General features: G+C 62.1%; 93 protein-coding genes and 1 tRNA gene (2 of these 94 cut by a window edge). 58 read left to right on the top strand and 36 right to left on the bottom strand.

The features are described from left to right. From fliQ to folD, 8 genes are all read left to right on the top strand, one after another. Positions 1–206 carry the 3' portion of a flagellar biosynthesis protein FliQ gene (gene fliQ, locus DMY87_RS03870; protein ID WP_110789935.1) on the top strand. It extends 61 nt beyond the left edge of the window, so the window shows 206 of its 267 coding nt (coding positions 62–267); its start codon lies beyond the left edge, outside the window; it ends in the stop codon at positions 204–206. Between the two features lie 109 nt (positions 207–315). Then, the gene (flhA, locus tag DMY87_RS03865) at positions 316–2,403 is read left to right on the top strand and encodes a flagellar biosynthesis protein FlhA (RefSeq protein WP_110789934.1); all 2,088 of its coding nucleotides are present in this window, start codon (positions 316–318) and stop codon (positions 2,401–2,403) included. After that, complete coding sequence (gene fliR / locus DMY87_RS03860) at positions 2,400–3,149, top strand: flagellar biosynthetic protein FliR (RefSeq protein WP_110789933.1); 750 nt, start codon at positions 2,400–2,402, stop codon at positions 3,147–3,149. Before flhA ends, fliR begins: the two co-directional genes overlap by 4 nt. Positions 3,150–3,162: 13 nt before the next feature. Further along, positions 3,163–3,570, top strand: coding sequence for a hypothetical protein (locus DMY87_RS03855; RefSeq protein ID WP_110789932.1), 408 nt, complete (start codon positions 3,163–3,165; stop codon positions 3,568–3,570). Positions 3,571–3,603: 33 nt separating this feature from the next. Beyond that, complete coding sequence (locus DMY87_RS03850) at positions 3,604–4,161, top strand: rod-binding protein (RefSeq protein ID WP_110789931.1); 558 nt, start codon at positions 3,604–3,606, stop codon at positions 4,159–4,161. A gap of 24 nt (positions 4,162–4,185) precedes the next feature. After that, the gene (locus tag DMY87_RS03845; protein WP_110789930.1) at positions 4,186–4,551 is read left to right on the top strand and encodes a hypothetical protein; all 366 of its coding nucleotides are present in this window, start codon (positions 4,186–4,188) and stop codon (positions 4,549–4,551) included. Then, positions 4,551–5,087, top strand: a complete 537-nt coding sequence (locus tag DMY87_RS03840; RefSeq protein WP_110789929.1) for a flagellar basal body-associated FliL family protein — start codon at positions 4,551–4,553, stop codon at positions 5,085–5,087. Before DMY87_RS03845 ends, DMY87_RS03840 begins: the two co-directional genes overlap by 1 nt. Positions 5,088–5,284: 197 nt before the next feature. After that, positions 5,285–6,184, top strand: a complete 900-nt coding sequence (folD, locus tag DMY87_RS03835; protein ID WP_110789928.1) for a bifunctional methylenetetrahydrofolate dehydrogenase/methenyltetrahydrofolate cyclohydrolase FolD — start codon at positions 5,285–5,287, stop codon at positions 6,182–6,184. Between the two features lie 26 nt (positions 6,185–6,210). Here the strand turns inward: folD and DMY87_RS03830 are convergent, their stop codons facing one another. Then, positions 6,211–7,242, bottom strand: a complete 1,032-nt coding sequence (locus DMY87_RS03830; protein ID WP_110790372.1) for a LacI family DNA-binding transcriptional regulator — start codon at positions 7,240–7,242, stop codon at positions 6,211–6,213. Positions 7,243–7,520: 278 nt separating this feature from the next. On the opposite strand from DMY87_RS03830, the gene DMY87_RS03825 reads away from it, so the two are divergent. The 8 genes from DMY87_RS03825 to DMY87_RS03790 all read left to right on the top strand — a co-directional run bounded on the left by DMY87_RS03825 (position 7,521) and on the right by DMY87_RS03790 (position 16,869). Then, positions 7,521–8,882: an ABC transporter substrate-binding protein gene (locus DMY87_RS03825; RefSeq protein ID WP_110789927.1), complete on the top strand. Its 1,362-nt coding sequence runs from the start codon at positions 7,521–7,523 to the stop codon at positions 8,880–8,882. 123 nt (positions 8,883–9,005) lie between these two features. Continuing rightward, positions 9,006–10,016, top strand: coding sequence for a carbohydrate ABC transporter permease (locus DMY87_RS03820; protein WP_110789926.1), 1,011 nt, complete (start codon positions 9,006–9,008; stop codon positions 10,014–10,016). A gap of 1 nt (position 10,017) precedes the next feature. Beyond that, on the top strand, positions 10,018–11,163 hold the full coding sequence (locus DMY87_RS03815; RefSeq protein WP_110789925.1) for a carbohydrate ABC transporter permease: 1,146 nt from the start codon (positions 10,018–10,020) through the stop codon (positions 11,161–11,163). Between the two features lie 39 nt (positions 11,164–11,202). Beyond that, positions 11,203–12,858 carry a beta-galactosidase BglA gene (gene bglA / locus DMY87_RS03810; RefSeq protein ID WP_110789924.1) on the top strand — a complete coding sequence of 552 codons (1,656 nt, stop codon included), beginning with the start codon at positions 11,203–11,205 and terminating at the stop codon, positions 12,856–12,858. Between the two features lie 16 nt (positions 12,859–12,874). After that, positions 12,875–13,963, top strand: a complete 1,089-nt coding sequence (locus DMY87_RS03805) for an ABC transporter ATP-binding protein (protein WP_110789923.1) — start codon at positions 12,875–12,877, stop codon at positions 13,961–13,963. A gap of 158 nt (positions 13,964–14,121) precedes the next feature. Continuing rightward, on the top strand, positions 14,122–14,526 hold the full coding sequence (locus DMY87_RS03800) for a hypothetical protein (protein WP_110789922.1): 405 nt from the start codon (positions 14,122–14,124) through the stop codon (positions 14,524–14,526). A 119-nt stretch (positions 14,527–14,645) separates the two neighbouring features. Then, positions 14,646–15,350: an SDR family oxidoreductase gene (locus tag DMY87_RS03795; RefSeq protein WP_110789921.1), complete on the top strand. Its 705-nt coding sequence runs from the start codon at positions 14,646–14,648 to the stop codon at positions 15,348–15,350. A gap of 190 nt (positions 15,351–15,540) precedes the next feature. Next, positions 15,541–16,869, top strand: coding sequence for a DUF2778 domain-containing protein (locus DMY87_RS03790; protein WP_110789920.1), 1,329 nt, complete (start codon positions 15,541–15,543; stop codon positions 16,867–16,869). Between the two features lie 81 nt (positions 16,870–16,950). Here the strand turns inward: DMY87_RS03790 and DMY87_RS03785 are convergent, their stop codons facing one another. Continuing rightward, positions 16,951–17,736 carry a DUF4394 domain-containing protein gene (locus DMY87_RS03785; RefSeq protein WP_110790371.1) on the bottom strand — a complete coding sequence of 262 codons (786 nt, stop codon included), beginning with the start codon at positions 17,734–17,736 and terminating at the stop codon, positions 16,951–16,953. Between the two features lie 276 nt (positions 17,737–18,012). Here DMY87_RS03785 and DMY87_RS03780 point away from each other — a divergent pair, with 276 nt between their 5' ends. Continuing rightward, positions 18,013–18,564 carry a sigma-70 family RNA polymerase sigma factor gene (locus tag DMY87_RS03780; RefSeq protein WP_110789919.1) on the top strand — a complete coding sequence of 184 codons (552 nt, stop codon included), beginning with the start codon at positions 18,013–18,015 and terminating at the stop codon, positions 18,562–18,564. Next, on the top strand, positions 18,561–19,274 hold the full coding sequence (locus DMY87_RS03775; RefSeq protein WP_110789918.1) for an anti-sigma factor: 714 nt from the start codon (positions 18,561–18,563) through the stop codon (positions 19,272–19,274). Before DMY87_RS03780 ends, DMY87_RS03775 begins: the two co-directional genes overlap by 4 nt. Before the next feature lie 57 nt (positions 19,275–19,331). Here DMY87_RS03775 and DMY87_RS03770 read toward each other — a convergent pair whose 3' ends face one another. From DMY87_RS03770 to DMY87_RS03745, 6 genes are all read right to left on the bottom strand, one after another. Then, on the bottom strand, positions 19,332–21,110 hold the full coding sequence (locus DMY87_RS03770) for a methyl-accepting chemotaxis protein (protein ID WP_110789917.1): 1,779 nt from the start codon (positions 21,108–21,110) through the stop codon (positions 19,332–19,334). A 261-nt stretch (positions 21,111–21,371) separates the two neighbouring features. Then, complete coding sequence (gene edd, locus DMY87_RS03765) at positions 21,372–23,189, bottom strand: phosphogluconate dehydratase (protein WP_110789916.1); 1,818 nt, start codon at positions 23,187–23,189, stop codon at positions 21,372–21,374. 127 nt (positions 23,190–23,316) lie between these two features. Further along, positions 23,317–24,015: a 6-phosphogluconolactonase gene (gene pgl, locus DMY87_RS03760; RefSeq protein WP_110789915.1), complete on the bottom strand. Its 699-nt coding sequence runs from the start codon at positions 24,013–24,015 to the stop codon at positions 23,317–23,319. An 11-nt stretch (positions 24,016–24,026) separates the two neighbouring features. Next, the gene (zwf, locus tag DMY87_RS03755; RefSeq protein ID WP_110789914.1) at positions 24,027–25,499 is read right to left on the bottom strand and encodes a glucose-6-phosphate dehydrogenase; all 1,473 of its coding nucleotides are present in this window, start codon (positions 25,497–25,499) and stop codon (positions 24,027–24,029) included. Between the two features lie 147 nt (positions 25,500–25,646). After that, positions 25,647–26,933, bottom strand: coding sequence for an NAD(P)/FAD-dependent oxidoreductase (locus DMY87_RS03750; RefSeq protein WP_110789913.1), 1,287 nt, complete (start codon positions 26,931–26,933; stop codon positions 25,647–25,649). Between the two features lie 13 nt (positions 26,934–26,946). Continuing rightward, positions 26,947–28,383, bottom strand: a complete 1,437-nt coding sequence (locus DMY87_RS03745) for a glutamine synthetase family protein (protein WP_110789912.1) — start codon at positions 28,381–28,383, stop codon at positions 26,947–26,949. Between the two features lie 122 nt (positions 28,384–28,505). On the opposite strand from DMY87_RS03745, the gene DMY87_RS03740 reads away from it, so the two are divergent. From DMY87_RS03740 to DMY87_RS03735, 3 genes are all read left to right on the top strand, one after another. Beyond that, positions 28,506–29,687: a BaiN/RdsA family NAD(P)/FAD-dependent oxidoreductase gene (locus DMY87_RS03740; RefSeq protein WP_110789911.1), complete on the top strand. Its 1,182-nt coding sequence runs from the start codon at positions 28,506–28,508 to the stop codon at positions 29,685–29,687. A gap of 169 nt (positions 29,688–29,856) precedes the next feature. Then, positions 29,857–30,009, top strand: a complete 153-nt coding sequence (locus DMY87_RS24100; protein WP_165826134.1) for a hypothetical protein — start codon at positions 29,857–29,859, stop codon at positions 30,007–30,009. Between the two features lie 292 nt (positions 30,010–30,301). Continuing rightward, entirely contained in the window at positions 30,302–32,827 is a 2,526-nt protein-coding gene (locus DMY87_RS03735; protein ID WP_425353460.1) for a methyl-accepting chemotaxis protein, read from the top strand. A gap of 60 nt (positions 32,828–32,887) precedes the next feature. On the opposite strand, the gene DMY87_RS03730 is transcribed toward DMY87_RS03735, so the two are convergent. Further along, on the bottom strand, positions 32,888–33,103 hold the full coding sequence (locus DMY87_RS03730) for a hypothetical protein (protein ID WP_133252995.1): 216 nt from the start codon (positions 33,101–33,103) through the stop codon (positions 32,888–32,890). A gap of 105 nt (positions 33,104–33,208) precedes the next feature. Here DMY87_RS03730 and DMY87_RS03725 point away from each other — a divergent pair, with 105 nt between their 5' ends. Further along, positions 33,209–34,084, top strand: coding sequence for a LysR family transcriptional regulator (locus tag DMY87_RS03725; protein WP_110789909.1), 876 nt, complete (start codon positions 33,209–33,211; stop codon positions 34,082–34,084). 50 nt (positions 34,085–34,134) lie between these two features. Here DMY87_RS03725 and DMY87_RS03720 read toward each other — a convergent pair. Then, a tRNA-His gene (locus tag DMY87_RS03720) sits at positions 34,135–34,211 on the bottom strand. 162 nt (positions 34,212–34,373) lie between these two features. Continuing rightward, positions 34,374–34,814 (bottom strand): phasin, encoded by a 441-nt coding sequence (locus tag DMY87_RS03715; RefSeq protein ID WP_110789908.1) that lies wholly within the window; start codon positions 34,812–34,814, stop codon positions 34,374–34,376. 247 nt (positions 34,815–35,061) lie between these two features. On the opposite strand from DMY87_RS03715, the gene DMY87_RS03710 reads away from it, so the two are divergent. From DMY87_RS03710 to DMY87_RS03700, 3 genes are all read left to right on the top strand, one after another. Next, a complete protein-coding gene (locus tag DMY87_RS03710) occupies positions 35,062–38,946 on the top strand; it encodes an ATP-binding protein (RefSeq protein ID WP_110789907.1) in 3,885 nt (1,294 codons plus the stop codon). A gap of 133 nt (positions 38,947–39,079) precedes the next feature. Continuing rightward, positions 39,080–39,736, top strand: coding sequence for a LysE family translocator (locus DMY87_RS03705; RefSeq protein WP_165826157.1), 657 nt, complete (start codon positions 39,080–39,082; stop codon positions 39,734–39,736). A 176-nt stretch (positions 39,737–39,912) separates the two neighbouring features. After that, a complete protein-coding gene (locus DMY87_RS03700) occupies positions 39,913–41,487 on the top strand; it encodes an ABC transporter permease (protein ID WP_110790368.1) in 1,575 nt (524 codons plus the stop codon). A 238-nt stretch (positions 41,488–41,725) separates the two neighbouring features. Here DMY87_RS03700 and DMY87_RS03695 read toward each other — a convergent pair whose 3' ends face one another. Beyond that, positions 41,726–43,675 carry an acetoacetate--CoA ligase gene (locus DMY87_RS03695; protein WP_110789906.1) on the bottom strand — a complete coding sequence of 650 codons (1,950 nt, stop codon included), beginning with the start codon at positions 43,673–43,675 and terminating at the stop codon, positions 41,726–41,728. Positions 43,676–43,840: 165 nt separating this feature from the next. Between DMY87_RS03695 and DMY87_RS03690 the strand changes: the two genes are divergently transcribed. Continuing rightward, the gene (locus tag DMY87_RS03690; protein WP_110789905.1) at positions 43,841–45,712 is read left to right on the top strand and encodes an AsmA family protein; all 1,872 of its coding nucleotides are present in this window, start codon (positions 43,841–43,843) and stop codon (positions 45,710–45,712) included. Positions 45,713–45,801: 89 nt separating this feature from the next. After that, positions 45,802–46,044: a hypothetical protein gene (locus tag DMY87_RS03685; protein WP_165826133.1), complete on the top strand. Its 243-nt coding sequence runs from the start codon at positions 45,802–45,804 to the stop codon at positions 46,042–46,044. Positions 46,045–46,075: 31 nt separating this feature from the next. Here the strand turns inward: DMY87_RS03685 and DMY87_RS03680 are convergent, their stop codons facing one another. From DMY87_RS03680 to DMY87_RS03660, 5 genes are all read right to left on the bottom strand, one after another. Further along, entirely contained in the window at positions 46,076–46,897 is an 822-nt protein-coding gene (locus DMY87_RS03680) for an ABC transporter permease (RefSeq protein ID WP_110789904.1), read from the bottom strand. 9 nt (positions 46,898–46,906) lie between these two features. Further along, entirely contained in the window at positions 46,907–47,815 is a 909-nt protein-coding gene (locus tag DMY87_RS03675; RefSeq protein WP_110789903.1) for an ABC transporter permease subunit, read from the bottom strand. Positions 47,816–47,825: 10 nt separating this feature from the next. After that, a complete protein-coding gene (locus DMY87_RS03670) occupies positions 47,826–48,980 on the bottom strand; it encodes an ABC transporter ATP-binding protein (protein WP_110789902.1) in 1,155 nt (384 codons plus the stop codon). A gap of 88 nt (positions 48,981–49,068) precedes the next feature. Beyond that, entirely contained in the window at positions 49,069–50,169 is a 1,101-nt protein-coding gene (locus DMY87_RS03665; protein ID WP_110789901.1) for a polyamine ABC transporter substrate-binding protein, read from the bottom strand. Positions 50,170–50,317: 148 nt separating this feature from the next. Beyond that, positions 50,318–51,745 (bottom strand): helix-turn-helix domain-containing protein, encoded by a 1,428-nt coding sequence (locus DMY87_RS03660; protein WP_110789900.1) that lies wholly within the window; start codon positions 51,743–51,745, stop codon positions 50,318–50,320. A gap of 237 nt (positions 51,746–51,982) precedes the next feature. On the opposite strand from DMY87_RS03660, the gene aceA reads away from it, so the two are divergent. Together aceA and DMY87_RS03650 are read left to right on the top strand one after the other, a co-directional pair. Beyond that, on the top strand, positions 51,983–53,272 hold the full coding sequence (gene aceA / locus DMY87_RS03655; protein WP_110789899.1) for an isocitrate lyase: 1,290 nt from the start codon (positions 51,983–51,985) through the stop codon (positions 53,270–53,272). 161 nt (positions 53,273–53,433) lie between these two features. Further along, positions 53,434–53,679, top strand: a complete 246-nt coding sequence (locus tag DMY87_RS03650; RefSeq protein WP_110789898.1) for an SMc00767 family acetate metabolism repressor — start codon at positions 53,434–53,436, stop codon at positions 53,677–53,679. A gap of 108 nt (positions 53,680–53,787) precedes the next feature. Here DMY87_RS03650 and DMY87_RS03645 read toward each other — a convergent pair whose 3' ends face one another. Next, complete coding sequence (locus tag DMY87_RS03645; RefSeq protein WP_110789897.1) at positions 53,788–54,891, bottom strand: branched-chain amino acid aminotransferase; 1,104 nt, start codon at positions 54,889–54,891, stop codon at positions 53,788–53,790. Between the two features lie 174 nt (positions 54,892–55,065). After that, positions 55,066–55,695 carry a HupE/UreJ family protein gene (locus DMY87_RS03640; protein ID WP_110789896.1) on the bottom strand — a complete coding sequence of 210 codons (630 nt, stop codon included), beginning with the start codon at positions 55,693–55,695 and terminating at the stop codon, positions 55,066–55,068. 187 nt (positions 55,696–55,882) lie between these two features. Here DMY87_RS03640 and DMY87_RS03635 point away from each other — a divergent pair, with 187 nt between their 5' ends. From DMY87_RS03635 to DMY87_RS03625, 3 genes are read left to right on the top strand one after another with little or no spacing between them, the layout of a single operon-like run. After that, positions 55,883–56,473, top strand: a complete 591-nt coding sequence (locus DMY87_RS03635) for a HupE/UreJ family protein (protein WP_110789895.1) — start codon at positions 55,883–55,885, stop codon at positions 56,471–56,473. Further along, positions 56,473–57,183, top strand: coding sequence for a hypothetical protein (locus tag DMY87_RS03630; RefSeq protein ID WP_110789894.1), 711 nt, complete (start codon positions 56,473–56,475; stop codon positions 57,181–57,183). Before DMY87_RS03635 ends, DMY87_RS03630 begins: the two co-directional genes overlap by 1 nt. Next, positions 57,183–57,779, top strand: coding sequence for a DUF1007 family protein (locus DMY87_RS03625; protein ID WP_110789893.1), 597 nt, complete (start codon positions 57,183–57,185; stop codon positions 57,777–57,779). Before DMY87_RS03630 ends, DMY87_RS03625 begins: the two co-directional genes overlap by 1 nt. A gap of 23 nt (positions 57,780–57,802) precedes the next feature. On the opposite strand, the gene DMY87_RS03620 is transcribed toward DMY87_RS03625, so the two are convergent. Together DMY87_RS03620 and DMY87_RS03615 are read right to left on the bottom strand one after the other, a co-directional pair. Beyond that, positions 57,803–58,684, bottom strand: coding sequence for a LysR family transcriptional regulator (locus DMY87_RS03620; protein WP_110789892.1), 882 nt, complete (start codon positions 58,682–58,684; stop codon positions 57,803–57,805). 34 nt (positions 58,685–58,718) lie between these two features. After that, entirely contained in the window at positions 58,719–59,180 is a 462-nt protein-coding gene (locus DMY87_RS03615) for an Rrf2 family transcriptional regulator (protein WP_110789891.1), read from the bottom strand. 138 nt (positions 59,181–59,318) lie between these two features. Between DMY87_RS03615 and DMY87_RS03610 the strand changes: the two genes are divergently transcribed. From DMY87_RS03610 to DMY87_RS03595, 4 genes are all read left to right on the top strand, one after another. Continuing rightward, a complete protein-coding gene (locus DMY87_RS03610) occupies positions 59,319–60,224 on the top strand; it encodes an NAD(P)/FAD-dependent oxidoreductase (protein WP_110789890.1) in 906 nt (301 codons plus the stop codon). Between the two features lie 100 nt (positions 60,225–60,324). Next, the gene (locus DMY87_RS03605; RefSeq protein WP_110789889.1) at positions 60,325–61,821 is read left to right on the top strand and encodes a CoA-acylating methylmalonate-semialdehyde dehydrogenase; all 1,497 of its coding nucleotides are present in this window, start codon (positions 60,325–60,327) and stop codon (positions 61,819–61,821) included. A gap of 210 nt (positions 61,822–62,031) precedes the next feature. Beyond that, positions 62,032–63,099 carry a YjgN family protein gene (locus tag DMY87_RS03600; protein ID WP_110789888.1) on the top strand — a complete coding sequence of 356 codons (1,068 nt, stop codon included), beginning with the start codon at positions 62,032–62,034 and terminating at the stop codon, positions 63,097–63,099. Next, positions 63,089–64,147, top strand: a complete 1,059-nt coding sequence (locus DMY87_RS03595; RefSeq protein WP_110789887.1) for a M48 family metallopeptidase — start codon at positions 63,089–63,091, stop codon at positions 64,145–64,147. Before DMY87_RS03600 ends, DMY87_RS03595 begins: the two co-directional genes overlap by 11 nt. 83 nt (positions 64,148–64,230) lie before the next feature. Here DMY87_RS03595 and DMY87_RS03590 read toward each other — a convergent pair whose 3' ends face one another. Further along, a complete protein-coding gene (locus tag DMY87_RS03590) occupies positions 64,231–65,274 on the bottom strand; it encodes a Fe(3+) ABC transporter substrate-binding protein (protein WP_110790366.1) in 1,044 nt (347 codons plus the stop codon). 172 nt (positions 65,275–65,446) lie between these two features. Here DMY87_RS03590 and rirA point away from each other — a divergent pair, with 172 nt between their 5' ends. From rirA to DMY87_RS03575, 3 genes are all read left to right on the top strand, one after another. After that, positions 65,447–65,929, top strand: coding sequence for an iron-responsive transcriptional regulator RirA (gene rirA, locus DMY87_RS03585; protein ID WP_110789886.1), 483 nt, complete (start codon positions 65,447–65,449; stop codon positions 65,927–65,929). 208 nt (positions 65,930–66,137) lie between these two features. Then, the gene (locus DMY87_RS03580) at positions 66,138–67,778 is read left to right on the top strand and encodes a GMC family oxidoreductase (protein ID WP_110789885.1); all 1,641 of its coding nucleotides are present in this window, start codon (positions 66,138–66,140) and stop codon (positions 67,776–67,778) included. A 47-nt stretch (positions 67,779–67,825) separates the two neighbouring features. Further along, complete coding sequence (locus DMY87_RS03575) at positions 67,826–68,359, top strand: gluconokinase (RefSeq protein WP_110789884.1); 534 nt, start codon at positions 67,826–67,828, stop codon at positions 68,357–68,359. 12 nt (positions 68,360–68,371) lie between these two features. On the opposite strand, the gene aguB is transcribed toward DMY87_RS03575, so the two are convergent. From aguB to DMY87_RS03555, 4 genes are all read right to left on the bottom strand, one after another. Beyond that, positions 68,372–69,241 carry an N-carbamoylputrescine amidase gene (gene aguB, locus DMY87_RS03570; protein ID WP_110789883.1) on the bottom strand — a complete coding sequence of 290 codons (870 nt, stop codon included), beginning with the start codon at positions 69,239–69,241 and terminating at the stop codon, positions 68,372–68,374. Positions 69,242–69,251: 10 nt separating this feature from the next. Further along, positions 69,252–70,550 carry an NAD(P)/FAD-dependent oxidoreductase gene (locus DMY87_RS03565; protein WP_110789882.1) on the bottom strand — a complete coding sequence of 433 codons (1,299 nt, stop codon included), beginning with the start codon at positions 70,548–70,550 and terminating at the stop codon, positions 69,252–69,254. A 10-nt stretch (positions 70,551–70,560) separates the two neighbouring features. Further along, entirely contained in the window at positions 70,561–71,919 is a 1,359-nt protein-coding gene (locus DMY87_RS03560) for a glutamine synthetase family protein (RefSeq protein WP_110789881.1), read from the bottom strand. 282 nt (positions 71,920–72,201) lie between these two features. After that, on the bottom strand, positions 72,202–73,455 hold the full coding sequence (locus tag DMY87_RS03555; protein WP_110789880.1) for an NAD(P)/FAD-dependent oxidoreductase: 1,254 nt from the start codon (positions 73,453–73,455) through the stop codon (positions 72,202–72,204). A gap of 166 nt (positions 73,456–73,621) precedes the next feature. Between DMY87_RS03555 and DMY87_RS03550 the strand changes: the two genes are divergently transcribed. Next, entirely contained in the window at positions 73,622–74,011 is a 390-nt protein-coding gene (locus DMY87_RS03550; protein ID WP_110789879.1) for a YbaN family protein, read from the top strand. 31 nt (positions 74,012–74,042) lie between these two features. Here the strand turns inward: DMY87_RS03550 and galE are convergent, their stop codons facing one another. The 3 genes from galE to DMY87_RS03535 are packed head-to-tail and all read right to left on the bottom strand — an operon-like array spanning position 74,043 to position 78,344. Next, the gene (gene galE, locus DMY87_RS03545; RefSeq protein ID WP_110789878.1) at positions 74,043–75,029 is read right to left on the bottom strand and encodes a UDP-glucose 4-epimerase GalE; all 987 of its coding nucleotides are present in this window, start codon (positions 75,027–75,029) and stop codon (positions 74,043–74,045) included. A gap of 60 nt (positions 75,030–75,089) precedes the next feature. Next, positions 75,090–76,247, bottom strand: coding sequence for a UDP-galactopyranose/dTDP-fucopyranose mutase family protein (locus DMY87_RS03540; protein ID WP_110789877.1), 1,158 nt, complete (start codon positions 76,245–76,247; stop codon positions 75,090–75,092). Between the two features lie 57 nt (positions 76,248–76,304). Continuing rightward, positions 76,305–78,344, bottom strand: coding sequence for an O-linked N-acetylglucosamine transferase, SPINDLY family protein (locus tag DMY87_RS03535; RefSeq protein WP_110790365.1), 2,040 nt, complete (start codon positions 78,342–78,344; stop codon positions 76,305–76,307). Positions 78,345–79,010: 666 nt separating this feature from the next. Between DMY87_RS03535 and DMY87_RS03530 the strand changes: the two genes are divergently transcribed. Then, positions 79,011–83,735: a beta strand repeat-containing protein gene (locus DMY87_RS03530; protein WP_110789876.1), complete on the top strand. Its 4,725-nt coding sequence runs from the start codon at positions 79,011–79,013 to the stop codon at positions 83,733–83,735. A gap of 321 nt (positions 83,736–84,056) precedes the next feature. After that, positions 84,057–91,553: a beta strand repeat-containing protein gene (locus DMY87_RS03525; protein ID WP_245408813.1), complete on the top strand. Its 7,497-nt coding sequence runs from the start codon at positions 84,057–84,059 to the stop codon at positions 91,551–91,553. A 91-nt stretch (positions 91,554–91,644) separates the two neighbouring features. Here DMY87_RS03525 and DMY87_RS03520 read toward each other — a convergent pair whose 3' ends face one another. Next, the gene (locus tag DMY87_RS03520) at positions 91,645–91,848 is read right to left on the bottom strand and encodes a hypothetical protein (protein ID WP_110789875.1); all 204 of its coding nucleotides are present in this window, start codon (positions 91,846–91,848) and stop codon (positions 91,645–91,647) included. A gap of 324 nt (positions 91,849–92,172) precedes the next feature. Here DMY87_RS03520 and DMY87_RS03515 point away from each other — a divergent pair, with 324 nt between their 5' ends. Beyond that, positions 92,173–93,153 (top strand): GlxA family transcriptional regulator, encoded by a 981-nt coding sequence (locus DMY87_RS03515; protein ID WP_425353467.1) that lies wholly within the window; start codon positions 92,173–92,175, stop codon positions 93,151–93,153. Between the two features lie 18 nt (positions 93,154–93,171). On the opposite strand, the gene DMY87_RS03510 is transcribed toward DMY87_RS03515, so the two are convergent. Then, complete coding sequence (locus DMY87_RS03510) at positions 93,172–93,993, bottom strand: PfkB family carbohydrate kinase (RefSeq protein WP_110789873.1); 822 nt, start codon at positions 93,991–93,993, stop codon at positions 93,172–93,174. 69 nt (positions 93,994–94,062) lie between these two features. Beyond that, complete coding sequence (locus tag DMY87_RS03505; RefSeq protein WP_110789872.1) at positions 94,063–95,076, bottom strand: SIS domain-containing protein; 1,014 nt, start codon at positions 95,074–95,076, stop codon at positions 94,063–94,065. Positions 95,077–95,288: 212 nt separating this feature from the next. On the opposite strand from DMY87_RS03505, the gene DMY87_RS03500 reads away from it, so the two are divergent. Beyond that, positions 95,289–96,020: a GntR family transcriptional regulator gene (locus DMY87_RS03500; protein WP_110789871.1), complete on the top strand. Its 732-nt coding sequence runs from the start codon at positions 95,289–95,291 to the stop codon at positions 96,018–96,020. A 29-nt stretch (positions 96,021–96,049) separates the two neighbouring features. Here DMY87_RS03500 and DMY87_RS03495 read toward each other — a convergent pair whose 3' ends face one another. Genes DMY87_RS03495 through DMY87_RS03480 form a run of 4 tightly spaced genes read right to left on the bottom strand, consistent with a single transcriptional unit; the run spans position 96,050 to position 100,063 of the window. Then, positions 96,050–96,868: a DMT family transporter gene (locus DMY87_RS03495; RefSeq protein ID WP_245408812.1), complete on the bottom strand. Its 819-nt coding sequence runs from the start codon at positions 96,866–96,868 to the stop codon at positions 96,050–96,052. A 52-nt stretch (positions 96,869–96,920) separates the two neighbouring features. Beyond that, positions 96,921–97,892, bottom strand: coding sequence for an amino acid ABC transporter permease (locus tag DMY87_RS03490; protein ID WP_110789869.1), 972 nt, complete (start codon positions 97,890–97,892; stop codon positions 96,921–96,923). A gap of 12 nt (positions 97,893–97,904) precedes the next feature. Beyond that, complete coding sequence (locus DMY87_RS03485) at positions 97,905–99,185, bottom strand: NAD(P)/FAD-dependent oxidoreductase (protein ID WP_110789868.1); 1,281 nt, start codon at positions 99,183–99,185, stop codon at positions 97,905–97,907. Positions 99,186–99,235: 50 nt separating this feature from the next. Then, positions 99,236–100,063 (bottom strand): transporter substrate-binding domain-containing protein, encoded by an 828-nt coding sequence (locus tag DMY87_RS03480; protein WP_110789867.1) that lies wholly within the window; start codon positions 100,061–100,063, stop codon positions 99,236–99,238. Between the two features lie 301 nt (positions 100,064–100,364). Here DMY87_RS03480 and DMY87_RS03475 point away from each other — a divergent pair, with 301 nt between their 5' ends. From DMY87_RS03475 to DMY87_RS03410, 14 genes are all read left to right on the top strand, one after another. After that, positions 100,365–100,697 carry a helix-turn-helix domain-containing protein gene (locus tag DMY87_RS03475; protein WP_110789866.1) on the top strand — a complete coding sequence of 111 codons (333 nt, stop codon included), beginning with the start codon at positions 100,365–100,367 and terminating at the stop codon, positions 100,695–100,697. A 183-nt stretch (positions 100,698–100,880) separates the two neighbouring features. Then, positions 100,881–101,882, top strand: a complete 1,002-nt coding sequence (locus tag DMY87_RS03470; RefSeq protein WP_110789865.1) for a Gfo/Idh/MocA family protein — start codon at positions 100,881–100,883, stop codon at positions 101,880–101,882. Next, positions 101,879–103,450 carry an acyl CoA:acetate/3-ketoacid CoA transferase gene (locus DMY87_RS03465; RefSeq protein WP_110789864.1) on the top strand — a complete coding sequence of 524 codons (1,572 nt, stop codon included), beginning with the start codon at positions 101,879–101,881 and terminating at the stop codon, positions 103,448–103,450. The genes DMY87_RS03470 and DMY87_RS03465 overlap by 4 nt, the downstream gene beginning before the upstream one ends. Continuing rightward, complete coding sequence (locus DMY87_RS03460) at positions 103,447–104,214, top strand: enoyl-CoA hydratase/isomerase family protein (RefSeq protein ID WP_110790363.1); 768 nt, start codon at positions 103,447–103,449, stop codon at positions 104,212–104,214. Before DMY87_RS03465 ends, DMY87_RS03460 begins: the two co-directional genes overlap by 4 nt. A 10-nt stretch (positions 104,215–104,224) precedes the next feature. Continuing rightward, positions 104,225–105,739, top strand: a complete 1,515-nt coding sequence (locus tag DMY87_RS03455; protein ID WP_245408831.1) for an aldehyde dehydrogenase family protein — start codon at positions 104,225–104,227, stop codon at positions 105,737–105,739. A gap of 44 nt (positions 105,740–105,783) precedes the next feature. Further along, positions 105,784–107,037 (top strand): ABC transporter substrate-binding protein, encoded by a 1,254-nt coding sequence (locus DMY87_RS03450; protein ID WP_110789862.1) that lies wholly within the window; start codon positions 105,784–105,786, stop codon positions 107,035–107,037. A gap of 103 nt (positions 107,038–107,140) precedes the next feature. Next, on the top strand, positions 107,141–108,034 hold the full coding sequence (locus DMY87_RS03445; protein WP_110789861.1) for a carbohydrate ABC transporter permease: 894 nt from the start codon (positions 107,141–107,143) through the stop codon (positions 108,032–108,034). Beyond that, positions 108,034–108,912 (top strand): carbohydrate ABC transporter permease, encoded by an 879-nt coding sequence (locus DMY87_RS03440; RefSeq protein ID WP_110789860.1) that lies wholly within the window; start codon positions 108,034–108,036, stop codon positions 108,910–108,912. The genes DMY87_RS03445 and DMY87_RS03440 overlap by 1 nt, the downstream gene beginning before the upstream one ends. A gap of 4 nt (positions 108,913–108,916) precedes the next feature. Continuing rightward, a complete protein-coding gene (locus DMY87_RS03435) occupies positions 108,917–110,029 on the top strand; it encodes an ABC transporter ATP-binding protein (protein WP_110789859.1) in 1,113 nt (370 codons plus the stop codon). Continuing rightward, a complete protein-coding gene (locus tag DMY87_RS03430; protein WP_110789858.1) occupies positions 110,026–111,525 on the top strand; it encodes an FAD-dependent oxidoreductase in 1,500 nt (499 codons plus the stop codon). Before DMY87_RS03435 ends, DMY87_RS03430 begins: the two co-directional genes overlap by 4 nt. Beyond that, a complete protein-coding gene (locus DMY87_RS03425; RefSeq protein ID WP_110789857.1) occupies positions 111,522–112,280 on the top strand; it encodes a 3-ketoacyl-ACP reductase in 759 nt (252 codons plus the stop codon). The genes DMY87_RS03430 and DMY87_RS03425 overlap by 4 nt, the downstream gene beginning before the upstream one ends. A 9-nt stretch (positions 112,281–112,289) precedes the next feature. After that, on the top strand, positions 112,290–113,882 hold the full coding sequence (locus DMY87_RS03420; RefSeq protein WP_110789856.1) for a GMC family oxidoreductase: 1,593 nt from the start codon (positions 112,290–112,292) through the stop codon (positions 113,880–113,882). After that, positions 113,879–114,208, top strand: a complete 330-nt coding sequence (locus tag DMY87_RS03415; RefSeq protein WP_110789855.1) for a Dabb family protein — start codon at positions 113,879–113,881, stop codon at positions 114,206–114,208. The genes DMY87_RS03420 and DMY87_RS03415 overlap by 4 nt, the downstream gene beginning before the upstream one ends. Beyond that, positions 114,205–115,343, top strand: the 5' portion of a protein-coding gene (locus tag DMY87_RS03410; RefSeq protein WP_110789854.1) for a dihydrodipicolinate synthase family protein. 25 nt of this gene lie beyond the right edge of the window; the window shows 1,139 of its 1,164 coding nt (coding positions 1–1,139); its start codon is at positions 114,205–114,207; its stop codon lies off the right edge, out of view. Before DMY87_RS03415 ends, DMY87_RS03410 begins: the two co-directional genes overlap by 4 nt.

The following is a 115,343-nucleotide window of genomic DNA, read 5'->3' as shown; positions in this document are numbered from 1 at the left end:
CCGGACCGGCTGTTGCCGCCGGTATGATCGTCGGTATCGTCATCGCCCTGATTCAGGCGCTGACCCAGGTCCAGGAAATGACGCTGACCTTCGTGCCGAAGATCCTGGCCATCATGATCACCATCGGTATATCCGCTCCCTTCGTCGGGGCGCAGATTTCCCTCTTTGCCAATCTGGTATTCTCACGGGTGCAATCCGGCTTCTGACGGCCTCCAAGGTTGACACCCTCGCGCAAGCTTCGACCTCTATCCCTCGTCTGCAGACTGCCAGAGATATGATCCTCTGGCCGACTTCTCATGAAGAGATGGAACAGACATGGCGCAACCACCTGCACTCGTGATTCCGAAAGTCAGTCCCAGCGGGCGCGATATCGGCTTTGCCCTTGGCATCGTCCTCATCCTCTGCATTCTCTTCCTGCCCATTCCGCCGTTCCTGATCGATCTCGGTCTGGCCTTCTCGATCGCCTTCTCCGTGCTGATCCTGATGGTCTCGCTGTGGATCCAGCGGCCACTCGATTTCTCGTCCTTCCCCACCATTCTGCTGATCGCGACGATGATCCGCCTGTCGCTCAACATTGCGACGACGCGTGTCATTCTGTCCCATGGTCATGAGGGACACGGCGCAGCAGGTGGCGTCATCGCCGGCTTCTCGAACCTCGTGATGGGCGGCGACTTCGTCATCGGTCTCATCGTCTTCATGATCCTGATCACGGTGAACTTCATCGTCATCACCAAGGGTGCGACGCGTATCGCCGAAGTTGGCGCGCGCTTCACCCTCGATGCCATCCCCGGCAAGCAGATGTCGATCGACGCCGACCTGTCGGCCGGCATCATCGATGAGCGCGAAGCCCAGCATCGCCGCCGCGAACTGGAGCAGGAAAGCTCGTTCTTCGGGGCTATGGACGGTGCGTCCAAGTTCGTCCGTGGCGATGCGATCGCCGGCCTGATCATTACGGCCATCAACGTCTTCGGCGGCATCATCATTGGCTATTTCCGCCATGGCATGGAAATCGGTCAGGCGGCCGACGTCTTCGTCAAGCTTTCCGTTGGTGACGGTATCGTTTCCCAGGTTCCGGCCCTGATCGTCTCGCTGGCTGCGGGCCTTCTCGTCTCGCGCGGCGGCACTCCCGGCTCGACCGACCAGGCCGTCGTCAACCAGCTGAGCGGCTACCCCCGCGCACTCTCCGTCGCGGCCGCTCTGATGTGCTCGCTGGCGCTCGTTCCGGGTCTGCCCTTCATCCCCTTCATGACCCTTGGCGGTCTCATGGCCTTCGGCGCCTGGTTCATCCCGCGCCAGGTCGAGGCTGAAAACAAGCTCAAGCGCGACCAGGAAGAGAAGAAGGTCATCCAGAGCAAGGAAGCCGAAAAGGACTCGGTCAAGTCTGTGCTCAAGACCGCCGAAATCGAACTGGCGCTTGGCAAGCTCGTCTCGACGCGCCTGCTCGGCGCGCATCAGGAACTCGCCTTCCGTGTCGGCAAGATGCGCAAGAAATTCGCCAGCCAGTACGGGTTCGTCGTCCCCGAAATCAAGGTGACCGACGATATCGCCATCCCTGAGAAGTCCTACCAGATCCGAATCCACGGGACGACGATTGCCTCGAACAATCTGCGTGTCGGCGAAGTCCTCGTTGTTACCGGCTCCGGTCGCAAGCCGAATGTTCCGGGCGACGATATCCGCGAGCCCGCTTTCGGCATGCCGGCCGTTTCGGTTCTGGAAACCTTCACCGAGGAACTGAAGCGCGAGGGCTTCCATCCGATCGACAACGTCTCCGTGGTGTTGACCCACGTCAGCGAAGTCATCCGAAACAATCTGCCGCAGCTTCTGTCCTACAAGGACGTGAAGATCCTCATCGATCGCCTCGACCCAGAATACAAGAAGCTGGCCGACGAGATCTGCTCGTCGCACATGTCCTATTCGGGCCTGCAGGCGGTGTTGAAGCTGCTCCTGGCCGAGCGCGTGTCGATCCGCAACCTGCACCTGATTCTCGAGGCGGTTGCGGAACTGGCCCCGCATGTACGCAAGACCGAGCAGATCGTCGAACACGTGCGCGTGCGCATGGCCCAGCAGCTGTGCGGCGACCTGACGGACAACGGCGTCTTGCGTGTTCTGCGCCTTGGTTCCAAATGGGATCTCGTCTTCCACCAGGCGCTCAAGCGCGATGCCAAGGGCGAAATTGTCGAGTTCGATATCGATCCGCGCAATCTCGAGGAGTTTTCTGAACAGGCGAGCAGCGTAATCCGTGAATTCATGGATCGCGGGTTGCCCTTCGTTCTTGTAACCTCGCCGGAAACGCGCTCCTATGTTCGTATGATCATCGAACGACTCTTTGCCACCCTGCCGGTTCTCTCGCATGTCGAACTGGCCAAGGGCATCGAGATCAAGATTCTGGGCTCGATTTCATGATATCCGACCCGCAGGGGACTGTTCTGGTGCTGTTTGCGGTCTTCTGCCGTATCGGTGCCTGCTTCATGACCCTGCCGGGCTTCTCTTCTGCCCGCATCTCCGCCACGACCCGGCTCTTTCTCGCCATGTCGGTCTCTATGGCGATGATGCCTCTGCTCTTCGACAGCATCTATCCACGTGTTGCCAGTGGCGGTGCGCCGCTCATTCCGGTCTTGATGGCGGAACTGATGATCGGCCTGATGTACGGTCTCGTGCCGCGCTTTTATGTGCTTGGCCTGCAGTTCGCCGGCACGGCGATCTCCATGTCCATCGGCCTCAGCTCTCCGGGCGGCGGAGACGTGCTGGAAGACACCAGTGAAACCCAGCTGACCAACCTGCTGAGCTTTGCCGGCCTTCTCGTGCTCTTCCTGCTCGATTTCCATCACATCGTGTTCAGGGCCCTGATGGAGTCCTATTCGGTGATGCCGCTCGGCGGCATGCCGGGCAGCCAGAAGATGCTGATCACGCTGACCGATACCCTGTCCCAGACCTTCGTGCTGATGCTGCGGCTGTCCAGTCCCTTTCTGATCTTCGGTCTGATGTTCAACTTTGCCGTAGGTCTTGTGAACAAGCTCGCACCGCAGGTTCCGATTTTCTACATCTCCACGCCGTATCTTCTGATCGGCGGCCTGATTCTGATCTATTTCACCATCGCGGCAATGGTCATGCAGTTCGGCCGCTATTTCCCGATGATCTTCAATTTCTAAGGACGACGCGACGATGGCGCAGAAGAAATCGGACAAGCTGAAACGTCTCGTCGCGGTGCAGCGGCACATGGAGCGGATGGCCGAAAGTGATCTCGGCATTACCGCGCAGCGCATCGAGGAAAATGCCCGCTCGATGGACATGGTGATGGAGGCGATCGGCTCGCTCGACCCGCTCCACCGTCTTTTCGCGCAGAACTACGCCGATCGCTTCGACCGCCTGTCCAATACCGATAAGCAGTTGCACAGCCTGCAGCAGGTCCAGGAAATGAAGCTGATGCGCGAGCGCGCCAAAGGCGATCGCCTGGAAGAAAACCGCAAGGAAGCCCGGGCGCATGAAGAGCGTGCGGCCGATGACGACGCCATCTACGATCTGATCGACATCCGTTTTGGCACACCAGCCTCCAGCAAGCTTGGAGAGTGATAGTCGCCTCGAACATAAATCGAGGATGTCATCGTGGCCATTTCACCTCCGAGCGATCTCGTGCTGGACGTTGTCCGTGCGGCAGATCCGTCCCAAGTTGCCGCTGCCCAGGCGCAGATGAAGACCAACCGTGCCAATTTTCTCGCGACCAGCCTGGCCGAAAAGGGCGCGGGTTTCGGGGCAACGGTCGATATTCTCAACCGCACGACCAATGCGGCCCGCCTTGAAGCGACGGCCGAGACGAATGACAAGCCCGGCGAAGTTCCGAAGGTGTATCGCGACTTTGAGGCGGTTTATCTGACCAATTTCGTCCAGACCATGCTGCCAAGCGACAGCGAGGAAGTCTATGGCAAGGGCAATGCAGGCGAGATGTGGAAGAGCATGATGGCCGAGCAGATGGGCTCTGTCCTCTCTGAATCCGGTGGCGTCGGCATCGCCAAGCAGATGTACAGCGAGGCTTTGCAGCGCACCCGTGGAGAAGACACGGTGAACGCGAGGACCGATGAGGCACAGCGTACGACTGCGCTGAACTGGGTGACCGACCTTGAGCGGCGCACCCTTGGCGCCGGCGCTGAAAGCCAGAAACCTTAAAAATCAAAAACAAGGTATAATTTCATGGAAGTTGTTTCGAGCGAATATCGCGTCAAGACGGTACTCAGCCGCCTGGAGCGCATCATCGACAACGAAAACGAACGGATCGGCAAGGACCCGGAATTCGACTTCAAGGTGTCGAATGCCCACAAGAGCCGGTGCCTCTATGAGCTGACCATGCTTTTCCGCGACACCGATCCGCGCGAATTTGCCGTCAATTATGTTGATCAGCTGCATGTTCTCAAGGAGAAGCTCGCGGTCAATGCGCGCCGTGTCGAGGCACATCTCTCCGCCGTCCGCGCCGTGGCGGATCTCCTGAAGAATGCCATGCGGGATGCGGATGCTGACGGCACCTATTCCCAGGAACAGTTCCAGTTCAGCGAGTTCTGATGGGCAAGATACTCGGAATCGGTCTGTGGGTCTGCATCGTGACGCTCGGCGCCGTCTACGGCTCGATCTATCTTGCCACGGCACCTGCCGGACCGAGCGAGGACGAAGCCAAGAAGGCGGCGCTCGAACTGGTGCGGGGAGAGCCCATCACCATTCCGGTGCTCGCCGGGGGTGATGTGCAGGGTTACTTCCTGACCCGCATCTCCTTCATGATGGACAAGGAAAAGGTGAAAACCCAGGCGCCGCCGGTCACGGAGATGATGACCGACGAACTGTTCACCCTGCTGGTTGGCAACAAGATGGTCGACATCGCCAATGTCGGCACCTTCGATGTCATGGCGTTCCGCGAACAGATCAAGACCGAGATGAATGCGCGGCTCGGGGAGGGCATGGTCGATCAGGTGATGATCGAACAGCTCGACTATGTCTCGAAGGACGCAGCCCGAAAGGCTGCCGATGGCGCGCCCGGTCCGATGGAAAAGACCACGGTCGTCGAAGGCGAGAAAATCGAGGAAAAACCGGCGTCGGGCCACTGAGTCCACGGGACCCGCCACATTGGTTTCCTATCGCCGGGCGTCGCAACCAAAGCGCCGCTCGGCATTTTTGTTGCGACGAAGCCGTCTCTTCCACCCTTGCAAATTGCCGCAATTTGACAGCATAGGACGGGGACAGGCAAACGCGACGTCTGTGATGGCGCTAGCTTGCCGGAAGTCTGAGGCGAGGAACAAGCACAGTGACGACGGTGATTGATGGAAAGGCGGCGGCCGCCTCGGTGGTCGAAGCGGTAAGCGCTGCGGCGGAGAAGCTCGAAACGCTCGGACATCGCCGTCCGGGCCTGGCGGTTGTCATTGTCGGCAACGATCCGGCGAGCCACGCCTATGTCGGCGCCAAAAGCCGCATGGCCAAGCAGTGCGGCTTTAACTCCATCCAGCATACGCTCCCGGAAGACACCGCCCAGGATGACCTGATGGCGCTCGTCGCCTCGCTGAACGCCGATCCCGAGATTGACGGCATCCTTGTCCAGCTTCCACTGCCCAAACATCTCGACAGCGATCCGGTGATCCAGTCGATCCTGCCGGAAAAGGACGTTGATGGCCTGCACGTCGTCAATGCCGGCAAGCTCGCCACCGGTGACATGGACACGGGCCTCGTCTCCTGCACCCCGGCCGGTGCCATGATCCTCGTGCGCCAGATCCACGGCAAGGATCTGTCGGGGCTGAACGCGCTGGTGATCGGGCGGTCCAACCTGTTCGGCAAGCCGATGGCGCAACTGCTCCTCGCGGCCAATGCAACCGTGACCGTGGGGCACTCGCGAAGCCGGGATCTCCCGGCTTTGGCGCGCCAGGCAGACATTCTCGTGGCGGCCGTCGGGCGTCCCGAAATGGTCAAGGCGGATTGGGTGAAGCCGGGCGCCACCGTCATCGACGTCGGCATCAACCGCATCGATGCACCCGAACGTGGCGAAGGCAAGTTCCGCCTGGTCGGCGATGTCGCCTTTGCCGAATGCAAGCCGGTGGCCGCCGCAATCTCCCCGGTTCCGGGTGGCGTCGGTCCGATGACCATCGCCATGCTGATGGCCAATACGGTCATCGCCGCCTATCGCCGGGCGGGTCAAACCGCTCCGAAGTTCTGAAGTCAGGAAAGTCTGTTCACGGCATGTCAGGCGCCAGCTGGCGCAGGACCTGTCGAGGCCCGGACGACGAGTTCCACCTTCCACAATTCCTGCATCGGCAGGGCAGGGGTATTGCCTCCGATCATCGCGATCAGCCGTTCGCCAACACGCCGCCCGGCCGCGCGAAGCGACGACCGCGTCGTGGTGAGGGGCGTGGAGAAATTCTCCGGCTTCAGGAGCGGCAATTCGTCGTCATGGGCGATCAGCGACATGTCGCCGCCGAGCTTCAGCCCCGCCTCGTTCATCGCCCGCACGGCGCCGAGTGCCAGGACCGTGCTGGCACAGAGCACGGCGGTCGGTCGCTCCGGATGGGCCAGGATTTCCTTCATGCCCCGATAGCCCTGTTCGTCACCCATGAAGGTGTGGCGGACATGCGCGGGGTCGAGACTGAGCTGCGCCTGCGCCAGCGCCTTCTCAGTGCCGAGTTTGCGCCGGAAGGCAAAGTCGAGATCGGCCGGACCGTTGAGAAGCGCGACACGCTTGTGCCCGAGTTGCATCAGGAAGCGGGTCGCATCGAAAAACGCGCCTTCATTGTCCACGTCGAGATAGGGGTAGTCGAGCTCCATGCCATAGGACCGCCCATGCACGATGAAGGGCAGGGCCAGCGACTTTGCCATGGCAATGCGCGGGTCCCTCTCGCGCACATAAGCGAGATAATAGCCGTCCACGCTGCCGCTTGCGACGAGCCAGCGGATCGCTTCTTCCTCCTGGCTCGCCTTGGCCGGCATGATGACGAAGTGGAAATCGTTGATGATGGCGGCTTCCGCCAAACCGCTCTGGAACTCGGCAAAATGCATATCGGAACTGTGGTCGGGCGAGATCGGCATGATCAGGCCGATCGACCCGGCCTTTCCCGTTGCCAGCCGCTGTGCCGCCCGGTTGGGTCTATATCCGGTTTCTTTCGCGGCCAGCAGAACCCGCTGCCGGGTTTCTTCGCTGACCTCCGGATAACCGTTGAGCGCGCGGCTGATCGTCGTTTGCGACAGCCCGAGCATCTGCGACAGTTCTTTTAGGTTCACCGGTGGCATTCCTCTCCGAGTTGGGGCGCAAACTCCCTCCATTGCGCTCCAAAGCGCTTCGACTATGGCTTATCCGAGGTCAAATTCACAAGAGGAAATCTGAATAAAATCAAGGCATATGCATGCTGCACTGCGGCATCTTGCAGCGAATTCGATCAATGAGACAAAAGCGCTTGACTCAAGATGGAACCCAATGGGATGAAATGAGGGCCAAAGCGCTTTGAGAAATGCGCATTCGAAGGACGTTTGGCGGTCCGATGTGATGGGAGGTAAATCACATGAAGAAGTTGTTTCTAATGGGCGTGGCGGCAGCCGCGCTGGTCGCCGGCACAGCCGCCGCTGCAGACCTGAAGTTCAAGCCGGGGGAAGATTCCAAGTTCAACTGGGCGAGCTTTGAAGAATACAAAGCTGCAAACAGCGCCCTGAAGGGTCAGACCATGACCATCTTCGGCCCCTGGCGTGGCGAAGACCAGGTCTTGTTCGAAAGCATCCTCGCCTATTTCGAAGACGCAACCGGCGTCGATGTCCAGTATTCGTCCTCTGAAAACTACGAACAGCAGATCGTCATCGACACCCAGGCTGGCAGCCCGCCGAATGTGGCCATCCTGCCGCAGCCGGGCCTGATCGCCGACCTCGCCTCGAAAGGCCATCTGACGCCGCTCGGCGACGAAACCAAGTCCTGGCTCCTGGAAAACTATTCTGCTGGCCAGTCCTGGGTCGATCTCTCCACCTACGAGGGCAAGGACGGTACGGCTGCCCTCTACGCTTTCCCCTACAAGATCGACGTGAAGTCGCTGGTCTGGTACGTGCCTGAAAACTTCGAGGACGCCGGCTACGAAGTGCCGAAGACCATGGAAGAGCTGAAGGCCCTGACGGAAAAGATCGTGGCTGACGGCGGTACGCCGTGGTGCATCGGTCTGGGTTCGGGCGGTGCGACCGGCTGGCCGGCGACCGACTGGGTCGAAGACATGATGCTGCGCACGCAACCGGCTGACGTCTACGACAAGTGGGTCACCAACGAAGTGAAGTTCACCGACCCGGCCGTCGTCGCGGCCATCGACGAGTTCGGCTGGTTCGCCAGGAACGACAAGTTCGTCGACGGTGGCTCCAAGGCTGTAGCCTCGACCGACTTCCGCGACAGCCCGAAGGGTCTCTTCGGCGCACCGCCGAAGTGCTATCTCCACCATCAGGCCTCCTTCATCCCGTCCTTCTTCCCCGAAGGCACGAAGGTTGGTGAGGACGCAGACTTCTTCTACATGCCGCCTTATGCCTCGAAGGCCGATCTCGGCAATCCGGTCCTGGGTGCCGGCACGCTCGCCATGATCGCCAAGGACAGCCCGGCTGCCCGCGCCTTCATCGAGTTCCTGAAGACCCCGATCGCCCATGAAGTCTGGATGGCGCAGTCGAGCTTCCTGACGCCGTTCAAGGGTGCCAACAAGGAAACCTATGCCAACCCGCCAATGGCCAAGCAGGGTGACATTCTCCTGAATGCAACCACCTTCCGCTTCGACGGGTCCGACCTGATGCCGGGCAAGATCGGTGCTGGCGCATTCTGGACCGGTATGGTTGACTACACCGGTGGCAAGCCTGCTGCCGATGTCGCAGCCGACATCCAGAAGGCCTGGGATGGGCTGAAGTAAGCCCGCAACCCACCGCAATTCGCCGGGCCGCGTCTCTCTGATGTGGCCCGGTCGTCGATACACAAGAACAAGTGCCCCGGGCGCTTTCAAGCGACGCGGAGCGATCGACAGGGAGGGGACATCTTGGAACAGTTACTCTTTGCATTGCTGACGATTGTCGTCGGCGTCGCAGCAGCGATCGGGTATTTCTACGGTTCGAACCTGCTGCTTGATTGGATCTTTCCGTCACGCATCGCTGATACCGCCAAGGCTTCGCGCAACTTGCGCCGGGCGGCTCTGATCCGGCCCTGGCTTTTTCTCGGCCCGGCGTTGATCTCCCTGACAGTCTATCTGGTCTATCCGCTGTTCTCGTCGATCAACTACTCCTTCATGGATCGCGCAGGCGACAACTATGTCGGCCTCGCGAACTATCGCTGGATGGTCAACGATGCGGAATTCCGCCAGTCGATCTACAACAATCTCCTCTGGCTGATCGTCGTGCCGGCCGGTTCCACCTTCTTCGGCCTGATCATCGCGGCGCTCACCGATCGCATCTGGTGGGGTAACATCGCCAAGTCGCTGATCTTCATGCCGATGGCAATTTCCTTCGTCGGCGCTTCCGTCATCTGGAAGTTCGTCTACGACTATCGCGATGCCGGCTCGGAACAGATCGGCATCCTGAACGCCATCGTCATGGCGCTCGGTGGCGATCCGCAGATCTGGATCTCGCTGCCCTTCTGGAACAACTTCTTCCTGATGGTGATCCTCATCTGGATCCAGACCGGTTTCGCCATGGTGCTTCTGTCGGCCGCCCTGCGCGGCATACCGGAAGAGACCATCGAAGCGGCTGTCATTGACGGCGCCAATCCCTGGCAGATCTTCATCAAGATCAAGGTGCCGCAGATCTGGACGACGATTGCCGTCGTCTGGACCACCATCACCATCCTCGTCCTCAAGGTCTTCGACATCGTTCTCGCCATGACCAACGGCCAGTGGCAGAGCCAGGTTCTGGCGAACCTGATGTTCGACTGGATGTTCCGCGGCGGTGGCGACTTCGGCAAGGGTGCCGCCATCGCCGTCGTCATCATGGTCATGGTCGTGCCGATCATGATCTGGAACATCCGCAATGCCCGCCGGGAAATGGAAGGACGCTGAGATGGTCTCGAAGAAGCTCTCGCCCCTGACGATCGTCGTCAATCTCACGGTCCTCTTCCTGGTCGTCCTCTGGACCTTGCCGACCGCCGGCCTGCTGATCTCGTCGCTGCGCGACAAGGATCAGATTGTTGCCTCGGGGTGGTGGACGGCGCTTGGGACCTCCAGCCAGAACGCGATTTATCGGGCACCGCCCCCGAGCGCGCAGGTGGAGGAAACCGGCGTCTTCGTCATTTCCGGTAACGTCTTTGAAGACAATGCCGGCAGTGTTTCGGCCTTCGGCATCAATATCAACGCACCGGCAGCCTATGAGCCGGGCCAGACAGCCGAACGCAACGACGGCAGCAAACTCACCCTGCAGGAAAACGGAGACTTCCGGATCGAATCCGCCACCGCCTTCGAAGGTTCACGCGGCGATCGCATTTTCTTCACCGCCTCCGTGCCGCCGCGCTTCACGCTGGAAAACTACCAGACGGTTCTGACAGCCGAGGGCCTTGGAAAATCCTTCCTCAATTCGCTCACCGTCGCGATACCCTCCACCATTATCCCGATCCTCGTTGCGGCATTTGCGGCCTATGCACTCGCCTGGATGAAATTCCCTGGCCGCGCCCTTCTGCTCGCCGTCATCGTCGGCCTGCTGGTCGTTCCCTTGCAGATGTCGCTGATCCCGCTTCTGAAGATGTATAACGGTGTCGGCGCCTTCTTCGGGGTTCCGGCCAAGGGGTATGTCGGCATCTGGCTTGCCCATATGGGCTTCGGCCTGCCGCTCGCCATTTATCTGCTGCGCAACTATATCGCCGGCCTGCCGCGCGAAATCATGGAATCGGCGCGTGTCGATGGAGCCTCCGACTTCGAGATCTTCACCAAGATCGTTCTGCCGCTGTCCTACCCGGCCCTCGCGTCCTTCGCGATCTTCCAGTTCCTCTGGACCTGGAACGACCTGCTGGTCGCCATGGTCTTCCTCGGAACCGGCGACAACGAGCTTGTTCTGACCGGGCGCCTGGTCAACCTGCTTGGCTCGCGCGGCGGCAACTGGGAGATTCTGACGGCCTCGGCCTTCGTCACCATTATCGTCCCGCTTCTCGTCTTCTTCGGCCTCCAGCGCTACCTCGTCCGGGGCCTGCTCGCGGGTTCGGTCAAGGGAGGCTGACCGGGACGGCCAACTTCAAGACATGCACAAGGATTGACTATGAATTCCACGACGCAATCGACGCTTTCCGCTGACAAGGATTGGTGGCGTGGTGCGGTGATCTACCAGATCTATCCGCGCTCCTACCAGGATTCGAACGGCGACGGCATCGGCGATCTCAAGGGCATCACGGCCCGCCTGCAGCACATCGCCGACCTCGGCGCCGATGCGATCTGGATCTCGCCCTTCTTCACCTCGCCGATGAAGGACTTCGGCTACGACGTCTCGAACTATGTCGATGTCGATCCGATGTTCGGCTCGCTGACCGATTTCGACGGCCTGATCGCCGAGGCCCATCGCCTGAACATCAAGGTCATGATCGACCTCGTGATGTCCCACTCCTCCGACCAGCACCCCTGGTTCGTCGAAAGCCGCTCAAGCCGCGTCAATCCGAAGGCCGACTGGTATGTCTGGGCCGATTCCAAGCCGGACGGCACGCCGCCGAACAACTGGTTGTCGATTTTCGGTGGTTCGGCCTGGCAGTGGGACCCGACGCGCATGCAGTATTATCTGCACAACTTCCTGACCTCGCAGCCGGACATGAACCTGCACAATCCGGAAGTGCAGGATGCGCTGCTTGCGGCCACCCGCTTCTGGCTGGACCGCGGCGTCGATGGCTTCCGCCTCGATACCATCAACTTCTATTTCCACGACAAGGAATTGCGGGACAATCCGCCGCTGGCGCCTGAGCGTCGCAATGCCTCGACGGCCCCGGCCGTCAACCCTTACAATTTCCAGGAACACCTCTACGACAAGAACCGCCCTGAGAACATCGCATTCCTCAAGCGGTTTCGCGCGCTCCTGGATGAGTATCCGGCGATCGCGGCCGTGGGTGAAGTCGGTGACAGCCAGCGGGGCCTTGAGATCGTCGGCGAATACACATCCGGCAACGACAAGATGCAGATGTGCTACGCCTTCGAATTCCTGGCGCCGGAGCCTCTGACGCCGGAAGTCGTGCGCAACACCCAGAACGCCTTTGCCGCCGCCGCCCCCGAGGGTTGGGCCTGCTGGGCGTTTTCGAACCATGACGTGGTCCGCCACGTCAGCCGCTGGGGTGCCGGCGTGCTGGACCGTGAGGCCTATGCCAAGATGATGTCGGCCCTGTTGCTCACCCAGCGCGGCTCTGTCTGCATTTACCAGGGTGAGGAACTCGGTCTGACCGAAGCGGAGATCGCCTTCGAGGACCTGCAGGACCCCTATGGCATCCAGTTCTGGCCGGAGTTCAAGGGGCGCGACGGTTGCCGCACGCCCATGGTCTGGGACGACCACGCGACCCAGGCTGGCTTCTCGACTGCGCCGAAGACTTGGCTGCCGATCCCGGTCGAGCACATGCTCAAGTCGGTCAACACGCAGGTCGGCAAGGACGAGTCGGTTCTTGAACAGTATCGCCGCTTTCTCGGCTTCCGCCGTCAATATCCGGCCTTTGCCAAGGGCGATATCACCTTCCATGAGGCAGGCGAGTTTGCGCTGGTCTACACCCGTGCTCTCGGCAATGAAAAGTTGCTCTGCCTCTTCAACATGAACCCGGAACCCGCAGCCATCACCTTGCCCGAAGGCCAGTGGCTAGCGCTGGAAGGGCATGGCTTTACCAGCGAAACCAACGATAACAAGGTAGCATTGCCGGCCTGGGGCGCTTATTTCGCGCGCCACGCCTGACAGGGGAGGAAGAGAAATGACGGGTCTGGTTCTCAAAGACATCCGCAAGTCCTATGGGCATGTCAAGGTGCTGCACGGCATCGATCTGGAGATCAAGGAAGGCGAGTTCATCGTCTTCGTCGGCCCATCCGGCTGTGGCAAGTCGACCTTGCTGCGCATGATCGCTGGTCTCGAGGACATCACCAGCGGCGAGATGTATATCGACGGCCAGCTCGTCAACGACGTCCCCCCCTCCAAGCGTGGCATCGCCATGGTGTTCCAGTCCTATGCGCTCTATCCGCATATGACGGTTTACGACAACATGGCCTTCGGCATGCGGATTGCCGGCGAAAGCAAGGACGAGATCGACCGCCGCGTCCGCTCGGCGGCCAATATCCTCCAGCTCGGCCCTTATCTCGACCGTCTGCCGAAAGCCTTGTCCGGCGGCCAGCGCCAGCGCGTCGCCATCGGCCGTGCCATCTGCCGCGACCCCAAGGTTTTCCTTTTCGACGAGCCGCTGTCGAACCTCGATGCAGCGCTGCGTGTGGCGACCCGTATCGAGATCGCCAAGCTCAACGAGCAGATGGCCGACACCACGATGATCTACGTCACCCACGACCAGGTCGAGGCCATGACGCTCGCCGACCGCATCGTGGTGCTGTCAGCCGGCAAGATCGAACAGGTCGGCCCGCCGCTCGAACTCTATGAGCGTCCGGCCAATCTCTTCGTCGCCGGCTTCATCGGCTCTCCGGCCATGAACATCATGCCGTCCACCATCATCGAAACCGGTGCCGTCACCCGCATCAAGCTCAAGGATGGCTCCGAAGTCGCCGTCGATATCGAAACGGCGGCAACCGAGAAGGGCAAGACCGCGAGCTTCGGTGTCCGCCCGGAGGATCTCTCCGTTGCCACGGGAGACCAGTTCCTTTTCGAAGGCACGGTATCGATCGTCGAAGCCCTGGGCGAAGTGACGCTTCTATACGTCATGGGTCCGGTCGAGGAGGAGCCGATCGTCGTCAAGCTGCCCGGTATCGTCGATGTCAAGAAGGGCCAGACCGTGCGCTTCTCGGCCGACAAGACCAAGCTGCATCTCTTCGATGCCGCCGGCCAGACCTATCGCCACTGACCGCCTGCCGCATTTTCGGACATCTTAAGGCCCTGTTATCCGTAAGGATACAGGGCCTTTCGTCATGCCCTTCGGGACGCGCGCGAAATACCGACTGTTAAACTGTCGCTGGTAGCTTTTTACCCACAACAAACGACAAAAAGACAAAGGGCAGAACGATGAGAACGGCAGGTGGCAATCACTTTCTGAAAAAGGAAGAATCCTTCATGTACGACCGGGAGAACCGGTACCGCATGGAAGACACGATGAATGCCGGACGTCTCGAATACACCGAGAACGGCATGACCCATATGGCGGCGCGGCGCTGCGATGTCATTCGTATTTCGATGAGCGGTGCCGTCGTCGCGCTGCTGACCCAGGTCAATCTGCCCAAGCAATTCTATCTCGACATCCCGGATGCCCGCATCAACAAGGTCGGCGCCGTGCTGATGAAGACCTTTCCGAACAACACCGCAGAGATCCGCTTCCTGCGTCTGCTGACGCAGAAGGAACTCGACCGCATCTTCGTCTTCTCGACCCACCCGGCGCACAAGGACCGCGTGCTCGACGTCCGCAGCTGGTAAAACGGGCTCAATCGTTCTTCGAAAGCTGGTGCAGGTGAAACTGCGCCGGCCTTCAGCTTTTTTGACTGGACTTCCGCTGCCGCAGCTTTGATCTTGCCTGAAAACCAGGGAGATCATGCATGTCCATCGAAAAAGTAGCCATCGTAACCGCCGGCGGAAGCGGCATGGGAGCCGCTGCGGCGCGCCGTCTGGCCGCCGACGGCTTCAAGGTCGCGATCCTCTCGTCGTCAGGCAAGGGCGAGGCGCTTGCGGCCGAACTCGGCGGTTATGGCGTGACAGGCTCCAACCGTTCGCCTGAGGATCTCGCCCGCCTCGTCGATGGCACCATGGAGCGCTATGGCCGCATCGACGTGCTGGTCAACAGTGCCGGCCACGGTCCGCGTGCGCAGATCCTGGAGATCACCGACGAGCAGTGGTCGACCGGCATGGACGTGTACCTGCTGAACGTCATTCGCCCGACACGTCTGGTCACGCCGATCATGCAGGCGCAGAAGTCAGGCACCATCATCAATATCTCCACCGCCTGGGCCTTCGAGCCCTCGTCGATGTTCCCGACCTCGGCCGTCTTCCGCGCCGGTCTTGCCTCCTTCACCAAGATCTTCGCGGACACCTATGCGGCCGAAAACATCCGGATGAACAATGTTCTGCCCGGCTGGATCGACAGCCTGCCAGCCACGGAGGAGCGCCGTGACGGCGTGCCGATGAAGCGTTACGGCACCAGTGAGGAGATCGCCGCCACGATTGCCTTCCTCGCCTCGGATGGCGCCGCCTATATCACCGGCCAGAACCTCAAGGTGGATGGAGGGCTGACCCGCCACGTCTGAGACCACTCGGTCACCATGCCGTGAACTGGAATGTGACAAGAAACCGGTCCGCGTAAACCACTTGGTTACCAAACTTCTTCATTCTTTAGGACAAGCGACAGGATGGAAAATTCCGATCCTGTCCCAGTAAAGCCGGCATTCCCTGTCATGTGCCGGTTCCCTTGAGTTTTGGTAAGCGAGTTCAAGTATCATGGCGTCCTCGACCTCCTCGGTCTCCGGCGGCACAACGCCCGCCGTCAAGAAGATGCAGCCGCGCAAGGTCAAGCGCGGCTCCAGCCTGCCGACGGTGATGGGGATTGCACTCGCCTGTGCCTTCTGGACCACCGCGAGCCTGGCCATATTCAAGGGCCTCTCATCCTCGCCCATCGAGGCCCCCGTTTACGCCGGCCATGTCCTGCCAAAGCCGACGCTGATGGTTACGCAGCCTCTGGCGCCGCGCGCGCAGAAAGCCCCGTCCGGTGAACAGGAAGCGCTGGAAACCATGCGCCAGCGCTTCGCCGAGGCGGTTGTCGCGACAGACAATCTCGGCCTCCTGATGCTGCCGGCCGCAATGCGGCTGGCAGAGGTCGAAAAGTCCGACCGCCTGCTTCTTGCCCGCATTGAAAGCTTTACCGATCCCCAGGCGATCGCTGTCCTGCGCGAGGCTCTCGGCAAGTTCGAGACCGAACGCCAGCAGGCTGCATTGGCGACAGCGGCCCGTGATCGCCGCAGCGGTGTGGACGACGCGAATCCGGTCGATCCTGTTGTCACGGCCTCCATCTCTCCTGCCTCTTCCGCTCCGCCAGCCCTCGGCTATGCCGCGCCGCCAAAAGCGGACGACATGATGGCGGCTGCCGATCCGCGTGAAGAACCTTTTCAGGAACTGTTGTCCGAACCCCGGGCCAGCGAGCATGGGGATCTGCCCGATGATGGCCCTGTGCCGCAGGTCAAGCCGCGCGCCGCGGCAATCCCGGCACCCGAGCCTCCCGTCGCCGCCGAAACTCCGGCTCCGGAAAAGCCGAAGAGGAAGACGCTCGCCAATCTTCTCGCCTATGCGAAGCCCAACAATCCGATCACCACGGATGATGGCGCAGGCGGTCTGTTCAGCCGCAAGAACAGCTTGCCCGGTCCGGGCAGCCGCATCGCAGTCTACGTGATCGAGGATGCCACCGTTCACATGCCGAACGGCGAAAAGCTTCGCGCTCATTCGGGACGGGCGCACATGCGCGACAATCCGAAATATGTGCACATGAAGAACCAGGGTCCGACCCCGCCGAACGTCTACAAGCTGCGCATGCGTGAGGCCCGCTTCCACGGCATCGAGGCGATCCGCATGACCCCGGTAGGCGATGCCAAGATGTACAATCGCGATGGTTTCCTGACCCACACCTATCTGCTGCGTCGCCGTGGGGACAGCTCCGGCTGCGTCGTGTTCGAGGATTACAATCGCTTCCTCAATGCCTTCAAGCGAGGCCAGGTCAACACGCTGATCGTGGTGCCCTCCCTGCGGGAGCTGCCGAAATACACGGCAATGCTCTGAGACAGGACGAAGAAAAGCCAAGCAAGCCTCCGCAGCAACGCTGCGGAGGCTTTGTCGTAGATGGGGTGAGGAATTTTGCCCTTACATGGCCGGCATGACGGTGATCGCCTTGACCGGCATCTCGACGCCGCCGATCTCCTTCACCTTGGTTGCCGCACCTGTTTCCAGGTTCACCGTGTAGAGCACATTGTCGGCCACCAGCCAGGCGGTGTTCTTGCCGTCGCCAGTCGCCTGAATATCGAAGGCGTAAGTCTTCGGCATGCCGTCGATGCCAAGCTTGCCGATCGCTTTCAGCGTGCCGTCATTCGGCTTGGTCTGCTGAATCAGCGCCCCGATCGTGGCGTCGATGTTGTACATCGCTGTCTTTTCCGGCTTGCCCACCGAATTGGTATAGGCGGCAGCAACGATGTTCGGCGTCTCGCCCTTGTGCATATCGCCCTCCTCGAAGGCGAGGTTGCCATCGACGGTCACGGCACCCGTGTCGGGATGAACGCGGTAATTCGTTGTGCCGGTCATGTAACGCAGCCGATCAGCCGCCGGGTTGAAGTTCACCACGACAGGCGCGTCACCGATGGCAAGCGGCTTGTCCATCTTGGCAACCTCCGTTGCTGCCCCCGTGGCCGGATCGATGGTGACGATCACGCTGTCGGCGGTCACGCCCACCAGACTCTGGTTGCCGGGCCGGTAGTCGAGGCCCACCAAACGCTCGGCGCCGCTGATGGCGACCGTCTTGGCACTCTCCGGCTTGTCTGTGTCGAAGATCACGAGCGTCTTGTCGCCGGCAAGGCCGACGACCTCGGCAGCCTGAGCGCCGAATGCGGTGAGCGCGGTTGCGGCGGCGAGGCTGAGGATACGGATGCTGGTCATGAAAATCTCCCGAATGATGAAACCGGCGACACCGATTGGTGCCTCCTGATCCCCAGACACGCGACCACCCGTGTTTGGATGCAGCGGTGCGAAAATTATTTTGCCTGCATCCAAATGAACCTCGCCGGTGTCTGACCTGCAGAGAGGGCGAGAGAAAGAACGAATGCCATGCAGGTCACGCAGAGAGAACCGGTCATGCCGCGCGGCGAGGCCAAAGCTGGTTGTCAAACGGCTGCTGCGGCCTACTTTCGCAGGACATATCATGGGGAAGCACGGATGCAGGATCCGCAACGGGTATTGGAACAGGCACTGAAGGCCTGCGCTGCCGGCGACAGGGCGGGGCTCGCAACGCTCTATGAGTTTGAGGCGAGCCGCATGGTGACCATTGCCGTGCGCATCCTGCGCCGGCATGAATTGGCCGAGGAAATCGTCCAGGAGGCCTTTCTGCAGATCTGGGCAAAGGCCTGGCAATATCAGCCCGAACGCGGCTCGGCGCGCGGCTGGCTCTATGCTGTCGTGCGCAGCCGCGCACTCAATGCCCTGCGCGACGGACGCCGGGAGGAACTGACCGACACGGACAGTCTGGAACGCCTGCAGGAGGATGCCGGTGACAGCCTCTATGTCGATCTCTTTGACGATCTCGACACATCAAGCCGCTTGCGCGCGTGTCTGTCACGGCTGGACGAGGTCCGCCGCAAGACGGTCTTCATGGCCTATGTTTCAGGCTACAGCCATGGCGAGATCGCCGGGCGGCTCAAGCTTCCGCTCGGCACCGCCAAGGCCTGGATACGCAGGTCCCTCTCGGCCCTCAGGGAGTGCATGGCATGACGATCTGGCAGACGATGGCCGAACGCGCCGATGCCTATGTTCTGGGCTTGATGGACGATGCCGAGCGAACGCGCGTCGAGGAAGAGATGCAGGCGAATGGCGCTCTCGCGACTGCCGTAGGAGAGGCGCGCGACCGCTTCATCGAACTCGATCTGGCCGGTCCGTCCTCGCCGGTTTCGGACGGCCTGTGGACGAAAATAGAGCAACAGCTGGAAGCGACAGGACCACAACCGGTCATGCGACCGAGTGTCCCGCCACAAGCATCGAACGATAACCGGCTCGATCGCTGGAAGCGCATCGCTCTGTCATCCGCTGCCGCCGCAATGCTGTTCTTCGGCATCTCGCTCTATGCGCTGTTCAGGCAGGGCGAGCCCCAGGTCATCGCCATCCTCATGGACACCGCTGGCCAGCCTGTCGCGATGATCGAGGATTTTGGCAATGACAGCGCGAAGGTGACGCCGCTGGTCGATCTTGCGGTACCGACAGACAGTTCATTGCAACTCTGGACCCTGCCGACGCGGGACATGGGCCCGGTCTCGCTCGGGATCCTCGATGGTTGGCAGACCTCCACGGTCACCGGGCCGGCCCTTCCCGGACCTATCGAGGAGCAGCTCTACGAGATCACCCTGGAGCCGCTCGGTGGTTCACCGACCGGCCGGCCGACAGGCCCCATTCTGGGCAAGGGCTTTGCCAAGGCGCCCCGCCTCTAGAAACAGCAAAGGCCGGCTGCTGCCAGCCGGCCTTTGGGTTGGACACGACGCGTCGGATCAGAATTCCTGCCAGTCTTCCTTCAGGGCCGTGTTGCCGCGGACCGCAGCCGGACGGGCCGATGGACGACGCTCGGCTGGTGCTGCCGAAGGTGCATGGCGGACAGGTGCAGAGCTCTGGCCCGTATTGCCGGAATAATGATGCCCGAGCGTGAAGCGAGCGATGAACTGCCGCAGTCTCTCGGTTTCGTGGGCGAGCGTGGCACTGGCCGCGTTCGATTCTTCCACCATCGCCGCGTTCTGCTGGGTGACCTGGTCCATCTGGTTCACCGCCGAATTCACCTCGGACAAGCCCGTCGCCTGTTCGCGGGCGGAGCTTGCAATGGCCTGCATGTGATCGTTGACCGCGACGATGTTCTCCTGGATGGTTTTCAGCGCCTCGCCGGTCTCGCTCACCAGCTTTACGCCGTTTTTGACCTCTTCCGACGAGTTGCGGATCAGTTCCTTGATCTCCTTCGCTGCTTGCGCAGAGCGTTGGGCCAGCTCGCGAACTTCCTGGGCGACGACCGCAAAGCCCTTGCCGGCCTCGCCCGCACGGGCAGCCTCGACACCGGCATTGAGGGCAAGCAGGTTTGTCTGGAAGGCGATCTCGTCGATCACGCCGATGATGTTGGAGATCTGGTTCGAAGACTGTTCGATCCTGGCCATGGCACCGACGGCTTCTGCCACGATCTGCCCGGACCGCGTCGCGCTGGCATCGGCCAACTGGGTGGAGTTGCGCGCCTCTTCCGATCTCTTGGAGGCATTGCTGACATTGACCGTGATCTGGTCGAGCGCCGCCGCCGTTTCTTCGAGAGACGCTGCCTGCTGCTCGGTCCGCTTCGAAAGATCCTGAGCGCTGTGGCTGATTTCGCGCGTCCCGCTGTCGATCTGGTCCGTCGACTTGGCAACGGCACCAAGCGTCGAGCCAAGCTGCGTCAGGGCCTCGTTCAGGTTGATGCGCAGCGCTTCGAAGTCAGGTGCAAACGGCCGCTCGATGGTAAAGCTGACATCGCCATCGGCCATCTTCTTCAGCGAGTCGCCGATCGTATCGACCGCATGTACACGTTCGGTCACGTCGGTAGCGAACTTTACGACCTTGGTCACGCGACCGCGATCATCAAGGATCGGATTGTAGGAAGCGTTGATCACGACCTTCTTGCCGCCCTTGCCGTAGCGGGTGAATTCTGCCGCCTGAAACTTGCCGGCGCGAAGCTGCTTCCAGAATTCCTGGTAGTCGGGCGATCGGCTGTAGTCCTGATCGACAAACATGCTGTGATGTTTGCCCTTGATCTCGTCGAGACGGTAGCCAAGCGCATTGAGGAAGTTGTCGTTGGCCGTCACGACCTCACCTTCGGGCGTGAACTCGATGATGGCCTGAACGCGGCTGATCGCGACCATCTGGTTCTGGTAGTCGAGATTCTGCAGGCGAGCACTGGCATTGGCCCATTCGACCACGAAACCTGTTGTCTTGGAGCCGCTCTTCAGAGGCGTCACGATCAGGTCGAAGGCATGATGCCCGACCCAGATGGTCGCCCGGTGCTGCGTCTTGAGGCTCGCCAGCATGTTGCGCTGGTGCGACGGGTTCTTGTGGAAGATGTCGATATTGCTGCCGATCAGCTTGGCAAATTCAAAGCGCGGCAGCTCTTTTCTGAGGTCGGCTTCCGCCTCCTTCAGCATCTCCTTCACGGCTGCGTTCATATAGCGGATGTTGAGCTTCTCATCCGCGATCATGATATTGGCCGTGACCACCTCGAGGGATTCGAGTTGCGCCTTTGTGTTATATGACTGTCCGAACATCTCTGCGCTGGTCCTTCTTTGCCAGTATTACGGGTGGACCTTCGCTCCGTCCCGAACGAAGGTAGACAAAATGCAGAACTGTCATGAAGATTGGCGAGATTCGTATATCTTCCTGATTCTGCAGGCTTTTCTGTATCGAAATATACAATATTAGAGGTTTCGAATGCGTTAAGCCGGCCGATTTTTGTCACAATTGCTGGATCTGACCGCAAAAAAAGGCCGCGAGTTTTCGCGGCCTGGCTGTTGTAAGGGAAAGCTTTATTAGAAAAGTACGCTGGCGCCCTGGTCTGCCGGACCGGCAATCCGCCGGAAACTGGCGAAAAGCTCGCGACCCATGCCGAATTCATTGGCGTCGAGATCGGTAGTCGCATTGTCACGAGAGGCAAGTTCGGCAGCGCCGACCAGAACTTCGAGTGTCCCGGCAATGGCGTCGAGGCGAATGATGTCGCCGTCCTTGATCCGCGCGATCGGCCCGCCGTCCACCGCCTCCGGTGTCACATGGATCGCTGCCGGTACCTTGCCGGATGCGCCGGACATGCGGCCGTCGGTCACCAGCGCCACCTTGAAGCCGCGGTCCTGCAGCACACCGAGCGGAGGGGTCAGGCGGTGCAGTTCCGGCATGCCATTGGCCTTCGGTCCCTGGAAGCGGACGACCGCGATGAAGTCCTTCTCCAGCTTGCCGGCCTTGAACGCGTCCTGCAGTTCCTGCTGGTCGTGGAAAACGATCGCTGGTGCTTCGATGACATGCCGCTCCGGCTTCACCGCCGAAATCTTGATCACGCCCTTGCCGAGATTGCCGGTCAGCATCTTCAAGCCGCCATTCGACTGGAACGGCTTGTCGATTGTGCTGAGCACCTTGGGATCGGCGCTGACCTCGGAGGCCGGCTCGCGCGATACCGTGCCGTCTTCGGCGAGCTTCGGATCGATCGTGTATGCAGCGAGCCCCTGGCCATAGACCGTGCGCACGTCATCATGCACATAGCCGGCCTTGAGCAGCTGCTTGATCAGGAAGCCCATGCCGCCTGCCGCGTGAAAATGGTTCACGTCGGCGAGCCCATTCGGATAGACGCGGGCGAGCAGCGGCACGATATCCGACAGGTCGGAGATATCCTGCCAAGTCAGCTGGATGCCGCCGGCACGAGCCATGGCGATCAGGTGCAGCGTATGGTTGGTCGAGCCGCCGGTGGCATGCAGGCCGACCACGCCGTTGACGATCGAACGTTCGTCGATCATCTCGCCTGCGGGCGTGAACTCATTGCCCAGCGCGGTAATGGCAAGCGCCCGCTTCGTCGCTTCCTTGGTCAGCGCGTCGCGCAGCGGCGTGCCGGGATTGATGAAGGAGGCACCCGGCAGGTGGAAGCCCATGATCTCCATCAGCATCTGGTTGGAGTTTGCAGTGCCGTAGAAGGTGCAGGTGCCGGGCCCGTGATACGACTTGGATTCCGCCTCGAGCAGCTCGGCGCGACCAACCTTGCCTTCGGCATAGAGCTGCCGGATGCGCGACTTCTCGTCATTCGGCAGGCCGGTCGTCATCGGGCCGGCTGGAATGAAGACAGACGGGAGGTGGCCGAAGGTCAGGGCTGCGATCATCAGGCCGGGCACGATCTTGTCGCACACGCCGAGATAGACTGCGGCATCGAACATGTTATGCGACAGGCCAATCGCGGCTGCCATGGCGATCGCATCGCGGGAAAAGAGCGACAGCTCCATGCCTGGCTGCCCTTGGGTCACGCCGTCGCACATGGCGGGAACGCCGCCCGCGACCTGTGCCACGCCACCCGCTTCCGCTGCCGCCTGACGGATCAGCGCCGGATAGGTCTCGAAGGGCTGGTGGGCGGAGAGCATGTCGTTATAAGCGGTGATGATGCCGAGATTGGGCACCACGTCGCCGGCAAGGGCCGCCTTGTCCGAGGGGGAACAGACGGCAAAGCCGTGGGCGAGGTTGCCGCAAGACAGGGTAGAGCGGTGCACGCCCTTGGAGATCGCCCGGCGCGTCCGGTCGAGATAAACCTCACGCGTCGGCTTGGATCGCTCGACGATCCGCTTGGTGATGGCTTCGATACGGCTGTCTGCACTCATAGGATTTCGCTCCTCTTTCGGCGCGCGCGTCTGGTCACGCTTCGCGCAGGGCCTCCAGGCCCGGACATCGGGTTGTCGCGCATCGGGCCAGACCGTGATCCGTCACGGCATGGCAAGGGTCACCCGTTCAGGGCGCCCAGTAGATCTCGGGCGTTGTCGCTGCCCGTTCAAGCACCGCACGGATCGGCATTTCGGCTTCGTCCGTTCCGGCAGTCGCTTTTTCAAGCACACTCTTCTTCTCCGCGCCCTCGATATGGATGACGAGAAGACCGGCATCCTGCAAGGCCGAGAAGGAGAGCGTCAGCCGGGCTTCGCCTGCACCGGGCGCTTCCATCGTCATGACGCGCCGGGGCAGGGTAAGGTCCAGCGCGGCGGTGAGGTGATCTCCGCCCGGGAAGAAGGAGGCGGTGTGGCCATCCGTGCCCATGCCGAGAATGACGACATCGAAAGGCCCCGTCATGCCGGGAACGATGCCGGATGCCGTGATTGCCGCGTCCTCGATTGTCGCTTCCGGCCGATAGAGCGGCACGAACTGCGCCATCGCCGCAGCGCCCTTCAGCAGGTGGGTCTTGACCAGCAAATGATTCGAACGCGGATTGTCCTCCGGAACGAACCTTTCGTCGACCAGCGTCACCTTGACCTTGGGCCAATCGATTGCGCGGCTCGAAAGGGCTTCGAAAAAGGCCTTGGGGGTTGATCCGCCGGATACGGCGAGCGTTGCGTCTCCCCGCGCCGCGATGGCGGCAGAGAGAGCCGCCGCAACGCGGTCTGCAAGCGCTGCCGCCAGGAGTGAGGCGGTCTCGAAACTATGCATCTGATACGCCATCGATCCCGGCCTCAGTCGTTTTCGTGCCATGTGCGGCCGTCGCGCTCGATCAGCGCAATGGCCTGGCTCGGTCCCCAGGTGCCGGACGTATAGCCTTGAGCCTTCTGGCCGATCTCTTCCCAGGATTTCAGGATCGGATCACACCACTTCCATGCCGCTTCCACTTCGTCGCGGCGCATGAACAGCGTCTGGTTCGAGCGGATGACATCCATCAAGAGGCGTTCATAGGCATCCGGATTGCGGACGTCGAATGCCTGGGCAAAACTCATGTCGAGTGAAACGTGGCGCAGGCGCATGCCGCCCGGACCCGGATCCTTGATCATCAGCCACTGCTTGACGCCTTCGTCCGGCTGCAGGCGGATCACCAGCTTGTTGGCTTCGATCCGGCCGGCCGCATCGCCGAAGATCGAATGCGGGATCGGCTTGAAGGCGATGACGATTTCCGACATCCGGGTTGCGAGACGTTTGCCGGTGCGCAGGTAGAAGGGCACGCCCGCCCAACGCCAGTTGTTGATCTCCGCCTTGATGGCGACGAAGGTTTCCGTATCGGAGACCGCGCCCAGTTCTTCCTGGTAGCCGTTGACTGCACCGCCCGCCGAGGCACCGGCGCGGTACTGTCCGCGAACCGTCTGCTTCTCGACATTGGCCGGCGTAATCGGCTTCAGCGAACGCAGAACCTTCAGCTTTTCGTCGCGCACGGCTTCGGCATCGAGCGAGGACGGGGCCTCCATGGCCACGAGGCAGAGAAGCTGCAGGATGTGGTTCTGCACCATGTCACGCAGCGCGCCGGCCTTGTCGTAATAGGTCACGCGGCCTTCGAGACCGACGGATTCGGCAACCGTGATCTGCACGTGGTCGATATGGGCGGAGTTCCACAGCGGCTCGTAGAGCGCATTGGCGAAGCGAAGCGCCATCAGGTTCTGCACCGTCTCCTTGCCGAGATAGTGGTCGATGCGGAAGATCTGCTCTTCCTTGAACACCTTGCCGATCGTGTCGTTCAGCGCCTGCGCAGAGGCGAGGTCACGGCCGATCGGTTTCTCGACGACGATGCGGGTCGACTTGGTGATCAGCTTGTGGTCGCGGATCTTGTCCGCGATGTCACCGAAAATCGCCGGCGAAACAGCGAGATAGAAGGCGCGAACGATGTCCTTGCCCTGGTCGAGAAGCTTTTTCAGATCTTCCCAGCCCTGATCCGACTTGGCGTCGACCGAAACGTAGTGGATGCGGGCAAGAAATTTCGCGAGCTCGGCTTCTTCCAGTTCTTCCGCCTTCAGATGCTCCTTCAGCGCGTCAAGCGTGAACTTGCGATACTCGTCGTCGGTCATGGCGGTGCGCGAGGCGCCGATCACGCGGGTCGGCTCGGTCAACTGGCCGGCCAGCTGGCGATGATACAGCGCCGGCAGAAGCTTGCGTTCGGCCAAGTCGCCGGTGCCGCCGAAGACGACGTAGTCAAAGGGTTCCACGGGGATGATCTGGCTGCTCATGCGGCGTCTCTCATTCGGAAAAGCGTTGCACCGGTTCTAATCTAATCGATTTAAAAAAGCCACCCTGCGCCCGGAAATTTGTCGAACCAATGCCGCCGAAAGGATGAATACATCCTTATCTGCGACATTGGATCGCGGGCACGATGATCAGAATCGGTCCCGAAGCGCATACCATGTGAGCGCGAGGAAGAGCAGGGGTTTGCGCAGGCGGCCACCGCCGGGGAAGGGCGGGATCTTCAGATCCTTAAGTGCATCCAGTTCTCGGGCGTTCCCAGCGATCGTATCCGCATACATCTTGCCACAATAGTTCGACAGCATGACGCCGTGGCCGGAATAGCCGGCAAGCGACGTGACGCCCGGCAGGACGTCCCGCGCAAACGGTTTGCGTGGCATGGTGATGCCGACCGAGCCGCCCCACGCATGGGTCATCTCGACCGATGCGAGAGCAGGGTAGATCTCGGCAATCTGTCGGCGGATGTGGCTGGAGATGTCGCGCGGACTGTCGGAGGTATAAGCCTCGCGTCCGCCGAACAGCAGCCGCCCGTCCTGCGTCTTGCGGAAATAGCGCACCACAAACCGGCTGTCGGCCACCGCTTCCGAACCCGGAAGCACTTCCGGAAACGTGTCCAGCGGCACGGTCGCCCCGATGAAGGATCGGATCGGCATGACATGGGCCGCCGTCACCGGCTCCAGATTGCCGATATAGGCATTGGTCGCGATCAGCACGCGATCGGCGGTAATCGTGCCTTTCGGCGTATCGATGACCGTTTTGCCGCCGGCCTGGCGGATCGCCCTGGCTGGCGTCATTTCGTGGATCATCGCCCCGGCAGACGCGGCCACTCTTGCCAGCCCCACCAACAGCTTCAGCGGGTGGATATGGCCGGTGCCGCTGTCCCGCACGCCGTAGTGATAGCGCTTGGAGCCCAGTCTCTCCTGCGTCTCGGCTTCGTCCATGAACGAAACATGCGGATAGCCATATCGCTCAGCCATGACATCGGCATCGTGCCGATAGTCTTTTTCCCAGCCGCGTTTGTGCGCGACATTCATCTGGCCCGGCATGTATTCCATGTCGATGCCGTGTTGTTCGGCGAAGTCGAGCAGGTAACGCTTCGCATTCTCCGCCATGTCGAACAGCGCCTTCGACCGTTCGTAGCCGAGTTCCTCTTCGAGTTCGGCCGGCCAGGCGCGCTGGCCGGTGCCGAGTTGTCCGCCGTTGCGGCCGGACGCTCCGTCACCGAAGCGGCTGCCCTCGATCAGAACAACGGAGGCGCCAAGGCGCCGCAGGTTGAACGCGGCCTGGAGACCGGTGAAGCCGCCGCCGATGATGGCGACGTCGACGCTCACCGAGCCGTCGAGTTCAGGATATTCCGGGCGCTCGCCGACGCTGGCCTGATACCAGGAGATCCCCGGTGCGATCGGGCTTTGCCATGTCATGGGGCCAACTCCCTCACACGTTAAGCAGGAGGAATTCGCGTTCCCACGGGCTGATAACCTGCATGAAGGTTTCGAATTCGCCGCGTTTGACCCCGGCATAGAGCCCGATGAACTCTCGACCGAAGACGTCGTGGAAATCAGCCTGGCTTTCCATCAGGGACACCGCTTCCAGGAGACCGCGCGGCAAGTCGACCGATCCCTCGTTCTCCGATCCTTCGGCGGCAGCCGTCGGTTCGATCTCCTTGACGATGCCGAGATAGCCGCAGGCGAGTGAAGCCGCGAGCGCGAGATAGGGGTTTGCATCCGAACTCGGGAGCCGGTTCTCCACGCGCCGCGCGGCAGCATCGGACACCGGCACGCGGAAGGCTGTCGTCCGGTTGTCGTAACCCCAGGCATTGTTGACCGGAGCCGCCATGTCGGGCGTCAGCCGGCGATAGGAGTTCACGTAAGGTGCCAGCATCGCCAGCGCGCTCGGCACATATTTCTGCATGCCGCCGATGAAGTGGAAGAACTCCGGCGAGGCCGACCCGTCCGGCTTCGAGAAGACGTTTTTGCCCGTCTTGATGTCGACCACCGACTGGTGGATGTGCATCGCCGAACCCGGCTGGCCCTGCATCGGCTTGGCCATGAAGGTGGCGTAGATGCCATGCTTCAGCGCCGCCTCGCGGATCGTGCGCTTGAACATGAACACCTGGTCGGCAAGTTCGATCGGATTGCCGTGGCGCAGGTTGATTTCGAGCTGGGCGGGACCTTCCTCGTGGATCAGGGTGTCGATCTCCAGCCCCTGCTTTTCCGAGAAGTGGTAGATGTCGTCGATCAACTCGTCGAATTCGTTGATCCCGGCAATCGAATAGCCCTGGCCTCCGACGATCGAACGGCCGGACCGACCTTTCGGCGGATGCAGCGGATAGTCCGGATCATCGTTCATCGCGACGAGGTAGAACTCGATCTCCGGCGCGACGACCGGTTTCCAGCCCTTTTCTTCGTAGAGACGAAGAACGTTCTTCAAGACGTTGCGCGGTGTGTAGGATACGTTCTCGCCGTCGGAATCGACGATGTCGCAGATCACCTGGGCGGTCGGGTCCGTTTCCCACGGGACGACCGCCAGCGTGGAAAGGTCGGGCAGCAGCTTCAGATCGCTGTCGCGCGGCTCATAACGGAAATTCTCCGTCTCATCCGGATACTCGCCGGAAATCGTATGGCGGTAGATCGCGGAGGGGAGGGCCAGCGACGTGTTCGAGGTGAACTTCGACGACGGCATCATCTTGCCGCGCGGCACGCCGGCAAGGTCTGGCGTGATGCATTCGATGTCCTCGATGCCACGCGCCCTCAGCCAGTTGGCCGCCTCCTTCCAGCTCGAGACGCCACGCTTCGATCCAGGGTCCGGCGGAACGCTCGTCTTCTTGGATGTGACGTTGAGGGGTCTCTGCATGGGCTTCTTCGGAGGCATGTCTCACCGGTTGGTTGTTGATGGGTTCCATCATAACCAGACTTTCCTCAATGGCGAGGGGGGAGCGTTGACTTTGATCAAAAGTTTGCCGAGACAGGCGCGGAGCTGACAGGAGAAGCGGCATGGCCATGACCTATGACGTCGCCATCATCGGAGCCGGAGCTGCCGGCATGATGGCGGCTTTCACCGCCGGAAGGCGCGGCCGCTCCGTCGTCGTGCTCGATCATGCGAAAGCACCGGGCGAGAAGATCCGCATCTCCGGCGGCGGGCGCTGCAACTTTACCAATATCCATGCGGGTCCGAAGAACTACATCTCCGAAAATCCGCATTTCGCCAAATCGGCGCTCGCCCGCTACACGCCTTCCGATTTCATCGCGCTGGTCGACCGCCACAAGATCGCCTGGCATGAAAAGACGCTCGGCCAGCTCTTCTGCGACGACAGCGCCAGGGACATCATCCGCATGCTGCTCGACGAGATGCGCGCGGCCCATGTCGAACTGAAACTGTCCTGCGAAATCTCTGATGTCGCGAAGAACCTTGATGGTTTCCGTCTGCAGACGAGCGACGGCACGGTCCTTGCCCGCAATCTGGTGATCGCCTCCGGCGGCAAGTCGATCCCCAAGATGGCCGCGACCGGATTTGCCTATCGCATCGCCGAGCAGTTCGGCCTCTCCGTGACGGAGACGAGGCCCGCGCTCGTGCCGCTGACGCTGGAACCCAACCTGCTGTCTTCCCTGTCCGATCTCGCCGGTGTCGCCGTCGAGGCCGATATCGCCCATGGCAAGACGCATTTCCGTGAGGCCATGCTGTTCACCCATCGCGGTCTCTCAGGCCCGGCCATCCTGCAGATCTCGAGCTACTGGCGGGAGGGCGACGAGATTGTCATGTCGCTGGAGCCGGACCGCGATTTTGCCGAGATCCTGAAATCTGCCAAACGCGACAACGGGCGCCAGCAGGTGCAGACGGTGCTGGCCCAGCACCTGCCCAAGCGCCTGGCACAATACCTTGCCGAGACGCACAAGCTGGAACGTCCGCTCGCCGATCTCCCGGACAAAGCGCTCGTCGCGCTGGCCGATCAGATCCGTGGCTGGCGCCTGAAGCCGGCAGGCTCCGAGGGCTATCGCACGGCCGAGGTGACCTTGGGCGGTATCGACACCCGAAAGCTCGACAGCCGCAGCATGCAAGCGAAGGACGTGCCCGGCCTCTTCTTCATCGGCGAATGCGTCGACGTGACGGGCTGGCTCGGCGGCTACAATTTTCAGTGGGCCTGGGCATCGGGGCATGCGGCCGGCGAAAGCGTCTGATGCTTTTCGCCGGTTACAGGCAAGCTTTGCATTGTAATTCAGGACTTGTTAACATGCGTCGGCCATCCTGACAGAATGCCGGCGCGGCAGGAGATAAGCCGCGACATGACGTCAGGCCGGCAGCCAAACAGGCATGTTCTCGTCACGGACCTTTTCAAGGATTGCATTGATGACCCCTGAGAACCGCAAGCCCCGCGCCATTGCCATCGCCGTCACCCGCCGGCAGGACGAAGAGCGAAACACCCTCCGGGCGCTGCTGATCAGCAGCCTGTTTGCCGCAAGCATGCTGGCAACTCTCGCGACCAGCTATCTCCTCGGTTGACCATATCCCCACGCGATTGAGGTGAACGGGTCTGTCGCCCCTGGCTTCGCCTCCGCATGCGCCCCGCATGACGCGCAAGACCCGATGGTGCCGCCCGATAGGCGGTATCCTTGCTCCGGCCTGGAACAAGAACAGTCGGCCCCGCAGTTCCTCGGATTAAGCGCTTAACCTCGCCTTGATACTTTTCCGGTCATTCTGATCCTCGGAGTGGAGGACTGTCGGCGCGGATCCTGTCTGCGCAGACTTGGAATGTTTCGGAGGAGCCTGTCTCCTCTTGCGTGGAGGACGCGTTTTGATCGATCATATTTTGTCCCGATTTTCGATTTCGACGAAGGTCATGGCCTTCGTGCTTCCCTTTGTGCTGTCGATAACCGCCGTCGGTCTGATGGGGCTTTACGCGTCGGGACTGCTGCAGCAGCGGATGGAGATTTCCAACGGCACGATGCGCTCGCTGAACGGCTTTCGCAGTGTGAACGCGGCCATGACCCGGTTCCTCAACGAGACCTCGGATGAAACCCGCACCGCCGTCGTCTCCCAACTCGACGCCCAGCAGGCGACGCTGAAGGACAATATCGCCGAGATCGGCGAAGGCGGCATGGGCCGCAACTTCCTCGACGAAGCGATCGCCGGCACCGGCGCGATCAACCAGAAGATCGCTGCCCTCTGGCAGTTGCATCAGGCGGAGGTTCAGACCGCCACCGCCATTCAGGAGCATCTGAAGGGCCTGATGGCGCAGCAGATCCGCGTTGGCGACGAAGCGCAGAAACTGCAGCGCGCGGTCGTCAGTGGCGAAGCTGACGCCAAGGCGGCCCTTCGCGAAGCCGATCGTCTCTCCGCTGCGGCCACCCAGCTTGCCGAATTTGTCCGCGGCTATTTTGCAGCCGGCCTGCCCGAGGCGCAGATCCCCTATCTGCAGAAGCAGCTTCCCGAACTGGTGAAGACCCAGCGCAAGATCGCCAACGCGCTGCCCGCCAAACAAAAGCCCATGGCCAAGGAGTTCCAGGTTGCCATCGGCGAACTGAAGACCGAGATCGCAACCGGCGACACCAGCCTGGAGGCCGGTCGCAAACTCGGCTCCATCACGGCCCGTTTCCGGGGCTTTGCCACGACGCTGGATCAGGGCGCGAAGGAGAAATACGCGTCATCGGTCGAGAAGTTTGCGGCTGTCGAAACGGGTGCTGTCCAGGCCGACGATGTGCAGGCTGGCAGCCGCATGCTGGTGGCGGACGTCTATGACCTGCGCCTGGTCGCTGCCAACTTCCTCAACGTCAAGGACGACAAGGCCCGCGAGCCGCTGCTGCGCCAGATCAAGCTGGTCAGCGACAACCTCGTCGTGCTCGGCGGCAGCATTGCCGACAAGGCCTTCTACGACAGCCTGGCAGGCGCAATCCAGCCGCTTCTGGCCTCGCTGACATCAGACTCGGAAACTTTGGTCAAGACCAGCGGCGCCCGCGCCGAGAGCTTCGCCGATGCCAGCCGCACCATGGATGCGATCTGGGCGTCGCTCACCTCGTTTGCAGATCTGCAGAAGGATGCCGCCGGCACCGAGCGCCAGGAAGCCAATCGCCTGTCCATTGGCACCACCATTGCCGGCGTGATCCTCGCCATCATCGGCGGCTTTGCGCTGGTGCTGACGTTGCAGCGGCCGATTGCCCGGATCACCGCCACCATGCAGCGTCTGGCCGAGGGAGACCTCGAAGCCGGCATTGCCGGCGACAGACGCGGCGACGAGATCGGCGCGATGGCCCGCGCATTGGCGGTCTTCAAGACCAACGCCCGCACCAAGCTCGAGATCGAATCCGAGCGTCAACGCGAGCAGCAGGAAGCAGAGGCCGAACGCCGCCGCAACGACGAAGACAAGCAGGCCCTCGACCAGCAGATCGACCATGCCGTCGGCAAGCTTGCCCAGGCATTGGAGCGCCTCGCTGTCGGCGACATCTCCTTCGAGATCGAGGGCCGCTTCCACGGTCGTCTTGAGCAGTTGCGCAATGACTTCAATCTGTCGCTTGCCCGCCTGCGTGACACCATGCACCAGATCTCCGGCAATGTGGACCAGATCCAGAACAATGGCCGTCAGATGGCGCAGTCCGCCTTGGATCTCGCCCGCCGCACCGAACAGCAGGCCGCTTCGCTTGAGGAGACGGCCGCCGCCGTCGACGAAATCACCGTCGCCGTTCGCTCCTCTTCGGAACGTGCGGAAGAAGTGAACGGCGTCGTGCGGGAAGCCAAGAAGAATGCCGACGAATCCGCCGTCGTCGTTGGCAGTGCGATTTCGGCCATGGGCCGGATCGAGGATGCCTCGCGTCAGATCTCGAACATCATCGGCGTGATCGACGAAATCGCCTTCCAGACGAACCTCCTAGCCCTCAACGCCGGTGTCGAAGCCGCCCGTGCCGGTGAAGCCGGCAAGGGGTTTGCGGTGGTTGCCCAGGAAGTCCGCGAGCTCGCCCAGCGCTCGGCCAATGCGGCGAAGGAGATCAAGGGCCTGATCAACCGCTCGGCTGCGGAAGTGGCAAGCGGCTCGACCCATGTCCAGCAGACCGGCGAGGTGCTGTCGCGCATTGGCTCGCAGATATCAGCGATCAGCGACCACGTGGAAAAGATCGCCTCGGCAAGCCGCGAACAGTCCGGCGCGCTGCAGGAAGTCAACGGCGCCGTCAACCGCATGGACCAGATGACCCAGCAAAACGCCGCCATGGTGGAAGAAGCAACCGCCGCCACGCAGGATCTGTCGCTGCAGACCGATGCCCTGCGCGATCTCCTCCAGCAGTTCCGCATCGAGGCGGATCGCGGGCAGGGCACGGTTCGGGCGGCTTGATCGAGCCATTCAGAGACAGAAATTGAAGAGCCCAGTGCGTCCCACTGGGCTCTTCCGCATTCAGCGGCATGGCTCGAATGCCGGGACAGGATGATCGCTGGTCAGTGCCGCCTCGCGCGGCTGACGGTGGCCCAGAAGACGTTTGGAAAGCCGAATCCATCTTTGATAAAAGCGCCGATAAATCGGTTCCCGATACCGCTGGTAGAAGGCGTCTTCCTCTTTCCGGCCTGAGGGTCGCTCGCAGGTCTTCTGCAGCGACAGGATGGCAAGGATCATGTGGGGCTCAAGCATGAGAGATCTCCTTCAAGTCTGGACCTGGGGAGAGGTTACTCATCAAAATTGGCTGTATAAACATGAAGGAATGCATTATGTCTTTCATTCATGAAAGACATAGCCTGGGATGCCTATCAGCTGTTCATCGTGATCGCCCGCCAGGGCGGCTTGACCGCTGCCGCTGACGCCACGGGCCTCAGCCCCGCCACGCTGGGGCGGCGCATGGTCGAACTGGAGCAGCGGTTGGGCCGCGAACTCTTCCTGCGCAGCCAGACCGGGTATCGGCTGACCCTGGACGGTGGCCAATTGCTGGAGCAATTGTCCGAACTGGAGGCGGCGAGCCGTAAGGTAGAGGAATGGAGGCGGGGAACCGGCGGGCAGGCGCTGGTGCGCATCAGCCTCGGCACCTGGATCGCCTGGCTGGTAGCACAGAACATGCACGCGATCCGTACGGAGCGAGATGCTTTTCGTATCGATATGAACGTTGCCGAGCAAAGGGCCCGTCTCGCCCATCGTGAAAGCGATATCGGCATCCGCGCCTTCGAGCCGGAGGAGCCAAACCTCGCCTCAGTCGCCGCAGGCGAGGTGGCCTATGCCGTCTATCGCGCCCGCAATCGTGATTGGATCGGTGCCGAGCCGTGGCTGGCTGTGGATACGGAAAATGCAGTCTCAAACTATCTGCGCTGGCCGCATCAAAATAAGCCGGATCGCATCGTCGTCACGGCCAATCGTCCACGCTCGCTGCTCGATCTTGTCAGGGCCGGAGCCGGTATGGCGATCCTGCCATGCTTTGTCGGTGACCTTGATCCAACTCTGGAGCGGACCGGCGAAGAGATCGCCGCGCTCCGTCACCGGCAATGGATCGTGATGAACAACGATGATCGCCATCGACGGGAAATCCGCATCGTTGTTGACCGCATGGCAAAGCTGCTCGGGGCGCACAAGGACCTATTGGCCGGACGTCGACCAAGCAAGACGGGATAACGCCGAGCGTTTTGCCGCTTCGAATGTAATCTTTGGGAGAAATGAAAAAATGGTACGGTTGGGGGGTCTCGAACCTCCGACCTCAGGTGCCACAAACCTGCGCTCTAACCAACTGAGCTACAACCGCACATGACCGCGTCGCTGACGCCGTCGAGGGGTCACATACGAGCAGTGAGATTTTTTTTCAAGCCCTTTCTGCGCATGATGCAAAATGGGCTGGCATGAAAAAGGGCTAGGCTCGAAAGCCCGGCCCCTCTGATCTGGGAGGATCTGGTGTCAGGAGGCCTGATCAGGCAGCCTTGAAGGTCGAAGCGACCTTTTCAGCGGCTTCCTTGCCCGGCTTGGCGACGGATTCGGCAACCTTCTTGGCGGTTTCCTGGATCGCCTTGGCCTGTTCGATCGTCACTTCAGCCTGCTTGCGGATGAAGGCGGTCTGCAGTTCGAAGAGTTCGGCAACCGACTTCACGCCGAGCAGGGCTTCGAGATGCGAGAGCGAATGCTCGGTGTTGGTGCGCAGCGCGTCGATGGCCTTGAGGCCGAGTTCGACGGTGCCGGCCTGGGCGGTCTGCACGGTGGCTTCCACGGTCTTGGTGGCTTCTTCGGTTGCGGCCTTCATCTTGGCATAGGCTTCCTTCGACTGTGCGGCGCCCTTTTCGGCGAAGTCGCGGAAGTTTTCCTGCATCTTGGAAGGATCGAAGGTCGAGAAGGAGAACATGTCCTTGGTATTCATGGCGTATTTCCTCTTGTCTTGTGGGGCCGTGCAGGCCGCTCGTTCATGCATGAATTCTATATAGCATCGAATATGGTGCGTTGCAACATGATTGTGCGGCGCACAATTAGAAAAGATGCATGTGGGTAATTCTGGCCGGTTAACCTTATCGACCGAAACAGCGCGCACTTTCTGGACCCAAGGCCCCTCCCTAGCTATTAAAAATCTGTTAATTTGCCCTCGAGGCCATGACGTGACAGGTTCAGCAATGCCCGCCCAGTACCCCTTCATCGATGTCGCCGTGCACGATCTGATCCGCCCCCGGCTGGCCAGGGGCGAGGCTCTCGTGCTGTTTTCGCCGGCGCTCGAGCGTGTCCTGTGGTGCAATGGCGCGGGCGCCCGATTCTTCGGCCAGGCCTCGATTTATGACTTCCTCGAAGAGGGGCCGGATCGCGCGGACGTGACCTTCCGTCAGATCGATGCCGCCACCCGACAGCTGCAGGCAACCGGCGACAGCCGCAGCCTGATGCTGCGCGTCACATCGGGATTCCAGAAGATTCCGGTCACGGCAACCGCCGAGCGCATCGAAATTCGCGCCGGCGAGCCCGTCGTCCTCCTGGCGGTTCCCGCCCTTGGCAAGGGTCGGCTTGGCATTGCCGAGCGCGCGCGGGACCTGATGAGCGGCTTCGATGATCCCGACACCCATATGGCGGTCCTCGATTCGGACGGCAATGTGGTTGCCGGTTCTGCCGAGTTCGCCAAGCTCGGCATGACCACGCACACGGCACGCATGCTGATCGCCCTCGTCGAGGCGGATGCCGATCGCCTCGTGAAGCGTCCGATCCCGACCGGCCGCGGTTACCTGCCGGCCGCGATCGGCAAGATTTCCGACGATCCGTCGCTGCATCTGCTGTTCGCCGTGGAGACGATTCTCGGACAGATGGACCCGAGCGACGATTTCAACGAGACAGCGGCCGTGGAGGCGGTCTCGGAACCCCTGGAATCGGATCTGCCGGTGGCGATCGCCGAGCCGGTGCGCGCCGACGATACCGACGAGCCGGCAGCTGCGGATATGGAGCAGGTCGAAGATACGGCTGATTCTGTCGAGACTGCAGAACCCTTCTCCGCCGTGATCGATGCGATCGGTGAAATCGAGGAAATCGAGCCGGTAGCGGAAGATGACGCCGCGCTCGATTACACCGGCGTGGAAACACAGGCCGCAGACGAACGCGCAGGAGATGACGGCGCGGAAACCGAAACCGCGCCGGACGCCACGGCCGAGCTTCAGGGTGATGAAATCATCGCCGGCGAAGATCAGGATCTTCCGGAAACGGTTGCCGCGACTGAACCGGAAGAGACGCTTGCGGCAGACGAAGCCGTAAGCCCGGATCAGTCTCAGAACAGCGAAGCCGAAGCCCTGCCGGAGGCTGCGCCCGATGCGGCGCCTGCCGTGACAGACACACCGTCCGATCCGACCGCCGAAGCCGCAACCACCGTCCGCATGTTCTCCTCGCCCGTTCTCGCCGGGGATAAGCCCTTCGTTTTCGAACGCGGCCGCCGCGCCACGCGTTTCGTCTGGAAGATCGATGCCGAAGGGCGCTTTAGCGAAGTCTCGCCGGAATTCGCCCACGCCGTTGGGCCACGGGCGGCCGATATCAACGGTGTCGCCTTTTCCGACCTCGCCGCCCTTTTTAATCTCGACCCGGAAGGCAAGATCGGTGAGCTTCTGAAGAAGCGCGACACCTGGTCCGGAAAGACCATCCTCTGGCCGGTCGAGGGAACGAGCCTCGTCGTGCCCGTCGACCTCGCAGCTTTGCCCACCTACACCCGCAACCGTGATTTCGACGGCTTCCGCGGCTTCGGCATCGTTCGCGGCACGGATGCACAGGAAGACCCCAATGCAACGGGCCTGACCTTCGTGCCGTCGGCCGACAGCGCAGATATGCTGTCAGCAGCGCCTGAACTTGCCGAAACGACGCGCGAGGAGGATCTCGAAGAGTTCCTGTCCGAGCTGCGTGAAGGGGAAGACCATCCGCCGGAGGATTTCGAAGAAGAGCAGCGTCATCATCCTGAGCTCGATGATGTCGACACCTGGATTGTCGGCGGCGACGACGACAACGAAACCGACCTCGATGCCGGCGTTTCAGAGGCCGGGGAGGGGGATCGGAGCACGGACACCGACGCTGACGCCACCGAAACCGCTATGCCAGTCAAGGCTGAGGATGCTCCTCCGACAACGGTTTACGAACCGCCGGTGCTGCGCATCATGCAGCCGCAAAAGCAGAGCCAGCCGGACAAGATCGTCCAGCTCGAAGAACACCGCAGCCGCAGCCGCGATAACCTGACCCCGGGCGAACAGGCGGCCTTCCGCGAGATTGCCCGCAAGCTCGACCCCTTGGGGCTGCGGGCGCGGGTGGAGGAATCCCTCAACCCGGCAGCCGCCCCGCCGCCGGCGCTCCGCATGTCGCCGCCGACATCGCCGTCAGCTCCGCCGGAGACCCCGTCGGGGCACGAACCTGTGTTCCCGCGCACCGAGCCGACACAGGCTGAAGCAGCCGAGCCCGCCACCCCGACCGAAGCCGGTCGTGCGGCAACGCCCCCGGTCGAGCTTCCGCCCGCGCCGGTCATCGACGGTCTCCCGTCCCGTCGCGATCGCAGCCTCAGCGCCGAAATCGTCGACCTGATGCCCGTGGCGCTGCTCGTTCATGTCGGCGACAGGCTGATCCACGCCAATCCGGAATTCTTCGCGCTCACCGGTTATTCCTCCCTGGAGGATCTGGAAGCCGTCGGTGGCCTCGATGCGTTGATCCAGCGCCAGGATGTCGACGAAGAAGGTGGCCAGAGCGCCCGCATGGTTGCGGTCTGCGCCGATGATCGCCTCGTGCCGGTCACCGCCCGCCTGCAATCCGTCCGCTTCGACGATGCAAGCGCCCTGATGCTCGCCTTGATCGCCCAGCCTGGCCACACGACCAAGGCAGAAGAAGGGGACGGCCCGCGCGAGGAAACGACCCCGCCGGGTGAACTCGCGCGCCTCAAGGTCGAGGTCGACGAGTTGCGCTCGATCCTGGAAACCGCGACCGACGGCGTCGTCATCCTGGATGCAGACGGCGACATTCGCTCGATGAACCGGGCCGCCAGTGCGCTGTTCAATTTCGACGACCTGGAAACGCGCGGCAAACCCTTTGTCATGCTGTTTGCCCATGAAAGCCAGAAGTCGATCCTCGACTACCTGAGCGACCTCTCCGGTCATGGCGTGGCGAGCGTCTTGAACGACGGGCGCGAGGTCATCGGGCGCGAGGCCTCCGGTGGCTTCCTGCCGCTCTTCATGACCATCGGCCGTCTGAACTCCTCGAACGGCTATTGCGCCGTGATCCGTGACATCACCCAGTGGAAGCGCACGGAAGAAGAACTGCGCAACGCCAAGCGTGCCGCCGAGACGGCAAACGCCCACAAGACCGATTTCCTCGCCCGCGTCAGCCACGAGATCCGCACGCCGCTCAACGCCATCATCGGCTTTGCCGACATGATGGCCAACGAACATTTTGGCCCGGTCGGCCATCCGCGTTACGGCGAATATGCCCATGACATCGTGCGCTCTGGCCGTCATGTGCTCGACATCGTCAACGACCTGCTCGATATCTCCAAGATCGAAGCCGGCGAGATGGAGCTCGATTTCGCGTCTGTGGGCCTGAACGACATGGTGCAGGCGGCGGTCTCGATCGTCCAGCCGCAGGCCAATAGCCAGCGCGTGATCATTCGCACGGCTTTGTCCCAGGCTGTCCCGAACGTTGTCGCCGACGGCCGCTCGATCAAGCAGATCGCGCTCAACATCCTCGCCAACGCCATTCGTTACACGCCCTCGGGCGGCCAGATCATCGTCTCCACCGCCTATGAGGCAAACGGCAGCGTCATCCTGCGCATCCGCGATACCGGCATCGGCATGTCACGCAGCGAACTGGAACAGGCGATGAAGCCGTTCCGCCAGGTCTCGACCGGCACGCCGCGCAATCGCGGCGACGGCACGGGCCTTGGCCTGCCGCTCACCAAGGCCATGGTCGACGCCAATCGCGCCCAGTTTGCGATCTCGTCCACCCCGAACGAGGGCACGCTCGTGGAAGTCACCTTCCCCTCGCCACGGGTACTGGCGGACTGAATTCTGAAGGACCCGGCGTTGCCCGGGTATCTAGGGTTTGAGGGAGGTCTGCCAGGTCGTTAGCCTCCGTGTTGTGACAGGGGCCTGGCAAGGTGAGTGCCTCGCGGACATCTAGGAAAAGGCGGATTTGATTGTGACCACGATGGGCGTTCTCGCCATCATTCTCCTCGCAATCGCCGTCGGCGCGATGAGCCCAGGGCCGAGCTTCGTGCTGGTATCGCGCATCTCCATGTCCCATTCGCGCATCCACGGCCTGGCCTGCGCCATCGGCATGGGACTTGGCGGCGCGCTCTTCGCGACCTTGGCCCTTGTCGGCCTAGTCGCACTGCTCCAGCAGGTGGAATGGCTTTATCTGGTGTTGAAATTGGCCGGCGGCCTTTACCTCGTCTATCTCGGCATCCGGATCTGGCAGGGTGCGAAGGTGCCGATGACACCCGTCAGCGGCGGCGAGGCAGGTCAACTCTCCTCGCCTTGGCGCAGCCTCGGCTTGGCTTTCGCCACCCAGGTCAGCAATCCAAAGACAGCTGTGGTTTATGCCAGCATTTTTGCCGCCATGATGCCGGTGACCCCGTCACTCGCTCTATTGCTGGCCCTGCCGCCGGCAATCTTCCTGGTCGAGGCGGGCTGGTATGCCATTGTTGCCTTTGCCTTTTCGGCTGAGCGGGCACAGCGGGTCTATCTGCGCTGGAAGACGGGCATCGATCGCCTGGCCGGTCTGGTGATCGGCGCGCTTGGTCTGCGTCTCCTTGGCGAAACGCTTTCTTCTGCATCGCGCCTGACCCTGCGGTGATTGGGACGGTTTCCTTCGGCCGGCCTTTGCGCTAGAGGAAAGCCACTCCCGTATCCGCAAGGGCCGACAGCTTGTACTCAGACGCCAGCTCGGGCACAGCCCCCTCGATCCAATCTCTTCGCACACGAACCGGTGTCGCCACCCGGGCGGCCCTGCTCGTGGCCCTGGTCGTCGTCATGCCGATCGTCGCGATCTTTTTCATTGGACTGTCGTCCGATCCGGAGAACTGGCAGCACATGCTGACCAATGTCATCCCGAAGGCGGGTCTGCGCACGCTCTGGCTGCTGCTGTTTACCGGGCTGGTCACCTCCGCCTTCGGCATCGGCACGGCCTGGCTGGTCGCTGCCTGCGATTTTCCCTTCCGCCGTATCCTGTCGCCAGCCCTTGTTCTGCCGCTCGCTATCCCGTCTTATCTCGCCGCCTATGCCTTCGGCGAATTTCTGGATTTCACCGGCCCGGTGCAAACGCTGTATCGGGGAGTTTTCGGCTACACCTCCGCGCGCGACTACAGCTTCTTCGAAGTCAGGTCCCTGAGCGGTGCCGTGCTGGTCATGTCATCGGTGCTCTATCCATACATCTATCTTGCATGCCGCTCGATGTTCCTGATGCAGGGACGCGCGGCGGCCGATGTTGCCCGCACGCTGGGCGCCAGCCCGTTGCGCGTCTTCGCCCGCATCCAGGTGCCGATGGCAAAGCCCGCCATCATGATCGGCCTTACGCTGGTGATGATGGAAACGCTCAACGACATCGGCGCAGTCGAATATCTCGGCGTGCAGACGCTGACGTTCTCGATCTACGACACCTGGCTCAACCGTGGCAGCCTGGCCGGTGCCGCGCAGATCGCCTGCGTCATGCTCGCACTGGTGGCGCTTCTGCTCTTTGTCGAGAGACATGCCCGCAAGCGCCAGCGTTTTGCCAGCCACAAGACGACTGCCGTTGTCGTCGATGCCGTCAGGCTGAAGCTTCGGGGCGCCAAAGGCGTCTTGGCGAGCCTGTTCTGCCTTCTGCCCATTCTGCTTGGGTTCGTCGTGCCGGTGAGCGTGCTCGGTGGTTTTGCCCTTCGGCGCCTGGGAGATTTCCTCCAGCCGAGACTGCTGGATGCCCTGTGGCACTCGACCGTCATCTCCGCAACGGCCGCCCTGATCACGGTCTTCCTCGCCTTTGTGCTCGCCTATGCGGCCCGCACCGAGCGTTCCCGTCTGGCGCGCGGTGCCAGCCGCTTCGCGTCCCTCGGCTACGGCATTCCCGGAACCGTGCTCGGCATCGGCGTGTTGATCCCGCTGGCTGCCTTCGACAACGCGTTTGACGGTTTCTTGCGTGAGACATTCGGCATATCCAGCGGGCTTCTCTTGTCCGGTACGGGTTTTGCCATCGTCTATGCCTATACCGTGCGTTTCCTCACCATGGCCGAAGGCACCATCGACGCCGGTTTCCAGAAGCTGTCGCCGCATCTCGACATGGCCGCCCGCACGCTCGGACGATCCGGGCCGCAGACGCTCCGGCAGGTGCTCCTGCCCAATCTGAGGCCAGCCGTTCTGACAGCCGGTCTTCTGGTGTTCATCGAAACGCTGAAGGAACTCTCCGCCACCATCCTGTTGCGACCGTTCAACTTCAATACCTTGGCGACACTCGTCTACGAAGATGCCTCGCGCGGCATGGCGCAAGATGCGGCCGTCGCCGCCATCATCATCATTCTCGCTGGGTTGGTGCCGGTACTGCTCGTGTCGCGTTCGCTGGACGACAAGCGCTGATGACAAAAAAATGGGCGGCCGAAGCCGCCCGCAGTGGATGCTGTCGAACCGGAGAAGAAAGCGATCAACATCATGTCTTCGGAGCCGTCGCTGGCTCTGACCGCACATCATCGTGCGTCTCCAAGTTGCCGATAGTCTTGCCAAACCCGGCTTAACAGATCCTTACCGCCGGTGCCCGCGGACTACCCTAGAATTGAGGTGTTATGTCCGGGGCGGCAGGTTTCGGGACACAATCACGTCAACTCCGTAATTGCGGCAGATTGGCGAAGAGATCGAGCGCGTCCGGGTTGGCCAGCGCTTCCTTGTTCTTCACCGGACGGCCATGCACCACTTCCCGTACGGCAAGTTCCACGATCTTGCCCGACTTGGTGCGGGGAATGTCGCTGACCTGAATGATCTTCGCCGGCACGTGCCGCGGCGAGGCACCCGTGCGGATCTTCGCCTTGATCTTCTTCTCCAGCGCCTCGTCGAGCGTAAGCCCCGGCGCCAGGCGCACGAAGAGGATGACGCGCACGTCGTCCTCGAAGTCCTGTCCGATGCAGATCGCCTCGATCACCTCGTCCAATTGTTCGACCTGATTGTAGATCTCCGCCGTTCCAATGCGCACGCCGCCCGGATTGAGCGTGGCGTCCGAACGGCCGTGGATGATGATCCCGCCATGCTCGGTCCATTCGGCAAAATCGCCATGGCACCAGACATTGTCGAAACGGTCGAAATAGGCGGCATGATACTTGGCACCGTCAGGGTCGTTCCAGAACATGATCGGCATCGAAGGAAAGGCCTTTGTGCAGACCAGCTCACCCTTCTCGCCACGCACCGGTTGGCCCTCGTCGTTCCAAACGTCCATGGCAAGGCCCAGCCCCGGCCCCTGGATCTCCCCACGCCAGACCGGCTTCAGCGGATTGCCCAGCACGAAGCAGGAGACGATGTCGGTGCCGCCGGAAATCGAGGCAAGCTGGATGTCGCCCTTGATCCCCTCATAGACGAAGGAAAAGCCTTCGGGAGACAAGGGAGACCCGGTCGAGGTCATGAGACGAAGGCTCGAAAGATCATGAGTCGTCTTCGGCGTCAGTCCCCCCTTTCGCACGGCGTCGATATATTTGGCGGAGGTCCCGAAGATCGCAAACCGTTCCTCAGCCGCATAATCGAACAGAACATTGCCATCGGGGTAGAAGGGCGAACCGTCGAAGAGGCAAAGCGTTGCGCCACAGGCGAGCCCAGACGCAAGCCAGTTCCACATCATCCAGCCGCAGGTGGTGAAGTAGAACAGCCGGTCGCCGGCACTGATACCGCAATGAAACCGGTGTTCCTTCAGATGCTGCAACAAGGTGCCGCCGGCTGAATGCACGATGCACTTCGGCACGCCCGTCGTCCCGGATGAGAAGAGGATGTAGAGCGGATGGGCGAAGGGCAGGCGGCGGTAGACAATCTCCTTGACGGAAAACGGCGAGACGAACTGTTCGAGGCTTCGGCCGTCCTGAAGTTTTTCGACGAGCGCTGCCGTCTCTCCGGCATAGGGAACGATGAGCACAGGCACGCCAAGCCTGGCCCCAACGGCCACTACCTTGTCGGCGACATCCTGTCGCTTGCCGTTGTACCAGTAGCCGTCACAGGCGATGAACAGGCTCGGCTCAATTTGGCCGAACCGGTCCAGAGCGCCCTGTTCGCCGAAATCGGGCGAGCAGGACGACCAGATGGCGCCGAGCGAACTGGCAGCCAGCATCAGCGCGATGGTTTCGGGCATGTTGGGCATCATCGCGGCGATACGGTCCCCAGGGCCGATCCCCAAGGCCTGCATCGCCTGCTGCAGGCGGGAGACCATGGCGGTCAGTCTCTGCCAGCTCCAGCGGTCTGAGACCTTGTTCTCACCACGGAAAATCAGCGCATCGCCTTCGCCTGCATGCGCGAGCAGGTTCTCTGCGAAGTTGAGTTGGGCTTCGGGAAAGAAGCGTGCCTGCAGCATGTCGTCTTCATTCGCGAGCGCAATGCCGCCCTTCGTTCCGACAACGCCGCAATAGTCCCAAACCGCCGACCAGAATGCACCCCGATCGCTGGTCGACCATGTATGGAAGCTGTCATAATCCGCAAACGAGGTCCCAAGAGAGGATTCGCACCAATCGATGAAATGGCTCAGGGGTTGGGCGGCCTTGAATGCCTCCGACGGGACCCAAAGGGGGGCTTGTTCCATAAAATTCTCCTCCGCAGATGGCTGAGGTTTATAGCATAGTGCAGTGCGACATGAAGCGGGATTTGCGGCATCAATGGGTGCGAGACCATTTGCAGCAGGAGGCCAAATCCTGTATCGCGCAGGAAGCTTGCCAACCGGTCCTAAAGTTCCGGCAAAGGAAAATGGATGTCATCAGCCGATCGTCTTTCGCGACAGGATGATAGAGCAGCGCACAGGACGAAGTGGCGCCGCCTGCTGAAGCTCGTCCTGGTCCCGATTGTGATCCTGGTCGTCGGCTCTATCGGTCTTCGGCTGGCGGCCCCCCATCTGGTTTCGAGCGCCCTGGTGCGCTCCGCACTGGCGTCGGCGGTGTCGCGTTGGACGGGGCACGATGTCTCGATCGATGACGTCGCGGAGATCACCTTCTGGCCGGAGCCGCAGGTGACATTGACAGGTATCACGGTGAGCCGTGGAAAGGGTGCGTCGCGCCAGATTCTCGGCGAGATAGATGCCCTCTCGGCAAGTTTCAGCCTTCTCTCGGCAGTCCGCGGCCAGCCGCGCTTCAACGCCTTCGAATTCGTCCGCCCGAAGATCCGCATCGAACGGGGTGCGGATGGAGGGCTCGACTGGAGCAACGAGGGACGCCTCAGTGAGGCAGTGCGCTCGGTCATGCCGAGCGGGGCGGGCGGACAGCAGATCGAAACGGGCATGGATGCCGATGTCGGCACGGTGGATGTGGTCGATGGCGAGGTCCTTCTCGTGGATGCCGCAAGCGGTCGAAACTTCGAGGCGCGTGGCGTCACCGCAGAGATCGACTGGCCAAAGCTGTCATCCGCACTCTCAGGCAAGGCATCGTTCACCTATGACGGTGCGCCGGTCTCCTTGAAACTGGAAACGGGCGCGCCGCTGCTGATGATCGGCGGCCAGGATGCCACGATCAGTGTGTCTGCCGAAGTCCCGGGCATGACGGGCAAGTTCGCGGGCGCGGTCAACCTGCGCCACGGCATTGCCGGCAGCAGTGATATCGAGCTGTCGCTGACCGACGTCTCGGCGGTCGCGGCACTCGCCGGCGTCCGGGTCGCCGGGACCGAGAGCTGGAAAAAAGCCTCGCTCAAGACCCGGCTGATCAAGGCGGATGACGAATGGCGCCTGGAGGACTTCAATTTCGGCGTCAATGACAGCCGGGGCCAAGGCTTCCTGGCCGTTCGCCGAGCGCCCGACAGTCGGCCGATGCTGAGCGGCACGCTCGCACTCGATCATCTGGAGCTTGAAGATCTGCTGCAGGCCCTGTCGATCGAGATCGGCGACCGGGCCGACGTGCGCCTGCCGAGCCTGACACGCTGGCTCGATTTCGATTTGCGCCTGTCTGCCGGCACCGCCACGCTGACACCGTTCGAATTGGAGAATGTGGGCGCGAGCCTCATCGGCCGTGGAGATCAGCTGAAGCTGGTGATCGCAGACAGCGAGTTCCTCGGTGGTTCTCTCAGCGCCCGGATCAGCGGCACGGGTGATGGCTTCAGCGAAGGCGCGGAACTTGCCGTGATGATCAGCGATGCGCGCCTCGGTGACCTGGCCAAAGGGCTCGCCTTGGACGGGCCGGCCATTGCCGGGACAGGCTCCATCGATCTCAATGCGCGGCTGACCGGCGCCGGCTGGCGTCGCAACATCGAGACCATGTCGGGGACCCTGCGCATTTCTTCCAATGCCGGCGAGCTGCAAGGTTTCGACGTCGATGGTATCCGGCGGTTCGCGCTCGACCGGGCCTATTTCCAGTTGAGTGCAGCGGGGACGGGGCATCTCGATTTCGACCGCTTCGACATGCGGGCACGATTTGCCAACGGGTCGGCCGAGATCGAGCGCTGTGTTTTTGTCGGCGCGGATCAATCGCTCTCGTTCTCCGGCATCATACCCTACAGCCGAAAGGCGCTGGCGATGATCGGCGAGCTGTCGCCTTCGTCAACGGCTCCATCTGAGGGCGCAGTACGCTTCTTCATCGGAGGCGGGTTCGCCGATCCCGTCATCTCCCCCATTCCGCCCGCAGCCTCTGCAAACCCATAAAGAACAGGGGGCTTGAGAAGCGGGACAGTTCACTTCGGTTCGGCACGCGTTACTATGTGTCGAATCGATGAACGTCTGGGGGACGGACGGTGCAGGCATTCGTTTCGGGCTTGATCAAGATGGCGCTGGCCTCGCTGATCGCGGGGACGCTTCTGTCCTTCTTCGGACTGACACCACGCACGGTGCTCGATGGCTTGGGGCTGACGGCACAGGACATTCAGGATGGCATCGTCGCGGCATTTGCCTGGACCGCCCCACGAATGCTCATGGGCGCGATCGTGATCATTCCGCTGTGGTTCCTCACCTACATGCTGTTGCCGCCCCGCGGATAAGCGGGACGGCAATGGAAAACCGTCTTCAGTCTCAGGCCGTTACCCCGCGGGCAGCGACATGTTCATCACGCTGGCGCTGCAACTCGCGCTGCTTGGTGCCGATCGACGCGATGATCACGCCGATCGTGACGATCCCGATCAGGATGGTGCAGACTGCGTTGATCTCCGGGGTCACCCCGAGGCGCACCTGCGAATAGATCTTGATCGGAAGCGTCGTTGCGCCCGGTCCCGTGGTGAAGCTGGCGATCACGAGGTCATCGAGCGACAGCGTGAAGGCCAGCATCCAGCCGGATATCACCGCAGGCAGGATAAGCGGCAGAGTGATCTTGAAGAAGGTCTTGACCGGCGGGCAGCCGAGATCATGCGCGGCCTCCTCAAGACTGGTGTCGAAAGTCAGCAGTCGCGACTGCACGACGATCGCCACATAACACATGGTGAAGGTCGTATGGGCGATGACGACCGTCACGAGGCCGCGATCGACGCCGATGGCGACGAAGAGCAGCAGCAGCGAAAGGCCGGTGATCACCTCCGGCATGACGAGCGGTGCATACACCATGCCGGAAAACAGCAGCCGGCCGGGAAACCGGCCGTAGCGGACGAGTGCCAGCGCCGTGAGCGTGCCCAGGATGGTGCCGAGGGTCGCGCTCAAGAGCCCGACCCTGAGGGTCACCCAGGCTGCACTCATCAGGCCCTCGTTCTGCCACATGGCGCCATACCATTTCAGCGAGAATCCGCCCCAGACAGTGACCAGTTTGGAATCGTTGAACGAGTAGATCACCAGGATCAGGATCGGGATATAGAGGAAGGCGAAGCCGATGGTCAGGATCGTCGCGTCGAATTTACCAGGTTTCATCGGTCCACCTCACGCTTTCTGCTGCTGGTTCTGGAAGATCGCAATCGGAACCACCAGAAGCAGGAGAAGGAGGACAGCGACCGCCGAGGCAAGTGGCCAGTCGCGGTTACCGAAGAACTCGGTCCACAGCGTCTTGCCGATCATCAGCGTCTGGGCGCCGCCCAGCAGGTCCGGGATGACGAATTCCCCGGTGATCGGAATGAAGCAGATCATCGCGCCTGCAATGACACCGGGAATGGAGAGCGGGAAGGTGATCTTCCAGAACGCCTTCCAGGGCGGGCAGCCGAGATCGCTGGCAGCCTCGAGCAGCGTGCCGTCCATCTTTTCGAGGGCCGAATAGAGCGGAAGCACCATGAACGGCAGGTAGGAATAGACGATGCCGATGAAGACGGCGATCTCGGTGCGGAAGATCTGCACCTGATTGCCTTCGTCCATGAGGCCGAGCGAATGCAGCAGCGCCGTCAGCAGACCTTCGGGTTTCAGGATCCCGATCCAGGCGTAGACGCGGATCAGGAACGAGGTCCAGAAGGGTAGGATGACCAGCATGACCAGCGTCGGCCGGATGGTGACGGACGCACGCGCCATGGCGAGCGCCATCGGATAGCCGATCAGAAGCAGCAGCAGGGTCGAGATCGCCGCGATGCGCAGCGACGACACATAGGCGTTGAAATAGAGGGGGTCTTCCGTGAGGAAGGTATAGTTCTCGAAGTCGAGCTGGCGGAAGAAGTCGCCGATGGCAGACAGCCCGTCAAGCACGGGCACGTAGGGCGGCATCGCAATTGCCGTGTCCGAGAGCGAGATCTTCACGATGATCAGGAAGGGGGCGACGAAGAACAGCACCATCCACAGATAGGGGATGATGACGACCAGCCAGCGGGCTGGACCGGATGTGGTGGAAGCGGCGACGGGTTCGGCCATGTCGCCCTCCTCAGCGTGTCAGGACGAGGCCGGCATCGCCCGGCCAGGACAGCCAGACCATGTCGCCAAAGGTGATGGGCCGGTCGACCAGCCGCGAAACATTCGCCTGGGCAGCGCGGAACATGCGTCCGTCATCCAGTTTGACGATGAAGATTGAAAAGTCGCCGAGATATCCGATGTCCCACACTTCGCCATGAAGCGCGTTGGGCGTGGCCTCATCGGGCTTGGAAGTCGAGATGCGCACCTTTTCCGGCCGGATGGCGAACGCGACGCTGTCGCCCACATTGGCATCACAGGTCTGGTCGACGGTGATCAGCGCGCCGTCGCAATCCACTTTGACCAGCTCCCCGGCCGTGCCGGTCTCCTTGGCGGCGACCTTGCCTTCGAGAATGTTGATGTCGCCGATGAAGTCGGCCACGTAGCGCGAATTCGGCGCCTCGTAGATTTCCGCCGGCGTTGCCACCTGGACAAGGATGCCCTTGTCCATGACCGCGATCCGGTCGGAAACGGTCATCGCCTCTTCCTGGTCGTGGGTGACAATCAGGAAGGTAAGGCCAAGCTTGGTCTGGATGTCCATCAGCTCGAATTGGGTCTCTTCGCGCAGTTTGCGGTCGAGAGCCCCGAGCGGTTCGTCGAGCAGCAGCACCTTCGGGCGTTTGGCAAGCGAGCGCGCCAGCGCCACGCGCTGACGCTGGCCGCCCGACAGCTGGTTCGGCTTGCGTTTCGCAAAGGTCTCAAGCTTGACGAGCTTCAGCATCTCCTGAACGCGGGCATCGATCTCGCCTTTTGGCAGGTTGTCCTGCTCCAGGCCGAACGCGATGTTCTTCTCCACCGTCATGTGCGGGAAGAGCGCATAGGACTGGAACATCATGTTGGTCGGACGCTTGTAGGGCGGCGTGCCGGCAAGGTCCTTGCCCTGCAGCAGGATGCGACCCGATGTCGGCTGTTCGAAGCCGGCCAGCATGCGCATCAGGGTCGTCTTGCCGCAACCGGACGGGCCGAGCAGCGAGAAGAATTCGCGCTCGTAGATATCGAGTGTCAGGTTGTCGACAGCGATGAAATCGCCAAAGCGTTTGGTCACGTTTTCGAACCGGATGAACGGCACGGCGTCCGCTTCGGTCCACGGAGAGAATTTGCGTTTAACAGGTCCCAATGACTTCGCCATTACCCGATCCCAGTCGTGTTTTGATTATTGCCCCAAGCAGGAAGTAAAACGCCGGACGCTTGGAGCGCCCGGCGGTGTGTGTCGGCAATTAGCTGCCGGTCTTGATTTGTGTCCAGACCCGGTTCAGCACGCGCTGTTCTTTCGGGCCATAAGGCTGGATCGTGAAGAGTTTCGCCATCACGTCTTCAGGCGGATAGACTGACGGATTGTTGCGAACTGACGGATCGATCAGCTCCTGGGACGCCAGATTGCCGTTGGCATACTGAACATAGTTCGAGGCCTTGGCGATGACGTCGGGCTTCATCATGAAGTTGATGAATTCGTGCGCCTCGGCAACATTCTGCGCATCCGCCGGGATGGCCATGTTGTCGAACCACATATAGGTGCCTTCCTTCGGGATCACGTAGTTGATCTCGACGCCGTTCTTGGCTTCTTCCGCACGAGCCTTGGCCTGCAGGATGTCGCCCGACCAGCCGATCGTGACGCAGATATCGCCATTGGCGAGGTCGTCGATATAGGCCGAGGAATTGAAGGTACGGACCGAAGGACGGATCTTCGAATAGACCTCGCCGCCGGCTTCGAGATCGGCAGTATCCTTGCTGTCCGGGTTCTTGCCGGCATAGTTCATGGCAATCGCGAAGGTCTCGTCGGAGGCGTCGAGGATGTTGAGACCGCACTTTGCCAGTTTCTCGGCGTTTTCAGGCTTGAACACCGCATCCCAGCTATCGACCTTGAAATCGGCGCCCAGAACTTCCTTCACCTTGGCGACGTTGTAGCCGATGCCGGTGGTGCCCCACATGTAGTTCACGGCATATTCGTTGCCGGGATCGTATTTCGCCAGACGCTCGGACACTTCCGGCCACATGTTCTTCAGGTTGGGCAGCTTCGCCTTGTCGAGCTTCTGAAACACGCCGGCCTGGATCTGGCGTGCAAGGAAGGGCGCGGTCGGCACGACCACGTCATAGCCGGATCCACCAGCAAGCAGCTTGGTCTCAAGCAGCTCGTTGGAATCGAACACGTCGTAGACGACCTTGATACCGGTTTCCTTGGTGAATTCCTGCAGCACCGACTCGTCGATATAGTCCGACCAGTTATAGACGTGTACGACGCGCTCCTGCGCCTGGACAGCCGATGTGATGAAGATCGTCGCCAGGGCCACTGACGCCGTACGGATGAAATGAGCCTTCATTTTTTCTCCTGTTCCAGCCTTGGGGAGCGAGAGCCCCCGATGCCATTCCCGTTATTTTTTAAGAGACTAGAAAGGAATTGGACGTGCGACAAGCAAAATTCTTCGCGGACGCGAAGGCAGTGGGCGTCTTGTCAGCGAAGCCGATCGTTCATTGAAAATCGAAGGCAGAGAGCCCGGTGACCATTTCATCGAGGCCGAGCGGCCGCGTCAGCGGTGGCTCGGCGCGGGCCAGACAGCCGGATCTCTCGCACAGACGGCAGGCCGCGCCGATGCCGATCGGCGCGACGGTCCGGTCGGGCAGGGCGGCGGCATAGGCCACGTCGTCGCGATGGGCAATGTCGCAGGCGACCAGCATGGCGGTGCGGCGGATCCGCTCGCCGAACCCCGCCTGCGGCCCCTCCAGGGTGCGCGATATCGTCAGAAAGCCTGCGCCATCCGGCATCTCGACCTGCTCGACCAGAACCTGTCCCGGCTGCGCGAAGGCCGCATGCACATTGAGCTTGGGACAGGCGCCACCGAACTTCGAATGCGGATACCCTTGAGCACCCGACCGCCGGAAGCGGTTGCCGGCATTATCCACCTCCATCATGAAGAAAGGCAGACCGGCAGCGCCGGGTCGCTGCAGCATGGTGAGCCTGTTGGCGGCCTGTTCGAAGGAGACGTTGAAGCGCGCCCGCAGGATGTCGATGTCATAACGCGCGCGGATCGCTGCAGAGAGGAACGTGCCGTAGGGCATCATCAGGGCATGTGCGCCATAGCGCGCCAGTTCGAAGCGACCGAGCCGCCGCGCTTCGCCGGAGCTCAGTTCAAGCGCCTCCAGTTCGGCTTGCACAACCTCCCCCAGTGCCAGCAAGGCGACTTCCATCGCCACCTCCCGCAACTGGTCGAAGGCGGACAGCCGTTCCGACAGGAAGAGCCGCATGGAGTGACGGTCATAGCGTCGCCGCAGCGACGGCATCGTCTGCACAGGAAGAGCGCGAACCACGATCCCGTGCGTGTTGCGCAACCAGGATTTCAGGGCGACCGCCAGATCATCGCCCGCCGTAAGCCCCAGGTTAGAATGAAAAGCTTCCGCTGCCTCGTCCAGCCGGCCAAAATAGTTCGCCCGGCGCTCGAAGACCTCCCGCACCTCGTCGATTGGCAGGCGCGCGCCTGAGAGCGACGTCTGGTGCCCCTCGCGCGCGAGAAGATCGGCAAGGTCGGAAAGCCGCGCCGCCTGTTCGCGATAGGCGCGGTAGAGCTTGATGATGCCGCTCGCCGCATTGGGGGCGGCCTCCGCCACCTCGATCAGTTCCTGATCGCCGGGCAGTTCGCCCGACAGCAACGGGTCGGCAAAGACCTCGCGCAATTGGCTGGCCGTGCCGCCGGCCTCGCCCTGCAGTTCGTCGAGATCCACCTTATAGACAGAGGCGAGCTTCAGGAGCAGTTGAACGGTCAACGGGCGCTGGTTGCGTTCGATCAGGTTGAGATAGGAGGGCGAGATCTCCAGCGCCTCCGCCATGGCCGTCTGGGTCAGGCCCAACCCGTTGCGAATGCGCCGCACCCGGGGTCCTGCAAAGATTTTGCGCTCCGCCAATTTACAGATCCTTACAAAAGAGGCCGCTGATTGCCTCTGAAGTTCTTTGACTAACTTTACAAATTTACATTGCGTTCCTGTCAAAGGCAAGACAGCCTGACCTCTTTCAGGCCGTTGTTTTATCGAATTTTCTAGCCCTGTTTTGCGGTGCGGTGTAAATCTAGTCACATCAAAAGCGGCCAAGAAAAACTCGGAAGTTTCGCTTGCCCGCGCCGAGCAGTGACAGGGAGACACGTCATGACTGAATTTTACAATCTCGTTCCGAATGCCCCGAAGGGCCGTTATGACGGCATCGATCGTCCCTATACTGCAGAAGACGTGAAGCGCCTGCGCGGCTCGGTCGAGATCAAATACACGCTCGCCGAAATGGGGGCGAACCGCCTCTGGAAGCTGATCAACGAAGAGCCCTTCATCAACGCACTCGGCGCTCTCTCGGGCAACCAGGCCATGCAGATGGTTCGTGCCGGCCTGAAGGCCATCTACCTCTCCGGCTGGCAGGTTGCCGCTGACGCGAATACGGCTTCTGCCATGTATCCGGACCAGTCGCTCTATCCGGCCAATGCAGCACCGGAGCTTGCCAAGCGCATCAACAAGACACTGCAGCGTGCCGACCAGATCGAAACGCAGGAAGGCAAGGGCCTGTCGGTCGACACCTGGTTTGCCCCGATCGTCGCTGATGCGGAAGCCGGCTTCGGTGGCCCGCTCAACGCCTTCGAGATCATGAAGGCCTTCATCGAAGCCGGTGCTGCTGGCGTTCACTTCGAAGACCAGCTCGCCTCGGAAAAGAAGTGCGGCCATCTCGGCGGCAAGGTTCTGATCCCGACCCAGGCCCATATCCGCAACCTGACGGCTGCCCGTCTTGCCGCTGACGTCATGGGCGTGCCGACGCTGATCGTTGCCCGCACGGACGCCGAGGCCGCAAAGCTTCTGACCTCCGACATCGACGAGCGCGACCAGCCTTTCGTCGACTATGATGCCGGCCGCACGGCGGAAGGCTTCTACCAGGTCAAGAACGGCATCGAGCCCTGCATCGCCCGTGCGATCGCCTATGCGCCGCACTGCGACATGATCTGGATGGAGACCGGCAAGCCGGATCTCGAACAGGCCCGCAAGTTTGCCGAAGCGGTGCACAAGGTCCATCCGGGCAAGAAGCTCGCCTACAACTGCTCGCCGTCCTTCAATTGGAAAAAGCATCTCGACGACGCGACGATCGCCAAGTTCCAGCGGGAACTCGGTGCCATGGGCTACAAGTTCCAGTTCATCACGCTCGCCGGTTTCCACCAGCTGAACTACGGCATGTTCGAACTGGCGCGCGGTTATAAGGATCGCCAGATGGCCGCCTATTCGGAGCTGCAGGAGGCGGAATTCGCGGCGGAAGTGAACGGTTACACCGCGACCAAGCACCAGCGCGAAGTCGGCACCGGCTATTTCGACGCCGTCTCGCTCGCCATCACCGCCGGTCAGTCCTCGACGACGGCGATGAAGGAATCGACCGAAACCGAGCAGTTCAAGCCGGCGGCCGAGTAAGGATCGCACCCTCCCCTTGATGGGGAGGGTCGGCACGCAGTGCCGGGGTGGGGTGACCACCGCAATCATCAAAGGTTCACCCCCACCCGCAGCTAAGCTGCGACCTCCCCCTCAAGGGGGAGGTGACTTCAAAAACCCCTGACATCAAGAGGAGAAATGCGATGACACCCCAGACCCGAGTCAAGGAACGCGCCGAAGAACAGTCCTCGGCCATGAGCACCGATCAGCAGGCGATGATCCGCATGCTGGCCAACGACCTGCACCGTCTCAACCACTCGATCATGAAGGCCGTCGATGCTGGCGTCTCGGTCGAACTCGTTCGCTCGGCCCGTCACCATGGCGGTGACGGCAACTGGGGTGATCTCCTGATCCCCGTCATCGTGACCCAGGGCAACCACGCGGCCTGATCCTGAGACACGAGATCCCCTGTCCGGCCCCTGACCTCCGGATTGGAACCGCACAGTGATCGCCTCTCCCGTGAGGAGGATCGCTGTGCGGCTTTTTTGTGTGTGCCCTTAGAGGCGGGTGACGTCCTTCACCCAGTCATAGGGATCGGCCACCGTGCCGCGCTGGATGCCGGTCAGCTGATTGCGCAGCTTTTCCGTTTCCATGCCGGTGCCTGCATTGCCAATGACGAACTCACCCTCCGGATGGCGCACCGTCCCGATCGCGGCGACCACGGCGGCCGTGCCGCAGGCAAAGGCCTCGCGCAGCTTGCCGCTCTTGGCATCCGCCATCCACTCGTCGAAGGAATAGGGGCGCTCGATGACCTTCAAGCCGTTGTCACCGGCAAGCTTGATGATCGAGTTGCGGGTAATGCCGGGCAGGATGGTGCCGGACAGCGGCGGGGTGACGACCGTGCCGTCATCCATAACGAAGAAGACGTTCATGCCGCCCAGTTCTTCGATCCACTTGTGTTCGGCAGCGTCGAGGAAGACGACCTGGTCGCAACCACGGCTCGAGGCTTCCTTCTGAGCAAGCAGGCTCGCGGCATAATTGCCGCCGCACTTGGCCGCACCCGTGCCGCCGGGGGCCGCACGCGTATAGTGCTCGCTGACCCACAGAGTGACCGGCTTGCTGCCGCCCTTGAAATAGGGGCCGACAGGCGAGGCGATGACGCTGAAGATGTATTCGCGCGAGGGGCGCACACCGAGGAAGGTCTCGCTCGCAAACATGAAGGGGCGCAGATAGAGGCTGCCTTCGCCTTCCGGCACCCACTTGGCGTCGATCTTGACCAGTTCCTCGACCGCCTTCAGGAACAACTCTTCCGGAATTTCCGGCATCGCCATGCGTTCGGCAGAACGGTTGAACCGACGGGCATTCTCTTCCGGGCGGAACAGGGTGATGCGGCCGTCCGCGCCTTTGTAGGCCTTCATGCCTTCGAAGATTTCCTGCGCATAATGCAGCACGCTCGCGGCCGGGTCGATCTGGAACGGGCCGCGGGCCTTCACTTCGGCCGAATGCCAGCCCTTGTCGGCGTGCCACTGCACCACGGCCATATGGTCGGTGAACAGCGTGCCGAAGCCCAGATTTTCGAAGGCCGCCAGCCGCTCGGCTTCAGGCATGGGAGAGGCATTGGGAACGATATGGAAGTCGAGCTCTGCGGTATTCGTGGTCATGAAAAGCCTGTGCCTGGATGTTCACGGTTTCGCGGGGCCGCACCGAAATTGCTCCGGCCGGCCGATGCCGTGGTTTGTGCGGTTCCGCGTCCATTTGTCAACTGAAACCGTATGGCTGCAATGCAGCAAAATGCGCCGGTGGGCAGGGGCTGCAGCCATCTGGAAGCCCGCGGTTCAGCCGGTGACGAGTGCCAGCAGGAACCAGACACCGGCAAGCGCGATCGCCGCACCGATTGCCTGCACCAATTTTCCCTGGGCAATCGGCTTCAGCGCAGCGCCGATGCCGATCCCGACCACGTGGATGACACCGGTCGAAACGACGAAGCCGACGGTGAAGGCCGCCGGATCGCTGGCGCGCGGCGCAAGCACGCCATGCGGGATGCCATGCAGGATGGCAAAGGCGGAGATCAGCGCCAGCGCCAGCCATTCCGGGGCCTTCCAGGCCGCAGCGATCGCTGCCCCCAGCGCCAGCACCGAGATGGCGATCCCGGCCTGCACGATGCCGGATGGCAGGATCTCCAGCATGCCGGCAACGCCGCCAATGCACATGACCAGCGGGAAGGTGGCCGGCAGCGTCCAGACAGAGCGCCCGCCCATCTGCGCGCCCCAAAGGCCAACCGCCAGCATGGCGAGGAAATGGTCCGGCCCCGCCAGCGGGTGGCCGAAACCGGAACCGAAGCCACCGAGCGGGCCATCCATCACATGCGCCTGGGCGAGCGAGGGAATGAAAAGAAATGCGACTGCCAGTCCGGCAGCCGCGAGGCTCTGCCGCGTTGGGGCCGCCTTGCTGGATAGTCTGTCCATCATCCCGCTCCGATGTCATGTCTCGGTGGCAGCGCCCGTCGGCTCGACAGGGTCTCAACCACCATTGCCCATCTACAGTTTCGCGCGATTCGGATATAGTCGTGGCGGCACGATGCTTCGCTTCTGCCTCATCGCGATTTTGCCGCAAATCTGGTTTCAGCCTTCCCCACCCAGTTTGGAGATTTCTATGCCGTCCATTCGCCTCCTTCCTCATCTCATCCTCGCCGCACTTCTTTTCGCGCTGCCGTCGGTGGCAGAGGCTCACGTGCTGGTGGGTGAGGGGGGCGGTTTCCTGCATGGTTTTGAACACCCGCTCTCCGGGCTCGATCACATGCTGGCCATGTTCTGCGTGGGTCTCTGGGGTGCCCAGATGGGCGGTCGCTCAGTCTGGAGCCTGCCGATCGCCTTTCCGTTGATCATGGTCGCGGGCGGCATGATGGGCATTGCCGGCATCCCGCTTCCCGCCGTCGAAAGCGGCATTGCACTCTCGATCATCGTGCTGGGTGCCGCCATCGCCTGCCTCTGGCGTCCGCCGGAATGGCTGGCCCTCGTCGTCATCGGCGTCTTCGCCATCTTCCATGGTTATGCCCATGGCGCCGAACTCCCGAATGCCGCTGATCCCGCCGACTATGCCTTCGGCTTCGTTGTCGCCACCGGCCTCATCCATCTCGCCGGCATTGCCGTCGGCCTCGGCTTCCAGCGTCTGCATGGCGGCCAGCTTGCCCGCGCACTCGGCGGCCTGATCGGCCTCGGCGGCGTCTATTTCCTCGTCGCCTGATGGCTCTTCCGCCATCCCGGCTGGTTCCGCTGATCGTGCCGGCATTGGCCGTGCTGGTCTTCGCTGTCTTGCTGGCCTCCGGAATGCAGAACGGCTCGTCCGCCTTTGCCGCCATCCTCACCGTAGAATTGCTGCTGCCGTTGGTCGGCGTCGCGGTCGTGCTTGGACAGCTGGCGCAGGCCCAGCGTGTCTGGGCCTTGTTTGCCATCGTCCTTGGCGCGACAGTCGGCCTTCTGTTCCGCGAGGCGTTTTATATCCTCATGGCGCCGGTTCCGGGCGCGGCCGCCCACCTGTTTCTCGCCGGGCCGATTGCCTGCGCCCTGACTGGTCTTATCCTGATCCTCCCGCCAACGATGCGAGCGCCCGTCGCCCTGCCGCTACTGCCGGTGGCTGCGGCTGCGCTTGCGATTGCCACCCGCCTCGGCGATCCCGCCCTCTTTGCCCGGCATTATCTCGAAACGGCCATTGCGCTGCAGGTCTCCATCCTCACGGCGGTCGCCTGGCCCGTGGCGCATTTTCCCCATCCTGTCCTGCAAACCGCCTCCCGAATTCTCGGAAGCTGGATGCTCGCCGTTGCCCTTCTCTATGGCGGGGCCTATGTCGCCGGGCGCGACGGCGGCCTGATACCGCCACCCTTCCCCGAGATCCCCTTCGAGGAGAACGTCGGCACCCATGCGGGTGGACCCGAAACACTGGCGGAGCCGATCTGATGATGCGCCGCCTGTCGATCTTCGCAGCGATCTCTTCCGTCGTCTTCGGGCTGGCTGGTGCCGTCGCGGCTCACCCTGATATTGCAGCCTCCGTCCGCCTGATCTTCGCGCTGGAGGGCACCCGGTTGACGGGTCTCACCGAACGCCTCGCCTTTGACGCCGCGACCAGCGCACGCCTGCTGGCCCGCTTCGATGCCGACCGAGACGGTGTGCTGTCCGATGCTGAGGTGAGCCTGCTGGCAGATGAACTTCTGCCGCGCCTCGCAGAGCGCAACGCCTATACGGAGCTGCGGCTCGATGGTCGAAGCCTCTCCCTTCCGGAACCGGCGATCTCGGATCTGCAGCTGCATGACGGATATCTTGGGTTACGGCTCGAGTATCGTTTTCCAGAACAACCCGAAATCCGGGCTTCCACCCTCGGCGTTCTCCTACGCGACCGTGACCTCGTCATCGCATTCCGACCGGATCCGACCATGCCGGCAATCATCACGCCTGACGTCGAAGGTGCTTGTTCTACCAGCATCGAGGCGCGCCCGGACGAGGCCTATTTCGGCGGTCTGGTCACCCCAAGCCTGGTTACGCTGACCTGCCGATAACCGGTGGGGCCGGTGGCCCGGCCTCAGTCGAAGATCCCGCGATCCCGCTCGACGGCCTCTTGCAGGAACTGCACCACGGCCCGCACGCGCACCAGTTCCCGCGCACTTTCATGAAAGGTCGTCCAGTAGGCGCGACGGATCGTGATGTCGGGCATCACCCGCACGAGGCTTTCATGCTGTCGTGCGATGTAGCTGTGCAGGATGCCGATCCCCGCACCGGCGAGCACGGCCTCCGTCTGGCCGATCGCCGAGGAGATCTCGAAACCGGCATTCCAGTCGCGCATGACTTCACCGGTAAAATTCAGGGATGGCGTGAAGATCAGGTCCTCGACGTAACCCACCCGCCGGTGCCGTTTCAGTTCCTCCGCCGTTACCGGCAATCCGTTCGCCTCGACATAGGCGCGCGAGGCATAGAGTCCGAGCGTGTAATCGACGAGCTTGGACGAGACGAGACGCCCCTGGTCCGGCCGCTCCAGCGTGACCGCAATATCCGCTTCGCGCTGCGACAACGAGAACGAGCGTGGCACCGGCACCAGCTGGATCTTCAGTTCGGGATGGCGCTCGATCAGGGCACCGAGGCGGGAGGCAAGGAAGAAGACGCCGAAACCGTCGGGTGCACCGATGCGCACGGTGCCCGCAACCTGCGTATCGGTCCGACCGAGGCGTGCCTGCACCTCCAGCATTTCCGTTTCCATCCGTTCTGCGGACCCGAGAAATGCCTCGCCCTCGGCGGTCAGTTCGCAGCCATTGGTACGGCGGATGAAAAGCCTTGTGGCCAGGGCCGTTTCGAGCGCCGTCAGCCGGCGCGACAGCGTCGCGTGGTTGAGACCAAGGCGCCGGGAGGCCGCGAGGATCTGGCCCGTGCGGGCGACGGCCAGAAAAATGCGAACGTCGTCCCAGTTCATGGCAAGATCTCCGGAGGGCTTTTGTGCAGGGATGTCATGCGTCGAACCCCGACAGACCGGCGCCAAGGCCCAGCATGGCCAATCGCCTGTCGAAGTCGCCGGCGATATCCGAGAGTTTGAGCGTCGCAAAGCGCGACAGCAGCAATGCTTCCGCCTCCTGCCGCGCGTCCTCCAATGCCTCGTTGACTGAAATCTCGACAAGGCATCCCGGATGATCGGAGGCCCGCACGAGACAGAAGAGCTCCGGCCGATCGAGGGCTTCGTAAACGTCGAGAAGACTGATCTGGTCCAGCCCCTTGGTCAGCTTCCAGCCGCCGCCATGGCCTTTTTCGGACTGCACATAGCCGCGCTCGCGCAAGCCCGCCATCGTCCGACGGACGACCACCGGATTGGTGTTCAGCATCTTGGCAATCAGTTCCGACGTCGCGGCATCCTTCCGGCGTCCCAGATGGATCAGCACATGCAGCATTCGGGAGAGGCGGCTATCCCCACGCATCGTCATCTCCGTGTTCGAGTGGATCAGGCGTAGCGCATGCGAGCTCACGCAACAAGTCGAGTTACATCACTTGACGAGTCCGGATCATGTAACTTAAGAAGATACATAACATCAAAAGTTACATGAAAGGCCTCCCGCATGAAATATGATGCAATCGTCGTCGGCGGCAGCTTTGCCGGCCTTTCCGCCGCCATGCAGCTGGTCCGCACCCGCCGCAACATCCTCCTGATCGACGCCGGGCGCCCGCGCAATCGCTTCGCTGAAGCTTCGCATGGCTTTCTCGGCCAGGATGGTGTGGCACCGGCGGAAATTCGCCGCCGGGCCTTGGAGCAGCTTGCCCGCTATCCGAACTTCACCCTCCTGGAAGGGGAGGCCGAGACCGCCGAGCGCCGTCTTGGCGGGTTCAAGGTGGGAATCGTCGGTGGCCGTCTGGTCGAGGCCTCCGTGCTCGTGCTCGCCCTCGGCGTCACCGATGCGCTACCGGAGATCCCCGGCCTTGCCGAACGCTGGGGCCGCACCGTCCTGCATTGCCCCTATTGCCATGGCTATGAAATCGGTGGCGGTCCGATCGGTATTCTCGCCTCGTCGCCGCTTGCGGCCCATCAGGGCGGTCTCCTGCCCGATTGGGGCAAGACGACCATGTTCGTCGAACCCGGCATCGTCTTCGAAGAGGAGCATCACGCCATGCTGCTCGCCCGCGGCGTGACCATCGAGACCGAAAGGGTCGTCGGACTGATCGGCGAGGGGCAGGCGCTGGAGGGTGTTCGCCTGGCGGATGGGCGTGTTGTGCAGGTCGACGCTCTCTTTGCTCAGTCGAAGGTATCGATCGCCTCGCCGCTGGCGTCGCAACTCGGTCTGGAACTGGAAGAAGGGCCGCAGGGTCTGCACATCAAGGTCCAGATGGGCTCGACCAGCCTGCCGGGCGTCTTTGCCGCTGGCGATGCGGCAAGTCCCATGCACAATGCCACGCTGGCGAGCGCGTCCGGCGTCATGGCCGGCATTGCCGCCCATCGCGCCCTGATTGAAGCCTCGCTCTGGACGTGATGTGTGGCTTCGATTTTTGCACAACGGATGCGGAAATCATCGCGTTGATTTGCCGAAATCGAAGCGCATACTGCCTCCATCAGAATTCAGGAGGAAACCCATGTATCAGGTTGGTCATTTCATTGGCGGCAAGCATGTCGCCGGCACTTCGGGTCGCAAGCAGCCGATCTATAACCCGGCAACCGGCGAAGTGCAGGGTGAGGTTTCGCTCGCCAGCGCCGAAGAGCTGAACGCCGCCGTGGAGAACGCCAAGTCGGCCCAGGCCAAGTGGGCCGCCACCAATCCGCAGCGCCGCGCCCGCGTCTTCATGAAGTTCGTTCAGCTCCTGAATGACAACATGGATTCACTCGCCGAGACGCTCTCGCGCGAACACGGCAAGACCATCGAAGACGCCAAGGGCGATATCGTCCGCGGCCTCGAAGTCTGCGAATTCGTCATCGGCATTCCGCATCTGTCGAAGAGCGAGTTCACCGAAGGCGCAGGCCCGAATATCGACATGTATTCGATCCGCCAGGCCGTCGGCATTGGCGCGGGCATCACGCCGTTCAACTTCCCGGCCATGATCCCGATGTGGATGTTTGCCCCGGCCATCGCCTGCGGCAACGCCTTCATCCTGAAGCCCTCGGAGCGCGATCCCTCCGTACCGATCCGTCTCGCCGAACTGATGATCGAGGCAGGCCTTCCGGCCGGTATCCTCAACGTCGTCAACGGCGACAAGTCGGCCGTCGACGGCATCCTCACGCATCCTGATATCTCGGCCGTCTCCTTCGTAGGCTCGACCCCGATCGCCCGCTACGTCTATGGAACGGCTGCCATGAACGGCAAGCGCGCCCAGTGCTTCGGCGGCGCCAAGAACCACATGATCATCATGCCGGATGCCGATCTCGACCAGGCCGCCCAGGCGCTGATGGGCGCCGGCTACGGCTCGGCCGGCGAGCGCTGCATGGCGATCTCAGTCGCAGTCCCCGTTGGCGAAGAAACCGCCAACCGCCTGATCGAAAAGCTGACCCCGATGGTCGAAAGCCTGCGCATCGGCCCTTATACCGATGACAAGGCGGACATGGGGCCTGTTGTCACCAAGGAAGCCCAGGCCCGCATCAGGTCGCTGATCGACTCGGGCGTCGAAGCGGGCGCCAAGCTCGTGGTCGATGGCCGCGACTTCAAGCTGCAGGGCTACGAGAACGGCTATTTCGTCGGCGGCTGCCTGTTCGACCACGTCACCCCTGACATGGACATCTACAAGACCGAAATCTTCGGCCCGGTTCTCTCCGTTGTTCGCGCCAAGACCTATGAGGAAGCCCTCGATCTGCCGATGAAGCACGAATACGGCAACGGTGTTGCGATCTACACCCGCGATGGTGACGCCGCCCGCGACTTCGCAAGCCGCATCAACATCGGCATGGTCGGCATCAACGTGCCGATCCCGGTTCCGCTCGCCTACCACTCCTTCGGCGGCTGGAAGTCCTCGTCCTTTGGCGATCTCAACCAGCACGGCACGGATTCGATCAAGTTCTGGACCCGCACCAAGACAGTGACCAGCCGTTGGCCGTCGGGCATCAAGGACGGCGCCGAATTCGTCATGCCGACGATGAAGTAAGCCGAGCCTACGTTTCGTGACTGCAACAATGCCATCCTCCTGCCAGGGAGGGTGGCATTGTCGCTTGAGTGGAAAAAGACGAAATTTGCGGCGACCTGTGTCATCGCACAGTGTCGTTCAACACTTGAGCCTGCTCTCTTCTCGTGGTCAATGTGTGTGACGCGTCGCCGGGGATAGTGACGCGCAGTCTGGCATTACGAGGGATATTTTATGCAAGAGGCAGTTTTTGGCCGCGCGGGGAATCTCCGCCGCGGGGAATTTCGTGGCAGCGCCGGCGAGTATTTCGGCATCTGGATCGTCAACATCCTGCTGACCATCATTACGGTCGGAATTTATTCGGCCTGGGCGAAGGTGCGCCGCAACCGCTATTTCTACGGCAATACCTTTGTCGACGACCACTCCTTCGATTACCACGCCCGTGGCCTGCAGATTTTCATCGGCCGTGCCATCGTGCTTGGCTATATCATAGTCTACAACGTCGTTCTCACCATCAGCCCGATTGCCGGTGGCGTGCTTGCGCTGCTGATGCTGGTCTTCTTGCCGTGGATCGTCATGCGCAGCCTGCGTTTCAATGCACGGGTCACCAGCTATCGCAACATTCGCTTCGATTTTGTCGGCAAGACCTGGGGCGCCGTCGTCGCCATCATCTTCGGCGGTCTCGTTTCGGTGTTTTCGCTGGGCATTCTCGCACCGTTCGCCAGCCGCTGGCTCTACGGATATATCTTCAACAACCTGCGCTACGGGGATCGCAAGTTCCAGGCCGATCCGAAGATCGGCGCGCTTTATCGCGTCTGGCTGCCAGCCTTCCTGCTGATGCTGGTCGGCGCGGCGATTGGCGGCTTCCTCGGCATGATGGCCTACTACAGCCTCGAGGGCGTCGAAGACACCATGGACGAGCCCCAGGTCCAGATCATTCTGGCGATCTATGGCGCGCTCATTCCAGCTCTCGTTCTGTGGAGCGTGGCTGCGATCTTCTACCGTGTCGGCGTCCGAAACGTTGTGATGAACTCGTCTACCTTCGACGGACGTCACCCGCTTTTCTCCGATCTCGGGCGCCTGCGCTATCTGTGGATCCTTCTCTCCAATCTGGTTGTTTCCGTCGTGACCTTCGGTCTGATGCGCCCCTGGGCTGCGGTCCGCGAGCATCGGTATGTCGTCACCCATTCCGGCATTGTCGTGGATGGCGAACTGGGGGATGTCGTCTCGTCCATCCAGGAGTCCGGATCGGCCGTCACGGCGGAGTATCTCGATCTTGAAGGGTTCGATTTTGGCTTCTGATGACAAGCGCATCGTCGCGGGCCGCTGGCATCCGCCCCGCTCCAGCCGGGCGGAGGCTGCAGGCCTCTTCGGTGAGGGCAAGACGCTCTTCGTCCGCCTGGAAACGGGCGGCGATCCCGTTTCCGTCGGCGATGTCAATCGGGTCGAGGTTTCCGACCGCATCGGCCGCGTGCCCCGGCGGATCGTATTTCCCGATGGTTCGATGTTCGAAGCCGGGGACAATGACGCGATCGACGGCTGGCTGAAGCGCCACGGCCGAACGGGCATCATCCACGAGGTGGAGCGCTTCCATCCGAGGCTCCTGGCCTTTGTCGCCGCCATCATCCTGTTGTCCTTCGCGATCTATCGTTATGCGGTTCCGGCTCTGGTCGAGATCGCTGTTGTCGTCACGCCACCTGCGGTGACCGAATGGATGGCGAGCGGCACGCTCCTGTCGCTCGACAAGGCCGTCTTCAGTCCGAGTGACCTGCCGGAGGAGAAGAAGAACGAGATCCGTTCGGCCTTCAACGAAGTTGCAGCTCACTCTGTCCGGGGAGTGGCGAGTTACAATCTCAACTTCCGCAAGGGCGGTGTCATCGGTCCGAACGCCTTTGCCCTGCCGGACGGCACCCTGGTGATAACCGACGAGCTGATCACCCTGACCGACGGGGATATGGACATGATCGTCGGTGTCCTCGCCCATGAAATCGGCCATGTCGAACGGGACCATTCGCTGCGTCAGCTCTACCGCGCCGCTGGAACGGCCGGCCTCATCATGTTGATTGCCGGCGATGTCGGATCAGCCGGAGAGGACATCCTGACCAATGGCGCAGCTCTGGTCTCCCTATCCTATTCCCGTGACGCGGAAAGCGAGGCGGACCGAATATCCGTCGAACTGATGGCAAAAGCCGGCCGCGATCCCCGGGCCATCGGACGCTTTTTTGCGCGGCTCGAGGAAAAGCTGGGCGTCGACAGTGAAACCTCGTTCATCTCCACCCATCCCGGCACGGCAGAACGCCGCCAGGCGATCGAGGATTACGTAAAGTCTCTGACGCCGGGCGGAACCTGACCAAGATCTGTGGTCGCGCAACAAGGAACAAAAAAAGGGGCAGTCGGAACTGCCCCTTTTTCTTGTCTTGTGGAGGATCGGGATTACTGCGTCGGACCTTCGTTCAGGCCCACCTTGTCGACCAGTTCGGACGCGATCTTGCGATTGGCTGCGATTTCGGTCAGCGGCAGCGTGTCCGGCTTGATGGTGCCGAAGCCGGCGACGATTTCCGAAGGCTTCGCATGCGGGCCGACCGGATATTCGAAGACCTTTTCGGCGTAGATCGTCTGGGCTTCGTCGGAGGCCAGGAATTCCATCAGCTTGACGGCATTGTCCTTGTTCGGAGCGTTCTTGGCGAGTGCCATGCCGGAGATGTTCACATGGGTTCCGCGGTCGGCGCTGTTCGGGAACAGAACCTTCACGGCAGCCGCCCAGTCCTTCTCCTCGGGATCCTTCTCGTTCGTCTTCATCAGACCGAGATAGTAGGTGTTGGCAAGGCCGAGATCGCATTCGCCGGCGAAGATCGCCTTGGCCTGGCTGCGGTCGTTGCCGTCGGGCTTCTTCACCAGGTTCTGCTTGAGGCCGGCGAGCCACTTCTCGGTGTATTCGGCACCGTGATGGGCGACCATCGAGGCAAAGAGACCGATGTTGTAGGAGTGCTGGCCGTCACGCATGCAAATGCGGCCCTTCCACTTGGGATCGGCCAGTTCTTCATAGGTGATCGCATCTTCGGACACCCGGTCCTTGGACGCATAGATCACGCGGCCGCGCGTTGTCAGGCCGAACCAGTTGCCGTCCGTGTCGCGATACTGCGCCGGGATCTGCTTGTTGATGTCCTCATCGTTGAGAGGCTGCGTGACGCCGCCGTCCTTGGCTTCGGTGAGGCGTGCGATATCAACGGTCAGGATGACGTCTGCCGGCGAGTTGGCACCTTCGGCGGAAATGCGCTCGACAAGGCCCTTATCCAGGAACAGCACGTTCGTCTTGATGCCGGTCTCTTTAGTGAACTGGTCCATCAGCGGCTGGATCAGCTCCGGCTGGCGATAGGAATAGATATTCACTTCACCTTCGGCGAGGGCGGAACCGGCCGTCAGGGCCAGCAGCGATACGGCGCCAAGCGCGATGCGACGCAGTGGGTTGTAGGTCATCATAAGTCTCCCTATCTTGCTTTGTTGAGCGCCATAATCATGAATCAAGATAAGCTGTCAATTCGAGTCCACTTTAATCACGGATACGTGAGCGGAGAACTTGAGTATTTTGGAATTGTTCAAAAGTGCAAAAAGCGCTATATACCCCTGAAGGCAACCGAAGGAATCGTGCATGCGTTTGACAAAGCAGACAAATTACGCCGTGCGCATGCTGATGTACTGCGCAGCAAACAATGAGCAGTTGAGCCGAATTCCGGAAATTGCCAAGGCTTATGGTGTCTCCGAGCTGTTCCTGTTCAAGATTTTGCAGCCGCTGAACAAGGCTGGTTTGGTCGAAACCGTGCGTGGCCGCAATGGCGGTGTGCGTCTCGGTCGTCCCGCCGACAAGATCACGCTGTTCGATGTCGTCAAGGTCACCGAAGACAGTTTCGCCATGGCGGAATGCTTCGAGGATGATGGTGACGTCGATTGTCCGCTGATCGACAGCTGTGGCCTGAACTCCGCGCTGCGCAAGGCACTCAACGCCTTCTTCGACGTGTTGACCGAATACTCGATCGACGATCTGGTGAAGGCCCGGCCGCAGATCAATTTCCTGCTCGGCATCGATGACCTTGCCCCGCGCCGCGTCACCGCGGTGACAGCGCCCGCCGCCTGACCTTTAAAGCACGGCAGGACTGCTTCCAATGACCCGCCTCTTGGCGGGTTTTTTTGTGCAAGCGCAGGGGCGGTATCGCCCGAAGATCCTTGCAGGCCAAGCTCTTGCGTCGACCGGTGGCTATGCTACGCTTACGTTCACGGCAGAATAAGTCTGATATTTGAGACGCAAGACCGGCGGGGGCCGGACAGGCCGTGTGGGGGACAGCATGGACGACTATGTGATCGTGGGAGGCGGGTCGGCCGGCGCGGTACTTGCCGCTCGCCTCAGCGAGGATCCGTCCGTCACCGTGCATCTCCTTGAAGCCGGCGGACGCGGCGACGGCATATTCGCCCGTATCCCCATGGCCGCCGCCGCCGTCGTGCCTGGCTATGTGAAAGGCAGCAACTGGCGCTTTTCCACCGTTCCGCAAAAGGGCCTGAACAACCGCATCGGCTATCAGCCACGGGGCAGGGGCCTTGGTGGCTCCAGCCTCGTCAATGCGATGCTCTATGTGCGTGGCCATCAGCGGGACTACGACGAATGGGCCGAACTGGGTTGCCATGGTTGGTCCTGGGATGACGTGCTGCCCTGGTTCCGCAAGGCGGAGGACAACATCCGCGGCGCCGATGCCCTGCATGGGCGTGGCGGGCCGCTTCAGGTCTGCGACCAGAACTGGGCGCGGCCGATCAACCTCGCCTTCATCAAGGCCTGCGAACAGAGCGGCTATCGCCACAACGACGATTTCAACGGCCCGAGCCAGGAGGGCGTGGGCCTGTATCAGGCCACGCAGTTCTGGCAGGGGCCGAAGCGCGGCGAACGCTGCTCTGCCGCTGCCGCCTATCTCCATGATGTCATGCATCGCCGCAATCTGACCGTGACGACGGAGGCGCATGTCATGCGCATACTCGTCGAGCGCGGCAGGGCGGTGGGGGTGGTTTACCGACAAGGCGGCGAGGAGCGCACGGTTCGCGCCGGCCGCGAGGTTATCCTCTCCGCTGGAGCTTTCCAGTCACCGCATATCCTGATGTTGTCGGGCATCGGCCCGGCTGACCATCTGCGCCAGCATGGGGTGGACATTGTTCTGGATCAGCCGGGGGTGGGCGCCAATCTCCAGGATCACCTGGACTACACGATGATCTTCCGTTCGCCTGACACGGATCTTTTCGGCCTCGGCCTTGCGGCGGCCCGCGATCTCCTGGGCGCTGCCAGTGAATGGCGCGCGGACCGCATGGGCCATCTCCGCTCGACCTGCGCGGAATCGGGCGGCTTCCTCAAGACCGATCCTGCCCTCGACAGGCCGGACGTCCAGCTGCATTTCCTCGTCGGCATGGTCGACGATCACGTTCGCAAGATGCACTGGGGCCATGGCTACTCCGCCCATGTCTGCGCACTGCGCCCCTATTCGCGTGGCACGGTACGCCTGGCGAGTGCCGATCCCTTCGCAGCCCCGCTCATCGACCCCGCTTTCCTGAGCGACCCCCGAGATTTGACGACCTTGCGAAAGGGCGCGCGCCGCCTGAGCGAGATCATGGCGGCTCCGGCGCTTGCCCGCTATCGCGGACGGGAAATCTATCCGGCCGGCGAAACCGATGCCGAACTGAATGCCGCCATCCGCGCCCGCGCCGATACGATCTATCACCCGGTCGGCACCTGCCGGATGGGTTCGGACGCCGCAGCCGTGGTCGATCCCGAGTTGAAATTCAACGGCATCGACGGCCTGCGCGTGGTTGACGCCTCGGTCATGCCGCGCCTGATCGGCGGCAATACCAATGCACCCGTCATCATGATGGCGGAAAAGATAGCCGCCGCCATCCGGGCGGCGCGACAACCCGCGCGCCGGGTAGAAGCCGGATTGAATTTCGCCTGAACCCTCTTATTGTCGCGCCGTCACAGGAACCGCACGACAGGAAGAGCATGCAGGCCGAACATATGACGTCGTCACCCACCGCCATCATCGTCATGGGTGTCAGTGGCTGTGGCAAATCCTCAGTCGGTGCGGATCTGGCGGCCCTGCTGGGTCTCCCCTTCATCGAGGGCGACGCTCTGCATCCTGAGGCCAATGTCGACAAGATGGCCGCCGGCACGCCGCTGACGGACGAGGATCGCTGGCCCTGGCTGACGATCATCGGCGAGACCATGGCCGATGCTTTGGCAAAGGGGCAGGGGATCGTCGTTTCCTGCTCGGCGCTGAAGAAGATCTACCGCGATCATCTGCGCCGGGCGACGTCAGGGCGGCTCACCTTCGTCTATCTGGAAGGATCGCATGCCCTGCTGAGCGCCCGCATGGGCGCCCGCACTGGCCATTTCATGCCGCCGGCCCTGCTGGAGAGCCAGCTCGCAACGCTGGAGGTGCCAACCGGCGAAGCGGGTGTCATCACCGTCTCGATCGACCAACCCGTCGCGGCCATCGTCGCCGATGCGTCGAGGGGCCTTGCCAGTCTGGCTTGATGTCCGAGAGCCTCAGCCTTCGTAACCCATCAATGCGCCATACAGCTCCGGACGACGGTCGCGGAACAGTCCCCAGGAGGCGCGTTGCCGGGCGATACCGTCGAGGTCGAACGTTGCGGTCAGCACGCCTTCCGTCTGACGATCAGCCGTTGCCACCATCGCGCCGGTCTGGTCGCAGATGAAGGAGGAACCGTAGAAGGTCAGCGATGTTCCCTTGCGGCCGTCTTCCTTCCCGATGCGATTGGAGGCGATGACGGGCATCACATTTGCCGCTGCATGGCCCTGCATCACCCGCTGCCAGTGACCGGAGCTGTCGAGGGAACTGTCCTGTGGTTCCGAACCGATGGCGGTCGGGTAGAACAGCAGTTCTGCGCCCTGCAGCGCCATGGACCGCGCGGCCTCCGGGAACCACTGGTCCCAGCAGATGCCGACGCCGATGGCGGCGTATTTGGTTTCCCAGACCTCGAAGCCGGTATCGCCGGGAGAGAAATAGAACTTCTCCGTATAGCCAGGGCCATCGGGAATGTGGCTCTTGCGATAAATGCCGAGCACCTCGCCGCCGGCATCGACGATCGCCACGCTGTTGAAGAAGGTCTGCCCGGCCTTCTCGAAGAAGCTGACCGGGATCACCACATCCAGCTCTTCCGCAAGTTTTGCGAAATGGTCGATCAGCGCGCAGTCATGGGCAGGTTTGGCGAGATCGAAGAACTCGGCGATCTGGTCCTGGCAGAAATACGGCGCCTCGAACAGCTCCTGGATCAGGACGATCTGCGCGCCATTGGATACGGCCTCGCGCACGAGCTTTTCCGCCCGGGCGATATTGCCCTGGAGATCCCAGCTGCAGGCCATCTGCGTGGCGGCGACGGTCACGGTACGGGTCATGTTTCTCTCCTCAAACGCCGAGTTTATCGCGCAGGCCGTAGTACCAAGCGCCCAGAGCTGTGAACGGGACCCGGAACAGGCGACCGCCGGGGAAGGGATAGGCCTGCAAGGACGACCAAACGTCGAACCGGCTCATCTGGCCGTGCACGGCTTCGCCCAGGATCTTGCCCAGCAGATGTGTGGTCGTCACCCCATGTCCGCTGTCGCCATGCGAGAAATAGACCGTGTCGGACAGCTTGCCCATGTGCGGGATGCGCGTCAGTGTCAGCGCGAAATTGCCGCTCCAGGCAAAGTCGATCTTCACGTCCTTCAGCTGCGGGAAGGTCTTCAGCATGTTCGGCCGGATGACGCCCGTCAGGTTCTTTGGATCCTGGCCGCCATACCCGATGCCGCCGCCATAAAGCAGGCGGTTGTCGGCCGTACGCCGGTAGTAGTCGAGCACGTAATTGGCATCCTCGACGCAGTAATTGGCCGGCAGCAGTTCTTCGATGAGTTTCGCATCGAGCGGTTCGGTTGCCATGACTTGGCTGGACACCGGCATCATCTTCTCGGTGATCTTCGGTGCCAGCCCGGCCATATAGGCATTGCCGCAGACGAGGATGTGCTTCGCCTTGACCATCCCGCCCTGCGTGCGAACAAAGGGCTGCGGGCCGGTGTCGAGATGCACGACCTTCGACTTTTCGAAGATCTTCGCACCCAGACTTTCGGCCGCTGCCGCTTCCCCCAGCACGAGGTCGAGCGGATGGATATGGCCACCCCGCCGGTCGATCATGCCGCCGACATAGCGGTCGGCCTTCACATATTTGCCGACCTCGGCCTTGGAGACCATCTCGAGCCCGTCATGGCCGTGCTTCTTCCAGTTGGCCCGCACATCGGCCATTTCCTTGACCTGCTTGTCGGTGAAGGCCGCGAAGAAACCACCGTCAACGAGGTCGCATTCGATCCCGTATTTCGCCACGCGTTCCCGAATGATCTGCCCGCCTTCGAGCGACATTTCGCCGAGCCGTGCGGCCCTGTCGGGTCCATAGCGCCGGGCGATCGTTTCCAGGTCACGGCTATAGCCGTTGACGATTTGTCCGCCATTGCGGCCGGACGCGCCAAAGCCGATGCGATCGGCTTCGAGCACGATGACCGAATATCCGCTTTCCGCGAGCTGAAGCGCCGCCGAAATGCCGGTGAAACCGGCGCCGATGACGCAGACGTCGGCCGTGTGTTCACCCTCAAGCGAGGGGCGCACGCGTTTGTCGCGGGCAGATGCCGCATAATAGGTGGCCGCATGGCCGGGATTGGGTCCGATCGACTTTTCCATGGGTCTTACCTCAAACGGTTCTGATATAGGCGTCGTATTCGACGTCGGTCACGCGCAGCGAGAACTCCGAGAGTTCCTGGTATTTGCAGGCCGTGTAGAGCCCGCGATATTTCGGCCCGAGTGCCGCATAGGCGAAGCTCGACTTGGCGAAACGCTGCAGCGAATAGTCCCAGTTGGTCGGCAGTGGCTCGTGGTTCACGGCGTGGTCGTCACCCGAGATGGCGCCACCGGGCGAAAGCTTTTCCTTCATGCCGGCCAGTGCGGCCGAGAGGATCATGGCGAGCACCAGATAGGGATTGGTATCGGAACCGGCCACGCGATGCTCGATGCGGGTTGCCGGTTTCGACGCGGTGATCACGCGCACGGCGGCCGATCGGTTGTCGATACCCCAGGACGCATAGGTCGGTGCGTGTTCCGAAGGCCGCAGGCGGCGATAGGAGTTCTGGTGCGGGGCAAAGATCGCCATGCTCTCGCCCATGTTCTCCAGAAGCCCGCCGACGGAATGGAAGAGCGCGTCGGACGGGCCGTCCTCGCCGACATAGATATTGCGGCCGTTTTCGTCCAGCACCGAGAAATGCACATGCATGCCGCTGCCGGCCTGCATGCCATAGGGCTTTGCCATGAAGGTGGCGTCGAGATCGTTGGCCCGTGCCACGCCTTTGACGATGCGCTTCAACAGCACCGCATAATCGGCCGCCGCCAGCGCATCCGGCACGTGGTTCAGGTTGATTTCGTACTGGCCCGGTCCGTTTTCGCGCAGCGTCGTGTCCGCAGGCACATTCTGGGCGCGCGCGGCCGTCGAGATGCCGTGGAAGACCTCTTCGAAGTCCTGCAGTTCGGAAATCGAAAGCACTTGCGTCTGGCCGGTATGCCAGCGACCGTCACGCGTGTTCGGCGGGCGCACCGGATCGAGCGCGGAGCGCACGGGGTCGATCAGGTAGAATTCGAGTTCCGTCGCGACGACAGGTGTGAGCTTGGCGGCAGCAAAGCGCGCCATGACATTGGCCAGAACCTGGCGCGGGTCGGCATAGAAGCTCTCGCCTTCGGTCGTATACATCTGCAGCAGAACCTGCGCCGTCGGTCGCGACAGCCAGGTCACGCGGGAGAGCGTGCCGGGAACGGGGAAGCAGATGCCGTCAGGGTCACCGGTTCCTTCGGCGAGGCCGGCAGCATTCACGTCTCGGCCCCACACGTCGAGCGCATAGACGGAGCGTGGCATTGCCATGCCCTTGGTCAGGACGTCGATGGCGCGCTCGCGCGGGATCCACTTGCCGCGCGGAACGCCGTTCACGTCGATGACGAATGCTTCGAGTACTTCAATATCGGGATTTGCCGCGAAGAATTCGCGTGCCTCTTCGGCCATGTTCATGGGTCACCGTAATGGCTGATGTCGATCGGGTTCAAAATGGCGCAGGAAAGCGCGAGCGGCTTGTCCGCTAACGATAGACGCTTTTCGCGTTATGGATCAAACACCGGCGCATGCCACTGCCCGTCTCTTCCTGATCCCCTCGACCGGCGGCGTGCTTGCGACGCAAAGTTCGTCCGGCCTGTTTCCGTCGGGAAACAATTTGATCAAATTATTCGGCCTCAGTAGCACCTGGGCTCGAAAAAGGCTAGCCCCCTGAGAAGGGGGCTAGCGGAGATTTCCGGATCAAGGGTGAAAACGCTCGGGTTTCCAGGCACTTGCGTCGAGGAAAGTCTTTTCGCCGGTGATCATTTCGGCAATCAGTCGACCCGTTGTCGGCCCAAGCGTCAGGCCATGATGGGCATGCCCGAAGGCAAACCAGAGGCCATCATGGCGCGGCGCCTTGCCGATTACCGGCATCATGTCCGGCGTGCAAGGCCGCGCGCCCATCCAGGGTTCGGCATCCAGACGGTCTGCGAGCGGGAATATTTCGCGGGCGACCTTTTCGGCGCGCGCCAGCTGTACGGGTGATTTCGGCGCATCGCGTCTGGCGAATTCCGCGCCCGTCGTCAGCCGGATGCCCTTGTCCATCGGTGCCAGGAAATAGCCGCGCTCGGCATCCATGGTCCAGTTGTTGAGAACGGCATTGCCGGCAGGCGAATAATGCATGTGGTAGCCACGCTTGACGCCGAGCAGGAAGCTGTAGCCGAATTTGCGCGTTACCTCCTCCGACCAGGGGCCGAGCGCGAGAACGACTTCATCGCCCTCGACCATTCCGTCGTCGGTCTTCACTCTCCACCCCTTACCCGAGGCGCCCTGTTCCAGGCTCAGCGCATCGCCCTTGACGAAGCGTCCTCCGAGCGATTGGAAATAGGTGAGATAGGCCTGTGTGAGCCCATGCGGGTCGGTCACAGACCAAGGGTCGTTCCACTTGAGGCCGCCGACGAAGTCGCCGCGGATATGTGGTTCTTCCGTGGCCAGATCCGCACGGCTAAGGGCGCGATAGCTGATCCCGTATTCGCGCGCCAGCCGCTCCGCTTCGGCGATCTCCTTGTCCCGCTTGGCGGTGGTTCGGAAGATCTGCATCCAGCCATCCTTGCGGATCAGATGCCCGGCATTGGCCGCTTCGATCAGGTCCTTGTGTTCCGTGACCGAGCTTTCGATCAGCGGTGCATAGGCACGCGCGATCACTTCATGTCGGCTCTTGTTGGAGTGCCACCAGTAGCGCGACAGGAAGGGCACGAGCTTCAGCATGGCGCTCGCATGGTAATGCGCGTCGATCCGGTTGTTGAAGCCGTAGCGGATCAAAAGGCCCAGATCCTGGGGAAAGCCATAGGGCACGACCCCTTCGCGCTGGATAAGTCCGGCATTGCCGAAAGAGGTTTCCTCCCCGGCGCCACGACGGTCCACCAGCACCACGGAACGGCCCCTGCGGGCAAGGTGAATGGCCGTGGAGACACCGATGATGCCGGCGCCGAGGACGATCGTGATCTTGGACATGGGCCTGCGTATTCCTAAGGACGAGATTGCCGTCCAAGGATGCATGTCCCCTGTTGCGGTGCAAACGAAAAATTGCCGCAATTCGTCTGATCCTCAACATCCTTGCCAAGTTGCGAACAAGCGGTATCTCTGGCGCAACTTAGAGCTTTGCCGCGAAGGACCCCGCATGCGTCTTCTCACTCTCGCCGCCGCTTGGCTGCTGGTCGCGATCGGCGTGGTCGGTGTCTTCCTGCCGATTCTTCCGACGACGCCCTTCATTATTCTGGCGGCAGCGCTCTTCGCACGCTCGTCACCGCGCTTCGAGAAATGGCTTCTCGATCATCCGCGCTATGGCCAGCCTTTGACCGATTGGCGTCGCGAAGGCGCCATCTCCAGGCGTGCCAAGATCGCGTCCGTGTCCTTGATGTCGATGAGTTATGTCATCGTCTGGTTCGTCGGGCCGCCGCAGCTATGGTTGAAGCTGCTGGTCGGCGCGATCCTGATCGGCTGCGCAGCCTTTATTTTAACACGGCCTGATCCCCTGGGGCCCGGCGTCGGTCCGCAGGACCAACCTTAGACGTGAAAATCGAAGGCGCTTGGTTATCCGTTCAGGAATGGCCATTGAAGCGGGAATGCCAGGTCCAGGCGGAGCGGATGATGTCGTCGATCTCGTGTTCCGGCTCCCAGCCGAGGATGGTGCGCGCCGTCTCGTTGCTGGCCACCAGAAGTGGCGGATCGCCCGCGCGCCGCTCCGCCTGCGTGACCGGCAAGGGACGTCCGGAGACGGCTTCCACGGCGGAGACGAGTTCCTTGACGCTGGTGCCGGTGCCGGTTCCCAGATTGATCGCGACCGTCTCGCCGCCGTTCAAAAGATATTCGACCGCGCGCACATGCGCATCGGCGAGATCCGTGACATGCACATAGTCGCGGATGCAGGTGCCGTCGCGCGTCTCGTAGTCGTCCCCGAAGATCGAGAAGCCGGCCCGCCGCCCGAGGGCCGCTTCGATCAGAAGGGGTACAGCATGGGTCTCAGGCGTGTGCCATTCGCCGATCCGGCCCTCGGCATCGGCGCCGGCGGCGTTGAAATAACGCAGCATGACCGAGCGCATGCGGTCGCACAGATCGAAGTCGCGCAGGGCCTGTTCGACGATGTACTTGGTGCGTCCATAAGGATTGATCGGCGCCTGCGGATGCGCCTCATCAAGGGGCATGTATTCGGGACGGCCATAGGTGGCGCAGGTAGACGAGAAGACGAAGGCGCGGATATCCGCTTCCATCATCGCCTGCAGCAGCGCGAGCGAGCCCCCGACATTGATGTCGTAGAAGGCTTCCGGCTCCTTGAACGATTGCCCGACCTCGATCAGGCCCGCAAAATGCAGCACGGCCGCCGGCTTGTGCAGTGCCAGGACCTCGCGCAGCCGTGCCCGATCACGGATATCGCCGTCTTCCACCGGCCCCCATTTCACAAATTCGCGGTGGCCGCTTGAGAAATTGTCGTAGACCACGGGCACATAGCCCTTGGCCGAGAGCGCCAGGCAGGTATGCGAACCGATATAGCCGGCACCGCCGGTGACGAGGATTTTGGTTTCGGTCATCAAACAGGGCTTTCAATATCGACGATTCGGAGCAAGACCCGGATCCATACAGGCAAGAGGTCAGACTGGCGAATGCAGGAAGACCGGCATTGCAGCATCGGCCCCGCGGCGATCGCGGAACAGACGTGCCGTATCGAGCGCTTCGCGGATTGTCACGTCCATGTCGAGATAGCGATAGGTGCCGAGGCGCCCGACAAAGGTAATCGCCTCTTCTTCTTCCGCACGGCGCACATAGGCGGCCAGCTGCTGCTTTTCCTCGACGAGCCGGATGGGGTAATAGGGAATATCCTCAGGGCCGCATTCGCGTGAGAACTCGCGGTAGCAGACGGAACCCTGATGCGTCTCCCACGGGGAGAAGTGCTTGTGCTCGGTGATGCGGGTATAGGGCACCGAGACATCGCCGTAGTTCATGACCGCGCAGCCCTGATAATCGCCGTCATAGGTAAACCGCTCGAAATCCAGCGTCCGGTAGCCCAACTGGCCGTTCTCGTAATCGAAATAGCCATCCAGCGGCCCGGAATAGAAGACATGGTCGAAGGCATCCTTCTGCGAGCGGTGGAACACCGTTTCGAGATGCAGCGTGATGCCTGGCTGGTCGAGAATGCCGCGTACCAGGTCGGTATAACCGTTCTCCGGCATGCCCTGATGTTTGTGGAAGAAATAGTTGTCGTCGTAGTTGAAGCGGACCGGCAGCCGCTTCAGGATCGAGGCGGGAAGGGCGGTCGGCGAGCAGCCCCACTGCTTCTGCGTATATCCCTTGAAGAAGGCCTCGTAGAGATCGCGGCCGACGAAACGCAGTGCCTGTTCCTCGAAGGTCTGCGGATCGGTGATGGCAGTATCGGCCTGCGTCTCCAGAAAGGCGCGCGCCTCATCGGGCCGAAGCGTCTTGCCGAAGAACTGGTTGATGGTGTGCAGGTTGACCGGCAGCGAGAAGACCTGTCCCTGGCTCGTCGTCTTCACGCGGTTCTTGTAGGGCATGAAGGTGGCGAAGCGGTTGACGTAGTCCCACACCTCGTCGTCATCGGTGTGGAAGATATGCGGGCCATAGACGTGAACCATCACGCCGGTGTCCGCATCGCGTTCCGTGTGGCAATTGCCACCGATATGGCTGCGGCTGTCGAAGATCTCGACGGAATAGCCGTCCGCTGCCAGCGCCCGTCCGATCACCGCCCCCGAAAGGCCGGCACCGACGATCGCTATTCTTCCCTTGGCACTCATCTCTATTCCCTGCTTGTCTGGTGTCTCGGCAGTCCGATCCGTTGTTGACGGAGGGGCTCAGGCCGAAGGGCCTGTCCAAAGGCGTGGGTCGCGGGGAAGCGGCGAGAATTCATTCCACCGGGCAAGTTTCTCCAGGTAGCGCTGGCGATAGGTCCCCTCATCCTGAAAGTCCGTGTTTTCGAGCATCAGCTCCGCGCCGATCTCGTAGTAGACATCGAGGTTTGTCAGGTCGGGAACCGGCGTTTCGCCCCGCTCGCATTCACCCTGCATTTGCCAGAAGAGCTCTTCCAGGCGACGAACGAGGGCAGGGATGTCGCGCAGAACACTACCGTCGCGCTGGTCCTGCAGCGACTGTCTGACAACCTTGAGGGCTGCCGGATTGCGGGCATAGGTAATCGCTTTGGCGACGTAGTCGTTGGGCGAGCTGCAGACCAGTTCGGGAATGCCGGCCGCAACCACGATGCTGCTGCAGAAGCGCGAGGCGAAGGTCTTGCCCGGCAGCGACAGCACGGGCAGACCCATGGTGATCGCATCGGCCGCCGTCGAATGGGCGCCATAGGGGAAGGTGTCGAGGAAGAGATCGGCGAGCGCGATGCGCGCGAGGTGATGCGGATTGGCGGCCTTGGGCGCGAAGATCAGCCGTTCCGGCGCCACGCCACGCTCTGTCGCCAGGGTGCGCAGGCGCTGGTTGACGACGTCAGGTCCGCCGAGAAGCCACAACACGCTGTTCGGTGTCGCGAGAAGGATGTCCATCCAGCGCGAGAAGACCGGCGCCGTGATCTTCTGCATGCCATTGAAGCAGGCGAAGACGAAGGCATCTTCCGGCAGTCCGGCTTCCGTGCGTGTCGGTGTCTTGGCGATGACGCGCTTGCGGTCGATCGGCTGGTTGCAGGGGATCCGCAATACCTTCTCAGTGTAGTAGATTTCCGCTTCCGGCGGCACGATCTGATCGTCGGCGATGAGATACTGGTGATAGGGGCTGCCCATTGAGCCGGGATAACCGCAAAAGGCGACGATCACGGGTGCCGGGCGGTAGGCAAAAATCTTGGTGCGGGCATGTTTGGTAAAGCCGTTGACGTCGACGAGGATGTCGATCTCGTCGGCCACGATCTGGTTTGCCGCCTGAAGATCGGTGATCGATGCGATGTCGCGCCAGCCGTCCACTGCAGCCTTGATCCGGTCCTGGGTGGCGTCGCCGGTACGGGCTTCGCCACAATAATAGGCGAAGATCTCCACCTGGCTCTTGTCGTGCAGCTCGAGCACTTCACGCAGCGCGAAGCCGACCGCATGATCGCGCAGGTCGGACGAGACGTAACCGATGCGCAGCCGTTGACCCGTGCCGCTCTTGATCCGTGGCGTCTGGCGGGTGAAGCCGGTCGTGTCGGGGCGGCCGACGAGGAAGGTGTTGTAGCGATAGGCCTTGGCGAGCTGGAACAGAGGGTCGTCCGAGTAGCAGCCGAGCGGAAGCGGCGACATGGCATCGACGAGATTGCGTGCCGTGACATGCTCGGAGGTGACGATGACGGGCCATTTGCATTGATGCTGGCGCAGCGACAGCCAGTGCTGTCCGGCCTCGGGTTTGTCCGGCCGCAACTCGATGGCTTGCCACAGGGCCGTCTCTGCTTCCTCCAGCAGGCCGGCCCCCTCCATCACGCGGCCGATATGCTGCAGTGTCATCAACCGGTGGCTCGACCGCTCGGCGGTGATCTCAGCCGTCTGCTCTGCATAGGCCCGCCATTGCTGGATCGCCTGCAGCGTCAGGCCGCTGTCTTCCATGGCGCGACCGAGATTGATGTGAGCCTGGCCGAATTGCGGATTGATCCGCAGGCACGCCTGAAGCGCCTGGATGGAACCGGCAAGGTCGTCCATCTGCCGCAGTGTGACGGAATAGTTGAAGTAGACGAAATGCAAAAGCGGATTGCTGTCGTTGTAAGCGATCCACGCCTTGTAGAGTTCGGCCGCCAGCACCCGCTGGCCGCCGGCGCTCAAGGTCTCTGCAACCTGGAACAGTTCGCCCAGCGGGAGCTGCTGGTTGCGGGCGCGCAACAACAGGGCGGTAAACAGCGAAGCATTATCCTGGGCGGGTGCATGATCCATGATCTGGACATTCCACGAAGGTTGGAGCCAGAGGCTCGAATTGACACGGGCGCCATCGCGCGTCATCTCATCTAGCGGCGCTAGCTTGCTTTGGGCTTGCCTCTGCATGCGGCGATGAAAAGAGGTGGAGCAATCAGAAGATCGAAATTTAGGTATGATGCATCAGTATCGCCGCGATTGTTGCTTCATGGGTCGCGGTATCTGAGTGGATGTTCAAGCATCGTGTTTCTCAATAATTGCCTGATGGGAAAATGCGACGTTTCAGGACGGCAATTAACTGAATCTTAGAATCTGAATGCAAGGTTTACATCAAGGCTTCTTCGGTCCTCCGACTCAGGATAAGTATGGAGCGATAGAATTCGGTAGAGGTTTTTGCGGCAGCAGGAACTTCATGACCTTCGAAAGCGCAGGATTAGAGATCTCCCCGGATCTCGAATGCATGATGCCTCCCGCGTTCCGGCTTCATAGCAAGCCATGTTTTACCTCAAGTTTCAGTCCGCTAGGACACCCGTTCGACGACCGCCGATGATGGCGCGCATCGAAGGGCTAAATCGCCAGCAGGTGCAGGATGCGCCTGGGTCTGCGGTGGCAGGGTTATAAATCCCTTTCACATCGCGGCGGCAGGGGAATGACATCTGCAAATCGCAACGTCAAAGGCGCGCGTAAATGACCTCGATCATCACCTCTCTGACCACCACTCAGATCAAGGCCCTCTCCACGGCCACCATCGTCTCGCTCAACACCGAAGACATGGCGGCCCTGTCTTCCGCCCAGATCAAGGTCCTTTCGTCCGCGCAGATTGCAGCGCTGGAGACGGTGGACCTCGCGGTCCTGACCTCGTCGCAGCTCAGCGCGGTTTCGGCAACCTCGATGGTGGGCCTGAGCGCTGCTCAGCTTGCCGTCATCGACTCCGCCAAGATCAGCGCCCTCGGCACCGGCCAGATTGCAGCTCTCTCCTCCGCCCAGGTCGGCAACCTCTCCTCCGCCCAGATCGCTGCAATGACCAGCACGCAGATCGGTGCACTGACCTCCACCGCCATTTCCTCCTTGGCGACAGAAGATTTCGCAACGCTTGATTCTGCCGATATCGCTGCGATCAGCAGCAAGGCCATCACCGGTCTTTCAACCGCCAACATTGCAGCTCTCACCACCGCACAGCTCGCCGGCCTCTCGACATCGCAGGTTGCAGCACTGACGACCGCCCAGGTTCGCGCCCTCAGCACAGGCAACGTGGCCGCTCTCTCGACCGCACAGGTTGGCGCTCTCGTTTCGACCCAGGCTGCCGCTCTCGGAGGCACGCAGATCCAGAGCTTGACGACGGCCCAGGTCAGCGCCCTCAGCACCAAGGCGATCTCGGGCCTGAGCTCCACCCAGATTGACACGCTGAACACAAACGTTGCCGGCTTGACCTCCAGCCAGCTGGCCGTCATGAGCTCGACGCAGCTCTCTGCCTTCCTGGCCGACGACGTCGACACCTTCTCCACTGACGAAATTGCAGCGATCAACGTCAAGGGCTTTGCCGGCCTGACGACAACCGCTCTGGCCTCGTTCGACACTGCCCAGATCGCCGCCCTGACCACCGGCCAGCTCGGTGTCATGACCTCGACGCAGATTGGCTCGCTCAGCACCACCCAGGCCGCCGCTCTGACGAGCACGCAGGCCGCCGGTGTCGGGTCGACCCAGATGGCGGCTCTGAACACGGCTAACGTCGCCGCCCTGTCTACCGCTGCCGTGGCAGCCTTGAACTCCAAGGCGATTGCTGCCTTGTCGAGCGCGCAGGTCGCAGCGTTCACCACGGACCAGGTTGCAGCCCTCACCACCAGCCAGCTGGCTGCCCTCAGCTCCGCTGCAGTCGGTGCGCTCGGTACCGACGATCTCGCAACGCTGACTTCGGCAGAGATCGCCATCATCAGCAGCAAGTCGATCGGCGGCCTCGGAACGGCTGCGATTGGTTCGCTCACCACCGCACAGACAGTCGGCCTGACCACCGGGCAGGTCGCTGCGCTGAATACGACGCAGCTCGGCGCGCTGACCACGGCCCAGACCGCGGGTCTGACGACCGCCCAGCTCGGAGCATTGAGTTCTGCCCAGATTACGGCGCTCAGCACCGCTAATCTGGCGGTTCTGAGCACCGGCCAGATCGCCGCCCTCGGATCTGCCGCTGTCGCCGCCTTGACTTCGGCGCAGTTTACCGCCCTGACGACCGCTCAGGTCGAAGCCTTGACGCCGGCGCAGGTTGCCGCCCTCGGCTCTGAAGACCTCGCAGCTCTCGGCACTGATGATCTTGCCCTCTTTTCAACTCAGGACATCGCTGCAATCTCCAGCAAGGCGATCTCTGGTCTGTCGACCGCCGGTGTGGCGGCCTTCACCACTGCTCAAGTCGCAGCCCTGAGTTCGACTCAGCTTGGCGCCATGTCCTCCGCCCAGATCGGTGCGCTGACCACGGCTCAAGTCGACGCGCTTGGCAGCACCCAGATCGCCGGCCTCGGTTCGGCAGCACTGGCAGCTCTCGGCACCGACGATGTCGCCACCTTCTCCACGGCAGAAATTGCCGCCATCAGCACCAAGGCTGTCGCCGGTCTCTCGACCGCAGCAGTTGCTGCACTGACGACGGCCCAGGCTGCAGCCCTGAGCTCTGCGCAGGTTGCTGCCCTATCGACGACACAGGTACGTGCGCTTGCGACCGGCAGCGTTGCCGTACTCTCTACCGCGCAGGTCGCCGCCCTTGGCTCGACCCAGGCTGCGGCGCTCGGCACGACCCAGCTGCAGAACATGACGACCGCTCAGATCGGTGCACTCAGCAGCAAGGCGATCGCCGGTCTGTCTTCGGCACAGATAGATGTTTTCAATACCGGACAGATCAACGGCTTCGGGACCGGCCAGCTCGCCCTCCTGAACTCGGTTCAGCTCAGCGCTCTGATGGCCGATGACATCGACACCTTCTCCACCGACGATGTCGCTGCCCTGAGCTCCAAGGCCATCGCCGGTTTGACCACCGCAGCCCTCGGCTCCTTTGACACCGCCCAGGTTGCGGCTCTCACGTCGTCGCAGGTTGGCTCTATGACTTCGACCCAGGTCGGCGCGCTGACCACGGCCCAGGCTGCAGCCTTCACGACCACGCAGGTTGCCGGTCTCGGTTCCTCGCAGATCGCCGCCCTGAACACCGCAAATCTTGCCGCGTTGACCACAGCAGCGATCGTTGCCCTGAGCTCCAAGGCCATGGCTTCGCTGAGCAGCGCTCAGATGGCCGCCCTGACGACCGCCCAGATTGCAGCCCTGTCCACCGGCCAGATCGCCGGTCTCAACTCGGCAGCGATTGCCGCCCTTGGCACGGACGACCTTGCTGCCTTCGACTCGGCGGACATCGCGCTCATCAGCAGCAAGGCTATCTCCGGCCTGACCACGGCGGCGCTTGCTAGCCTGACAACCGCACAGACCGCAGGTCTGACCACGGCCCAGATGGCTGCACTGAGCACCGCGCAGCTGGGTGCCCTGACCACCGCGCAGGCCGCTGGCCTGACGACGGGCCAGGTTGGTGCTCTGAGCTCGAAGCAGGTGGGTGGCCTCAGCACCGCAAGCCTCGCTGTCCTGACCACGGCCCAGATCAGCGCCCTCGGTTCTGCTGCCGTCGGTGCTCTGTCCTCGGCGCAGTTTACCGCCATGACGACCGCTCAGGTCGAAGCCCTGACCCCGGCACAGGTTGCCGCTCTCGGCTCCGAAGATCTGGCCGCTCTCGGAACGGACGATATCGCCCTGTTCTCCAGCCTCGACGTCGCCGCGATCTCCACCAAAGCGATCTCGGGTCTGTCGACTGCAAACGTCGCAATCCTGTCGACCGCTCAGGTCGCAGCACTGAGCTCTGCCCAGCTCGGGGCTTTGAGTTCTGGCCAGGTCGCTGTATTGACAACGGCACAGGTCGACGCGCTGACAAGCACCCAGATCGCCGGCCTGAGTTCTGCGGCGATCGCTGCACTTGGCACGGACGATCTGGCGACATTCTCGACGGCTGAAATCGCCGCCATCAACTCGAAGGGCATCGCCGGCCTGTCGACGGCTAACGTCGCTGGTCTCACGACAGCACAGGCCGCTTCGCTCTCGTCGACCCAGATCGCCGCTTTCAGCTCCACGCAGTTCGGCGCTCTGACCACCGGTCAGGTTGCCGCTCTGACCACCACGCAGGTGGGTGGTCTTGGCTCAACCCAGATCGCAGCGCTCAACACGGCGAATGTCGCTGCGCTGACGACCGGCCAGGTTGCGGTCCTCAATAGCAAGGCCATTGCAACTCTGACTTCGGCTCAAGTGTCCGCTCTGACGACTGCCCAGGTTGATGCCCTCACGACGACGCAGATCGGTTCGCTCGGCTCCGCTGCCATCGGCGCACTGGGAACTGATGACCTTGCTCTCTTCGCATCGACAGATATCGCGGCAATCAGCACCAAGGCGCTTGCTGGTCTGTCGACCGCCAACGTGGCTGCTCTGACGACCGCGCAACTGGCCGGCCTGACGTCCACCCAGTTGTCGAGCCTGTCGACGGCTCAGCTAGGCGCACTGACGACGACACAGACGGCAGCCTTGACCACCGCTCAGCTCTCAGGGCTGAAGGGAACACAGTTTGCTGCTCTGAGCACGGGGAGCATCGCGGCCCTGACCACTGCGCAGGTGGCCGGCCTGGGAACTGCGCAGATCTCTGCTCTGAGCTCCACTCAGATTGGGGTTCTCACAACGACCCAGATCGACGCCCTGACGACCACGCAGATCGCAGGCCTGAGCTCCGCCGCTCTGGCATCCTTCGGCACCGATGACTTGGCGACCTTCTCGTCGGCAGACATCGCGGCGATCAGCACCAAGGCTCTGGCTGGTCTGTCCACCGCGAATGTCGCAGCTCTGACCACGGCCCAGACGGCGGGCCTTTCCACCGCCCAGATCGCCGCGCTCGGCAGCGGCCAGATCGGCGTCCTCACCACCGGCCAGGTGGCGGGCCTGACCACGACCCAGACCGCTGCGCTCACCTCCAATCAGGTCAAGGTTCTGACCACGGCAAGCGTTGCTGCTCTGACCACCGCTCAGGTTGCGGCTCTCGGTACGGCTGCGGTCAACGCTCTGACAACCGCGCAGATCGACGCCTTCAGCACGGCGCAGGTTGAAGCTCTGACCACCGGTCAGGTTGCAGCTCTCGGTTCCGCCGCTCTTAGAGCCCTGGCAACGGCCGACTTGCTGACCTTCTCGACCGCGGATATCGCAGCGATCAGCACGAAGGCGATCACCGGTCTCGAAACCGGAGACTTTGCAAGCTTGGGGTCCGCTCAGCTTGCAGCCTTCACCGGCACGCAAGTCGGTGCGATGACCACGGACCAGATCACGGCGATCATTGCCGCCTACCAGGCGATCTAATAAATCCGGCGCGGCCTTGGCCGCGCCGCGCGACGACACGTGACAAACGACAACGGCGTCTCCCTGTGGAGGCGCCGTTGTCGTTTCTGCGGTTTGTCGGACACGTACCCGGCAGCATCAGGCCGTCTCAGGGGTCTCCTCCGTCACCCATTCAGAGCGCGTTATGCGTGTCCGGGCGCCGGTCTTGCGCCCGCAAGTCCTCGCTCCAGTCTCAGGCAAGCCCAGCTCCCTAAGAGTCTTGTCCATTGGTGGACACGCGCGATCTGCCGTTGTGGCGCGGGCGATGATTTTGATGACAACATAGCATCACGGATTTTGTATATGAGCACCACGATTTCCTCCCTCAGTCTCAACCAGATCCGGGCCGCGACAACAACGCAGGTCGCGGCCTGGTCGACGGAAGATGTGGCCTCGCTCACCACCCAGCAGATCGGTGTCTTGTCGTCGGGACAGATCGCGGCGCTGGATACTGAAGACGTCGATGTGATGAGCACCCAGCAGCTCAAGGCGATCTCGCAGTCGGCGATCGTCGGCCTGACGCTCGACCAGCTCGCGGTGCTGGATCAGTACGACATCGAAAACCTCAATATCAATGTGATCGGTAAAATGACGCCCGGCCAGATCGCCGGCCTTTCGAGCGCGCAGGCGGCGGCGCTCACTCCCGGTCAGGTCTCTTCGCTGACGGCGGCACAGCTTGCCGCCTTGGGCACGGAAGACATTGCCGCATTCTCGACGGCTGATATGGCAGCCATCAACAGTCGAGCCATCGTCGGTTTGTCGACTGAAGCCATCGCCATCTTGTCCACCGACCAGATCGCTGCCTTGAATACGGGCAGCATCAGCATGTTGACGACCAGTCAGTTGGCCGCGCTGACCTCGAACCAGACGGCAGCGTTGACAGCGCAGCAGATAGCCGGCCTTTCGGGCAAGCAGGTCGTGCAGTTGTCGACGGGTAATGTGGCCGCGTTGACCACCGCTCAGGTTGCCGCGCTCAGCACCAATGCTATCGCCGGTCTGTCGACGCTCCAGATCGGCGTCCTGTCGACCAGCCAGGTCGAGGCTTTGACAATCACCCAGGTTAAGGCCCTCTCAGCGGCCCAGATCGGTGCAATGGGTGCAGACGATTTGGCGACATTCACCACAGCGGAAATTGCCGCGCTGTCCAGCAGGACCGTGGCCGGCATAACCACGGCGGTTCTCGGAAGCCTCACCACCGACCAGATCGTAGCATTCGGGACCAGCGCTGTGGCAGGGTTTACGCCCGTACAGATCGGCGCTTTGACGACAGATCAGGCCGAGGCACTGACGACTATCCAGGTAAAGGCGCTGACTTCAGCTCAGGTCGCTGCACTTTCGACGGCCGCGATCGCCACATTTTCGATGGACGATTTTGCCGCGCTGACCAGCAGGGCCGTTGTCGGCCTGTCCACCGACACCATGGTGATGCTCACCGCAGACCAGATCACGGCCTTGAATACGGGTGCCGTTTCCGGATTGACCACCAAGCAGATCGGCGCCTTGACCTCTGCCCAGGTTGCAGTCCTATCCACCTCCCAGATTGGCGCGATGAACTCGCGCCAGATCATCGGCTTCACGACAAACAATATCACAGCCTTGAGTGCAACGCAGATCGCAGCCATCACCACGGCCGGGATCGCCGGTCTGTCCAGCACTTTGGTCCGCACCCTCTCGACCGCGCAGGTGGAGGCTTTGTCCTCCTCACAAGTCCGGGCCTTGCGCTCGGACCAGTTGGCAGCACTCGGCTCCGACGACATTGCCACCATGTCCACGGCTGATATTGCGGCGATTACCAACAAGTCGGTCTTGGGCCTGAGCCTGAATGGTATCGCTGCGCTATCGGCGGCACAGATGATGGCCCTCTCGACCTCGGCACTGGCAAGCCTGTCGACGGACCAGATCAATGCCCTCTCCACCGGCCAGGTTGCGGCTCTGACGGTAGACCAGGTGAAAGCCCTGAGTACCAAGCAATTGGGCGCGCTCGGGACCGATGACATCGCAACCTTCTCGACGGCTGAGATTGCAGCCCTGGTTAGCGCCTCAATGTCCGGGCTCAGCACGGATCACATCGCGGCTCTGACGACAGCGCAGATCGCTGCTCTCAATATCGGTTCGGTCATCAACCTCTCAACGTCGCAAATCGCCGTCTTGAACACCGCACAGGTGTCGGCTTTGACGACATCCCAGATCAGGCTTTTGAACGCGCGACAACTGGCAGCTCTGAGTGCTGAAACCATTGCCGTGCTGTCGACCGACCAGATCGCGGCCCTCAGCGCCGTCGGCATTCCCGGACTGACCAGCGACCAGATCGAGGCCTTGTCAACCGCCCAGGTTGAAGCGCTGACGACAGCCCAGGTCAAGGCGCTGACATCCGCCCAGCTCGGTATGCTCGACGCTGCCGACCTTGCAACCTTCTCGCAAGAGGACATGGCTGTAATCACGGGTCAGGCCGTGACCGGTATCAACACCGGCATTCTCGCAGCGCTCCCGACCACACAGTTTGCCGCTCTGACAGTGGGCGCCATTGCCGCTTTGTCCGTCGGCCAGGTCGAGGCGCTCGGAACCAACCAGCTGGGCGCCTTGTCCACCAGGCAGATTGCAGCTCTGACCGCCGCTCAGGTGGCAGCCATCAGCAAGACAGCCCTTGCAACCTTGTCGACCGACCAGATCGCCGCTTTGAGTGTGGCGGGTGTTGGTGGCTTGACCGCAGAGCAGGTACGGGCCCTGTCGACAGACCAGGTGCAGGCCCTGACAGACAGACAGGTGAAGGCGCTCAAGTCTTCGCAAGTGGCCGCCTTGGGTGGGGATGATCTCGCGACCTTCACCACACTGGAGATCGCCGCCTTGACGAGTGATGCCATCGCGGGCCTCACCAAAGAAGGCTTTCAATCTCTCTCGACGGCGCAGGTCTTGGCCCTCAACGTCGCAGCAATGGCAAAGCTGCCGCTCGAACTGATTGAGGTCATGACCTCCGATCAGGTTGCCGCGCTGACGACAAAGCAGATCGCTGCCTTGGGTTCAAAGCAAATTGCAGCGCTATCGACCGCGAACATCGCCAACCTGACGACTTCCCAGGTCCTCTCGCTCAGCAGCGCCGGCATCGGCGGCCTCACATCCGCACAGATTGCAGCACTCAGCACCGACCAGGTGGCAGCCCTTTCGAATGTTCAGGTCGTCTATCTCAGTTCCACACAGCTGGAAGCCCTCGATTCGAATGATCTGGCCGTCTTCTCAACCAAGGACATTGCCGCGATCACTCCGTCTGCGATAGCAGGCCTTTCAGCTGCGGTAATCGCCTCCTTGTCCACCGAGCAGGTTGCTGCATTGAGCGGCAGCACGATTGCGGCGCTGACGACAAATCAGGTCTCCGCCCTCGGATCGAACCAGATCGCCGCCTTGACCAGCAAGCAGATGGCAGCCCTCGGCACGGTGCAGATTGGCGCCCTGGCAACGGGTACGATCGCGGGGCTCTCGACACTCCAGATCGCATCGCTGAACACCGCAGCTGTGGCTGCGCTCAACACGGCTCAGATTGCGGCTTTGACGTCCGGCCAGGCTGAAGCCCTGACGACCATGCAGGTTGCAGCCTTGACGTCGGACCAGTTGGCGGCCCTGGGGCCTGACGATCTCGCGACTTTCTCGACCAAGGAAATCGCGGCGATAGGCGCTGCGGCAGTGGGCGGCCTCACACCCACCGTTATCGCCTCCCTGTCCACGGCTCAGGTCGAGGCGTTGAGCACAAGTGCCATCACCGGCCTCTCGACCAAGCAACTCGATGCCATGACCACCGCTCAGTTTGAGGCTCTCGGTGCCAATCAGGTGGCAACGCTGAGCTCGACCCAGCTTGCGATACTCGGCACCGATGACATCGCGACCTTCGCCACGAAGGATATCGCCGCGATCGGCTCCGGAGCCATTTCCGGTCTATCGACGGCCGTGATCGCTGCCTTGACCCCGGCCCAGGTGGCGGCTTTGACCAAGGCCAGCATTGTCGGCATGAGCACCAAGCAGGTAGCGGCGATCGATGTCGGGCAGTTTGGTGCGATGAGCACGAACCAGATCGCGGCACTGACGTCCGCGCAGATTGGTGCGATCGCCAGCGCCACCATCGCGACGCTGTCGACCAGCCAGGTCGCAGCCCTCGGCGTCGGCACCGTGGCCGGCCTGTCCTCGAGTCAGATCGATGCGCTGAGCTCCAGCCAGGTGGAAGCGCTGACCAGCAGCCAGGTGGGTTCGCTGAGCTCTGGACAGCTGGCCATGCTGACCAGCCAGGACATTGCGACCTTCTCGACTGCGGATATCGCAGCCCTCGGATCCGTCGCGATCGGTGGTTTGTCTCCGAGCGTCGTCGCGTCGCTGTCGAGCGCACAGGTGGCCGCACTGACGGCGACAGGCATCGGCGGGCTTCGGACCCAGCAGGTTGCGGCTTTGACCTCCGGCCAGATCGCCGCCTTGACCTCATCGCAGATTGCAGCCCTCTCGTCGTCTCAGATCGCGGTGCTCAGCACCGACAAGATCGCTCTTCTTTCCACGGGCCAGGTGACGGCACTCACAGCCGGCGGCATCAGTGGCCTCTCCACCGCGCAGATCGTGGCCTTGAGCACGGCGCAGGTTGAGGCCTTGACGCCGGCCCAGGTGGCCGCTCTGAGTTCCAAGCAGATTGCGGCCCTCGGCACAGACGACATTGCCGTGTTCTCGACGGCCGATATCGCGGCAATCAGCTCCAGCGCCGTCACAGGAATGACGTCGCAGTTGATTGGGGCTCTCTCTGCCGACCAGCTCGCGGCCTTCAGCGCCGGTGGCGTCGGCGGCCTGTCGACAACGCAGCTGAGCGGCCTGACCCCGGCCCAGGTGGCGGAACTCACCACGGCGCAGATCGCGGCACTGAGCTCAAGCCAGATTGCCGCCATCACCACCACCAGCATCGCCGCCTTCTCCACCACCCAGATAGCCGCAATCAGTGCGCAGGGCATCGCCGGTCTCTCCACCTCTTTGATCAGTGTCCTGAGCACCGGGCAGATCGAGGCCCTCACCACGGGCCAGATCGGCGCGCTCAGCTCACGCCAGCTGTCGGCTCTTGGCACGGATGACATCGCGGTCTTGTCGACGGCGGATATCGCCGCCATCAACACGGCAGCCGTTGCCGGTCTGGCGAACGGACAGATAGCGGCCCTTTCCGCCGAGCAGGTCATGGCGCTGAGCACCGGCGTGATCGCGGGCCTGTCCACCGCCCAGATCGCGGCCCTGAGTGTCGCACAGGTCGATACCCTGACGACGGCTCAGATCGCCGCATTCGGTTCGCGCCAGATCTCTGCCCTCGGCACCGATGATATCGCGGTGCTCTCGACCGAGCAGATCGCCGCCATCAGTGGCACGGGCGTGGCGGGTCTCACTCAAACTCAGATCCAGGCCTTGCTGTCGGATCAGGTCGAAGCGCTGACCCCGGCCCAGATTGGCGCCTTGAGCTCGATGCAGATCGCAGCCCTTGGCAGCGAGGACTACCGCGTCTTCTCGAGCGCTGATCTTGCCGCGATTGCATCCGGTGCCATTTCGGGCATCCCGACCGCCGTGCTTGCAGCCCTGACGCCTGACCAGATTTCCGCGTTCAGCGCGGGCAGTATCTCCGGGCTTTCGACACTGCAGATCAATGCTCTCGGTACGCAGCAGATCGAGGCCATGAAGACCGACCAGATTGCGGCGCTGACCACCCGCCAGATTGCGGTGTTCGACTCCGCTGACCTTGCAGCGCTGACGACGATGCAGATCGCGGCCCTCGGTACGGCCGCCGTGAGCGCGCTGAGCACCACGCAGTTCGCCGCCCTCAGCGCCGGACAGGTGGAGGCCTTGACCACGGCCCAGGTTGCCGCCCTGACGTCTGGCCAGATTGCCGTTCTCGGCACCGATGACCTGGACATGTTCTCGATCGCCGACATCGCGGCGATCAGCTCGAGCGCCGTGACCGGCTTCTCCACGGACACCATTGCGTCTCTGTCCACCGAACAGATTGCGGCCCTCGGGACCGGTGGCATCAGCGGCCTGTCGACCGCCCAGATTGCAGCACTCAGCACCCTCCAGGTCGAGGCGCTGACCACGCTGCAGGTCGCAGCTCTCGGGTCCCGGCAGATCGCGGCGCTTGGCACGGACGATCTTGCGATACTGTCGACCGCCAAGATCGCGGCCCTGAGCACCGCCGGGGTGGCGGCGCTATCCACCGCGCAGGTCGCGGCCCTGAACATCGACCAGATCGAGGCCTTCACCTCGAACCAGGTGGCGGTTCTGACCTCCGCGCAGATCGCGGTGCTGACCATCAACGCCATCGAGACCTTCTCGACGGCCGACATGGCGGCCATCAGTTCGTCCGCCATTTCCGGCCTGTCGACAGGCATGATCGCGGCCTTCTCGACAAACCAGATCGCAGCCCTTGGGGCGACCGGCATCGCGGGTCTGTCGACCGCCCAGATCAACGCCATGAGCATCGACCAGGTGGAGGCTCTGACGCCGAAGCAGGTAGCGGCCCTGACCTCACGGCAGATTGCAGCCCTGGGGACGGATGATCTCGGCGTCTTCTCGTCAGCGGACATTGCTGCGATCAGCGCCGGCGCAATGGAAGGTTTTTCGACCGCCCAGATCGCCAGCCTGACGCCGGCGCAGGTCGGCGCGCTGAGCACGGCAGCCGTTGCTGGCCTCAGCACCACGCAACTCGCCACACTGACGTCAGAGCAGATCGATTCCCTCAGCACGGCGCAGATCGCAGCCCTGACATCGAGGCAGATCGAATCTCTGGGCACGGACGACCTGGGTTCGTTCTCGACGGCGCAGATCGCAGCCATCAGTGCGGCCGGCATTGCCGGCCTGACCGGCACGCAGATGGCCGCACTCAGCGTCGAACAGATCGGCGCCTTGTCGATCCCCCAGATCGCGGCCCTGAGTTCGGGCGCACTGTCGGGATTGAGCATTTCCGATCTCGAAGGCTTTACCGCCGCCGAGATTGCCGCCATCAGTTCGTCGGGAATTGCCGGCCTGTCGACGGACTTCATCGCCGGCCTCACCACCAGCGCGGTCGCGGCCTTGGGCACAGCCAGTGTTTCGGGCCTGTCGAGCGCCCAGGTCGCGGCACTCAGCGTCGACCAGATCGCGGCCTTCTCGACCACGCAGATTGCAGCCTTGAGCGCCAACGGTCTGGCGGGTCTCGGAACGCAGGATATTGCAGCCCTGTCGTCGGCCGATCTTGCAGTGATCGGCGTGTCGGCCATCAAGGGGCTGTCGACAGCGGTCATTGCAGCGCTGTCCACCGGTGACATCGCCGGACTGTCCACCGGCCAGATCGCCGGTCTGACCTACAACCAGGTTGCGGCGTTGAGCACGGCCCAGGTTGCGGCGCTCTCCCTGGCGCAGATTGGTGCCATGGGAGCCGTCCAGGCCGCAGGTCTCGGCACGGATGACATCGCCTTGCTGTCCACGGAGAAGATCGCGGCTCTCAGCTCCAGCGCCATTGCCGGGCTGAGCACGCAGGTGATTGCCGCCTTGAACACCGCTCAGGCGGAAGTGCTGAAGCCGGGCCAGGTTGCGGCACTCACCTCGGCACAGGTTGCAGCGTTGGAGCGGGAAGATCTTGCGACATTCTCGGCCGAGGACATCGCCGCCTTCAGCGCCAGCGGTATCTCTGGCCTGTCGACGGACGATATCTCGCATCTGTCGAGCAACCAGCTCGGAGCTCTGATGGATCATCAGATGGGCGTGATGAACTCCGATCAGGTCGCCGCTGTCATTGCGGCCTATCTGGCCGGCGGAAACGCCTGATTCGAGCCGCGTTCAGCGTCTCGTCCGCAAACAAAAACACCGGCCGAGGTCTCCCGGCCGGTGTTTTCTTATGGTGTGCAGGTCGTGAGCGTCAGGCGAGCAATACAGGCTCCAGATCCCGTTCCATCGCGACACGTCCCTGTTTGAACTCCTCGTTATAGAGGCGATATTGCGGGCTGTTGTCGCGTGCGGGCAGGGGAGCCTGGACGGTGTAGGTCGATGCCGCCTTGGGCGACAGGACTGCAAGATTGGTCAGACGGACGGCTTGGCCGACGGTAAATCGATGGATCGACATGATAATTCCTCGCGGTGCTGGAGTAAGATCCGGAAGCAGGATCGGGAAAAAGACGTCGACACGTGTCGGTCCGGGCGGATGGTCAAGGTCGTCGCCTCGAAACGGCCCGTTTCATCTCGGTAACTACTCTGTAGATATGGGGCCCGGATCGTAAATTTCAAGGTCTGCGGAGCAAGGTGTCGCCATCGGACGGGAAGACGGTCGGCCACCTGTACATGACGGAAAGAAACTCAAAGACGGGACGCGGGCTCACCTAGGATCGAAAGCTCGGATCAGCTAAGACGGGACGAACAGAACAGGCCGGGATCTTGTAAACCCATGGGTATGGCGCAGCGCACCACAAAACCACAGCTGAAGATCGCCTTCGTGCTGTCGCGCGCCTTCACGTTGTCGGCATTCGCCCTGTTCATCGACACCATCCGGCTCGCCAGCGACGAGTTCGATCGCTCCGGCCGGGTCAATGCCGATTGGCAGGTGCTGGGCAGCACACGTCATCTGATCACCTCCAGCTGCGGCGTTCAGGTTGCTCCCACCAGTGATTTCGTCGATCCGGGCCGTTTCGACTATATCGTCGTGGTCGGCGGCCTGCTTGGTCAGCAGGCGGCGGTCGATGCGGACACGGTGCAGTTCCTCAAGCGCGCCGACGCCCAGAAAGTACCGCTGATCGGGCTGTGTACCGGCACCTTCATCCTGGCGGAAGCCGGCCTGATGAAGGGCCATCAGAGCTGCGTCAGCTGGCTGCACTATCAGGCCTTCCGCGAACGTTTCCCGGATCTCGATGTTCGCTCGGACCGGCTTTTCAACCTCGACCGGCGACGCGGTTCCTGTGCCGGTGGCAGCAGCTCGGCCGATCTCGCGGCCTTTATCGTCCGCCAATATCTCGGCCACGACGCGGAGCGAAATGCATTGGAGGTTTTGCAGATCGAACGCGCGCGGTCCAACCGGGATATCCAGGTGCGCCGGCCTTTGACCATCGAATGCGAGGATCCGCGCATCAAGGCCGTGCTGATCCTGATGGAGCAAACGCTTGAAAGCGAACTCAGCATCGATCAGCTCGCCCGCTCGGTTGGCCTGTCGCGGCGTCAGCTCGAACGGCTGTTTGCCCAGGAACTGAAGGCATCCCCCGCCAAGGTCTATATGCGGCTGCGTATGGAGCGTGCGAAGATGCTGGTTGCCCAGACGGATGCCTCGCTGATCGACATCGCCCTGCAGGTCGGCTTCGAGAATACCTCCCATTTCAACCGGGTCTTCAAGAGCATTCATGGCAAGACACCCGGACAGATGCGCAACCCTGTTCCGGCTTGATCGGCAAACTCCTTGCGGTCAATCGCCGGCGTATTGGGCGAGGTGATGCTGCGGGAACCCGCCCAGATGGCCACAGGTTTGGGCGGCGAGCCTGCGACCGCTTTCCAGGCATGTGTCCCAGTCGGAGCCTGCGATGCGGGCCGAAAGAAACCCGGCGATGAAACTGTCGCCGGCACCCGTGGTGTCGACGACATCCACGGGCTCGGTGCCTGCCGTCGCAGTGTGGACGCCATCACTGACGGAGGCGCCTTTCGCGCCGCGCGTGACGACCGCCAGACCGGCGCCTTCCAGGATCAACCGTCGCAACATGGCGTAAGCCACGGACGCGTCTTCGCCGGCCGAGCCGAAGGCGACGGAGACGCCTGAAACGGCAAGATTTCGCGCGTCCGCATTGACAGAGATATCCTGCGACACGCTCACGCCTGCATCGCAAAGTGTTTCGCGCAGCGCCCCTTGATCGTCCATCCACCCGATATGCACGTGGTCCATGGACTTCAGCGTTTCGATTTGTGCCGCGGTTGGCCGGTAACCGGCGCAAACGCCGAAATCCTCGTGCACAAAAATGCGTTCGCCGGAGGGGAGGATGTCGATTTCGGTGAAGGCCGTTTGCCCGGGCTTGCGCTGGACGTTGTCGATGTTCACGCCGTGAGAGGCCAGTTCGTCGAGTGTGCGGCGACCGTCCGCGTCGTCGCCGACGGCACCGAAATAGTGGGCTTCATGACCCAGGCGTGCCAGTTGCACGGCCACGTTGACTGCATTGCCGCCGATCAGCGACAGGCCTGAGGGGTGGAAGCGGTCGATGCAATTGTCGCCGACAGCGGCAAATCTGAGCATGGTCATTCCCCCTTCTTGCCGTGCACAAGGGGATCGCGCAAGACAAGCCGCGCGATCCTTCATGCCTCGTCAGCCTCAATAGGCAACGCGTTTGTAGTAACGACGCGTGGTAAGCGGATGATTGCGCATCACCTCCAGATGTGCGCTGATCCGCTCGAGCACGGTGGCCAGCAGAACCGGCGAAATCAACGCGCGGACGCCGGGCGAGATGCCGGGCAGGTCGAAGTCCGCAGTATCGAGCACCGTCATCGCCTCGGTGTAAGCCGGAGCGAAGTTTTCCACCCGTTCTGCCAAAGGCCGCAGCTCGTCTTCACCCTTGAACAGGATGAGGCTCACGCCCTTGTCGATCAGTTCGAGCGTGCCGTGAAAGAAATCGGAGGCGTGCACAGGACGGGTGCGGATCCACTGCATCTCTTCCAGGATGCACATCCCGTAATAGAAGGCTTCCGGCCAGACGTTTCCAGCGCCGGTGATGATATGATAGTCGGCCGCCGCAAGCTTCCGGGCAAATGCTTCCGCTTTCGGTTCAAAGGCGCGTTTCACCTCAAGCAGCAGGGACGGAAGCCGCTCCAGTTCGCCCGCGATCTCCCCGTAGTTGGAGATCTCGCCCCGGTGGCGCATGACCGAAAGGGCAATGAACAGGGATTGCAGATAGAAGGATTCGCAGGACGTATCGTCTTCTGCGAAATTGACGAAGACATGGTCGCCACCTTGACCGAGCGGCGTATCCGCGTGGCCGACCAGCGTGATCACGGTCGCGCCGATCTCCTTCAGACGCGTAAGCAAGGCGACACTCTCCTTGGTCGTGCCGGAAAGCGACGGCATGACGACGATGGACTTCGGCGTCAGGTTCGCCGAGCCTGCAAGGATCAGCTCTGCCGGCATGTCGATGAAGGCAGGGAAGCGGGAGCGGCGTTGCAGCAACTGGGCCGCCGGCTGCATCAGGATCGCCGCACCGCCGGTTCCGAGGAAGTAGATGTTCTCGGCGCCCGCTGAAAGGCATTCCGATATGACGTCGTCGAGACGCTGGCGCAAGGCGACTGCGCCACCCTGGATCTTGAGGAAGCGTTCTTCGTCGAAATTCAGCATTCGGTTCTCCAATCCGTCGCGGTGCGGCACAGGTCAAACAAGGCAATGTTGTAAGACAACTGACATCATTGCCAGGCGTCGTCAAGAGAAGGAAGCATGCCTATGCCCGGCATTTTTGCGCGGGATCGTCGCAGAGGCAACGGTCTCGCCCCGTGCTTGACCTTCCGACCTTTGTCAGACAAGAACGGGTGGAGACAAACTGCGAGGTAACCGTGGAAGATCCCATCCGTGATTCCAGAACCCTGGCGATCCAGCTTCGGGACCGGATAGCAGAGCTCATTCGCGCGGAGGGGCTCAAGCCCGGTGACAAGCTGCCGACCGAGGCGCAATTGACGCAGCGGTTCCGCATTTCCCGTCCGGCTCTTCGCGAGGCTCTGAAGCTCCTTGAGCAGGATGACATCATTTACGTGGAGCATGGGCGCGGCCGCTTCATCTCGGCCATGTCGGCCGTCCAGGTCGACAGACCGATCACCGTCTTCGAGAGCGTCACCGACATGGCGCGGCACTATGGCTACAAGCCGGTGAACAAGGTTCTCTCGATCAGCGAGGAAGACGCACCCGCGACGGTGGCGGAAAAACTCGCGCTCGAAGACAAGGCACGCGTCATCCGGATCGAACGACTGCGCCTGCATGACGAAGAGCCGATCCTCTACTGTATCGACTACATCCCGCGCGCGATCATTCCGGCCAAGGTTTATGATATCGACTGGAGCGGGTCATTGCTCAACCTGCTGGAGCAATACCGTCATCGACCCCGCATGTCCGCGGCGACCGTCTCCTCCGTCCTGTTGCCCTCAGATGTCGTGGAACGACATGATCTCCGCGATTTCGGGCCGGCGCTGCTGATTGCCGAGACCTGTTTCGATGTCGCGGGCAAACCGGTCAACTATGCGCTCGACTATCATCGCGGCAGCCATTTCACCTTCAGTCTGGTCAGGAAGTGAGAGCTGGGGAAAGCGCCATTGTTGGCGCTTTATTTGAGCACCAGCCAGCCGGAGACGATGATGATGGCCGCGCCCGCCAGGGTGTGGAACTCGATCGGCGCTGAGAACAGAAGCGCTCCATAAAGGCAGCCCCAGATGATTTGACTGTATTGGAACGGGGCGATCAACGAGGCTTCCGCGATCCGGAATGCGCGGATCAGCAGCCCATGGCCGGCAAGAAGCAGGATGCCGCCCGCCACCACCAGCACGGCTTCGAACGGCCGCAAGGGCAAAAGGCCATCATGCGCCAGGGCGACGCCGAGTGCGAGAGGGATCAGCACCACGAACAAGGTCGACAGCAGGGCCTCGTCATTTTCCTCGACCTTTGTCCGGCGCAACAGGATGAGCGAGAGCGCAAAGAGTACGGCCGAACCGAGCGCGGCGAGATGGCCAAGGTTGAGGCCCGCGGTTCCGGGTTTCAGAGCCACCGCCACGCCAACAAAGCCGAGGAGCACACCCGCCCAGCCGGTGAGCGACAGCCTCTCCCCCAGCAGTGGCCATGACATCACAGCCACCAGGATGGGCGTGAGAAACGCCAGAAGATAGGCTTCCGAGAGGGGCAGCAGCGCGAAGGCGTAGTGGATCAACAGCGTGTCGCCGGCAAGCAGCAGGGCCCGCAGAAATGCGACCGCCGGCTGGCGGGGAATGAGCCGTCGCATATGGCCTGTTACCGCCGCATAGCCGCACAGGACGACGAAGGCGGCCAGGGTGACGAGAAGCGTTATCTGCGGTGCCGGCAAGCGCACCGCAGTCAGTTTCACGATCGCATCGGTTCCTGAAAAGACGGCGAAGGCCAAAAGTGTCAGCACTACGCCGCGCCGGTTGTCCAGGGGCCGTGACGCACCGGCGTCCAATCTGACGTCAGCGGACATTGAACCGCCCGAAGCGTTCCTCGATGCGCGACTGCATGAATTCGAGCCCGATCGACAGAAGCCAGTAGATCATCGACGCGGTGATCAGCATCTCGATGTGGCGGAACTCGGTCTGTCCCTGCGTGCGGGCGAGATACATGATTTCCCAGACGCCGACGACCGACACGAGGGACGAGTCCTTCAGCATGGCAATGAACTGGTTGCCCGTGGGCGGAATGATCACCCGCATTGCCTGCGGCAGGATCACGAGGCCCATGGTCTGGCTCGGCGAAAGGCCGAGTGCCGTGGCGCCTTCCGTCTGTCCCCGCGAGATGCTCTCGATGCCTGCCCGGAAGATCTCCGTCATGTAGGCACCGTAACACAGCGACAGGGCAAGGATGCCGGCGGGGATGGCCCCGATGACATAACCCACCTGGGGCAGGCCGAGATAGATGATGTAGATCTGCATCAGCAGGGGAAGCCCGCGGAAGAGCGAGGTGTAGAAGGTCGCAAGCCCGTAGATCACCCCATTGCGCGAGAGTTTGGCGATGGCGCCGGCAAGCGCAATCGCGGTGGCGATCACGATCGAGATCGCCGAGATGAACAGCGTGGTGGTCACGCCCTGGGTGATCAGAAAGCCGATCTTCTTGGCGATGAAGGCGAAGGAGAGATCGAAGGAATAGAAGAAGACCATCAGCAGCCCGAAGAGCTCGAGCCAGACCGCAATGATCTGATATCGCCTGTTGAACAGGTGCAGAAGCTTCCAGTTGATGGCCATGATGATGGCGATCAACGCCGCAGATATCGCCCGACCTGCGGACGGGTAGTCGACGAGATAGGTCTCTGCCGGGGGGACGAGCCTGCCAATCCAGGCACCACTGATCCCGAGGCTGTAGAGCGCCACAGCAATCACGAGCAGGATCAGCAACCCGCCGATCCGGCGCGAGGCCTCGGGGTAGCTTAAAATCAGACGACCGATCATTCTCTATTCCTTTCAGGCCGCCCGCTCGCGCCACCAGTCCTGTGCCTGCAGCTTCCAATAGGTCAGTTGTGCGACAGTGAGCCCGGCGATCCCGCCTGCCCAGGCCAATCCGAATGGGGCAAAGAGCGTGTGGCGGTCGCTCTGCTTGAGGATCGCCTCCGCCACCACCTTGCCGCCGATTGCCGTGGTATTCAGGCCGTGGCCACCGAAAGCCGTGCAATGCCAGACGCCGGGCTGCATCTCGCCGATCTGGGGCATGAGATGGCGGGCATAGGCCATGAGCCCGGACCAGGCGAGCTCCGTCTTCAGGTCCCGCAGTTGCGGATAGGTGCCGGTCATCTCGCGCCGCAGTTCCTGGACGAGACCGGCGGTAGAAGCCGCCCGCGTGGTGATCCGGCCGCCCCAGAGAAGCCGCCTGCCATCGTCGACCAGGCGATAGTAGTCGCCGGCCCGGCGGTTGTCGCCAATGCCGTCACGGGTGGTGATCGCGGAGGCGATCAGGTCCGGCGCCTCTTCGCTGACCATGACATAGGTCGCGATCGGCAGCATGGCCCGTCTTAGCTGCGGGTTCAGGTGATCCGTATATCCGCCGGTCGAGAAGACCACGCTTCGCGCAGTGACCGCTCCGTTTTCTGTGCGCACCTGCTTTTTGGCGCCAGCAAGATCTGTGGACAGGGCTCGAGAATTCTCGCAGATCACGCCGCCCAGCCGTTCAATCTCGGCTGCGATGCCGCGTAGGTAGTTGAGCGGGTGGATGTGAAACGCCTTGCCATCGCGAACGCCATGGAAGTAGCGCGTCGATCTCAGCGACTGCCTGACGCTGGCCGTATCGAGATAGGTGAGTTCCTGGCCGTATTTCTTGCGAGCCTCGGCCGCATAGGCCTTGAGGCCGGCCCCATCGTCGTAGCGCATGACGCTCGTGACGCCGTCGATCGGGTCCGCACCCGCGATGCCGAGGGCCGCAATGGTCTCCCGGACGAACTCTACGCCTTCGATCGACATCAGGTAGAGTTGATGCGCGCGCTCGGCGCCACCGATCCGCGCGATGTGCTCCACGTCGGTCGCAAAGCCAGCGCTGACGAAGCCGCCATTGCGGCCGGATGCGCCGAAGCCGATCGACTGCGCTTCGAGGACGACGACCTTCTGCCCGCCACGGGCCAGTTGCAGAGCTGTCGTGAGGCCGGCGAGACCACCGCCGATCACGACCGTGTCGCACTCGGCAGGGCCTGAAAGTGCTGGCCGCTCTGTTCGATCGACGATCGTGCGGGAATAATAGGTATCGGGATAATTCATGAGGCACCGGGTGGTTGGGGCGCGGAGACCGGGTCTCCACGCCCTTCGGATCAGTTGGCGCTATAATCCTTGCCGTACCACTTCGTGGTCAGGGCAGACAAAGTGCCGTCTTTCTTCATGTCTTCGATGATCCCGCCCACCTTGGCGGTCCATTCCGGATCGACCTTCTCGGCGATCACCACGAGCGGTTCGCGGAAGGCATATTCACCTTCCAGGATGCGCAACGGGTAGCCGTTCTTGATTGCGTTGAGCGCGGTCTGCTCCGGCGCGATCACCGCATCGAGGCGAACGCCGTCACCGAGGCGGAGATCGTCGAAGGGCAGCATGGAATCGGCGAAGGTGCGCACTTCGCCGGGCTCGAGCTTGTATTCGATTGGTGGCAGGCCGGGGGCGTCGATCTCAAGCTTGCGATTGATGAAGTCTTCCGATGTCGTCGCGGTCTCCACGCCGATCACCTTGCCGTTCAGGTCCTCGACCGTTTTGGCCGTGCTGTCCTTGTGCAGGACGTAGACGTAAGGGCTGAAGTAGTAGATGCCGACGAAATCGATGACCTGCGCGCGGGCCTTGGTGGGGGTGACCGAACCGACGCCGAGATCGTAGCGGCCCTGCCAGCGGCCGCCTGTCAGCGTCGCCCATTCCGGCGTTTCGAAGCTCACCTCGACGCCAAGCCGTTTGGCGATCTCTTTCGACACGTCGATGTCGAAGCCGACCATCTCGTTGTTGTCATCGAGATAGCTCTGCGGCGGCCAGCCGCTGTTGGTGGCGACGACCATGGCCTTCTTTTGCATGACGCGGTCGAGCGTGGTGCCTGCATGTGCTGCGGTCGTCATCGCAAGAACGGCGGCCCCGAGGGCGAGGCCGGTGATGAATTTCTTCATGGCATTCCTCCTGTGAAGCGAACAGACGGTGTTCCCCATATATGTAAGATGTCTGACAATTGCAGTTGAAGCCATGAATCCGAAACTGTCAATCTTTAAGGCCGTTACGCCTGTATGAAAAAAGCTGATCCAGTCATCGCCTTTCGTGATGGCGGGCCGGGGCACTCTTGGTCAGACAACCCGCGGGATTTCACCGAGCGTTTCGCCGGGGCCGAGGCCTTGATCGGCTGACAGGGGCTTCTAGGTAGAGTGGCGGGATCGATTGCCATCCGTGCATCGACCGGGCCGAAAGGACTTGCCTTTGTTCACCGGAAAACAGATTGCAGCCGCCCGCGCGCTTCTGGGGATGGGGCAGGGCGAACTGGCCGCGCAGGCAGGGGTGCCCGTTTCGACGGTCGAGACGCTCGAATCCGTCTCTGGCGAACTCGAGGACGGTCGAAGCGAGGTCGACGCTCTCCGGGCCGTGCTCGAAGAGCGCGGAATAACCTTCATCGATGAGCGGGTGACGAGCGCCGCGGGCGGTGTGGGCGTCCGCCTCTCCGCTGCCGCATCCACCTCTCCCGACACCGATGCACGCGAAACCATCCAGTATCCGGAAATGGCCAAGGACGGGCCCTTCGGGGCGGGCGGCTGACGGTGGTCGCCCCGCGCGCCTCGGTGACGTCTGCGGTCCGGCATCGCTAGCCCCATCCTTCCCCTTGCGTGAAAGAACCTCACTGCGTTCATCCATTCTCCAAAAAATCTGTTGACTCCGAATTTGGATCGTTCCATATAAATTGGAACGATCCAATTTTAGAAATGTCTGGAGGAGGCACGGATGCGTTGGGCCCTGATCGGAGCCAGTACGATTGCTCGTCAGTACATGATCGGTGCGATCCGCGCGGAGCGGGGCAACATCGTTCGCGTCCTGAGTTCATCGGCTGAGCGCGCCCGCGACTTCGCGGCTGAACACAAGATCCCGAAATCCGGCGCCGACCTGCAGGAGCTTCTGGCGGACAGCGACGTCGATGCCGTCTACATTTCGACCACCAATGAAAAGCATCTGCCTCAAGCGCTCGCCGCCGTGAAGGCCGGAAAGCATGTACTGTGCGAAAAGCCGCTGGCGCTGACGCTGGATGATGCGACCGCCATGGTGCGCGCCGCGAAAGAGGCGGGGCTCGTCTTCGCCACCAATCACCATTTGCGTTGCTCTGGAAGCCATCGCGCTGTTCGCGCGCTGATCACCTCCGGCCGGATCGGCCGCGTGCTGTCGCTGCGCCTGCACCATGCCGTCTTCCTGCCGCCGCATCTGCAGGGTTGGCGGATCAATTCGCCCGATGCCGGCGGTGGCGTCATTCCCGATATCACCGTTCACGATGCCGATGTCGCCCGCTTCCTGCTCGGCGAAGACCCGGTCTCCGTTGTCGCGCAGATGGCAAGTTCGGGCCTCGGCGATGGTGTCGAGGATTCGGCCATGTCCGTCTGGACGATGCCATCGGGTGCGATGGTGATGAGCCACGAGAGTTTTACCCATCCCTTTGCCGGTTCGGGGCTTGAGGCGCATGGCACCGAAGGATCGATTTTTGCGAAGGACGTCATGACGCAGAACCCCATCGGCTCCATTGAGCTGGTGACGGCAGCGGGACGCGAGGCAATCGGTTTCGACAATCATGACCTCTATCGGGAGAGCGTGCTCCGTTTCCATGCGGCAGTTGCCGGCGATGGGGAACCGGCTGCAACCGGTGTCGATGGGGTGAAGTCGCTGGCCGTCGCGCTGGCCGTTCGAGATGCCGCAAGGAAAGGCGTTCGGGTCGACGTCAATTATGGAGATCTCCATTGAGCAAGCTCGTCACCCCCGCCGAGGCCGTCTCGCGTATTCCGGATGGCGCCGTCGTGACCGTGTCGTCGTCCTCGGCGCTCGGCTGCCCGGATTTCGTCCTGGCCGCACTCGGCAAGCGCTTCGACGCCGAGGGGCATCCGCGCAATCTTACCATGCTGCATCCGATCGCTGCCGGTGACATGTATGGCGTCAAGGGCATCGACCATATCGCCAAAGACGGATTGATCCGCCGCGTGCTCGCCGGCTCCTATCCGTCCGGCCCGTCCAGCCTGCCGATGCCCGAGATCTGGAAAATGGTCGTCGAGGACAGGGTCGAGGCCTACAATGTGCCCTCTGGCATCATGTTCGACATGCACCGCGAAGCGGCTGCCCGACGTCCCGGCGTGCTGACGCGCATCGGTCTCGACACCTTCGTCGATCCGCTTCGCGAGGGCTGTGCGATGAACGAAAGCGCGTCCGCGCATCCGATCGTCAGCCGCGTCGAATTTGCGGGCGAAACTTGGCTGCACTTTCCCAACATCTATCCGGATGTCTGCATTCTCAGGGCCACGACAGCCGATGAGCGCGGCAACCTCACCTATGAACATGAGGGCGCCTATCTCGGCGGGCTCGAACAGGCGATTGCGGCGCGCAACAATGGCGGCCTCGTCATCGCCCAGGTCAGCCGCATGACGGCATCAGGCAGCCTTCGTCCGCATGATGTGCGCGTTCCCGGCCATCTCGTCGACCTCGTCGTCCTTGATCCCGAGCAGAAGCAGACCTGCGAGACGCCTTATGATCCGGCGATCTCCGGCCAGATCATGCGGCCCTGGTCGAGCTTCAAGCTCGCCGAGCATGGGGTCGAAAAGGTCATCGCCCGTCGCGCCGCCCTTGAGCTGGAGGCCGGCATGACCGCCAATCTCGGCTTCGGCATCAGCGCGCAGGTGCCACGGATTTTGCTCGAAGAAGGGCACCCCGAGGCGGTCACCTGGGCGATTGAGCAGGGCGCCGTTGGTGGCATGCCGCTTACCGATTTCGCCTTCGGCTGTGCCTCGAATGCGGACGCTTTCGTGCCGTCGCCGCAGCAGTTCATCTATTTCCAGGGCGGCGGCTTCGACGTCTCCTTCCTGTCCTTCCTCGAGGTGGACGTCGAGGGCAATGTCAACGTGTCGAAGCTCGGCAAGAAGCCCTATCTGACCGCTGGCTGCGGCGGCTTCGTCGATATCACGGCGCACGCGAGGAAGATCGTCTTCTCTGGCTGGTTCGAGGCGGGCGCCGCCGTAGACTTGACGGAGGACGGCATCCACGTCCGCAGCCCCGGCAAGTTTACGAAGATGGTGGACAAGGTTGAGCACGTCACCTTCTCCGGCAGAAGAGCCCGCGAACAGGGGCAGGACGTGCTCTACATCACCGAACGCTGCGTGATGCGGCTGACGGAGAGCGGTCTCGTCGCGACCGAGATCATGCCGGGCATAGAGCCAGAACGGGATATCGTTGCGGCATCGCAGGGTCGGGTGAGGGTGGCGGAGAATGCGCGGGTCATTTCGACCTCGCTTCTGTCGAAGGATCCGATGGGGTGGGCGCCATGAGAACTGTCCATCTTGAGATTATAGAAGGCATCGCCGAGATCCATTTGGACAATCCAGCGAAGCTCAACGCCTTCACGGTTGAAATGCTGGGACAGTTGTCCGGCCATCTCGACCGGTTGGAGCGCCTGGCGGACGTTCGCTGCGTCATCGTCACGGCAGAGGGCGAACGCGCTTTCTGCGCCGGTGCCGACATCAACGCTTGGGGCGATCTGACGCCTGCAGAATTCGCCCGCCACTGGGTGCGCGATGGCCACCGCATCTTCGATCGCCTGGCGCGACTGTCGAAGCCAGTGATCGCCGCCATGGCAGGCCATGCCTTCGGCGGCGGCCTGGAACTCGCTGCCGCCTGCGATATCCGGGTCATGGCACCGTCAGCCACGATCGCCCTTCCGGAAGCCCATGTCGGCATTGTGCCGGGATGGTCGGGCACGCAACGTCTGGCGCGGCTGCTGCCGGAGCCGATCGTGAAAGAGATGGCGCTGTTCGGGCGCCGGATTTCCGCCGAGCGCGCCCATGCTTTCGGCTTCGTGGCCGAGGTTTCGGCAACACCGGAGGAGACTGCCCGGAGCATCGCCCAGGCCGTTCTCGGCCTGTCTCCGCGTGCCGTCGAAGTTTCCAAATTCATGATCCATGCGGGTCGAGGCGAGGATCGCGATGCGATGATCGAGGCGCTTGGAAGCTCTGCAATTGCTGCCAGCGCCGATCGCGACGAAGGTGTCGCCGCCTTCAGGGCGAAACGCAAACCCGCATTTTCGGGAGAATGACATGAACGACATGACCATGACCGCTGCCATCGCCCATCCGCTGCCAAAGGCCCCCTTCGAAGGCCGCCACCTGATCGATGGGACGTGGCAGGGCAGTGCCGATGGTGCGACCTTCGACCGGATATCCCCTTCGCACGGCATCGTCGTCAGCCGCTCCGCACGCGGTGGCGTGGCGGAGACGGAAGCTGCGATTACCGCCGCCCGGCGGGCCTTCGACCTGGGCACATGGAGCCGTGCGACCGGCAAGGAGCGCTCCACGCTGCTTCTGAAGGTCGCCGATCTGATCGAGGCCAATGTCGAGCGCATGGCGCTGCTCGAAACGCTCGAAAGCGGCAAGCCGATTTCCCAGGCGCGCGGCGAAGTCGCCGGCGCCGCCGATCTCTGGCGTTATGCGGCAGCCCTTGCCCGCACGCTGCATGGCGACAGTCACAATTCGCTGGGCGAAGACATGCTCGCCGTCGTGCTGAAGGAGCCGATCGGTGTCGTCTCGGTCATCACGCCCTGGAACTTCCCTTTCTGGATCCTCAGCCAGAAGCTGCCCTTTGCGCTCGCAGCCGGCTGCACCTGCGTCATAAAGCCCTCGGAAATGACGCCGTCCACGACTGTCATGCTGGGTGAACTGCTAATCGAGGCGGGGTTGCCATCAGGTGTGGTCAATATCGTGCTCGGTTTCGGACAGCCGGTCGGCGCGCTGATGGCGGAGCATCCGCATGTCGACATGGTGAGCTTCACCGGCTCCACTGCCGTCGGCAAGGCGATCAGCGCGGCAGCGTCCAAGACGCTGAAGAAGGTCGCGCTCGAACTGGGCGGCAAGAACCCGCAGGTCGTCTTCCCGGATGCAGACCTCGATGCGGCGGCCGACGCCATCACCTTCGGCGTCTATTTCAACGCGGGCGAATGCTGCAATTCCGGCAGCCGCATCATCGTGCATGAAGACATCGCGGAAGCCCTGGTCGAAAAGGTCGTGGCGCTCTCCCGCAAGGTCGCCTTCGGCGATCCGCTCAATCCCGAGACCCAGGTCGGTGCGATCATCTCTGAGGCGCATCAGCAGAAGATCGCGGCCTATGTGCGCGATGCGATGGCGTCAGGCGCAAAGCTCGCCCTCGGCGGTGAAGCCGTGCGCCACCCTGGACTGCCTGGCGAGTTCTTTGGACCGACAGTGGTCACCCATGTCACCGCCGACATGCCGATTGCCCGCGAAGAGGTCTTTGGCCCGGTGCTCTCGGTCCTGACCTTCAGGACGCTCGAAGAGGCGATCTCGCTCGTCAATGACGCGTCCTATGGCTTGTCCGCCGGCGTCTGGAGCGAAAACATGCACACCTGCCTGGCCTTCGCGCGCCGCGCGGAAGCTGGCACCGTCTGGACCAACACCTGGATGGATGGCTTCCCCGAAGTCGCCTTTGGCGGCTTCAAGCAGAGCGGCCAGGGCCGCGAGAATGGCCGCTATGGCCTCGATGAATTCCTGGAGATCAAATCCGTCGTGATGCGCATCGGCAAGACCAGGCCGAACTGGGTACGCGACTGACTTCCGGAACGAATGAAAGCAACGCATTAAACAGGAGGAATAACATGCGTAGCCTTTTCAAGACCATGCTGATCACAGGTACCATGCTGGCGGGCACCGCCGGCATCTCGCATGCCACCGACGTCGAGGTGCTCCACTGGTGGACCTCGGGCGGTGAAGCGGCTGCCCTCAACGTTCTGAAGGAGGATCTGAGCACCAAGGGCATCGGCTGGGTCGACATGCCGGTTGCCGGTGGCGGCGGTGAAGCGGCGATGACCGCGCTGCGTGCCCGCGTCACCGCAGGCGACCCGCCGACCGCCGTTCAGATGCTCGGCTTCGACATTCTCGACTGGGCGGAGCAGGGTGCTCTCGGCAATCTCGACGAAGTCGCAACTGCCGAAGGCTGGGACAAGGTCGTTCCGGAAGCACTGCAGAAATTCTCGAAATATGACGGCCACTGGATCGCGGCACCCGTCAACGTTCACTCGACCAACTGGGTCTGGATCAACAAGGCAGCCCTTGATGCAGCCGGTGGCAAGGCGCCCGAAAGCTGGGACGAACTGGTTGCCGTTCTCGACAAGATGAAGGCCAACGGCATCACGCCGCTCGCCCATGGTGGCCAGCCCTGGCAGGACGCGACCGTCTTCGATGGCGTCGTTCTCTCCAAGGGCAACGACTTCTACAAGAAGGCCTTCATCGACCTCGACGAGGCGACGCTCACCGGTCCCGACATGGCGGACGCTTTCGACCGTCTGATCAAGCTGCGCAGCTATGCCGACGACAATTTCTCCGGTCGCGACTGGAACCTGGCCTCGGCCATGGTCATCGAGGGCAAGGCCGGGATGCAGATGATGGGCGACTGGGCCAAGGGCGAATTCCTCAAGGCCGGCAAGAAGCCGGGCGAAGATTTCGTCTGCATCCGCTTCCCCGGAACGCAGGGCTCGGTGACGTTCAACTCCGACCAGTTCGCCATGTTCAACGTTTCGGGCGACGACAAGATCAAGGCGCAGATGGCCATGGCCTCGTCGATCGAAAGCCCGAAGTTCCAGTCGGCCTTCAACGTCGTAAAGGGATCGGTCCCGGCCCGCACCGACGTGCCGAACACCGATTTTGATGATTGCGGCAAGAAGGGCATGCAGGACCTGGCCGAGGCGAGCTCTGCAGGTTCCCTCTTCGGCTCCATGGCCCATGGCCATGCAGCACCGGCTGCCGTCAAGAACGCTGTCTATGACGTCGTGACCAAGGCCTTCAATGGTGGCTTCAAGGATGGTGCAGAGGCCGCCAAGGCGCTCGGCGAAGCCGTCGCTGCAGCCAAGTAACCTCCCCCACCGCAGGCGACGCTCCTCGTCGTCTACGGTTTCCGGCGCCATCTGCATCAAGGAAGATGGCGCCGGTCTTTCCATTCCGTAAAGGAGAACCCTCATGACAAGCTCGACCGGGGCTGACTTGCGCACGCGCATTCAGGATTGGCTGCCGAAGGTGGTGCTGGCACCGTCTTTCGCCGTCATTCTGCTGTTCGTTTACGGGTTCATCCTGTTCACCATCTTCCTGTCCTTTACCGGTTCGAAGATGCTGCCGCTCTACACCTTTGTCGGCTTCACCAATTACAGCCGACTCTGGGCCCAGGAGAACTGGCACATCGCGATCAGCAACATCGCGATCTTTGCAAGCCTCTACATCGTCATCTGCACGGCACTCGGGCTGATGCTGGCGATCTTCCTCGACCAAAAGATAAGGGGCGAGGGGCTGCTGCGCCCGATCTATCTCTATCCGATGGCTCTGTCCTTCATCGTCACGGGCACAGCTTGGAAGTGGTTCCTCGATCCGGGCATCGGTCTGGAGCGCATCATGCGCCTCTGGGGCTGGGAGAGTTTCTCCTTCACCTGGATCAAGGACAATGACATGGCGGTCTACACCATCGTCATCGCGGCGGTCTGGCAGACCAGTGGCTTTGTCATGGCCATGTTCCTTGCCGGCCTTCGGGGCATCGACAACGAAATCCTGAAGGCCGCCCAGATCGACGGCGCCTCGAGCTTCCAGCTCTACCGCCGGATCGTCATCCCCATGCTGCGCCCGGCCTTCCTTTCCGCTTTCGTCATCCTCAGCCACCTCGCGATCAAGTCCTATGACCTTGTCATCGCGCTCACCGGCGGTGGCCCGGGCCGCGCCACCGAAATGCCGGCGACCTTCATGTATTCCTACACCTTTACCCGCAACCAGATGGGCGTCGGCTCCGCCTCCGCTGTGATCATGCTGATGACCATCGCGGCCATCATGGTTCCCTATCTCTATGCCGAACTGAAGGAGAAGAACTGATGTCCGCCGTCAGCCAGGACACCGCCGTCAGCACCGGTCGCGTCACCCGCGCCTTCATCTATCTGGTGCTTCTCCTTTTCGCGCTCTTCTATCTGCTGCCGCTCTATGTGATGGGCATCAATTCCCTGAAGCCGCTCGCCGAAATTACCGGCGGCAACATGATGGCGTTGCCGCAAACCTGGACCCTGGACGCCTGGCGCTCCGCCTGGTCGACCGCCCAGATCGGCGTGTCGCCGACAGGTCTCAAGCCCTACTTCCTCAACTCGATCCTGATGGTTGTGCCGGCCGTCGCCATCTCGACCATTGTCGGCGCGCTCAACGGCTATGTGCTCACCAAATGGCGTTTCCGCGGCGACACCATCGTCTTCGGTCTGATGCTGTTTTCCTGCTTCATCCCGTTCCAGATCGTGCTCATCCCGATGGCGCTGGTGCTCGGCAAGCTCGGGCTTGCTGGCACGGTTCCCGGACTGGTCCTGGTGCATGTGGTCTACGGCATCGGCTTCACCACGCTCTATTATCGCAACTACTATGCGACCTTCCCGACAGAACTGGTCAAGGCGGCCCAGATCGACGGCGCCGGCTTCTTCCGCATCTTCTGGCGCATCCTGCTGCCGGTCTCCGGCCCGATCACCGTCGTCTCCGTCATCTGGCAGTTCACCAATATCTGGAACGACTTCCTGTTCGGCGTCTCCTTCGGCGGCACGAGCCAGCCGATGACGGCGGCCCTCAACAACCTCGTTCAGTCCTCCACGGGCGTGAAGGAATACAACGTCCACTTCGCGGGCGCGATCATCGCCGCCCTTCCCACCCTTCTCGTTTACGTCGTCGCCGGGCGCTATTTCGTGCGCGGACTGATGGCCGGTTCAGTCAAAGGATAAGATCATGGGCTTTCTCGACATCCGGAACGTCACCAAGTCCTACGGACAGCTCGAAGTCCTGCATCGCGTGGACATCTCCGTTGAGGAAGGCGAGTTCCTCGTGCTCGTCGGCCCCTCCGGCTGCGGCAAGTCGACCCTGCTTGGCATGATCGCGGGCCTGGAGGGCATCTCCTCGGGCGAGATCGCGATCAAGGACCGCGTCATCAACGGGGTACATCCCTCGAAGCGCAACATCGCGATGGTCTTCCAGTCCTATGCGCTCTATCCCAATATGACCGTCGGTCAGAACATCACCTTCGGCCTCGAGATGCATGGCATTCCGAAGCCGGAGCGTGACAAGGCATTGCTCGATGTCGCCAAGCTCCTGCAGATCGACCACCTGACCGACCGCAAGCCGGGCCAGCTGTCTGGCGGTCAGCGCCAGCGCGTCGCCATGGGCCGTGCGCTGGTGCGCGATCCCGATGTCTTCCTGTTCGACGAGCCGTTGTCGAACCTCGACGCCAAGCTCCGCGTCGACATGCGCACCGAGATCAAGAAACTGCATGCCAAGCTCAAGCGCACCATCGTCTACGTCACGCACGACCAGATCGAGGCGATGACGCTTTCGACCCGGATCGCCGTCATGAACAAGGGCTACATCCAGCAGCTAGGCACGCCGAAGGAGATCTACGACACCCCGGCCAATGTCTTCGTCGCCACCTTCATGGGCAGCCCGGCGATGAATGTCGTGCCCGCGCGGATCGTCGTTCGCGATGGTACGCCCCATGCCGAAGTCGTCCTGGGCGATGGGTCGAAGAGCCTGCTCGCCTTCAGCCAGCCGAGCCTTGCCGCCTGGGATGGTCGGGACATCCTGCTCGGCATCCGGCCGGAGGCGATTACCGATCCCGAAGGCGCCGACCGCAAGTCGCAGAACATCGTCAGCCTGAAGAACCGGGTCATCGTCACAGAACCCGCAGGCTCCGACACCTTCGTCACCATGGGCCTCGGGAATAAGGACGTGATCGCGCGCATGCGCGCCGATGTCGATATCACAGGCGGTGATGACTTTGAATTCGCGGTCAACATGGAAAAGGCCGTGGCCTTCGACCCCAAGACGGAAGAGCGCATTCGGCCATGAGCGACGCAGACGTCATCATCATCGGTTCGGGCATGGGCGGCGCGACGCTTGCGGCCCAGCTTGCGCCGACCGGCCGACGCATCCTGATCGTCGAGAAGGGCGAAAGGCTCAAGCCTTCCTCTGCCGATCGGGACGCGGATGCCATTTTCGGCAAGGCGCATTTCAGGCCGAAGGAAGAATGGCTGGACGGCGACGGCCGGCCATTCAACCCCGGCAACTACTACAATGTCGGCGGCAATTCGAAATTCTACGGCGCTGTGCTGCTGCGCTATCGCCGCGAGGACTTTTCGCCCCTGCGCCACATGGGCGGAACGACGCCCGGCTGGCCGATCGCTTACGACAGCCTGGAACCGTGGTACCAGCAGGCCGAGCGGATGTTCGAGGTCCGGGGAATACTCGGCGAAGACCCGACCGAGCCGCCCCATTCCGGAAGTTACGACCACACGCCCGTGCCGGACGAGCCGGTGATATCAGATCTTCGCCGCCGGCTGAAATCTGTCGGGCTGCACCCGGCATCCCTGCCGCTCGGTGTCGACATCGACAAATGGCTCAAGCATGGGCGCACGACCTGGGACGCCTATCCAGACACCTGCGGCGGCAAGAAGGATGCGGAGACCGTGAGCCTCGCCGCAGCGCTTCGCCATCCCAACGTGTCGCTTGTGACGGGGTGTGAGGTGACACGCCTGGTGGCGGGTGAGGGTGGTCAGATCACCGGTGTCGAGGTCTTGGAACGGGGCGAGACAAAGGTGCTGACCGCACCGCTGGTCATTCTCTCGGCCGGCGCCGTCCGAAGCGCTGCCATCCTGCTGTCATCGGCCGACGAACGGCATCCCCAGGGTCTCGCAAATCGCTCCGACCAGGTCGGTCGCAACTTCATGAACCACAATTGCTCTGCGGTTCTCGCCCTCCATCCCTTCCGGCGCAATCTGTCGGTCTACCAGAAGACCCTGCTCGTCAACGACTTCTACCTGACGGGCGGGCCGAATGGCGAACCGCTCGGCAACATCCAGCTGCTCGGCAAGATCACCGGGCCGATTCTGTCAGCAAGCTCGCCGCTGCCGCGACCGCTCGCCCACTGGATCGCGGATCGCTCGATCGATCTCTATGCCATGTCGGAGGATCTGCCCAACCCGGAAAGCCGCGTGACGGTCAGAGACGGCAGGATCGTACTCGACTGGAAGCGGTCGAACTGGGAAGGGCATCTCGCTTTGGTCGACAAGCTCAAGCGCCTTCTGCGCAAGGCCGGTTACCCGGTCGTGCTGTCGCATCCCTTCGACCGCCGCACACCCTCGCATCAATGCGGTACGGCGCGCATGGGGTCCGATCCGACAAAGAGCGTGGTCGACAGCTTCGGCCGCAGCCATGATCATCGCAATCTCTTCATCGTCGACGCGTCGATCCTGCCGACCTCGGCCGCCGTCAATCCGGCACTGACCATCGCAGCACTCGCTCTGCGGTCGGGCCAGCACATCATCGAAACGGAGTTCAAGCCGTGAGCAAGGTCGCACTCATCACCGGAGGCCAGCAGGGCATCGGCCTCGGCATCGCCCGCGAACTCGTAAGCGCCGGCTTCAAGGTTGCCTTGGCGTCGAGGTCGGGCGAAGATGCGCCGCAGGTACAGGCAGCGCTTACTGAACTGGGCGCTGCCGCCATCTATGTTCGCCACGATCTGCAGGACATCGACAACGTCGCGTCGGTTCTGGATACGGTCGAGGCCAGTCTCGGCCCTGTCACAACCTTGGTCTCCAATGCCGGCGTGCCCGCCAAGGTGCGCGGCGACATGCTCGCGCTGACGCCAGACAGCTTCGACTTCGTGCTCGGCGTCAATCTGCGCGGCGCCTTCTTCCTCGCCCAGGAGGTCGCGCGGCGCATGTTGGCAGCCCCGTCAGACACCTATCGCTCGATCGTCTTCGTGACCTCTGTCAGTGCCAGCATGGCGTCGATCGAACGGGCGGAATACTGCATTTCCAAGGCCGGTGCCGGCATGATGGCGGAGCTCTTTGCGCTGCGCCTCGCCCCCCATGGCATCGGCGTTTTCGAGCTCAGACCTGGCATCATCGAGACCGAGATGACGGCGGGTGTGAAGGACAAATACACGGCGCGGATCGAGGGTGGGCTCGTTCCGGCAGAGCGCTGGGGCCAGCCGGCCGATATCGGCAGCGTGGTTGTGCCGCTTGCGGAAGGACGGTTTGCCTTCGCAAATGGGGCCGTCATTCCGGTCGACGGCGGTCTGTCGCTCGCGCGCCTCTAGGAGATTTTCATGCGGCAAGCTTTTGATTTCATCATTGTGGGTGGCGGTTCGGCAGGCTCGGTGCTGGCGGCCCGGCTGTCGGAAAATCCCGATTTTAACGTGCTCCTGCTCGAAGCGGGCGGTCGCGACTGGCATCCCTTCTACCATCTGCCAGCAGGCTTCGCGAAGATGACCAAGGGCATCGGCAGCTGGGGCTGGAATACGGTGCCCCAGCGGCACATGAACAACATGGTGATCCGCTACACCCAGGCGAAGGTCATCGGCGGCGGTTCCAGCATCAACGCGCAGATCTACACGCGCGGCAACGCGCTCGACTATGACGACTGGCGCCAGATGGGCTGTGAAGGCTGGTCCTACGAGGACGTCCTGCCTTATTTCCGCAAGGCGGAGGACAATGACAGCTTCGACAACCGCTATCACGGCAAGGGCGGTCCGCTCGGTGTGAGCAAACCGTCCGCTCCCCTGCCGATCTGCGAGGCCTATTTCAAGGCAGCCGCCGAACTCGGCATTCCCTTCAATGGCGACATGACCGGCGAGACGCAGGATGGCGTCGGATATTACCAACTGACCCAGCGCAATGTCCGCCGCTCCTCCGCGTCGATTGCCTATCTCAATCCCGCGCGCAACCGTCCCAATCTCACCATCCGCACGGATGCACAGGTGCTCAAACTCGTGGTCGAAAACGGGCGCGCCGTCGGCGTCGAGCTTGTCGGCGAAGGCGTGATCAGGGCCGAACGGGAAGTGCTGCTCTCGTCGGGCGCAATTGGCAGTCCGCGTCTTCTGATGCTGTCGGGCATCGGCCCTGCCGACCACCTCGCCTCGGTCGGTCTGCCCGTCGTTTTCGACCAGCCGGGCGTCGGCTCCAATCTGCAGGATCATCTCGATCTCTTCGTCATCGCCGAATGCACCGGACCGCATACCTATGACCGTTATGCCAAGCCGCATCTCTCGGTGCTCGCCGGCCTGCAATACCTGCTGACGAAGAGCGGTCCCGTCGCCTCCAGCCTCTTCGAAACCGGCGGCTTTTGGTACGCCGATCCCGAGGCCCGCTCGCCGGATATCCAGTTCCATCTCGGCCTCGGGTCCGGCATCGAGGCCGGTGTCGCCGCCATGCCGAATGGTGGCGTGACGCTGAATTCCGCCTATCTCCGCCCCCGGTCGCGCGGTACCGTCCGACTCGGCTCGGCCGATCCGCTTGCAGCCCCCTTGATCGATCCCAACTACTGGGAGGATCCCTATGATCGCGAGATGTCGATCCGGGGTTTGAAGATCGCAAGAGACATCATGCGCCAGGATGCGCTGAAGCCTTTTGTTCTGGCCGAGCGTCTTCCTGGCCCGGACGTGCAAAGCGACCAGGACTATTTCGCCTACGCCTGCCGTCACTCGAAGACCGACCACCATCCGGCCGGCACCTGCCGGATGGGGTCAGATCCGTCAGCGGTCGTTGATCCGCGCCTGCGCTTCAACGGCATCGAAGGGCTGCGCGTCATCGACGCCTCGATCATGCCGACGGTCGTTTCGTCCAACACCAACGCACCGACCATCATGATCGCCGAAAAGGCAGCCGACATGGTCAAGGCCGATCACGGAGCAGCGGCATGATCCGTCACATCGTGCTCGTTCGTTTCCAGCCGGCGGTTTCATCCGCTGTCATCGACGACCTCTTCGCCGAGCTGCATCAGATCGAAGGCAAGCTGCCGGGCCTGCTCTCGATCACGTCAGGGCGCAGCGAAAGCCCGGAGCGCATCGAACGCGGCTATCTGCACGGCTTCGTTGCCGATTTCAGCAACTGGGAAGCACTCGAAGCCTATCAGCAGCACCCTGATCACAAACGCTTCGGCGCCCGTCTGGTTGCCCATGCCGAGGGTGGTCTCGACGGCATCCTCGTCTTCGACCTGCCCGCCCAAACTGAGGGATCTCCAACATGATTGCATTACCCACCGCCGATGGCCGCATCGAAGACTACCGCCTCACCGGAACGCCGCTCACACCGCGCGCGCCCACCCGTCCGCTGACCCGCACGGCTTTTGCCGCCGCCCATGTCGTCTCCGACCCGCTCAGCGAACGCAATCCCTGGGACACGCGACCAGCGGTCGACTGGGAGGGCACACTTGCCTTCCGCACCTCGCTCTGGGATCAGGGCCTCGGTCTTGCCGAAGCCATGGACACGGCCCAGCGCGGCATGGGCGTCGACTGGCCGACGGCGCTGGAACTGATCCAGCGCACGATGGTGGCGGCGAAGGCGCATCCGATGAAGCCGCGCGTCGCCTGCGGGGCTGGCACCGACCACGTGGCGCTTGCCGACCTCACGACCGCCGACAAGATCGCCGGTGCCTATCAGACCCAGGCCGAGGCCATCGAGGCGGCTGGCGGACAGCTGATCCTCATGGCCTCGCGTGCCTTCCCCGCCATCGGCGCAGGTCCTGACGTCTATCGTTCCGTCTATCGTCGCCTGATCGATGGCGCCCGCGAACCCGTCATCCTGCATTGGTTGGGCGACATGTTCGATCCGGCGCTGAAGGGCTATTGGGGCAGCGATGATGTCGCTGAAGCCAGCGACTTCGTGCTCGACCTGATCGGCGAGAACCCCGGCAAGGTCGACGGCATCAAGATCTCGCTGCTCGACCAGGCGCATGAAGAGGCGTTTCGCGCCCGCCTGCCGGAGGGTGTTCGTCTCTACACGGGCGACGACTTCAACTATGCCGACCTGATCGCCGGCGATGGCAAGCATTACTCCCATGCACTGCTCGGCATCTTCGCCGCCATCGCGCCGGCTGCTTCGCAGGCGCTGGATGCGCTCGCGGCCGGTGATCTTGAAACCTATCACCGCCTGCTGAAACCGACCGTGCCGCTCAGCCGCGAGATCTTCCGCGCGCCGACGCGTTTCTACAAGGCAGGCATTGCCTTCCTCGCCTGGCTGAATGGTCACCAGCGGCACTTCATCATGCCGGCGGGCTTCCAGTCGAGCCGCGACATCGTCCACTATGCAGAGGTCTTCCGGCTGGCCGACCAGGCAAATCTGCTTGCCGATCCTGAGCTTGCCGTGAGAAGGATGCGGGTCTT

The organism is Peteryoungia wuzhouensis, assembly GCF_003205195.1.
GTDB lineage: Bacteria > Pseudomonadota > Alphaproteobacteria > Rhizobiales > Rhizobiaceae > Allorhizobium > Allorhizobium wuzhouense.
Note: the sequence above shows the minus strand (reverse complement) of the source record. Positions and strands in the feature narration are given on the sequence as shown.

Bases quoted from the DNA above. Each gene is read 5' to 3' on its own strand.
- DMY87_RS03485 (WP_110789868.1), bottom strand. From the start codon at position 99,185: ATGAATTATCCCGATACCTATTATTCCCGCACGATCGTCGATCGAACA.
- aceA (WP_110789899.1), top strand. From the start codon at position 51,983: ATGACTGAATTTTACAATCTCGTTCCGAATGCCCCGAAGGGCCGTTAT.
- DMY87_RS03670 (WP_110789902.1), bottom strand. From the start codon at position 48,980: ATGGCGAAGTCATTGGGACCTGTTAAACGCAAATTCTCTCCGTGGACC.
- DMY87_RS03700 (WP_110790368.1), top strand. From the start codon at position 39,913: ATGCCGATCGTCGCGATCTTTTTCATTGGACTGTCGTCCGATCCGGAG.
- DMY87_RS03580 (WP_110789885.1), top strand. From the start codon at position 66,138: ATGGACGACTATGTGATCGTGGGAGGCGGGTCGGCCGGCGCGGTACTT.
- rirA (WP_110789886.1), top strand. From the start codon at position 65,447: ATGCGTTTGACAAAGCAGACAAATTACGCCGTGCGCATGCTGATGTAC.
- DMY87_RS03530 (WP_110789876.1), top strand. From the start codon at position 79,011: ATGACCTCGATCATCACCTCTCTGACCACCACTCAGATCAAGGCCCTC.
- DMY87_RS03815 (WP_110789925.1), top strand. From the start codon at position 10,018: ATGGTCTCGAAGAAGCTCTCGCCCCTGACGATCGTCGTCAATCTCACG.
- zwf (WP_110789914.1), bottom strand. From the start codon at position 25,499: ATGAGCAGCCAGATCATCCCCGTGGAACCCTTTGACTACGTCGTCTTC.
- DMY87_RS03440 (WP_110789860.1), top strand. From the start codon at position 108,034: ATGTCCGCCGTCAGCCAGGACACCGCCGTCAGCACCGGTCGCGTCACC.
- DMY87_RS03600 (WP_110789888.1), top strand. From the start codon at position 62,032: ATGCAAGAGGCAGTTTTTGGCCGCGCGGGGAATCTCCGCCGCGGGGAA.
- DMY87_RS03790 (WP_110789920.1), top strand. From the start codon at position 15,541: ATGGCGTCCTCGACCTCCTCGGTCTCCGGCGGCACAACGCCCGCCGTC.
- DMY87_RS03690 (WP_110789905.1), top strand. From the start codon at position 43,841: ATGTCATCAGCCGATCGTCTTTCGCGACAGGATGATAGAGCAGCGCAC.
- DMY87_RS03780 (WP_110789919.1), top strand. From the start codon at position 18,013: ATGCAGGATCCGCAACGGGTATTGGAACAGGCACTGAAGGCCTGCGCT.
- DMY87_RS03750 (WP_110789913.1), bottom strand. From the start codon at position 26,933: ATGACATGGCAAAGCCCGATCGCACCGGGGATCTCCTGGTATCAGGCC.
- DMY87_RS03770 (WP_110789917.1), bottom strand. From the start codon at position 21,110: ATGTTCGGACAGTCATATAACACAAAGGCGCAACTCGAATCCCTCGAG.
- DMY87_RS03845 (WP_110789930.1), top strand. From the start codon at position 4,186: ATGGAAGTTGTTTCGAGCGAATATCGCGTCAAGACGGTACTCAGCCGC.
- DMY87_RS03430 (WP_110789858.1), top strand. From the start codon at position 110,026: ATGAGCGACGCAGACGTCATCATCATCGGTTCGGGCATGGGCGGCGCG.
- DMY87_RS03725 (WP_110789909.1), top strand. From the start codon at position 33,209: ATGAAAGACATAGCCTGGGATGCCTATCAGCTGTTCATCGTGATCGCC.
- DMY87_RS03555 (WP_110789880.1), bottom strand. From the start codon at position 73,455: ATGTCCAAGATCACGATCGTCCTCGGCGCCGGCATCATCGGTGTCTCC.
- DMY87_RS03675 (WP_110789903.1), bottom strand. From the start codon at position 47,815: ATGGCCGAACCCGTCGCCGCTTCCACCACATCCGGTCCAGCCCGCTGG.
- DMY87_RS03630 (WP_110789894.1), top strand. From the start codon at position 56,473: ATGGCTCTTCCGCCATCCCGGCTGGTTCCGCTGATCGTGCCGGCATTG.
- DMY87_RS03525 (WP_245408813.1), top strand. From the start codon at position 84,057: ATGAGCACCACGATTTCCTCCCTCAGTCTCAACCAGATCCGGGCCGCG.
- DMY87_RS03480 (WP_110789867.1), bottom strand. From the start codon at position 100,063: ATGAAGAAATTCATCACCGGCCTCGCCCTCGGGGCCGCCGTTCTTGCG.
- DMY87_RS03575 (WP_110789884.1), top strand. From the start codon at position 67,826: ATGCAGGCCGAACATATGACGTCGTCACCCACCGCCATCATCGTCATG.
- DMY87_RS03635 (WP_110789895.1), top strand. From the start codon at position 55,883: ATGCCGTCCATTCGCCTCCTTCCTCATCTCATCCTCGCCGCACTTCTT.
- DMY87_RS03590 (WP_110790366.1), bottom strand. From the start codon at position 65,274: ATGACCTACAACCCACTGCGTCGCATCGCGCTTGGCGCCGTATCGCTG.
- edd (WP_110789916.1), bottom strand. From the start codon at position 23,189: ATGAGTGCAGACAGCCGTATCGAAGCCATCACCAAGCGGATCGTCGAG.
- DMY87_RS03680 (WP_110789904.1), bottom strand. From the start codon at position 46,897: ATGAAACCTGGTAAATTCGACGCGACGATCCTGACCATCGGCTTCGCC.
- DMY87_RS03610 (WP_110789890.1), top strand. From the start codon at position 59,319: ATGAAATATGATGCAATCGTCGTCGGCGGCAGCTTTGCCGGCCTTTCC.
- DMY87_RS03715 (WP_110789908.1), bottom strand. From the start codon at position 34,814: ATGAATACCAAGGACATGTTCTCCTTCTCGACCTTCGATCCTTCCAAG.
- DMY87_RS03520 (WP_110789875.1), bottom strand. From the start codon at position 91,848: ATGTCGATCCATCGATTTACCGTCGGCCAAGCCGTCCGTCTGACCAAT.
- DMY87_RS03615 (WP_110789891.1), bottom strand. From the start codon at position 59,180: ATGCGTGGGGATAGCCGCCTCTCCCGAATGCTGCATGTGCTGATCCAT.
- DMY87_RS03710 (WP_110789907.1), top strand. From the start codon at position 35,062: ATGCCCGCCCAGTACCCCTTCATCGATGTCGCCGTGCACGATCTGATC.
- DMY87_RS03505 (WP_110789872.1), bottom strand. From the start codon at position 95,076: ATGCTGAATTTCGACGAAGAACGCTTCCTCAAGATCCAGGGTGGCGCA.
- DMY87_RS03470 (WP_110789865.1), top strand. From the start codon at position 100,881: ATGCGTTGGGCCCTGATCGGAGCCAGTACGATTGCTCGTCAGTACATG.
- DMY87_RS03645 (WP_110789897.1), bottom strand. From the start codon at position 54,891: ATGACCACGAATACCGCAGAGCTCGACTTCCATATCGTTCCCAATGCC.
- DMY87_RS03420 (WP_110789856.1), top strand. From the start codon at position 112,290: ATGCGGCAAGCTTTTGATTTCATCATTGTGGGTGGCGGTTCGGCAGGC.
- flhA (WP_110789934.1), top strand. From the start codon at position 316: ATGGCGCAACCACCTGCACTCGTGATTCCGAAAGTCAGTCCCAGCGGG.
- DMY87_RS03620 (WP_110789892.1), bottom strand. From the start codon at position 58,684: ATGAACTGGGACGACGTTCGCATTTTTCTGGCCGTCGCCCGCACGGGC.
- DMY87_RS03795 (WP_110789921.1), top strand. From the start codon at position 14,646: ATGTCCATCGAAAAAGTAGCCATCGTAACCGCCGGCGGAAGCGGCATG.
- DMY87_RS03825 (WP_110789927.1), top strand. From the start codon at position 7,521: ATGAAGAAGTTGTTTCTAATGGGCGTGGCGGCAGCCGCGCTGGTCGCC.
- DMY87_RS24100 (WP_165826134.1), top strand. From the start codon at position 29,857: ATGACCCCTGAGAACCGCAAGCCCCGCGCCATTGCCATCGCCGTCACC.
- DMY87_RS03515 (WP_425353467.1), top strand. From the start codon at position 92,173: ATGGCGCAGCGCACCACAAAACCACAGCTGAAGATCGCCTTCGTGCTG.
- DMY87_RS03665 (WP_110789901.1), bottom strand. From the start codon at position 50,169: ATGAAGGCTCATTTCATCCGTACGGCGTCAGTGGCCCTGGCGACGATC.
- DMY87_RS03450 (WP_110789862.1), top strand. From the start codon at position 105,784: ATGCGTAGCCTTTTCAAGACCATGCTGATCACAGGTACCATGCTGGCG.
- bglA (WP_110789924.1), top strand. From the start codon at position 11,203: ATGAATTCCACGACGCAATCGACGCTTTCCGCTGACAAGGATTGGTGG.
- DMY87_RS03460 (WP_110790363.1), top strand. From the start codon at position 103,447: ATGAGAACTGTCCATCTTGAGATTATAGAAGGCATCGCCGAGATCCAT.
- DMY87_RS03415 (WP_110789855.1), top strand. From the start codon at position 113,879: ATGATCCGTCACATCGTGCTCGTTCGTTTCCAGCCGGCGGTTTCATCC.
- DMY87_RS03510 (WP_110789873.1), bottom strand. From the start codon at position 93,993: ATGACCATGCTCAGATTTGCCGCTGTCGGCGACAATTGCATCGACCGC.
- DMY87_RS03565 (WP_110789882.1), bottom strand. From the start codon at position 70,550: ATGGAAAAGTCGATCGGACCCAATCCCGGCCATGCGGCCACCTATTAT.
- galE (WP_110789878.1), bottom strand. From the start codon at position 75,029: ATGACCGAAACCAAAATCCTCGTCACCGGCGGTGCCGGCTATATCGGT.
- aguB (WP_110789883.1), bottom strand. From the start codon at position 69,241: ATGACCCGTACCGTGACCGTCGCCGCCACGCAGATGGCCTGCAGCTGG.
- DMY87_RS03840 (WP_110789929.1), top strand. From the start codon at position 4,551: ATGGGCAAGATACTCGGAATCGGTCTGTGGGTCTGCATCGTGACGCTC.
- DMY87_RS03490 (WP_110789869.1), bottom strand. From the start codon at position 97,892: ATGATCGGTCGTCTGATTTTAAGCTACCCCGAGGCCTCGCGCCGGATC.
- DMY87_RS03535 (WP_110790365.1), bottom strand. From the start codon at position 78,344: ATGGATCATGCACCCGCCCAGGATAATGCTTCGCTGTTTACCGCCCTG.
- DMY87_RS03740 (WP_110789911.1), top strand. From the start codon at position 28,506: ATGGCCATGACCTATGACGTCGCCATCATCGGAGCCGGAGCTGCCGGC.
- DMY87_RS03560 (WP_110789881.1), bottom strand. From the start codon at position 71,919: ATGAACATGGCCGAAGAGGCACGCGAATTCTTCGCGGCAAATCCCGAT.
- DMY87_RS03805 (WP_110789923.1), top strand. From the start codon at position 12,875: ATGACGGGTCTGGTTCTCAAAGACATCCGCAAGTCCTATGGGCATGTC.
- DMY87_RS03785 (WP_110790371.1), bottom strand. From the start codon at position 17,736: ATGACCAGCATCCGTATCCTCAGCCTCGCCGCCGCAACCGCGCTCACC.
- fliR (WP_110789933.1), top strand. From the start codon at position 2,400: ATGATATCCGACCCGCAGGGGACTGTTCTGGTGCTGTTTGCGGTCTTC.
- DMY87_RS03800 (WP_110789922.1), top strand. From the start codon at position 14,122: ATGAGAACGGCAGGTGGCAATCACTTTCTGAAAAAGGAAGAATCCTTC.
- DMY87_RS03455 (WP_245408831.1), top strand. From the start codon at position 104,225: ATGACCATGACCGCTGCCATCGCCCATCCGCTGCCAAAGGCCCCCTTC.
- DMY87_RS03640 (WP_110789896.1), bottom strand. From the start codon at position 55,695: ATGGACAGACTATCCAGCAAGGCGGCCCCAACGCGGCAGAGCCTCGCG.
- DMY87_RS03775 (WP_110789918.1), top strand. From the start codon at position 18,561: ATGACGATCTGGCAGACGATGGCCGAACGCGCCGATGCCTATGTTCTG.
- DMY87_RS03445 (WP_110789861.1), top strand. From the start codon at position 107,141: ATGACAAGCTCGACCGGGGCTGACTTGCGCACGCGCATTCAGGATTGG.
- DMY87_RS03730 (WP_133252995.1), bottom strand. From the start codon at position 33,103: ATGATCCTTGCCATCCTGTCGCTGCAGAAGACCTGCGAGCGACCCTCA.
- DMY87_RS03540 (WP_110789877.1), bottom strand. From the start codon at position 76,247: ATGAGTGCCAAGGGAAGAATAGCGATCGTCGGTGCCGGCCTTTCGGGG.
- DMY87_RS03745 (WP_110789912.1), bottom strand. From the start codon at position 28,383: ATGCCTCCGAAGAAGCCCATGCAGAGACCCCTCAACGTCACATCCAAG.
- DMY87_RS03550 (WP_110789879.1), top strand. From the start codon at position 73,622: ATGCGTCTTCTCACTCTCGCCGCCGCTTGGCTGCTGGTCGCGATCGGC.
- DMY87_RS03855 (WP_110789932.1), top strand. From the start codon at position 3,163: ATGGCGCAGAAGAAATCGGACAAGCTGAAACGTCTCGTCGCGGTGCAG.
- DMY87_RS03650 (WP_110789898.1), top strand. From the start codon at position 53,434: ATGACACCCCAGACCCGAGTCAAGGAACGCGCCGAAGAACAGTCCTCG.
- DMY87_RS03605 (WP_110789889.1), top strand. From the start codon at position 60,325: ATGTATCAGGTTGGTCATTTCATTGGCGGCAAGCATGTCGCCGGCACT.
- DMY87_RS03435 (WP_110789859.1), top strand. From the start codon at position 108,917: ATGGGCTTTCTCGACATCCGGAACGTCACCAAGTCCTACGGACAGCTC.
- DMY87_RS03625 (WP_110789893.1), top strand. From the start codon at position 57,183: ATGATGCGCCGCCTGTCGATCTTCGCAGCGATCTCTTCCGTCGTCTTC.
- pgl (WP_110789915.1), bottom strand. From the start codon at position 24,015: ATGGCGTATCAGATGCATAGTTTCGAGACCGCCTCACTCCTGGCGGCA.
- DMY87_RS03695 (WP_110789906.1), bottom strand. From the start codon at position 43,675: ATGGAACAAGCCCCCCTTTGGGTCCCGTCGGAGGCATTCAAGGCCGCC.